Genomic DNA, 112937 nt, shown 5'->3' on the forward strand with positions numbered 1-112937 from the left:
CAACAGGATGTCCTGTGCCCGGTCTGGCGCGACCTGTTCGATACGGAGTTCAAGAAAGCCACGGGAGAGGCCGAGTGCCCCGGTCGGCGAGCCCGACGCCCGCTCGTTGTCCTCGCGGACATCGATCAGCAAGCCACCGGCCTGTTGCCGGGCCAGCGCCTCATCGGCGCCGATTTCGGGAACCCGCGAGCGCAGGTCGGACAACCAGCGCTCGCGATCGAGACCTTCGGACATGCGTGGCACCTCCACGCGACGCGCGAGCCTACTTCTCGCGACGCTTCGCGTTACGAATCATGCGCTGACGTTTGCGCTGCTGGCTGTCGGTCAGCACGTTGCGGCGACCCGCGAAGGGGTTCTCGCCATCACGGAATGCGATGCGGATCGGCGTGCCTTCCAGGCGGAAGCGCTTGCGGAAGAAGCCTTCGAGATAACGGCGATATGCCGGCGCAATGTGCTTCGTACGGCTGCCGTGGATCACGATCGTGGGCGGATTGGTGCCGCCCGGATGCGCGAAGCGCAGCTTCGGCGCATGACCACGCACCAGCGGCGGCTGGTACGACTCGTAGGCCCTTTCCAGCGTCTGCGTCAGCTCGGACGAGCTCAGCTCCTTCGTGGCGGCTGCGTGCGCACGAATCACGGCCTTCATCAGCTCGCGCAGGCCGGAGCCATGCAGGGCCGAAATGAATACCGTCTTTGCCCAGTCGGCGAACTGCAGGCGGCGTTCGAGCGCCTTCTGCGTCTGCTCGCGCTGGTAGCTGTCCATGCCGTCCCACTTGTTCACGGCAATGACCAGGGCGCGCCCTTCTTCGATCACGTGACCGATGAGGGTGAGATCCTGGTCGGCCAGGTTCTCGCGGGCGTCGATCATGATCACCGTAACCTGCGCCGCAGAAATGCTCTGTAAGGTCTTGATGACGCTGAATTTCTCTACACCATCCTCGACACGGGCCTTGCGACGGACGCCGGCCGTGTCGATCAGCGTATAGCGCCGGCCATCGCGCTCCAGGGGAACGCGGATGGGGTCGCGCGTGGTGCCCGCCAGATCGGAGACGATCAGGCGGTCTTCGCCGAGCAGGCGATTGATCAGGGTGGACTTGCCGGCATTCGGGCGGCCCACGATGGCCACGCGGATGCCCTGCTCTTCCTCGGAAAGCTGCTCTTCTTCCTCTTCGGGAAGATACGGCATGGCCTTGGCGACGATGGTGTCCACGCCACGGCTGTGAGCCGCGGAGGTCGGAATCGTGTCGGCCACGCCAAAGGTGGCGAACTCGCCGAGCGCGGTGGGCTCGTCCACGCCGTCGGTCTTGTTGACCACGACGATGATCGGCTTGCCGCTGCGGCGCAGCTCGTTGAGGATCGAGGCATCGAGGGGCAGCACGCCGTCGCGGGCATCACCCACGAAGACCAGCACGTTCGCCTCGGCAATGGCCAGGCGAACCTGCTGCGCGGTGAGGCCTTCAATGCCCTCGTCGCTGCCGGAAAGACCTCCGGTGTCCACGACCACGAAGGGGCGCGGACCAAGATGACAGACGCCGTAGTGTCTGTCGCGAGTAACGCCGGGCATATCGGCGACGAGGGCGTCCCTGCTACGCGTCAGTGCGTTGAAGAGGGTCGACTTACCGACGTTGGGGCGGCCGACCAGGGCGACGACGGGTAACATGGGGAAAGCGGGAATCCTAGTAAATCAGTGCGACGAGAGACGGTAGGCGCCGATATGGCCCTCCACGTCCTCGACGTACACGGTATCGCCCGACACAACCGGCTGGGCGCGAATGGCCTTCTTCGACAGGCGCTCACGACCAACGATCTTGCCGTCGCTGCCGTTGAGCCAGTGGATGTGACCATCGAGGTCGCCGAGAACGACGAAGTCGCCCTGCGCGGCCGGTGCAGTGAGCCAGCGGTATTTCAGGCCGTCCTGCTTCCAGATGCTGGCGCCCGTCGACTTGTCGAAGGCGAACACCTGGGATTGGTCATCCACGCCATAGACGGCATCGCCGTGCACGTCGAGGGAGGTGTAAGTGGAGAAGGCATGGTTCCACAGCGGGCGACCGCTGGGACCATCCACCGCCGTGAGCTGGCCGTGGTAGGCCGAGCCATAGAGCGTGCTGCCGTCGAGCACGATGGCGCCGTCGGCGTCGCTCAGGCGGTCGATTTCGGTACGGCCTTCACCGGTGGCGAGGGCCTGCTCCCAGAGCTTTTCGCCGTTGTCGAGGCGGATCGCCACGAGCTTGCCGTCGTCGCTGCCGAGGAAGATCACGCCGTTGGCAACCAGCAGGCGGCCATTGCCGCGCAGCGTGAGGTTGGGCACCTGCGACTGGTCGTAGGCCCAGCGACGCTCGCCATTGGTGGCGTCGAGGCCATACACGCGGCCATCGTTGCAGCGGACTACCACGAGGCCACCGACCACCACCGGGCTGGTGATGACTTCGGAGGACACTTCGGCGGCCCAGCGGCGCTCGCCGTCCTTCGCGTTCATGGCGTAGACGTGGCCGTCGAGGGTGCCCACGGCGACGAGATCGCCGGCAGCGCCCGGACCACCCGAGAAACGGGCGTCTTCACGCTTGGCGTCGCCCCAGCCGAACCAGCCGTGCTGGCGGGTGCTCTTGGACCACAGCGTTTTGCCGGTGTTGGCATCGAACGCGGCGATCTTGCCATCGGTGCTGGCGGCGTAGACCACGCCATCGACCACGGCCGGGCGCATGCGCACGCCGGACTGGCCGGCGCCGTCGCCGAGGCTGTTCTTCCACAGGCGCTCCACCTTCACGGTGGGCTCGAACTTCTTGTCAAGCGGGGTCGGCGGTTCGACGTTTTCCTTCTTGAACGAATGGCAGCCGGCCAGAACGACCAGCGACGAAGTCAACGCGATTGCCCAGAAACGTTTCATGCACCCTGCTTCCCGGCCACAGCCAGATCATCGAGTTTGGTTTGAACCACACCGCGTTGCGGTGCGCTGTCGCCCATGGCAGCGATCGCCGCCTGATAAGCCTTGCGTGCGTCGTCCTGGCGTCCCAGCTTGACAAGGGCATCGCCGCGGAGTTCCTCCGATACGGAAACGAAGGCCTTGCCCGGCATGGCGTCGAGCGCGGCCAGGGTCTCCTGCGCCTTGCCCTGCGCAAACTTCAGCTGGGCGTCGCGCAGCGATACGAGCGTCTTGAGGGTGTCGTCGGACGCGTGCGACCTGGCCCAGTCGATGTCGGCGGCGGCCTTATCGAGCTGGCCTGCCACGACGTTGCGCTGGGCGCGCTCACCGGCGGCGAACACGGACCACGCCGTGTCGGCGTAGTCCTTCATGAGGGTTTCGGTGCGCATATCGATGTCCGCCGCGCGGTTCTGCGCCACGGCAGCCTGCAGGGCCGAGTATTCGGACGCGGCGGCCTGCTCGTGGCCCGCGCGATGCGATTTCCACTGCTGCCAGCCGAAGATCAGGACCAGGCCGAGGGCCACACCCACCACGATGCTGACGCCATTCTTGCGCAGCCACTGCTGGACGCGCTCGCCCTGTTCGTAATCGTCGTATACGTCGAATGCCATGCAATCACCCACTGCGCTCCGCGCAGCATACATAGAAGGGAACGGCCCCACGCCGGCCATCGGGGATGGCGGCGAGGATCAATAAGCAAGGATACCTGAAAAGTACGCGCGGACGGCGCAGCCATGAGGCCGCGCCTTTACCCGCGGATCATCAGTTGGCGACGGGGGACGCCTTGCCGTCGCGGATGTCCACATGGAAACGGGCCACGTTGGCGCGACGGAAGCTCTCCAGCTGCACGGGCTCGCCATCGACGCTGACCTGCGCGCCCTGGGCATTGCCGATACGGACGTCGAGCGGGCTGTCGCTGCGGTAGGACTTCTGCGTGCCGGCCGGCAGGATGCCGTATTCCAGACGCGAGCCGTCGGCGGCGGTGACTTCGACCCAGCTGGCGGATGGCAGGTTCAGGCTAAGGCTGTGGGCGCCCTGCCCGTTTTCCGTGGCGGCGGGCTGGGCCGGTGCCACGGCGCTGGCCAACGGGGCCTTGGACGCATTGCCCAGCGGCGGGAACATGGCCATGGAGGCCAGGACCGGCTGCTGGTCTTCCACGTGCTGCTCCACCACCGGAGCGGCCGGCGCGACGGCCGTGGCCACGGCACTCGCCAGGGCAGCAGAGGTGCCAGCCGGCGCCGGGGCGTCCTGCTGGGCCACCGGGGTGGCATCCAGCGGAGCCAGGCGCGGCATGTCGCGGTCGAGCGTGCCACGCACACCCAGCCACACCATGGGCACCACGATCACGGCCGTGAGCACCACGTAGGTGGCTGCCGTGACATAGCGTTCGAGGAGGTAGCGCGAATGCGAGACGCCACCGGTGACAACCAGATCGGGCTGTCGCGGCGACAGGCGGGCGACCTCGGCCTGGATGGCGGCCTCGTCCACACCTACATGACGGCCGTATTTGCCGAGATAGCCGGCCAGGTAGACCTGGTAGTCGATGCCCGCGTAGTCCCCCGCCTCAAGCTGGCGAAGCAGGCGGGTGGGCAGGCGCAGAGCCTGGCCACAGGCGTCGATGGTGTAGCCGCGGGCTTCGCGAGCCGCCCGCAGGCGGCCGCCAAAGCTGCCTTCGGACACGTGATCGATCAACACGCGGCCGTTGTCTTCCGCACTGGCATGGTTCTGCGGTTCCACGGCGTCCTCCTTGGAAATAGATGGCTCGATGCCAGCGAACAGATCCTGTTCGCTCTCGTCACGCCCGGGCTGGTTCGAAGAAACTGAGGTCATTGACGTGCGGTGGCTTCGAGTGCGTGCGCGGGTTCCGAATCCGGGAACGTTTCGCGCAGGCGTTTGGCGTAATCCTGGGCACCCTCCCCGTTGCCCAGCCGGAGCTCGATGTCGTGACCGAGCTTCAATGCCTCCGGACTCGGTGCCCCGAGCGCCTCTAGGCGCTGCAGGAAGGCGCGAGCCCGGAATGCATCGTTCTTAAGGTACAACACGCGGGCCGTCTGAAACAGGGCATCCGCGTTGTTCGGATTGCGGGCAAGCGCTTTCCGGAAGTATTCCTCGGCCGAAACGTAGTCCCCGGACTGCATCTCGCAGGTGCCGGCATTGGACAGGGCGAGGTCAGGCGTTTCGTAGAAGGGGTCGGCCAGGGCCCTGTCGAAGTAGGGCTTGGCCTCGGCGGCGCGGTTCTGCTTGCACAGGAAGGCGGCCAGGTTGTTGTTGACCGAGCCCTTCTTCGGGTCGAACTCCACCGCCTTGCGATAGTGCAGCTCGGCATTGACCGGGTCGTTGATGCGCTCGTAGAGCACGGCAATCACGGTATGGGCCGGGACGTATTTCGGATCGAACTGGAGGGCTTTCTGGAGTTTCTCCATGGCGCCTTCCAGGTTGCCGTCCTGCATGTAGCGCTGGCCGAGCTCCGTGTGAACCTCGGCACCCTTGGCGCGGTTGTCGGCTGCCGTAGTGGGACGCAGTCCGGAGCCGTCGCCGGAACAACCGGCGCACGCCAGGACGAGCCCGACCAACAGCCCCCACCGCTCAAGCCGCATTCACCACTCCCTCTTCGAGCTTCTTGCGGAACTCCGCCTGACGGCGGGTACGGTCCACCACCTGGCCCTTCAGCTGGCCGCAGGCGGCATCGATGTCGTCGCCGCGGGTACGGCGCAGCATGGTCAGCACACCGGCGTTGAGCAGCTGGGTCTGGAAGGCCCGGATCTCGTCGGCGCCGGAACGCTCGAAACGCGCGCCCGGGAACGGGTTGAACGGAATGAGGTTGACCTTGTTGGCACCCGGCAGGCGGCGCATGAACTTCACAAGCTGGCGCGCGTGCTCGGGGCGGTCGTTCACGCCCTTCATGAGGGTGTATTCGAAGGTGATCGACGTACGCGGCGCGCGACGGATATAGCGCTCGCAGGCGGCCATGAGCTCGGCCAGCGGGTAGCGCTTGTTCAGCGGCACCAGCTCGGTACGCAGCTCGTCGTTGGCGGCGTGCAGCGACACGGCCAACGAGACGTCGCTCTCGGCCGAGAGCTTGTCGATCATGGGCACGAGGCCCGCCGTGGAGAGCGTGACGCGCTTGCTGGCCAGGCCGAAGCCCAGGTCGTCGCGCATCAGGCTCATGGCCTTGACCACGTTGTCGAAGTTCAGCAGCGGCTCGCCCATGCCCATCATCACCACGTTGGTGATGCGGCGCTTCTGGTGCGGCACGTTGCCGAGGTATTTGGCCGCCACCCACACCTGGCCGATGATCTCGGCGGTGGAGAGGTTGCGGGAGAAGCCCTGCGTTGCCGTGGAGCAGAACTGGCAGTTCAGGGCGCAGCCCACCTGCGAGGACACGCAGAGCGTGCCGCGGGTGGGCTCCGGGATGTACACGGTCTCGATGGCGTTGCCGCCATCCATGCCCAGCAGCCACTTGTGGGTGCCGTCGATCGCGCCCTTTTCGAACACGGTGGACGGCGGCCCGACGTAGCAGGTGGCCTCGAGCTTTTCGCGAAGGGCCTTGCCGACATCGGTCATCTTGCCGAAATCGCTTTCAAGTCGGTGGTAGATCCACTTCATGACCTGGTCGGCGCGATAGGGCTTCTCGCCCAGGCTGGCGAAGAAATCGCGCAGCCCCTGGCGATCGAAATCGAGAAGGTTGACCTTGTCGGCAGGCGTATTCACGGCATGACTCAGTGCGAGACGACTTCCGTGGAACGGAAGAAGTAGGCGATCTCGACCGCGGCGGTCTCGGCGGCATCGGAGCCGTGGACAGCGTTGGCGTCGATCGAATCGGCGAAGTCGGCGCGGATGGTGCCCGGCGCGGCGTCCTTCGGGTTGGTGGCGCCCATCAGGTCGCGGTTCTTGAGGATCGCGCCTTCGCCTTCCAGCACCTGGATGACGACCGGGCCCGAGATCATGAACTCGACGAGGGCGTTGAAGAACGGGCGCTCCTTGTGGACGGCGTAGAAGCCTTCGGCTTCGGCGCGGCTCAGCTGCTGCATGCGCTGGGCGACGACCTTGAGGCCGGCCTTCTCGAAACGGGCGACGATTTCACCGATGACGTTCTTCTTGACGGCGTCGGGCTTGATGATCGAAAGGGTGCGCTCCAGCGCCATGCGAATGCTCCGGGAAATGTGGACGATAGGTAAAAGACTACCGGGACGCCTGGCGACGCCCGGTGAAAGTTTGGAGCCAAAGCCGTCCGGAATGACGGACTTAGCTCACGAAATCTTGACAGATTCTAGCTGATTCGCAAGGGAAATGCAGTCATGTGCGGACGCAGATTGACCCTCGCGAGCAGCCGGGCGTATTCTCAAACAATCGTTTGATTCAAACCACCCTCCTTTGGAGTCTGCCGACATGACGAGCGCCCCCTACGCGTCCCGCGAACGCAGCACGAAGGAGCGCATCCTGGGCGCGGCCGAGGCACTGTTCGCCACCCATGGCTTCGCCGGGGCCTCGCTGCGCCAGGTCACGGCCGCCGCCCGGGTGAACCTTGCCGCCGTCAATTACCACTTCGGGTCCAAGGACAAGCTCATCGAAGAGGTGTTCCGGCGCCGGCTCGACGAACTGAACAGCCGCCGCATGGCGGCACTGAACCGGATCGCAGGCGACTCTGAGACCACGCTCGAGGATGTCCTCGACGCCTACATCCGCCCGGCGCTGGATCTCTCCCGCAACGATGGCGGCGGCGCGGCCTTCGTGCGCGTGCTCGCCCGGGCCTACGCCGAACACAACGAAACCCTGCGCCGCTTCCTGTCCGACAACTACGGCCACGTGCTGCGCCAGTTCGCCGGCGAATTCGCCCGCCTGCTGCCGGGGCTGGCCAAGGAAGAGATCTACTGGCGCCTCGATATCGTCACCGGGGCGCTCACTTACGCCATGGCCGACTTCGGCATCATCCAGCGCAAGAGCGACGTCGACGAGCACGCGCACCGCGAAGCCGCCGCCGACCATCTCATCCGCTTTGCCGCCGCCGGCATGCGCAACCCTTCCGTTTCGAACTCCCCGGTCAGCCGCTGACCGGCCACGCTCTTTCAAGCACCATCCGGAGAACACCATGACCGCAACACCGTTACGCATTCGCAAGGCCGCGGTACTCGGCGCCGGCGTCATGGGCGCGCAGATTGCCGCGCACCTGACGAACGCCAACGTGGAAACCGTGCTGTTCGACCTTCCCGCCAAGGAAGGCCCCAAGAGCGGCATCGCCCTCAAGGCCATTGCCAACCTCGCCAAGCTCTCGCCGGCCCCGCTCGCCGAGAAGTCGCTGGGCGCCGCCATCATCCCGGCCAACTACGAGGACGACCTCGCGGAGCTGGCCGACGTGGACCTCGTGATCGAGGCCATTGCCGAACGGATGGACTGGAAGCTCGATCTGTATACGAAGATCGCGCCGCACGTGTCCAAGACCGCCGTGCTGGCCAGCAACACTTCCGGCCTGTCGATCAACGGCCTGGCCGAAGCGCTGCCCGAAACGCTGCGCCACCGCTTCACCGGCGTGCACTTCTTCAATCCGCCGCGCTACATGCACCTGGTAGAGCTCATCCCCACCCGCCTCACCGACAGCGCCGTGCTCGAAGGCCTCGAAGCCTTCCTCACCACCACGCTCGGCAAGGGTGTTGTCTACGCCAAGGACACCCCGAACTTCATCGGCAACCGCATCGGCGTGTTCTCGATGCTGTCCACCATGTTCCACACCGAGCAGTTCGGCCTGGGCTTCGACACCGTCGACGCGCTGACCGGCCCGGCCATCGGCCGCCCGAAGAGCGCCACCTTCCGCACGGCGGACGTGGTGGGCCTGGACACGCTCGCCCACGTGGTCAAGACCATGGGCGACACCCTGCCCGACGACCCGTGGCACAAGTATTTCCAGCCGCCGGTGTGGCTGAAGGGCCTCATCGAGAAGGGCGCCATCGGCCAGAAGGTCGGTGCCGGTTTCTATCGCAAGGCGGGCAAGGACATCGTCGTCCTTGATCTGGCGAAGCAGGATTACCGTCCGTCGGAAGGCAAGGCCTCCGACGAGGTCGCCGCCATCCTCGCCATCAAGGATCCCTCGGAGAAGTTCGCGAAGCTGCGCGCTTCCTCCGATCCGCAGGCGCAGTTCCTGTGGGCCGTGTTCCGCGACCTCTTCCACTACACCTCCTACCACCTCGCCGACATCGCCGAGACGGCGCGTGACGTCGACTTCGCCATCCGCTGGGGCTACGGCTGGAAGCTCGGTCCGTTCGAGCTGTGGCAGGCCGCTGGCTGGCAGCAGGTGGCCGGCTGGATCGCCGAGGACATCGCCGCCGGCAAGACCATGAGCAGCGCTCCGCTGCCCGCCTGGGTCACCGATGGCCGCAACGGCGTGCATGGCAAGGGCGGCTCCTACTCCGCCAGTGCCAACGCCGAGAAGCCGCGCTCGTCGCACCCGGTGTACCAGCGCCAGCCGTTCCCCGATGCGATCCTGAGCGAGAAGTTCGACCAGGGCACCACCGTCTGGGAAAACGACGGCGTGCGCCTGTGGACCACGGGCGACGACATCGGCGTCATCTCGTTCAAGACCAAGATGCACACGGTCAACGACCAGGTGCTCGACGGCATCCAGCATGCCATCGGCCTCGCCGAGCAGCAGTTCCGCGGCGTGGTGCTGTGGCAGCCTTCCGAGCCGTTCTCGGCCGGCGCCGACCTCAAGGGCGCGCTGGGTCTCCTCCAGGCCGGCAGGCTCGCCGAGTTCGAGGCCATGGTGGCGAACTTTCAGGCCACCAGCATGCGCATCAAGTACTCGCTGGTGCCGGTGATTGCCGCCGTGCGCGGACTCGCCCTGGGCGGTGGCTGCGAATTCCAGATGCATTCGGCCCGCACCGTGGCGGCACTGGAAAGCTACATCGGCCTGGTCGAGGCCGGCGTGGGCCTGCTTCCGGCCGGTGGCGGCCTGAAGGAACTGGCCGTGCGCGCCGCCCAGCACAACCCGGAAGACCCGTTCGAATACCTGAAGAAGGTGTTCGAGACGGTCGCCATGGCGAAGGTCTCCACCAGCGCGCTCGAAGCCAAGACGCTCGGCCTGCTGCGCAAGGACGACATCGTGGTGTTCAACGCCTACGAACTGCTCCACGTCGCCAAGGCCCAGGCCCGCGCGATGGCCGAGTCCGGCTACCGCCCGCCGCTCCCGGCGCGCGCGATTCCGGCCGCAGGTGACACCAGCACAGCCACGTTCAAGGCCTCGCTGGCGAACCTCGCCGAGGGCTACTTCGCTTCGGCGCACGACATCGAGATCGCCAGCCGCATCGCCGACACGCTGTCGGGCGGCCGCATCGAGCGCGGTTCGCCGGTGGACGAAGAGTGGCTGCTCGCCCTCGAGCGCAAGCACTTCGTCGAACTGGCGCAGACCGAAAAGACCCAGGCCCGCATCGCCCACACGATGACGACGGGCAAGCCGCTGCGTAACTGACGCGCCACGCGCTCCTACGCAACCGACCTGCCCACTTAAAGGAATCACCTCCATGAGCAAGCAAGTGCAAGACGCCTACATCGTCGCCGCCACCCGCACCCCGGTAGGCAAGGCGCCGCGCGGCGTGTTCCGCAACACCCGTCCCGACGACCTGCTCGCCCACGTCATCCGTGCCGTGATGGAACAGGCCCCGGGCATCGACCCGGCCATGATCGGCGACGCCATCATCGGCTGCGCCATGCCGGAAGCCGAGCAAGGCATGAACGTGGCACGCATCGGCGTGCTGCTGGCCGGCCTGCCCGAGCAGGTGCCGGGCGTCACCATCAACCGCTTCTGCTCGTCGGGCGTGCAGGCCATCGCCATGGCCGCCGACCGCATCCGCCTGGGCGAAGCCGACCTGATGCTGGCCGGCGGCACCGAGACGATGAGCATGGTGCCGATGATGGGATACAAGGTGGCGATGAACCCCGCCATCTTCGAGAACGACGAAAACCGCGCCATCGCCTTCGGCATGGGCATCACCGCCGAGAAGGTGGCCGAGCGCTGGAAGGTCAGCCGCGAGGATCAGGACGCCTTCGCCCTGCAGTCGCACCAGCGTGCGCTGGCGGCCATCCAGGCCGGCGAGTTCAAGGATGAGATCACCCCGTTCCAGCTCGACGACCGCTACCCGGATCTCAAGAACCGCACGGTGAAGGAAGACCGCCGCATCATCTCCATCGATGAAGGCCCGCGCGCCGACACCTCGCTGGAAGTGCTCGGCAAGCTGCGACCGGTATTCCGCAACGGCCAGTTCGGCGGCTCGGTCACGGCGGGCAACTCCTCGCAGATGTCCGACGGCGCAGGCGCGCTGCTGCTGGCCAGCGAAAAGGCCATCAAGGACTACGGCCTCACCCCGATCGCCCGCTTCGTGGGCTTCTCGGTGGCGGGTGTGGCCCCGGACATCATGGGCATCGGTCCGAAGGAAGCGATTCCGAAGGCACTGAAGCAGACCGGCATCCGCCAGGACCAGCTCGACTGGATCGAACTCAACGAAGCCTTCGCGGCCCAGGCGCTCGCCGTCATCCGTGATCTCGGCCTCGATCCGTCCAAGGTGAATCCGCTGGGCGGCGCCATCGCCCTCGGTCACCCGCTGGGTGCCACGGGCGCCATCCGCGCCGCTACGCTGATCCACGGCCTGCGCCGTCGCAAGCAGAAGTACGGCATGGTGACGATGTGCATCGGCACCGGCATGGGTGCGGCAGGCGTCTTCGAAGCCCTGTAACCTTTTGTAGGAGCGCGCCTGCGCGCGACCGGTTTTCGCGCCACACCCGGTCGCGCGCAGGCGCGCTCCTACAAATGAGGGATTTCATGCACGGCATCCATACCATCGACACCGGCTTCGGCCGCCCTTCCTTCGACGCGGCCTATCTCGTCGTCGAACGCGGGCGCGGGGCCTTTATCGACAGCGGCACATCGCATTCCGTGCCACGGCTTCTCGATGCGGCCGACAAGGCCGGCCTGCAGCCCGCCGATATCGACTGGGTGATCCTCACCCATGTGCACCTGGATCACGCAGGCGGTGCGGGTGAGCTGATGCGGCACCTGCCGAATGCCAGGCTCGCAGTGCATCCGCGCGGCGCAAGACACATGATCGATCCGTCGATTCTGATTGCCGGTGCCACGGCCGTGTATGGCGAGGCAGCCATGCGCCGCGATTACGGCGATATCGTGCCGGTGCCCGAAGACCGCGTCGTGGAAGCTACCGACGGCTTCGTGGTGGACCTGGCTGGCCGCGCCCTGCTCTGCATCGACGCACCGGGCCACGCAAGGCACCACATTGCCATCCACGACGAACGCGCCAACGCGTTCTTCACCGGCGATGTCTTCGGCCTGTCCTATCGCGAACTGGATACGGCAAAAGGGCCGTTCATCCTGCCCACCACATCTCCCGTGCAGTTCGATCCCGACGAGGCGCATGCTTCCATCGATCGCATGCTCCGCTACAAGCCGGAAGCCATGTACCTCACCCATTACGGCCGCGTGGAAGACGTGCGCCGGCTGGCGACCAACCTGCACGAGCAGATCGACGCGATGGTGGCAATGGCGCGTCGTCATGCAGGGGATGCGGATCGGGAAGCGCTGATGGCGGAAGATTTCCGGGCGCTTTACGTGCGCCGCGCACTGGCGCATGGCGTGAGCCTGCCGCCGGAGGAGATCGCAAAGCTGCTGAAAATCGACATCCGGCTGAATGCGCAAGGCGTCGCTGTCTGGCTAGGCAAGCGCCAGCACTAAACCCAGTTGCCAATCCCCCTGTAGGAGCGCGCCTTGCGCGCGACAGGCCCGATGAAACGACAACGAAGGGGTTGGCCTTTTCCGCCATAGCCACGGTCGCGCGCAAGGCGCGCTCCTACAAGGGTGGCTAGCCCTCCAGGCGGGATTTCATCCAGTCGGCGAATTCGTATTTCCAGTACATGCCCTGCGCGGCGAGATAGCCGAAGGGCTTGTGCACCGGGTCGAGGCCGAATCCGGCGTAGGCATCCAGTTGCGAATCGCCCGAGGCAATGGCGTCTGCCAGTGCCTCGCCGGCAGCGCATGTGGGCGCCAGGCCATGACCGCCGAACGCCTGGGCATACCACAGGCCGTTACCATGCGTGCCGATCTGCGGCATCTCGTGGCGCGCATAACTCATAAGGCCCGACCACGCATGCTCTACCTTCACGCCCTTCAGCGACGGAAATACCTTGAGCAGATCCCGTGTAAGCAACCGCTGCACACCATGCGCCGAACGGTCGCGAATAGAGATGCGCCCGCCCCACAGCAGGCGGGTATCGTTGAGCGGCCGGTAATAGTCGAAGGCAAACCGCGTGTCATAGATCGCCGCGCGCGTCCGCAGGCATTCCGACAGGCGATTCCCCAGCGGCTCGGTCACCATCACATACGTGGCAATGGGCAGGATCGACCGATCGATACGGCGATCAAGGCCGGCCAGGTAACCGCCACAGGCCAGCACCACCTGAGGCGTTTCGATCTCGGCATCGCCCACGCGAAGCACCCAGCGCGCTCCGCGCCGCTCCAGCATCCGCACCCGCGAATGCTCGTGAATGGTGACACCCGCCGCCTCGGCCACGCGCGCCAGTCCCCGCGCATAGGCCAGCGGGTCGATATGCAGCGCGTTCCGCTCATACAGGCCGTCGTGATAGCGCTTGCTGTGCACGAACTCATGCATCGCACCGGCGGGAATCCACTGCCAGTCGACGTCGTAATGCTCCGCCAGCAACCGCTGCCTGTCGCGAAGCACGCGCCCGTCGCGGAACCAGTTCGCCCACACGACGCCTGCGTCCACCATGTCGCAATCGATGGACAGCGACACGATACGCTCACGGATCAGGTTCACGGCGTCCACGGTGCGGGCGTGCAGCGCCCTCGCCCGCTCCGCGCCGATGCGATCCAGTAGCGCCTGCTCGCCCAGCGAATAGCCCGCAAACACGAAGCCACCGTTGCGCCCGGACGCACCGAAGCCGATGGTTTTGGCTTCCAGCAGCACGACGTCGCGCACGCCTCGCGCTGCCAGGCCCAGCACCGTGTTCAGCCCGGCAAATCCCCCGCCCACGACGACCACCGCGGCTTCGCGCCGCCCCTGGGGGGCCGGGCGGGAGGCGGGTTCGGGGGCGCTGGCGTGGTACCACGACGCCATGGGGGTTCCATTGCAGGAGGGAGTTATCCTTGTACGACACGGACGTGCGCGCCGGAAGCCCCTTGCGCGAGGCCGGTCATACCGCCTACAGCCTCGCCCGCTCGCTGCGGCCGGCCCGGGAGTATCATCGGCGGACGTTTCCACGAAGCCGCCTGCATGAGCCTGCTACCACCCATCGACCTCAAGCGCTGGATCGACGAACACCGCGCCCTGCTCAAGCCTCCGGTCGGCAACAAGTGCATCGTGGATGGCGACTTCATCATCATGATCGTCGGCGGCCCCAATGCGCGCACCGACTATCACTACGATGAAGGCCCGGAATTCTTCTACCAGCTCGAAGGCGAGATGGTGCTGAAGGTGCAGGACAACGGCACGGCTCGCGATATTCCGATCCGTGCCGGCGAAATCTTCTACCTGCCCGCACGCGTGCCGCATTCGCCGCAACGCATGCCCGACTCCATCGGCCTGGTCGTCGAGCGCCGCCGTATTGCCGGTGAGCGCGACGGCCTGCTGTGGTTCTGCGAGAACTGCAATACGAAGCTATTTGAAGCGTATTTCGTGCTGGACAGCATCGAAAGCGATTTTCCGCCGGTATTCGAGCGCTTCTATCGCTCGCTCGAAGCCCGCACCTGCAAGCAGTGCGGCACCGTGCACCCCGCCCCCGCGAAATACGCCTGACTGTAGGAGCGTGCTTGCGCGCGACCAGGGGTTGCGAAAATCCCGGTCGCGCGCAAGGCGCGCTCCTACAACGCAGCTGCCCCTCCGCCGTCGCGCACTACCCCTTTTGGGTGGCGAGCCATTTACGAGCCATGCGGCGCAGCGACTCATCTGCCGTCACGTCGCCGGCAGTAGCTTTGATCGATCGCCATTCCAGCGCCAGCGATTCCTCGTTGGCCTCGAAAACCTCCGAGCCACGAGTCACCACGACGTAGCGCACGTCGAAGTGCCAGTGCTCCGGCTCGTGGCCGCGCTGCGGAATCCGGTGTGCGTCGATATCGAAGATGTCCGGCAGCACGGCGAGATCGCGCAACCCCGTCTCCTCTTCCGCCTCGCGCAAGGCGACATGCGCCAGATCTGCATCACCATCGGCATGCCCGCCCGGCTGCAGCCAGCGCTGCAGCTTGCGATGGTGCATCAGCAGCACGCGCTCGCCATCGGCGCTCACCAGCCAGGCGGAACCTGTGAAGTGACCTTCGAGGGTCTCACGGTGAAAAGGACGCTCTTTCGTGGCAAGCCAGTCGCTGAACCGCGAGGTATCGGGCTCGTCCGGCCAGCGTGAAGCGTAGTGATGGAAGGCCTGGGCCAGGGCATTAACTGACGTCATGACGGATATCGCTGAAATCCAGCCGCAAATATTCGCACGATTTTTCAGACTAGTCCGATATTCAGCGCCATGGCGTGCTCCCTAGGATGGAATCCGACACGCCACAAGGCGTATCGCCCCATCCAGCAGTCCGACTGCACCACGCAAGGAAACGCGAATGCCGCCTTCCCTCATTGCCCGCGCCGTGCCGGCGGGCGCCCTGGCGCTCGCCGTCGTTTCGGCTCCAGCGATCGCCTCCAGCACCGCCAACTTTACCGGCCCGCTGGTTACGCCGGCCGTCAACACCCTGCCGCAAGGGGTGTTCAACATCGAGCCCTATCTCATCCACTCCAACCTGCGCGGCAGCTACGACGACACGGGCGGCCGCCATACATCGCACCCGAAGTTCCGCCAGTGGCAGATCGCCGTGCCCATGACCTACGGCATCACGGATGCCTTTGGCATCCAGGTCACCCCCACCGCCGCACGCACCTCCGGTGGTGGTAGCCACACCGACGGCCTGCGCATCGGCGACACCAACGTTCGTCTGCAACAGCGCCTGCTGGGGCCAGCCGCCGACGGCACTGGCACCATTCTCGCCGTCGCCCTTGCGCGCAACATCACCTCCGGCAAGTACCACAGGCTCGACACCAATCCGCTCAATGGCACCGGCAGCGGCGCGGCTCGCACCGTGTTTACCGTGGGCGCACAGCGCCTCTACTGGCTCGACGACGGCCAGGCGCTGCGTTGGCGCAGCCAGGTGGCCTGGAGCCCTTCGCCCGACCGCATTCGCATACGCGATGCGAGCGTGTACGGTACCGGCGCCGGATTCCGCGGTCACGCCACGCCGGGCCAGATGTGGAACGCCACCCTGGCTGCCGAGTACGCACTGGATACCCGCTGGGTGCTCGTGGGCGAAGCCATCTGGAACCGGACCGGCACGGTGCGCGTGCGTGGCAGCGCGGGCAATGGAACGGCGGTGGATCGCCGCCTGCCGTTCGCCAGCTCGTTCAGTCTGGCGCCTGCGGTCGAATACCACTTCAACGCCAGCATCGGTCTTATCGCCGGTGTGCAGTTCACCGTGGCCGGGCGAAACGTTACCGATTACGTAGCGCCGCAGGCCGCCCTGAACATGGTTTTCTGAGCACCAACGAACATTCATGCACAACCGCCGCAAGTCATGGTCGCCGCGTCACCGCCTCGTGCAAGGCATTGGTATGCCTCGCATTGCAGCTTGTACCGCCAAGCCCCGCTGGGCTATGGTGCGGAGCCGACGCTCTGGGGCAGCGGCGTGCCCACCGTGCAAAACGCGGCGGTCCCAACAAAAAAAGCAATATTCCGGCTGTAGGGGAGACACATGCTGAAACACCTTTTTGCGACGCATCCGATCGAGGCGGCGCCGCACGTAGATGCTGGTGAACATATCGATACGGGTGCGCACGGAGGCGACCTCAAACGCGTGCTTACCGCGCGTCACCTCATCCTTCTCGGTATCGGCGCCGTCATCGGTGCGGGTATCTTCGTCATTACCGGACAGGCCGCCGCTCTGCATGCCGGCCCCGCCCTGGTCATCAGCTTCATCATCGCCGCCTTCGCCTGCGCCCTGGCCGGACTGTGCTACGCCGAGTTCGCCGCCATGCTTCCGGTCTCCGGTAGCGCCTACTCTTATTCTTATGCCACGCTCGGCGAGTTTGTCGCCTGGTTCGTCGGCTGGAACCTGGTCCTCGAATACCTCTTCGCCGCCGCCACCGTCGCCGCGGGCTGGTCGGGCTACGTCAACGAACTGCTGGGCCTTATCGGCCAGATGATCGGCAGCAACGTCACGCTGCCTGCCGAGCTGGCATCGGCCCCGTTCCAGTTCGTCAATGGCCACATCCAGGCCACCGGCACGCTCATCAACCTGCCTGCCGTGATCATCATCGCCGCGCTGTCCGGCCTGTGCTACGTCGGCATCACCCAGTCGGCCTTCGTCAACTCGATCATCGTGGCGATCAAGGTCACCGTGATCCTGCTGTTCCTGGCCTTCGCCATCCGCCTGGTCAATCCGGAAAACTGGCACCCGTTCATTCCGCCGCAGGAAGGTGAAGGCGTGTTCGGATGGAGTGGCATCTTCCGTGCCGCCACCATCGTGTTCTTCTCCTACGTGGGCTTCGACGCCGTGTCGACCGCCGCCGGTGAAGCGAAGAACCCGCAGCGCGACATGCCCATCGGCATTCTCGGCTCGCTGGCCATCTGCACGGTGCTGTACATCGCCGTGGCGCTGGTGCTCACCGGCATCGCCCCGTTCCGCATGCTGAACACGCCGGAGCCGGTCGCCACCGCGCTGGGCCTGTATCCGCAGCTCTCGTGGCTGAAGACCATCGTGGTGCTTGGCGCCATCACCGGCCTGTCGTCGGTGATCCTGGTCATGCTCATGGGCCTGCCGCGCATCTTCTTTTCCATGGCACGTGACGGCCTGCTGCCGCCGGTGCTGGCGAAGGTGCATCCGCGCTTCCGCACGCCGTACATCGGCTCGGTGATCGTCGGCGTGGCCGCGGCTGCCATGGCCGGCCTGTTCCCGGTGAGCGTGCTGGGCGAACTGGTATCCATGGGCACCCTGCTCGCCTTCGCCACGGTCTGCCTGGGCGTGCTGATCCTTCGCTACACCCGCCCGGATCTCAAGCGCAGCTTCCGCGTGCCGCTCGTGTGGCCCATCTGCATCCTCGGCGCCATCTCCTGCGTCTACCTGTTCTGGCAGGCCTTCGAGGAGCACTGGCGCCTCATGGTCGGCTGGATCGTCATCGGTCAGCTGATCTACTTCGGTTACGGCTACGCGCACAGCAAGCTGCGCAAGTCGCTGGGCTGAGGTCGCTCTTCCTGTCGGGGCCGGCGGAATCCGCCGGCCCCTCTCATTTGCCGGTATCCTTTGCCGCTTTTCTTAATTCAGGCCGTCCATGCTCGATCAGCTGCTCGCCAAGAAATCACCTCAAGCCGAACCCGACGACGCGCACGGCCCGGCCCTGCGACGCACCCTCGGTCCGTGGGGCCTCACCGCCCTCGGCATCGGTGCGGTGATCGGCGGCGGCATCTTCGTCATCACGGGCGTGGCGGCAGCCGAGCACGCCGGACCGGCGATCATCCTGTCCTTCGTCATCGCGGCGATCTGCAGCGTGTTCACCGCGCTGTGCTACGCAGAGTTTGCCTCGCTGATTCCCGTTTCGGGCAGCGCCTATTCCTATGCCTATGCCACGCTCGGTGAAGGGGCCGCCTGGTTCATCGGCTGGAACCTCATTCTCGAATACGGCGTATCCGCGTCCGCGGTGGCCGTGAGCTGGACGGGCTACTTCGTCAGCCTGCTCGACCATGTCGGCATCCACATCCCGCCCGCACTCACCAATGCGCCACTCGACTTCGTCGACGGCCATCTGGTAACCACCGGCGCGCTGTTCAACCTGCCTGCCGTCGGCATCACCCTCGCCCTCACCTGGCTCTGCTACGTGGGTATCCGCGAATCCGCCGGACTGAACATGGCGATGGTGCTGCTGAAGACCGCGCTCATCATCGTGGTGATCGTGGTCGGCGCCAGCCACATCGACACCTCGCACTGGCATCCGTTCATCCCCGAAAACCAGGGCGGTGACAAGTACGGCTGGCCGGGCATCCTGCGCGGCGCCTCCATGGTGTTCTTCGCCTATATCGGATTCGAAGCCACTTCCACGGCGGCTCAGGAATCCAAGAACCCACAGCGCGACATGCCTATCGGTACGCTGGCCTCGCTGGGTATCTGCACGGTGCTGTATATCGCCATGGCGGCGGTGCTTACCGGCCTCGTGCCGTTCAGCGAACTGGACACTGCCGAGCCGGTCGTCACCGCCATCCGCAACCATCCGGAACTGAGCTGGTTGCGTGGCATCGTGGAAGTCGGCGCACTCATCGGCCTGTCGTCGGTGGTGCTGGTGATGATCATCGCGCAGCCGCGCATCTTCATGATCATGGGCCGCGACGGTCTCATGCCGAAAGTGTTCACCACGATCCACCCGAAGTACCGCACGCCACACATCAACACCGTCATCACCGGACTTGGCATCGCACTGCTCGCTGCCGTGTTCCCGTTGAACCTGCTCGGTGACCTCACCTCGATGGGCACGCTCGTCGCGTTCTGCGCCGTGTGCATCGGTGTGTTGATCCTGCGACGCTCCGCACCCGATGTGCCGCGTTCGTTCCGCGTCCCGTTTGCGCCGATCACCTGCACGCTCGGTGTGCTGAGCTGCCTGTTCCTTCTTTACTCGATGGGTGTGCGCAACTGGGTGTTGATGGGTGTGTGGACGGTCGTCGGCATCATCGTCTACTTCGCTTACAGCTACCGCCACAGCCGCCTTCGCCAGCCCCGTTGAGGGCTGTTTCCGGGGCGTGACAACGATTTCGTTAAAATTCTGGAAAGTTATGGCAAGCAACTGATTTATCTAGCTAATAGATAAATTTTAGCCTGCCGTTTAACTGCCATTGGCCGGTCATGCTTCGAGGGGAGTATGATCCCCGTTCCGAGGGTAAATCACTTGGCAGTGGGCCCCGGATTGCCGCCCAGTGCGTCAGGCGGGTCAGCTCCTCGGCCTGGCGCGCTTGGGCTGCATTTTGATCGTCCCAACAGAAAGGCCAGCCTCGTCGGCTGGCCTTCATGTTTTTACCCGGACTGAATTCAGGCAACGTGGGTGTGCGACACGCACCAGCCCTTCGCGGCCACGGCCTTGCCGGGGAACAACTGGCACGGGCCCCAGGCACCACCGGTTTTACCCTGGTAAAAACTGCAATCGGCGCATGCGTCCGATCCCTTGCGGCCCTGCCCCTTGCTGGCATCTTCCACGTACTTCAGCGCCGAGGCGGTGGGGTCCGACGGCGACAGATGCGGCAGATCCTGCGCGCGGGCCAGGCGCGGAAGCGAGCCCAGAACCGTGGCGGCGGCTACGCTGCCCGCAGCCACCTTGAGGAAGCGACGGCGCCCCTCATTATTCGAATCGTGATGCGACATAAAGGAAAGAACCTCCATCGAAAATCCGCCGGTGTCCCTCCCACCGGTACCGGAACCGAATGCTACGCGTTCGGCGAAAACGGAGTGGTTCGCATTACCGACAGGCCGTCATGGGCGCCATGATATGCTGACAACCTTGTTTAGACGTCCAAATACCATGTCGAAGACCTTGTCCCACATCGATCCTGCCCTGCTGGCCCAGCGCGCCGACGCCATCGCGGATGCCGCGCGCGAACTGGCTGCGTTCGGCTGGACACCTGCCACCAGCAGCAACTTCTCCATGCGCCTCGCCGACGATCTGGCGGCGATCACGATCTCCGGCCGCGACAAGGGCCGGCTGGGTCGCGACGACATCATGGTGGTGGACATGGACGGCAAGGCCGTGGGCAGCGATTCGCGCCCTTCGGCGGAAACCGGCCTGCATACGCAGGTTTACAAGCGTTTTCCCGAGGCGAATGTGGTGCTGCACACGCATTCACGTACCCAGAGCGTGGCATCGCGGCTTTTCGCCAAAGAGGGTCTGATCCGGCTAGAAGGATGGGAGCTGCAGAAGGCAATCTCCGGATTCAGCACACATGAAAGCGTGCTGGAAATCCCTGTTTTCCCCAACACCCAGTACATGCCCGAGCTTGAGGCCCGGGTGGACGCATGGATCGACTCAGGCAAGCCGTTGTACGCCTACCTCATCAATGGACACGGTATCTACACCTGGGGCCGCGACATGCCCGAAACCCGCCGCCACCTCGAAGCCCTGGAATTCCTGCTGGGCTGTGAACTTGACCTGCGGAGACTTTCCCCATGAGCCGCCTGCGTATTTACGACGACAACAATAATAAGCCGCTCTCCATCCATACCGACCACGCCGATATCGCTGCCGAACTGAAGAAGGTCGGTGTCCGTTTCGAGCAGTGGGAAGCCAACAAGCCTATCGTGCCCGGCGCCAGCCAGGAGGAAGTGATCGCCGCTTATCGCGCCGACATCGACCGCCTGATGAACGAGAACGGCTATACCACCGTCGACGTCATCAGCCTGAAGCCAGACCACCCGGATCGCGCCGCCTTCCGCCAGAAGTTCCTGAACGAGCATTCGCACAGTGAAGACGAAGTGCGCTTCTTCGTCGCCGGTGCCGGCCAGTTCACCCTGCACATCAACGGCAAGGTGTACGAGGTGCTCTGCGAGAAGGGCGACCTCATCGGCGTGCCCGACAACACCACGCACTGGTTCGACATGAGCGAGTCGCCGTACTTCGTGGCGATCCGCCTGTTCACCAATGTCGAGGGCTGGGTGGCCAACTTCACCGGCTCCGACATCGCCGAGCAGTTCCCGCGCATGGATCCCCATCCGTCTGCGGCCCAGGCTTCGTAAAAGACAGCCCCTCGGCTATCCTGCGGGTCTTCCCCGACCCGCAGGCTTTCACCGCATGTCCGATATCCGCGCCGTCCTCACCGACATCGAGGGCACCACCAGCTCGATCGACTTCGTCAAGGACGTCCTCTTCCCCTACGCCCGCCAGCATCTGCCGGCTTTCGTCGAGACCCATGCCGACGATCCGGAAGTGCAGCACTGGCTTCACGAGGCGGCGAAAGAGGCTGGCATCGTCCAGGCGTCGCGCACCGAGATCATCGACCTGCTGATCCGCTGGATCGACGAAGACCGCAAGGCCACCCCGCTCAAGGCCCTCCAGGGCATGATCTGGCGCCAGGGCTACGAATCGAAGGCTTACGTCTCGCACATGTACCCGGAAGTGGCCGCCCGCCTGAAGGCGTGGCACGACCAGGGCCTGAAGCTCTACGTGTATTCGTCGGGTTCTGTGCCTGCGCAGAAGCTGATGTTCGGCTTCAGCGAGAATGGCGACCTCACGCAGCTGTTCTCCGGCTACTTCGACACCCAGACCGGCCACAAGCGCGAGGTGGAGTCCTACCGCCGCATCGCCGAGGCCATCGGCCTGCCCCCGGCGCAGGTCCTGTTCCTGTCCGACATCAAGGAAGAACTGGACGCCGCGCGTGCCGCCGGCATGCACACCACCCACCTCATCCGTCCGCCGCAGCCGCTGGTGGATGCCGGCCACCCCGCCGTCACCGACTTCGATGCCATCACACCCTGACCCCCGGCGCCGTACGCCGATCTACGTCCTGCTGGCCTTCGCCGCAGGCGTGCTGATCGCCGCCGGCGTCCTGCGCTACGGCTCGCAGCCGCCCACGGTGGCCCCGGGATCGGTCGCGCAGGCGCCTGCGCCCGCCGCTTCCACGGGGCCGGCACCGTCTACCAGCACGGACGAGCCGGCGCTGGACATCGACAACGGCGACTGGCCGGATAACGGACCCACGCCCGAGCAAGTCTTCACGGCGCAGCCGGAGATGGTGCGCAAGGCCGTGGCTGGCCTTGCACCGCGCACGCCGGGCCAGCCGAACATCTATGCCGTGGCCTTTGGCGGCGATGGGTCGGAAGATGTCTTCCGCAATGAGGTCGAATACCTCGACCAGTTGATGGGCCGTCGCTTCGACAGCCCGAAACACACGCTTGTGCTGGAGAACAACCCCGCCACGCTGAGCACCCGGCCGCTGGCGAGCTGGACCAACCTCGAAGCCGCACTGGATGGGCTGACCCGGGTCATGGACCCGCGCGAGGACATCCTGCTGGTCTACGTGGCCACGCATGGCGGCAGTGACCACACCCTGCTGGTGGACATGGACCCGATCCCGCTCGACCAGCTGGACCCGGACGGCCTGGCCGATATCCTGGCCAAGCGCCCGTTTCGCTGGAAGGTGGTGGTGGTCAACGCCTGCTATTCGGGCGGCTTCGTGCCGAAGCTTCAGGGTGCCGGAACACTGGTGCTTACCTCGGCGCGTACGGATCGCACGTCGTTCGGGTGCGGGGCCGATTCAGACATCACCTATTTCGGGCACGCCTGGCTGGCCGATGGGTTGAATGCCACGCCGGATTTCATCGATGCCTTCCACAAGGCAACCAGTGAGATCGCCGACTGGGAGAAGCGCGATCAGGTCGACCCGTCCGAACCGCAGATTGCCGTCGGCAAGGGCATCGAGGACAAGCTGGCCGCGTGGCGCAAGGTGGCCCATATCGGGCCGATAGTGCCGTTCGCCCCGGCGAAGTAACGAACAACGCGATAACCCCTCCCATGTAGGAGCGCGCCTTGCGCGCGACCCGGGAAGTTCGGCCACACCCGGTCGCGCGCAGGCGCGCTCCTACAGGGGGGGTTAGATCTGGGGGGTCAGGGAGAACGGGTCGGCGTCCATCCAGGCCGGGAAGCGCTCGCGGTGGGCCAGTAGCGGGGCCGGGTCGAGGGTGACCGTGACTACCTGTTCCTGCGGGCCCAGTTCCACCAGCGGCTCGCCTACCGCATCGATGATGGCGCTGTCGCCCGAATACGGATGGTTGTTGCCATCCGTGCCCACGCGATTCACGCCGATCACATAGGAGAGGTTCTCGATGGCGCGGGCGCGCAGCAACGTGCGCCAGGGCTGGCGGCGCGGCGACGGCCAGTTGGCCACGAACAGGGCCAGGTCGTAGTCCATGCCGCCGGCGGCGTCTTCCTTGCGGCCGTTGCGCAGCCACACGGGGAAGCGCAGGTCGTAGCAGACCTGCGGCAGGATGCGCCAACCCTTCAGTTCGACGATGAGACGCTCGCTGCCGCCACCGTAACGAGTGTGCTCGCCCGCCATGCGGAACAGGTGGCGCTTGTCGTACCAGGCAAGGCTGCCATCGGGCGACGCCCACACCAGCCGGTTGTAGACGGTGTCGCCATCCTTGATGACAAGGCTGCCCGTCAGCGTGGCACCTACCTCGGTCGCCAGCGCACGGAACCAGGCAATACCTTCGCCGTCCATGGTTTCCGCATTGCCCAACGTGTCGTTGGTGAAGCCCGAGAGGAAGGTCTCGGGCAGCACGATGAGGTCGCTCCCGGGGGCGCTGCGCACGAGACGCCCGTAGTACTCGCGATTGCCCGGTGCGTCGTGCCAGAGCGTGGCGCCCTGGATGAGGGAAACGGTCAGAGTTTGCACAGGAGCTCCGCGGCGGCTTCCATGGTGGCGTCGTTCTTGGCGAAGCACAGGCGGACCAGGCGGGTATCCGGCGCGGTCTCGTAGAACGGGCTGAGTGGGATTGCGGCCACGCCGCCTTCGCGCACCAGCCACTCGCTGAAATTGATGTCGTCGACATCGCGGATGGCGCTGTAATCCACCAGCTGGAAGTAACCACCCGGCACGTCGAGCAGCTTCAGGCGCGACGGCGCCAGAAGTTCACGGAAGCGATCGCGCTTGGCCTGGTAGAACGCCGGCAGGTCGAGGTAGTGCCCGGGCGAGGATTCGAGGAATTCCGCGAACGCCCACTGTGCCGGATTGAAGGTGCAGAAGGTGAGGTACTGGTGCACCTTGCGGAACTCGGCGGTGAGCGCCTTCGGCGCCACGGCGTAGCCGACCTTCCAGCCCGTGCAGTGATATGTCTTGCCGAACGACGACACCACGAAGCTGCGTGCCGCCAGCTCTTCATGACGAAGCACGCTCTGGTGCTCGGCGCCGTCGAACACGATGTGTTCGTACACCTCGTCGGACAGCACCACGATGTTCGTGTTGCGCACGATGGCGGCCAGTTCGTCGAGATCGGCACGGCTGAGCACGGCGCCCGACGGATTGTGCGGCGAGTTGATCAGGATGACGCGGGTCTTCGGCGTGACCGCATCGCGTACGCGCTGCCAGTCGATGGCGAAGGACGGCAGCGTAAGCGGGATATGCACCGCCGTGGCGCCCTGCAATTCGATGGCCGGCTCGTAGCTGTCGTAGCACGGGTCGAACACGATGACTTCGTCGCCTGCACGCACTACGGCGGCGATGGCCGAGAACAGCGCCTCGGTGGCACCGGAGGTGACGGTGACCTCGGTATCGGGGCTGACGCGGTGACCGTAGAGGCGCTCCGTTTTCAGTGCGATCTGCTCGCGCAGCTTCGCGATGCCGACGCCGGGGGCGTACTGGTTCTTGCCTTCGGCCATGGCGCGCGTGATGGCTTCACACAAGGCTTCGGGCGGCTCGAAATCCGGGAAGCCCTGGCCCAGGTTGACTGCCTTATGCTCCAGCGCGAGCTGGCTCATGACGCTGAAAATGGTCGTGCCGACCTTGGGGAGCTTGGTTTCGAGCTGCATCGAACGCCTTCATTCGTTTGGACGGCCAAATGCCGCCGGATACTCCGATCCTAACATGCGGGCCAGATGAATCGCGCCCGCCTCCGACGGCTCGCGGCCCAGGCGCTCGCAGTCCTTGTGGAACTCGGCCTGCGCCTTGGGCAGCCGCTCGGCCAGGAAGTCGACGAAGCTGCGCACGGCGGGCAGCAGGCCACGACGGCTGGGGTAAACGAAGTGCAACGTGCCCTGTGCCGTGGTGTATTCAGGCAGCACCCATTCCAGGGCGCCATTGGCGATCATCGGCGCACAGTAATTCTCAGGCACCAGCGCCACGCCGCAGCACTGCACGGCGGCGGAAATCAGTACGGAGAAGTCGCCACTGACAAGGCGCGGCTTCACCTCGACGGCGGCCTTGCGACCGGTGGCATCCACGAGCTCCCACACCTGCGCGCCTTCGTGCTCGTACATGGACAACGCGGGAAGCAGCGCAAGTTCTTCCAGGGTCTTGGGACGCCCGTTGCTGTCGAGGAACTTCGGGCTGGCGACAAGCAGGTTGCGTGCATAGCCGATGCTGCGCAACACCAGCGTGGCATCGGTATCGAGCTTCTCGCGGACACGGATAGCCACGTCATAACCTTCACCGATCAGGTCCACGCGGCGGTTGGTGGCCGTCACACGGATCTGCACCTTCGGATGCTCAAGCATGAAGGCCGGCAGCATCGGGCCGAGCACATTCTGCGCCAGGGGAATCGGGCAGCTCACACGCACCACGCCGCGCGGCTCGGTGCGCAATTCGTCTACGGCATCCTGCGCCGCCCTCGCCTCCTCGAGTACCGCCCGGCAGTGCGCGTAGAAGCGCTCGCCGATTTCGGTGACCACGAAACGACGGGTGGTGCGCTGGAGCAGGCGTACGCCCAGGCGGTCTTCCAGCTGGGCGATGCGCTTGGACAGGCGCGACTTGGGGACGCCCAGGGCGCGCCCGGCTGCGGAGAATCCGCCGTGCTCGACGACGGAAGCGAAGAAGTACAGGTCGTTCAGGTCCTGGAGTGCGCCTTCCATCGAAATCATCCGTCGTTTCTGTCTGGAAACAATGAGTCTACCGCAACCCGACTAATCACGGCATTGTTGCCGGCGTATCGTTCCTCCATCCCGCGCTGAGCGGCCCAGACAGAGGTAACGCTATGAAACTCCTGCATATTGATGCCAGTGCCCTTGGCGCCTATTCCGTGTCGCGCGGCCTGACGGCTGCCATCGTCGCCGAGTTTTCCCGCAACCACCCGGGCCTTGAGGTCACCTACCGTGACCTGCACACCGCCCCGCTGGGCCACTGGGCCCTTCCGGCCGGCGAGAACGACCCCGCGGCTGCGGAAAGCGACAAGGTGATGGACGAATTCCTGGCTGCCGACGTCATCGTCATCGGCGCCCCGATGTACAACTTCTCGATCAGCAGCTCGCTGAAGGCCTGGATCGACCGTATCGCAGTGGCCGGCAAGACCTTCCGCTACACCGCCGCCGGCCCCGAGGGCCTGGCCGTGGGCAAGCGCGTGATCGTCGCCTCGTCGCGTGGCGGCATCTACGCCCCGGGCACGCCCGCTGCCTCGATGGACTTCCAGGAGCCGTACCTGCGTGCGGTGCTGGGCTTCCTCGGCATCACGGATGTCGAGTTCGTGCGCGCCGAAGGCGTGTCGCGCGGCGACGAGCAGAAGACGGCGGCCATCGGCAACGCGGTAGCCGGCATCGGCGGCCTCCTGCGCAAGGCCGCATAAACACTCTGTAGGAGCGCGCCTCGCGCGCGACCGGTAAAGGCCAAAACGCCTGAACCAACCGCCAGACAGGCCAGACTGCACTGTAGGAGCGCACCTGTGCGCGACCCCTCAGGCTTTGTTGGCACGAAAGAGGCTTTGTATTGATCGGGCAGGCTGTTTGAACGCTCGCCAGATCAGTGCAAAGCCTCTTTCGCCATAGCTGGAGTGAGGGTTTGCGTATGTGGTGCGCTCCGGCCCTGTTCCCGCATCATCATCGTTTTCGTTTTCAGGAGTCGCGCGCGAGGCGCGCTCCTACAGGGGTGAGGGGGCTGGGGCTTTAGCTGCCTTGCTTGCCCGGTTTGTCTTTAGGCATGTTCTGCGGCTCCTTGGGATGCCCTTCGCCGGGTACCTTCGGGTTGCCGTGCGAGGGCTTGGGGTTTTGTTCCTTGTAGCCCGGGGTGTCCTGCTTGCCGTCGTTGGTCATGAGGAAACCTCCGTCAGTGGGAATGGGGTTGCTGGCACCTGGCGTGCCCGCATTCGCAGGTGCTGCCGACGTTCTGCTCCTCCGCCGCCATACGGCAGGCTTCGCTGCAGTACTCGCGTGAGACGGGAACCTGGCAGCTGCAACCGTCGTGGTCGCAGGGCTTGGTCGGCTCGTTCATGCCTGATGCCTCCTCGATGCGTGCTGTGCGTGGGTCAGCCTGCGCGGGGTGGCGTGGAGATTTCGTTACCTCCGGGCGAAGGCGGCCTATCCAGTTCGGCCCAGCCGTGGGCTTCCACCAGCAGGCCGCTCAGCGTGCGCACGTCCTGGAGGTTGTGCTCGGCCACGCGCACGAGGTTTTCCGACGAACCGCCACGCAGGTAGCCCAGCCATGCTGCCGGGGCTTCCGAGCCCGGCAGGTCGTCTTCGCGCACGATGCGCAGCAGGTGGCGTTCCGCTGTCTGCATGCGACAGTTCTCCCACACCTGCTTGTAGCGACGGCGCATGGGATGCAGCAGGTCGACATGGACCAGCCCGGATAGCGGATTGACCATGCGCGCCAGCCGGTAGCGCGTGGCCAGCAGCGGCGCATCGTAGGATTTTCCGTTGTAGCTCACGAGCACGGTATCGCCACTGATCCAGCGCGTGAACTCACGCAGCATCGCCGTTTCCGCCGCCATCGTGGTGATGTAGAGCTGGCGCACACGCAGGCGTCCTGCGTGCCAGTCGGCCGCGCCGATCATGAAGGCGCGTGTGCCCGTGCCGCCGGCAAGACCGGTGGTTTCCGTATCGAAATGCAGCAGGTGTTGGCAGCGGGCCTCGGTGAGGCGGGCGAAGCCGAGGTCGAACACGTCGGGAGGCCGGGGGCGTTCGAAGGATTGTTCCAGGTAGCGCAGGCCGGGGGCGAGTTCTTCGCCGGGGACGTCGCGGTTGGTGCTTTTGGTCTGTGTCTTTGGGAGGCCCAGGCGGGTGCGGATGCCGTAGAGGCGGCGGAGGGTTTCGAGGTCGGGGGTGGTTTTGGCGAGAGGGCGGTCGCGCGCGGGGCGCGCTCCTACAGGGGAGCCGGCCTGGTGGCGCAGCGCGGCCAGCTTGTCTGAAAGGGAACTCATGATTGCGCGCCCAGGAGTTCCAGGACGCGGGCGGTGAGGGCCTTGGGGGTGGTGTCGCGTTGTTCGTCGGCGGCCAGCACCGGGCCGACGCAGGCCGGGCAGCCGGCCTTGCATTCGCAGCCGCGCACGGTTTCCAGGGCCCTGTGAAGCAACTCTTTCGCACGCACGAACAGCGGCTCGCTGAGGCCGACGCCGCCGGGGAAGTTGTCGTAGAGGTACACCGTGGGCAGGAAGCGTTCGAGCATGTCTGCCGTGGCGAGGCCGCCATCCGGGGCGCGTACCTGTCCCCTGCCCGATGAGTCCACCTGGGCCGACCAGCCGCCGTCGCCGGAACCCACCGCCTTTTGCAGGTCGCGCGGCTCGGCCATCACGGCCACCACGGCGGCAACATGCAGGGCATATGCCGCACCCAGGAAGCCGTCGAGGGCGTGCTGGCGCGAGCGGAAAGCCTCGTCGAGCACCGTCTGCGGCAATTGCCACCACACGGCGGTGGTGTGCAGTTCCTGGTCGGGCAGGTTCACGGGACCGTAGCCGATGTTTTCATGCGTGTAGTAACGGATCTTCTTGTAGCCCGATACGCGGCGCACCACGTGCACCTCGCCATGCCGCGCACTGCCCTCGCCTGCTTTCGTGCCATCGAAGCATTCAAGCTCCTTGAGCCTGGTGTAGTCGATGGCATCGGTGTAGTAATCGACACGCGTACGCGTGCAATACGCCTTGCGTCCTTCCCAGTCGAGCCGTTCCACCTGGTAAGGCACGGACTGCACCATATGGATTGCGCCCTCGTAGAGCGTGAGCGCGGCAGCCGAATAATCGACTTCGGCGATGATCGTCTGCCGTCCTTCCGTGCGATCCACCACCACGAAATTGCCATCCGCCACCGAACGCAGGCTAACGGCATTGGCCGGATAGCTATCCGCGATCCACTCCCAGCGATCGCCCTCCCGGTGCAGCACCTCGGATTCTTCCAGCACCTGGAGATAGGCGCCCGCATCGTCCGGACCGAAGCGATCGCCGTCGACGAAAGGCAGCTCGAAGGCCGCACAACGGATGTGGTCGAGCAGGATCAGCGGCTGGTCGGGCTGGATGCGCGCATGCTCCGGGCTGGCCTCCGTGAGGAACGCGGGATGGCGCATGAGGTATTGATCCAGCGGCGCGCTGCTGGCCACCAGCACGCCAAGGGACGGCTGCTGCCGGCGCCCTGCCCGCCCGAAACGCTGCCAGGTGGCCGCGATGGAGCCGGGATACCCGTTGAGCACCACGGCGTCGAGGCTACCGATATCCACGCCAAGCTCCAGCGCCGAGGTGGACACGATGCCATCCACGTTGCCTGCGCGCATCTCGCGCTCTACCTCGCGGCGTTCCGTGGGCAGATAGCCGCCGCGATAGGCGCGGATGCGCGGCGGCTTGCGGGTATCGTGATCGAAGACATCCTTGAGGTATTTGGTGAGCACTTCCACCATGAGTCGCGACTGCGCGAATACCAGCGTTTTCATCTTCGCCTTGATGGCGACGCGTGCGATCAGGTTGGTCTGCGAACGCGCCGAGGCACGCAGGCCGAGATCGGGATTGATCACCGGCGGATTCCACAGCAGCACGTGCTTGTCGCCACTGGGCGCCCCACTGTGCGTCACCGCGAACACCTCGTCTTCGATCAGGGCCTGCGCATGCTCCACGGCATTGCCGATGGTGGCCGAACACAGTACGAACTGCGGTCGCACGCCGTAGAACGCACAGATGCGCCTCAGGCGGCGCAGCACGTTCGCCAGATGCGAGCCGAACACACCGCGATAGGTGTGGATTTCATCGATGACGATGTAGCGCAGGCTTTCGAAGAACTGCGCCCATTTCGTATGGTGCGGCAGGATGGCTTGATGCAGCATGTCGGGATTGCTCACCACCACGTCGCCGTGCAGGCGGATCGCCTGCCGCGCATCCCCCGGCGTGTCGCCGTCGAAGGTGAAGGCCTTCACGCCCAGGTCGCCGGCACGATTGATTTCCAGCAGTTCGGCCACCTGATCCTGCGCCAGTGCCTTGGTGGGAAACAGATACAGCGCACGCGCACCGGCCTCGATAGCCGAGGCGATCACCGGCAGCGTGTAGCAAAGCGTCTTGCCCGATGCCGTGGGCGTGGCGACCAGCACGTTGCGACCGCTGCGCGCCGCCTCCCAGGCCTGCTGCTGGTGGCTGTACAACTGCTCGATGCCCCGCGCTCGCAAGGCCCTGGCGAGCCCTTCGGGGAGATCGTCCGGCAGCGGTACGAAACTGCCCTCGCGCCCGAACAGCGTGAAAGCCGAGCAGACCCGGTCGCCGTATTTGGCGCTCAGGCGCTGGGCCAGCGTGCGCCCGTCGTGATGGGTGGCGAGCGCCGCATCGGACTCGGTGGAACGCAGGGCTTTCAGGTAGGCGGCCATGGAGGCATCCGGGGCAGACGGATGCGTCTTATCGCCCGGGCAGGTCTCAGATCCTGCGACGCGTGACCTCGGGCAGCTCGGCCAGGTGCCAGGTGCCGTCCTCGTCTTCCACCTTCAGGTCCACCGGCTGGCCGCCATGGACCGTGATGGATTCGATCATCGACAAGGCGTGCCGCATGGCCTCGTCGCGGGTGGGAAACTGGCCGATGATGTCGGCGTTCCGGCGAACGTTCCATACACCTCGCGGGGAGGTGGTGAACGGCAGGTAGAGGGTCGTTCGCTGCAAGCATGCCTCCCGGTCCCGGGCGGCGTTGCCCGTGCCGGGGACCCTAGGGGGCAGTTCGTGGTGGGGACGTTACGACGCGGTAGGTGCGGCGGTCACGTCAGCCGGGAACGGCGCTGCGGCTGGTTTCAAGCCAGTCGGCGTGTTTCATGCCGCGATCCATGGCCGCGTCGACCGCGCTTCGTTCGTCACGGAATTCCTCAAGCAGGGAAATCATGACGAAGTCACGCGGCCCGGCATGGGCGGCGGGTTCGACGATATAGGCCGACTTCCACGTACCGGTAGCCGACTTCAACGTGCGGACCTCTACGGAGTACTGGCCAACGATGCGTCGGTGCACGGTAAGGGCTCCTGGGCTGGCGTCGCGGCGACGTTTTTGATCCTGCGCCACCGCGACCCGGAAAACAAGCCCGATCAGGCCTTCGGAGCGGCCTGGGCAGCCAGGGTCTCGCCGCTGGCGGAGATGGTGAACGTACGCGTTTCACCCTGGCCCAGGGTGGCGTCGGTTTCGAGGCGGTCGGCGCTGCATGCGCCATGCGGCTGGACGCTGAGCTTGCGGGCGCCCGAGGGGATGTGCAGCACGAGCTGCTGGCCGATTTCCATGTCTGCCACGGCCTTGTCATCCACGTATACAGCGCTGGAGCAGCCCGCACCCCACAGGCCCTGCTCACGAACGATCGTGAGGGTGGCATCGCCATCGCCCGGCGACTGGTTCGAGTAGGTGGTGCTGGAAAGAACGTCGTGGATGCCGACGTGGCGCTCATTCTGGGTGGCACAGCCGGCGAGCAGCACGGCGCCTGCAATGGCGAGGTAGCGCATGGGATGGAACTCCTTGGAGGATGTGGAGAGCACGCGTTCGTATATGCCGAAAAGTGCGCCGAGCGCAAGCCGCGACGTTTCCTGCACGCGCCGCAACGAAGAATCCCGCGCCTCACCCCCAAGGAATTGCCATGGCCAGCCGAGACTGGATCGAGATCGCATCGTTCGAGGCCGTTGACGACAGCGAGCAGTTCGACCGCCCCGACATTCCCCGGGTGGAAGCCGTCCTGAGCGGTGCACCGGAACGCGAATGGCAACAGTTCTTCATCGTCCGGGCCCGTGCCCTGGAACAGGTGCACCCCGGACTGCGCATGGAAATCATCGCCGACCGCCTGGGATTTCACACCCGCGCCAGCCACGCCGAGGAAAATTGCCGCCTGGTCCACGAGGCGGTGCTGGGCACGAACGAGGATTTCGCCGCGCAGAAGGCCGCCGAGGAAAAGCGGGTACACGATCGCAACGAGGAAGTGCGCGATCTGGTCCAGCGGATCAAGACGATCAATGCACACTGGCCGCCGGAGACGAATACCGGTGCCTGACTCGCACCGAACCCCGTTTACCGGATTAAACTGCCCTCCATGAGCAAGCCTGCCCTTCCCACTGCCCTGGTCTTCGACCGTGCCGCCATGGTCGCCGAGACCATGGCCTTCGTCCTGGAAGACGCCGGCTACGACGCCCGCTTCACGGTGACCTACCGCGACGCGAAGAACGCTTTCCAGGAAATGGCGCACCTCAGCCTGCTGGTGATCCATGCCGATACACCAGGGGAACGTCGGGGCAGCGCCTTGCTTCAGGCCGTGCTGCGCGAACGCCCGAAAACCGCCATGGTGGTGGTGTCGAGCCGGTTGCCGCAGGATCTCGCGCCGTTTCCGCTATCGGCGGTATTCCTGGAAAAACCGTTCAGCCGGTCTGAGCTGCTCGATGCCGTGGAACGCGCCCGCGAGGCGCGTCCACGTAGCTGAGGTCACTCAGAGGCAGGAGATGGCTTCTTCGCGGAAGCGACCTTCGTAGTCGCCCTTGCCCTTTTGCAGTTCGTACATCACCACCTGGGCACCGGAGCCGCTGGCAGTGACTTCAAGACGCTCGTGCTTGCCGTCGTCGTTCGAGGTCACCACGCCCTTGTCGTCCTTGGCGCTGCCGTTGGCGTCCTTGGAGAGGGCCTGCCACTTCGGAATGACGCACTGCACGTAGTCGCCGACGTTTTTGGTGGTCTTGCTGCTCAGCTTGGGCAGGGAGTCCTTCAGGCCACTGGTGGCGCAGCCGGCGAGAAGGATGCAGGCAACAGACGCGACGACGTATTTCATGCTCGGTTCCACGATGAGGTTCCGGGGATTCTAACCCGTGGAACGGCAACTGGAATCAGGTGCCCGGGCGAGTGGCGACACGCGCTTCAGCCTTTGCCAGCTGGCTGCTGGTGCATTTGAGGTACGGCGACGAGGCCAGCCAGCGCTTGTCGGGGTAATACGAGAAGACCATCTGCCCGCCCTTGAGCGTGTCGATGAGCTTGTGAGCAACGGCGGTACGCACGGCCGGGCAGCCCCAGCTGCGTCCGATGCGACCGGCCATGCGGGCCATGGCCTCGTTCACATAAGCGGCGCCGTGGATGACGATGGCCCGGGCCAGGGCCTGGTCGTTGGTGCCCGGTTCAAGGCCGGTCATGCGCAGCGAGTAGCCGTTCTTGCCCATGTAGGGGTCGGCGGTGCGGAACAGGCCCAGGCTGGAGGCCAGGCTTTCGGGCGCATTGGAGAAGCGGGTGGCCGTGGCATCGCCGCTGTTCTTGCCGTGCGCCACCAGTTCCTGGAACAGCAGCTTGCGCCTGACGACATCGAATACCCAAAGGCGCGGCTGCGACGAGGGCTTCGAATAGTCGATCACCGCCAGGCGATCCGAGGGAGTGCCGCTCTGCGTCTGCGCACATTCGGAAGCCTGCACCGCGAGGTCGATCACCTTGGGGTCGGCGGACGGCGCCAGGCGCGCAAGGGCTTCGCCGAGTGTGTCGGCGGCGTGGGCCGTGGCGGGAAGGAAGGATGTGGCGGCCAGGAGCGGCGCGCAGGCGAGAAAAGTGCGAAACGGACGAATCATCAGGCCAGCCGGTAAAGCGACATCGACCGATCCTAACGTGCTGATCATTCCTTGACCACAATTCCGTCACGTCTTTGCCTTTCATATATGTGAAAGAGCGTGCCCATCAGCGCCGAAAAATAAGGAATCAATCAATCATGCCTATGGATCAACGGCTTCGCGGCCTCACCGCCGCCTTTGTCCTTGCCGCCGGCCTGCCCGCCTGGGCAGGGGCGCAGACGCCTCCCAGCGCGACGTCGGCTGTCGCGCCGCCTCCCATCGTGGCCACCGATCCAACATCAGCCGGCAGCGTCGCCTTGCCGCAGCCGCCGGCTACGGACGATCCGGTGGCCCAGGCGATCTTCGCGCGCATCCAGCGCATGGAACCCGGCAATGGCAATGCGCAGGCCCGCCAGAGTGCGGCCATGGCCAAGGCGGTCTCGGATTTCTACGCGCAGCGCCATTACGTGGCCGCGTGGACGGACGAGAACAACATAAGCCAGCTGCTGGCCGGTCTGGCCTCCACCGACGGCGACGGCCTGCTGCCCGAGGACTATCACCTCACCGCGCTGAAGACGGCCTTCGCCGATCCGGACTGGCGCCATGCCTCCCCCGACAAACGCGCCGATCTCGAAATCGAAGCCACCGGGGCGTACATCACGGCCCTGGTGCAGCTGGCCCGAGGCAAGGTCGATCCCGAGCGCCTGGACCCGGTGTGGAATTTCGATCCCACCGCCATCGATGCGCAGCAGGGCATGGCGATCCTGGAGTCATCCATCGACGAGCGCAGTGTCGATCAGGTGTTCGACATGGCACGACCACAGAACCCGCTTTACGCGAAGCTTCGCGATGCGCTGGCCCAGTTGCGTGCCAGTGCGACCAATGGCGGCTGGCCGGGCGTGCCGGAGGGCCCGACGTTGAAGCCCGGCATGAAGGACCCTCGCGTGGAAGCGTTGCGCGCCCGCCTGGTGGCCGGCGGCTACCTCGACGCCACGCTTGCCCATGGCTCGCTTTACGACAGCCCGCTCACCGATGCCGTGAAGCGCTTCCAGGCCGACCAGTACCTCGATGCCGATGGCAGTGTCGGTGCCGATACGCTGGCCTCGCTCAATGTGCCGGTGCAGGCGCGTATCGACCAGGTGCGCGTGAACCTCGAACGCGCGCGCTGGTTGCTGCACTCGTTGCAGGGCACCTTCGTGGTGGTGGATGTGGCGGGCTACAAGATCAGCTTCTATCGCGACGGCCAGCCGGTGTGGAAGTCGCGCGTACAGGTGGGCAAGCCGTATCGCAGCACGCCGATTTTTCGTTCGCAGATCACCTACGTCACCTTCAATCCCACCTGGACGGTGCCGCCGACGATCCTGAAGAACGACATGCTGCCGAAGATTCGCAACAATCCGGGTTACCTCGCGGCCAACCGTATCCGCGTGCTCGACAGCAGCGGCAATACCTTGTCGCCGGCCAGCGTGAACTGGGCCAGCCCGCGCGGCATCACGCTGCGCCAGGATGCCGGCCCCGGCAATTCGCTGGGCCAGGTGGTGATCCGTTTTCCGAATTCCTTCGCCGTGTACCTGCACGATACGCCGCATCAGGAAATGTTCTCGCGTGCCAAGCGCGATACCAGTTCGGGGTGCATCCGCGTGGAGCATCCGCTCGACCTGGTGCAGTTGCTATTCAACGACGACCAGAAGTGGAACCGCGACGCCATCGACCAGCGCATCGCCACGGGCAAGACGCAGAACGTGACCCTGCCGACGGCGGTGCCGGTGTTGCTTGCCTACTGGACGGTGGATATCGGTGACGATGGAAAGCTGGCGTACAAGCCAGATGTGTACCAGCGCGACCCGGCCCTGCTGAAGGCGCTGGACAAGCCACAGCCCCTGCAGGCCCCCTAACCCATTCCCCTGTAGGAGCGCGCCTCGCGCGCGACCGGACCGAAGCCAGGCGTTCCCCTCCCGGACCGGTCGCGCGCGAGGCGCGCTCCTACAACGGTGTGGGGACCTTGGTGCGGCGGCGCTTTGCCGGTCGCGCGCGAGGCGCGCTCCTACAATGGTGTGGTGATCTTGGTGCGGCGGCGCTTTGTCGGTCGTGTCGGGCGCGCTCATTCAACATGCTGGCGGGGCTGTTTGCCGCAGCACCGTCATGCCCGGCGCGGACGTATACTGCGGCGATGAACGCCCCCCTCGAAGCGACCGAAACGACCCTCCACGACCAGGTACGGGACGAGGGCTTCGCCTTCGTCCACGGCGACGACATGCGGCAGCTGTTCGCGCATGCACGCCCGCTCTCCGACTGGGACGCCTTCGCCGCCAGCTGGAACGCGCTGGAACCGGACACCTACCTCGCCGCCACCGGCCGCTTCCGCCGCCGCCGGCATGCCGTGTACGCCAGCCGCGACGGACACATCGAGCGCCTGCCGCATCAGGCTCACTTCCAGACCCTGGCCTACAACACCCTGCAAGGCGACATCGAGCGCTGGTTCGAGCCCGTGCTGCCCGAGATCGCCGATGGCGCCAGCATGCACGCCATCCTGGAATACTGCCGCGACTTCTTCGGCGGCCTGTCGCCCGACATCGCCCACTGGCACATCGAGGCGCACCAGTTCCGCATCGAAGCCACGGCCGGTGCCGCCGGCGAGCCCACGCCCGAAGGCAGCCACCGCGATGGCGTGGACTACGTGCTGGTACTGCTCATCGACCGCGAGAACATCGCCCGGGGCACCACCACCATCCATGCGCCCGACGGTCGCCCGCTCGGCGAGTTCACCCTGGCCAGGCCCTTCGACGCGGCACTCATCCACGATCCGAGGGTTTTCCACGGCGTCACCCCCGTTACCCCGCTGGACCCTGCCATGGCATCGCATCGCGACGTGCTGGTGGTCACGTTCCGGCAGGCGACGTAGCGTGTTTCGGGCTAAATTCTCATTATTTGCTTGTGCAATCCATGCGACAATAGCCGCTTTCACCGCCTTAGAACTGCGATGAACTCGTCCGGTAAATATGATTTCCGGCAGTTCCAGGAAGAACTTGCCGCCCTTGATCGGAAAATCTCCGATCGCAAACCCGAGCCCAAACCCGTCCCCGAGGCCAAGCCCAAACCTGAGCCCAAGCCACGCGGCCGTCCGAAAAAAGTCGATCCGCTTGCCGGTGCCCGCGAGGAGTTCGAAGCCCTGCGCGTGCGCTACAGCCTCAGTGTCGCCGACGTGGTCGCCTGGTTCCCCGAAGAAGAAGGCATCGCCTATCTCCAGGGCCTGCTGGCTACCGACATGAAACCGCGTCGCCGTCGCAAGTCCAAGGACGATCCGCCCGAGGCGGAGTAATCACTCACCGCCGCCTCATGTCCACACGCTCGCGCACACCCACCGTCGCCTCGCTGCTGTTCACCCTCAACGGATCGATCGTTCCCGTCATCTGGCGCAGGGTGCTCTATACGATCCTGCTGTCGGTAGGGGTGGTGTGGCTCGATGTGCATTTCTTCGCATTGCACATCGGGCTCAACGCGGCGCCCCTCACCCTGATGGGCCTCACCCTGGCGATCTTCCTGGGCTTCCGTAACACGGTGGCCTACCAGCGCTGGTGGGACGCCCGCACGCTGTGGGGCGAGATGATCTTCACCATGCGCAATCTCGCGCGGCAGACGCTCGCCTTCCTGCCCGACACCCCGGCCGCCGAACGCGGCGTGCTGGTGCATCGCCTGGTCGCCTTTACGCATGCCATGCGGCATCACCTGCGGGCCACCGACCCGGCGGGCGAGCTGTCCCGCTGGCTTGGCGACGACGAGCGTGAGACCATGCTCGCAGCACCGAACCGGCCCAGCGCGATCCTCGCGCGCACCGGCGTGGCCTATGCCGAAGCCGCCCGCGCGCAGGGCGCCGATCCGATCCTGCTGTCAGCCATCGACAACGAGCTGGGCAAGCTGTCCCATGTGCTGGCCGGCTGCGAGCGCATTCAGGGCACGCCCATTCCCTATGCCTACATCCTGCTGCTGCACCGGACGGTGCACATCTACTGCTTCCTGCTGCCCTTCTGCATGGTGAGCCTGATGGGCTGGTTCACGCCGCTGGTGGTGGGCGTGCTGGCCTATACCTTCTTCGGCCTGGATGCCCTGGGCGACCAGATCGAAGACCCGTTCGGCCTGCTGCCGAACGACCTGCCGCTGGAACGCTACTGCGCCACGGCGGAAACCGACCTGCTCTCCCTCACCGACAGCCCGCGCCCGGAATAACCACGGTCACGCGGCGGCGGCGGGCCCGTACTGGATGTCCAGCAAGGCGGCCAGCAGGTTGAGCGAGGCCAGGCTGGTGGGCGCAAGGGTGCCGCCACGGCCATCCACGCAGGGGGCCAGGGCCAGCACGGCGGATGCCACTGCCTCCAGGCCGGCTTCCTCGGCCTGCTCCAGCACACGACCGGAAAGAAAACGGGCCTCTTCGTGATCGCCCGTGCGCACGGCGTCGACCAGCGACAATCCGTCGTCCATTACGGGGTGGTTCTGCCAGCTCAGCATGAGTGTCCGGTTCGTCAGGGGAGCCGCGAGGGAATGCGGCAGCCGTACGGGATGACCCGTATTCGGCAGGAATGATCTCATCCCGCCGACGAACGGACAAATTCGGCCACTGGCCTCAGAAGACGTGCCTCAGCAGCCAGAACAGGGCGGCGGCCAGGACGATCGATACCGGAAGGGTCAGCACCCAGGCCATGAGCATGCTGCGTACCGTGGCCCATTGCAGGCCCGACCCGTTGGCGACCATGGCGCCTGCCACACCTGACGACAGCACGTGGGTGGTGCTTACCGGCAGGCCGAAACGATCCGCCGCGCCGATGGTGAGCATGGCCACCACTTCGGCCGAGGCACCCTGTGCGTAGGTGAGATGCTGCTTGCCGATGCGCTCGCCCACCGTGCGCACGATGCGACGCCAGCCCACCATGGTGCCAAGGCCCAGGGCGATCGCCACCGCCACCTTCACCCAGGTGGGAATGAACTTCGTCGCCTTGTCGAGCAGGCCGTGATAGTTGTCGAGCACGGCCTTGTCGTCGGCGCTGAATGCGGGCTGCCCGTTCTTCGCCATCAGGCGCAGCGCTTCGGAGCTGAGATACATGCTGCTGCGCACGTTGTTCAATTCGTGCTGAGGCACATCGGCCAACGTGGTGCGATGTCCCACCTGTTCGCCGATGCTGTCCGTGATCTGTTGCAATGCCGCCAGCGTGGCAGGTGTCGCCTGATGCGACTGGATATAGCGTTCGATTTCCGTACGCGGCGAGGCCACCGGGGCGGCTCCGTTCGCGTAACGCGCCAGCGTCTCGCTCGCGTGATGTGCCACGGAAACGAAGGTCTGCGTCTCGCCCGGCGTCACGGCCTTGTTCAACGCGTAGGCGCTGGGCACCGTGCCGATCAGGATCAGCATGATGAGGCCCATGCCTTTCTGTCCGTCGTTGGAACCATGCGCGAACGACACGCCCGTGCAGGTAAGAATGAGCAGGCAGCGCACCCAGAACGGCGGTGGCTTGTCGCCGTGCGGTTCGGCGTAAAGCTCGGGCGCACGCACGAGGGCCTTCAACAACATCAGCAGTGCGAACGCGAGGCCGAAGCCCACCAGCGGCGACACCAGCAGCGACTTGCCCACGCTCCACGCCTGGCTCCAGTCCACGGCGGCATTGGCGTCGCCCGCATGCATCATCTGGTTCATGAGGCCCACGCCGATGATCGAACCGATCAGCGTATGCGAGCTGGACGACGGCAGACCCAGGTACCACGTGCCCAGGTTCCACAAGATGGCGGCGATCAGCAGCGCGAAGACCATCGCGAAGCCCACCGACGATCCGACGTTCAATACCAGCGCGATGGGCAGCAATTGCAGCACGGCATAAGCCACCGCGCCGCTGGAAAGCAGCACACCCAGGAAATTCCAGCCGCCGGACCACACCACCGCAAAACTGGCGGGCAACGATCGCGTGTAGATCACCGTGGCCACGGCATTGGCCGTATCGTGAAATCCGTTGACGAACTCGAAGCCCAGCGCGATCAGCAAGGCCACGCCCAGCAGCACATACTGGAAGACGGGACTGGCCGGCGCATCGTTCAGATCGTGGCCCAGCTGGGAGCCCACATAGGCCAGGGCTGCCAGCAGCAAGCCGCCGAACACGGCCAGGCTCACCCATCGGTTGCGCGGGGAACCCGCCAGGTTTCCACTCAGGACCGTGCTGTTCATGGCATCGCCTCCACCCGTGAGAGTTCCACAGGTAACAAGCAAAGATGACGGATGAGTGTCATTCTTGCCGGATTGCCGTGCTATGAATGCCGTCCATGACGACGCCCAAGCCATCGCTAGCCGCCGCACTGGCCAATCTGGCCTCCCGCGAAGCCCGCCGCGCCGTACGTTCGCTGGCCGACACCAGCGATCATCACAAAGGTGTTCACGAAGCCCGCAAGTCGATACGGCGGCTGAAAAGCCTGCTCGACCTGGGTGGCGATCATTTCGCGGCAGGCCGCGAGCCTATCGTGCGTCACCTGTCCCGCCTGGCCACCGGCCTGTCGTCCCTGCGCGACGCCCATGTCGCGGTGACCATCGCCCGGCATGTGGCTGGCGATACACCCTCGCCCGGCTGGATCACGGCCATCGGCTGGCTCGAAGCGCGACGGGACGCCATGCTCGACGAGGCCTTCCGCAAGGATCCGGGCTTCGCCAGACGGCGTCAGCGTCTCACCGAGGCAGGCAGCGCCATCCGCACCCTGCCCTGGGACGCCGTGACCCGGCACGATATCGAACAGGCCATCGCCCGCTCCGAACGTCGCGTGGCGAAGGCCGGTGCCAAAGCCTTCGAGAGCCCCGGCACGGGCAACCTGCACCGCTGGCGACGCCGCGCTCGACGCCTGCGCATGCAACTCGATTTCTGGCGCAAGGCACTGAAATCCACAGGACGTTCAGCACACCATCGCACGCACCAGGACAAGGCGGCACAGGCACGCATGTCCAGCCTGTCCGATGCGCTCGGTGCGCGCCAGGATCTGCGCTCACTTCGCAGTGTCTTGCGCTCACTGGGCGATGCCGAGGCACTGGCACCGCTGTTCGACGACATACGCAAGGCCTCGAAGGCCCTGCCTAGCGGCAAGTCGCTGGCAGCCGGTTGACCACGTCCTGGATCTTCGCTGCGTCGGCATCCGCCTCGTCGCCCGACTGGTGGCAGATCGACAGCACCCGTGCACGGGCCTGTGCACGCAAGCCCGTGCATTGCCACGCATAGGGCTGGTCCAGCGGTAACACGGCATACACCACGCTGCCGCACTGGTCCGTGCCGCGTTCGGCCAGCGAACGCCCTGCCGCATCCATGGGCGGGGATGCCAGCGTCGCATCGAAGTAACTATCGGGAAACGCGCGCGCATAGCCGTCTGGATCGATCACGCGCTGGAAGCTGGCGAACGCCATGGTAAACGCGCGGCCGCAGGGCGCCGACGTCGCAAGATCATGCACGCCCGCAAGGAAGGCACGACGCATGCCTGCGTCGTCACCGAGCGCATGCCCTGCCCCGTCCAGCACCGGCAAGCGCGCACGAGCGGCCATGCGGCCAAGCTCGTGCGCATGCTCCGGGTGGCAGCGCGCATATACCGATGCCGCCACCAGATAGATGGCATCCGCGGCGAAACCATCATCGCCGTCCAGCAGCGTGCCCAGTTGGCCGACAGACGGGCCTTGTGCCTTGAGGGTGACGGGAGGCGGTGCGGGGGCGGAACCCGGGGATGCGGGTGCTGCGACAGGCGCCGGCAGTATCTCCCTGTGTCTCACCCAGCCGGCCATGCCGATCGCCGCCATAGCGGCGACCGCCAGGGCGATCCAGACCACCCACGAACGACGCACGAAGGCTCAGTCCTGCGACCAGCGTGGAAACGGATCGGGCAAGCCCTGCCAGGCGACAGGACCGCGGACCATCTCCACATCACTCAGCAGGCAGGCATCCAGCGCCCGACGGATATCGGCTTCCGGGAGGTCCACGCCGATCAGCACCAGTTCCTGTCGGCGGTCGCCGTAGCGTGGATGCCACACGTCGAGCAAAGCGCGTCGCTGCTCCGGACTGGGTAGTTCGGTCGGGTCCGGCGGCGGCACGCGCAGGTCGTCGAGACGGAACGGACGGCGCAACGCGCCGGCACGTACGCGACGGCGCGCGGCCCACCAGTGACCGGCCGGCCCCGATTCCGTCGAGCCGCCAGCCACGGCGAGATTGCCGACCCAGTCCATGCGCGTGGCAAGCCAGAAATAGCCCTTGGCGCGCAGCACGCCGGGAATGCCGCTCTGGAGCAATGCCTGGAAGCGCGCTGGATGGAACGGACGCGCATTGCGATAGACGAAGCTGGTGATGCCGTATTCCTCGGTCTCCGGCGTGTGCTCGCCCATCAGTTCCTTGATCCAGCCCGGTGCCTGCTGGGCCTTCTCATAATCGAAGCGGTGGGTGTCGAGCACGTCATCGAGCGCTACCTCGCCGAACGAGGCATCCACGATGCGTGCGTCGCGATTCAGCGCGTGAAGCACGCGGTGCAACTGGTGGCGCTCGTCCGCGTCCAGGCGGTCGCATTTGTTCACCACGATCACGTCGGCGAATTCGACCTGTTCGGTGAGCAGGTTCACCAGCGAGCGCCCGTCGTCGGAGCCGTTGCTCTCGCCACGCTGGGCGAGCGAATCGGTGGAGCAGTAATCGGTGAGAAAGGCACGCCCATCCACCACGGTCACCATGGTGTCGAGGCGGGCCAGATCGGAAAGGCTGAAGCCGTCCTCGTCGCGCACATGAAACGTGGCGGCCACGGGCAGGGGCTCGGAGATGCCCGTGGATTCGATCAGCAGGTAGTCGAAGCGTCCTTCGTCGGCCAGGCGGCGGACCTCCTGCATGAGGTCGTCGCGCAGGGTGCAACAGATGCAGCCGTTGGAGAATTCCACGAGCTTTTCGTCGGTGCGGCTGAGTTCCGCGCCACCGTCACGGACCAGGCCCGCGTCGATGTTGATCTCGCTCATGTCGTTGACGATGACGGCCACGCGACGGCCTTCGCGGTTGCGCAGCACATGGTTGAGCAGGGTGGTCTTGCCGGCTCCGAGGAAGCCGGAGAGCACGGTCACGGGAAGCGGCGGCCGGGCCGCGGCGATGGCGTTGGCTGGGGTCATGGGGTTGTTCCGAAGGGGATGGAATAAATGTTATGTTATAACACTTCCTACCAACCCTACTCCCCATGCGCCAGCCACCGCAAGCGTCCAGCCTCCTGTCCCCATCCCGCCGGCGGCTGCTCAAGGCCGGGCTGTTCGCCGCGGCCGTGGCTTCTCTTTCACCCGTGGTGAAAGCCGCCTCGCGGCGGGTATTGTTCTCCGACTATCCGTTCAAGCTGGGCGTGGCCTCCGGCTCGCCATCGGCGGATGGCTTCGTCCTGTGGACACGCCTTTGCCCCGACCCCCTGCACGGCGGCGGCATGGGCGTGCAGCAGGTGCCCCTGCGCTGGGAAGTGGCCACCGACGAAACCTTCGGCAACGTGGTGCGTTCGGGCACGTGGATGGCCATGGCGGGGCTTGCGCACAGTGCGCATGTAAGCGTCACGGGGCTGCCGTCTGATCGCTGGTATTTCTATCGGTTCCTTGCCGGCAACGAAGTGAGCCCGACAGGACGCACGCGCACCCTGCCTGCACCGGGGCAGAAGGTGGATCGCCTTCGCTTCGCCCTGGCCTCGTGCCAGCAATTTGAGCTGGGTTATTTTTCGGCATACCGGCACATGCTGAAAGACGACGTGGATGCCGTGGCCTTCGTGGGCGACTACATCTACGAATACAACGCCGAAAGCGGGCTCGTTCGCCAGCATGCGGAGGCCGAGCCGTATTCGCTGGAGTCGTATCGCAACCGCTATGCGCAGTACAAGACGGATGCGGATCTCATGGCGATGCACCAGGCGGCACCATGGCTGCTCACCATCGACGACCACGACGTCATGAACGACTGGGCAGGAGACGTGGGCGAGGATCTGGACCCGAATTTCCCGGAGCGCCGCAGGAACGGATTGCAGGCATGGTTTGAACACCAGCCCTTGCCGATGGAAGCACTGCTGCCGGAGCGGCGGTTACATCTGTACGCAAGCCACACCTACGGCGATCTGGCGAACTTCCATGTACTGGATGACCGGCAGTATCGCGATCCGGAGGTGTGTTCGCACGAAGGCATGGGTGGCGGGAATTTCGAGGCCACCGATGCGGCGTGCCCGGGGCGGCTACAGAAGCAGCGCACGATCCTGGGAGCCGAACAGGAAGGCTGGCTCGATAAACAGCTGGGCGCGTCCCGTGCGCGATGGAATGTGGTGGTGCAGGAGAGCCTGGTATCTCCCCTGCCCAGCCCGGGAAAGAACGGCCCGGAGTTCTTCACCGATGCATGGGACGGGTATCCTGGCGCCCGGGAGCGGTTGATCCAGAGTATCCGGCGGCACCGGGTGGAGAATCCCGTCGTGATCGGCGGCGATTACCACTGCACGATTGCCTGCGATATCAAGGCCGACTATGCACGCCCGGATTCGGCCACCATCGGCAGCGAATTCGTCGGCACCTCGATCACTTCGCCGGGGATGCCGCAGGGCACCCTCGACGACAAGATCCGCTTCAATCCGCATGCGCGTTACGGCGACAGCGTGCACCGGGGGTATCTCACCTTCGAGATACGACACGACGGCATGGATGTACAAGCACGATCGATGGCATCGCTGGAAACACACGATGCCGCCTGCACGACGACCAGGCGCTTTCATGTGGAAGCGGGGCATCCGGGCGTGCAGAACGCCTGACCCCTCCTTCACGTCGTTCCTGTGAAAACAGGAACCCAGCGCCCCGGTTCGCCAGCGTAGCGACCACATCACATCGGCCTTCAGAACACTGCCTTGATGCCCGCTACAAGATGCGCATGGTAAATATCCCCCGCCCCATGCGCATCGGTATTCCAGTATCGCAGGTCAAGCGACACGCGCGGATCGAACTGCCACGTCACGCCTGCATTCCACGTGTTGTAGATAAAACTCGCGCCCGTTCCATCCGCACGCATCGACGCATGCTGCTCATGCTGGCGACCATAAGCCCCTGACAACGACCACTTCTCGACAAACGTCCACGCGACATTGACCTCGCCATAATTGGCTTCACGCACGATCCCCGGAAAATCCGGCGAGTGATACGCCGCCACGCCCACCGTCACCGGCCCGAACGCTCGTGACGCCTTCGCGTACCACTCCACGTACATCTCGCGCAGCCCCTTGGGCTGGTGCATGTATCCATAACGGATATACCCCAGATCCAGGTCGAACCCGGCCACATGCGGACGCCAGCCACCGTACAGGTCATATTCCTGGTCGGTCGAACGATCCCCCGACGGCGAGAAATCCACGTTCGACGTCCAGGCGCCGGCATACAGGCTGCCGCGCCACGTGGCGTCCACGCCGGCAAAACCGGAGGATCGACGATCGGTCTGGCTTATACCGCGAAAGATGTAATCGGATTGCGCGCCAACGTTGTAATTCACCTGCCAGCCGTCGGCAGCATGCGCGCAGGGGGACAGCGCCGCGACGGCGGCGAACAGGGCGATACGGGTGTGCTTCATGGTCATCCACAAGTGATGACGCGATCGATGGTTGACCGCGCCGGAAAGGATGACCCGGCATGTTAGGCATGCCTGTCTATGGACGGCGCCGGATTCGCGCCGTCGGTATCAAAATCCCATCAAGGCCATTGAAACACCCAGCGAAGCTATGGGCAGGCGATGTAAATCGAGGATAGGCCTGGATAACAGGGAAATACCTGCCATGAATATAAAATCAAGAATTCACTTAACTTTCACCTGCACGGGCGCTCTATGAAGGGCGAAAAACAAAGCATCCCGTCACCGGACCGACGGACCTGACGAAAGAAATCTCCTCCATCTCTCAGGAGTGAATTTCTATCGCTCAAGCGTTATGGAGGACAGCATGCAAGCGCATTTCCCTACCCAGCACGACTGGACTGATCGGCAACGCTCAGAGCATATACGCCGGCACATTCAGGCCTCTTGCATTCGAATGCGCGACCACCCATGGCTGCGCCACCAAGATGCCATTGGGGCGACAATCCTCATCCTTTCTTTATCCGGAATGTTTATTACCGGAGCACTCTATCTTCATGGACACCTGCCGTGGTGGGCATGCGTCATTTTGAATGCCATCTTCTGTTCATTCATGCACGAACTTGAACATGACTTGATTCATCGCCTTTACTTCCGGCGAAGAAAACTGCCTCACAACCTCATGCTGGCCCTGGTCTGGCTCGCCCGACCAAGCACCATCAACCCATGGCTACGGCGCCCGCATCATCTGGCTCATCATCGGCTTTCGGGAACCAGGGCAGATCTGGAAGAACGAACACTTTCCAACGGACATCCATGGGGTGTCATTCGACTCATCATGACTGCCGACCTGATGATAGCCGCGAGCGTACTTGTGGCAGAAGCAGAAAGCTGGCGAGAAAAACGGCATATTCTCAAGACAGGAATAAGTACGTATGTGCCATTGACCATCCTTCATTGGGCGACATGGTACCTTTTCCTTGGGTTGCACCTTTTCCATGCAGTGAGCGCATGGATCGGTCATCCCATCGATGCATCAGGCAGCCTTCAAACCATAGTAGGCGCGGTCGACGCCATCGTCGTGATCGTTGTTGCGCCAAACATTCTTCGCACTTTTTCACTCCACTTCATAAGCTCGAATCTTCACTACTACGGTGATATCGAGCAAGGGAACCTCATGCAACAGACACAGGTCATGACCAGCCCATGGCTTTGGCCGCTGCAATTATTCTGCGTCAACTTCGGCGGCACCCATGCAATCCATCATTTCGTGGTGAATGAGCCCTTCTATATACGCCAGATGTCGACGCGGGCTGCTCACCAGGTCATGCGCTCCATGGGCGTTCGCTTCAATGACTTCGGCACCTTCCGAAGAGCTAATCGCTTTACCACGCGCCGCCGCGATCAGCCACTATCATGACGGCTGCAAAGCCCACTGCAATATCAGAAAGGCAGCGGCAACAAGCACCGTCAGCTTCACCACGATATCGGCGCGCTTCCACGCGGAAGGGGCCTGGGCGACACGTACTCTCGGCGGCTGCTGGTTCATGCGGTCCTCCACAACATCGATGATCGTGCAGGGTTAACGGCCGGCGATGCCGGATGCTTTAGTCCGCCTCCCTGAACAGACGGCCCGCGATGAAATCGACGAATACGCGGATCTTCGGCGACAACTGCCGGCTGGACGACCACACCGCCCAGAATTGCCCCCGGTCGGCCAGGGCATCTTCCAGCACGGGTCGCAGTGTTCCCGCGCGCAGGGCGTCGCGCACGAGGAAGTCCGGCACGTAGGCGATGCCATGGCCATCCAGCGTGGCGGCCAGTACGGCCTCCATGTTGTTGCAGGTGATGGCCGTGGACAGGCGCACGCCTTGCCAGCGCGGATCGGAGCCGCGCTCCCATTCCATCAGCTTGCCTGTGGTGGCGAAGCGGTAACGCACAAAGGCATGCCGCTGCAGGTCCATCGCCTGGCGGGGTTCGCCGCGAGCATCCAGATAGGCCGGCGATGCGCACAGCAGAAAGCGGAACGGCCCCAGGCGCCGTGCCATCAGGCGCGAGTCGGGCAGCGAGCCGCTGCGAATGGCGACGTCCACGCCCTCCTCGATCACGTCCACCATGTGGTCGCTGAAATCCAGATCCAGTTCGATCTCCGGATACAGGCGCCGGAACTCGGGCAGCACAGGCAACAGGAAGCGATAACCGATGGTCGGCACGCTCACCCGCAGCTTGCCACGCGGTGACTGCGCCGCCTGCGACAGCATGGCTTCGGCATCGGCCAGATCGTCGAGGATGCGGCGGCATCGCTCGAAAAACAGCTCGCCTTCGGCGGTAAGACGCACCTTGCGCGTGCTGCGCTGGAACAGGCGCACACCGACGGAGGCCTCCAGCCGGGCGATGCTCTTGCCCACCGCCGAGGGCGATATCCCCAGCACGCGCCCTGCCGCCGCGAAGCTCGACGCCTCGGCGCTGCGGACGAAGGCCAGGATGCCCGGCAGACTATCCATGCTCACCTCATTAAGGAATTCAGATCCGCAATGAGCGGAATGCGAAGTTATTTCCGAATCATTGCCGACTTTCTAGCATGCAATCCAGTCCCCCTCCTGGATGCTCTCATGCACGATTCCTCGCCCGCCCGCCACTGGGTGTTGCTGGCTGTTTGCCTGTCGGCCCTCGTCCTGCCCCTCAGCTTCTCCGGCGGCGCGGTCGCCACGCCGTCCATCGCGCAGTCGCCCGGCGGCAGTGCCGATGCCCTGGCCTGGGTGACCAACGGCTTCATGCTGGCCTTCGGCAGCCTGCTGATGACGGCGGGCTCGCTTGCCGACCGTTTCGGACGCAAGCGGATCTTCGGTGCGGGCATGGCCTTGTTCACCCTCGCATCGCTGGGCATTGCCGTCGCTCCCGGCATCGTGGGCATCGACCTGCTGCGTGGCGTGCAAGGCATCGCGGCCGCCTTCGCCCTCTCCGGCGGCTCCGCCGCCCTCGCGCAGGAGTTCGACGGACACGAGCGCACGCGTGCCTTCAGCCTGCTGGGCGTCAGCTTCGGCGTGGGGCTGGCCTTCGGTCCGCTGCTGGCCGCGCTGCTCATTTCGCTATGGGGGTGGCGCGCGATGTTCATCGCCATTGCCCTCATCGGCGCGGCCGCTCTCGCCTTCGGCTGGCCGCGCATGCGGGAAACACGGCATCCGGCCGCGCATCGCTTCGACTTCGCCGGCGCTGCCAGCTTCACCGCCGCGCTGGCCCTGTTCACCCTGGGCGTGATCCGCTCGGGCGATGGCCACTGGGCGGCGACGGGCACCTGGATGCCGCTGGCTGCGTCGGTGCTGCTGGCAGCGGCCTTCGTCGTCATCGAACGACGTACTGCGCATCCCATGCTCGACCTGACACTGTTCCGCTATCCGCGCTTCGTGGGCGTGCAGGTGCTGCCGGTGGGCACCTGCTACTGCTACATCGTGCTCGTGGTGCTGCTGCCGCTGCGCTTCATCGGTGTAGATGATCGCGGCGAACTCGGCACCGGCCTGCTGATGCTGGCCTTGTCCGCACCGATGCTCGTGGTGCCTCCGCTGGCCGCACGCCTCGCACGCCGCTACGCACCGGGCCTGCTTTGCGGCATCGGCTTCCTGGTGGCGGCGGCCGGATTACTCTGGCTTGCGCCCGCGCTCGCCCATCATGACGATGCGTCGATCGTTGCCTCACTGCTGGTGATCGGGGTGGGCAGCGGCCTGCCCTGGGGCCTCATGGATGGCCTGTCGATCAGCGTCGTGCCACGTGAGCGTGCCGGCATGGCGACGGGCATCTTCAGCACGACACGCGTAGCCGGCGAAGGCGTGGCGCTGGCGATTTCGGGCACGCTGTTTGCCGCGCTGTTGCGCAACGGTTTGCGCAAGGAAGGGCTACCGCAGGGGCGTCTTTCCGAAGAAGCCGCGCGCCATCTCGCCGGTGGCGACCTGCATGCAGCGCAAGCCGTGCTGCACGATGTGCCCTCATCGTTGCTTGCTGACCTGCATGCCCAGGGCTTCACCCTGCTGCTGCACCTGCTTGCGGGAATTACGATACTTTCCGCACTCGTGACGTTTGCATGCCTTGTCCGCGCCGCCGATGCGCCGGCTACGCCTGCCGGCGATAACGTGCCGGCGTCTGCCCCATGACCCGGGTGAAGGCCTTGCCGAACGCGGACTCCGAGCGATAGCCCACACGATCGGCGACGGCACCTGCCGTGAGGTCGGTACGGCGCAGGAGGTCGCCGGCCAGCTGCATGCGCAACAAGGTGAGCGTCTCGTGCGGCGACATGCGTGCCCGGGCTTCGAAGTGTCGCGCGAAGGTAGCCCGCGACATCGCCGCCAGCTCGGCCAGCGCCGCCACCGACCATTCGCGTTCCGGCTCGCGCAGCATGGCGGTCACGGCACGCGACAGGCGCGGATCGCCCAGCAAGGCGAGAAACGACGGCGTGAGCGTGGTATCCACCAGATGCTCGCGCAGGGCGAACACGAACAGCGTCTGCGTCAGCGCGGTAATGACACTGACCGCGCCCGGTGGTTGTCGCCCGACTTCGTCGCGCAGGATGGCCACGATGCCCGCCAGCGCCCCCATGCCATGCGAGGCCGCGAGATTCACATGGATCGCATCCGGCAGCGTGGCGAACAGCCAGCGGGATATCTCCGGAGCCAGCAGCACGCGACCACAGAGCACATCCAGCTCGGCAGGCAGGCCATTGTGCTGCACGGGGATCGCCCCTGCCATTTCCAGCAGGAGCGGACCAGCGGCTTCCTTGCCATGGACATCGCGCAGGCGATGGCTGCGTCCGTGCGGCAGCACCACCAGATCACCCGCATGCAGGCGCATCGGCGCCCTGCCCGGCAGCTCCATATCCACCTCGCCCGAGAGCACGAGGTGGAACGGCGCCGTGCCGGAGGGCATGTCGTCGTGATCGATACGGTAAGCGCCCCCGAGCTGGCAGCGCAGGTCGGGAACACCCTGCATGCGGGCCAGTTCGAGCACGCGGGTCAAAGCGTCCATGGGGGCGTGTCGCAGGGGAGGCGGCGGAAGTATCCGCCCGCTTACGGGCGAAGACAACGCCATCCAGGCGGATGTCGTCGCCCGATGCTTCACAGGCGGTAGCCGAAGCTGACGCCGTACACCCAGGGATCGATGTGTGCGGTACCGACGCGCGCGCCGTTGACCTTCACCTTCGCATCGATGTTGATGTAGCGGGCGTCGGCCGTGAAGGTCCAGCGATCGTTCAGGGCGACATCCACGCCGCCGTGCCATGCCACGCCCCAGCTGCTGCCCACGTCGACGTTGGCGCCGTCGAGCGCATTGCGGCCCTTGGCGTCGAAGAAACGGGTGTAATTGACGCCCACGCCGAGGAACGGCGTGACCTTGCGATCCGGCAGGAAGCGGTAGAGCACGCCGACCACGGGCGGCAGCTGCTTCACGCTGACCGCGCGCTGGCCGGCCAGGCGAACCTCATGCTGGAACGGCACGGCGGCCAGCGCCTCCACACTCCAGTACGGGGTGAAACGGTATTCCACGCTGATCGTAGGGCGCGTGTTGTTGCTCGTGCTCGCCTTCATGCCGGCAAGGTGGCCGGTGTCCGACTTCGGATCGACGACATGGGCGCCGAAATGCAGCAGCCAGGGCGAATCGACGGCCTGGGCCATGACGGCGGCGGGCGCCAGGCAGAGCAGGCCGGCGGCGGCGAGAGACTTCAGGTGGCGCATGGGGATACTCCTTGGGGACACGTTCCGGCCTTCGATGACCGGGCATGCCCAGCGTAGGAACCTGCCCCGCCGCACTTCCTGACCGGGATCAGTTTTCAGGACGATGCCTCGGCATCCGCCGTGCGACACAGCGCCGCCAGGGCGTCTGGACGCAGGATGCGTACCGAGCGGCCGCTGACCGCGAGGATGCCCTCGTCCTCCATGCGCCCCAACGCCCGGCTCACGGTTTCCACCGCGAGGCCGAGGTAGTTCGCGATGTCCGCACGCGGCATCGGCAGCTTCAGGAAGTCGGACTGCCGCGACAACCTGCCATGCCGCTCGGCCATGCCACGCAGGAACAAGGCCACACGTGCCACCGCCTGCTGGCGTCCCATCGCCACGGCATGCTCCTGCTCGGCGGCCACTTCGCGGCCCAGCACGCGCATGAGCCCGCGCTGCAAGGCAGGCACCTCGCCCAGCACTTCTTCCATGTGCTCGAAGGGCACTTCGCACAGCGTGCTGGATTCGAGCGCAACGGCTTCGGTGCGATGGTGATCGTCGAGCATGCCGTCGATGCCCACCACTTCACCCGGCAGGCCGAAACCGATCACCTGATGCACGCCATCCGCATCCACCACGGCGGTACGTACCGCGCCGGAGCGCAGCACGTAAAGCGACTGGAACGGCTGACCCTGCCGGAAAAGCGTTTCACCGCGCAGCAGGCTGCGCTGCTGGCGACGCGTGAGCCGGTCGAGGCGGGCCAGCCCCGCGGCATCGACGCCGGCGGGCAGGCAGAGTTCGTGGAGACCGCAGTCCGCGCAGCCGTGGCGCGGGTAAGACAGATCCGACACGGTCATGGGAGCTCCATCTCATGATGATGAACATATGAGGCTAGCATGCAGGTCACGCGAGGCCGCCCGGGGTCAGTGCCCTGCGACATCCTGTGCAAGGTGAGACGCAGGAGCGAAAACCTGCGCCGTGAGCGTCTTCATATCAACCCGCCACCGGTTCACGATGTAGCCATCGAGCGACGCATCCCGCGCCGCCTTCTCCGGAGAACCACCATGCTCGACTGGCTCGACTACCGCAAAGAACTCCAGGGCCGCATCGGCGAAATCAGCAAGCTGTCGCCGGACATCCTGCGCGGCTACCAGACCCTGGCCGGCGCCGGTGACAAGACCAACCACCTCGATGCCAAGACGCGCCAGCTGATCGCCCTGGCCGTAGCCGTGACCACGCGTTGCGACGGCTGTATCACGGTGCATACGGGCGAGGCGCTGAAGCACGGCGCCACCAAGGAAGAAATCACCGAGGCGCTGGGTGTGGCCATCGAACTGAACGCAGGCGCCGCACTGGTGTACTCCGCACGAGTGATGGACGCCGTAGAAGCCCACACGAAATAACCCCTGTAGGAGCGCGCTTGCGCGCGACCGGATATGCGGAAACCATGCATGTTTTCCTCACCACCGGTCGCGCGCGAGGCACGCTCCTACCATTCAGCGGGCGCCGCCCAGGGCCCTTATTTCATCCCACATCCTGCGCACATTCGCCTGCTTGGTACACTGCAGGCTCATGCGGTTGAGTACGTTCACGCCCGACATCGCACGCGATACGCACCGCTGGTTGGGCAGTTCGCTTTCCGCCATGTACTCGGTAAGCACGGATTGCATCGCTTCGGCATAGGCCTGCCATGCCGTGGCATCATTCATCAGCATGTCGACGCTCGCTTCTTCATCGAGCACGAAGCTGCCTTCGCCAAGCACATCGTCTTTCGGTTCTGTCATCGGTTTCACTCCCTGAGCGCTGCCACGGCGAGATCACGGGCAACGCAGGCAAGCTAACAGAAGCACGCACGATTTGTCTGTAGTCCCGTGCATATATATGCCGATAATGCCAACATGTGGTTGACATTTTACTGAATGCCGCTGAGACCATCAAGCGACACAAGGGTCGCGGGAATGTTCCGGCGTCTCTATGCTGGGAACATCCCCTCCCCGGAGATGTCCTCCATGGCAGAAACGCAGCAAAGGGCCCGTCATCGCACCGTGATTGTCGGTGGTGGCGCGGCCGGTATCGAACTGGCGACGCGACTGGGTAAACAAGGTGGCATGGATGTCGCCCTGGTCGATCGCGATGCCAGTCACTTCTGGAAGCCGCGCCTGCACGAGCTTGCCGTCGGCCTGCTCGGCGACGGTGAAGAAGCCGTGCCCTTCCTCGCTCACGGCCACGCGCATGGTTACCGCTACGTACCCGGCACCTTGCACAAGGTGAACACCGCGACGAAAACCATCGATGTCGAGGCCGTACGCCTTCCGCATTCCGACGAAACCGTGTTGCCTGCGCGGCAGATTCCCTACGACACGCTGGTGCTGGCCTTCGGTAGCCGCGTGAACGACTTTGGAACGCCGGGCGTGCTGGAACACTGCGACATGCTCGACAGCCCCGCACAGGCCACCGACCTGCGCCGTCGCATCCTCGCGCTGGCCTTCCGCACGGCCGGCGATCCGTCGAAACGCATCCGCATCGGTATCGTCGGTGCCGGCGCAACGGGCGTGGAACTGGCGGCCGAACTGCATCACGCCTTCAACGACATGCATCGCTATGGCGGCCTCGATCCCGCGTCGAAACTCGACATCACCCTGATGGACATGGCCCCCCGCGTGCTACCGGCCGTGGACCCGCGCACCTCGGCCACCGCGCAGCATGTGCTGGAACGCATGGGCGTGCATGTGCGTACAGGCGTCGGCGTGAAGGCCGTGGTCGATGGCGCGTTCGAACTCAACGACGGTAGCCGCGTGGACTGCGATATCCAGGTCTGGGCGGCCGGTGTGATCGGGCATGACATGGTGAAGGAGCTGGGCCCGTTCCAGCTGTCAAAGGACCGTCGCATCCTCGTGGATGGCACGCTGGCAGCGAAGGGCGTCAGCGACATCTATGCCATCGGCGACTGCGCGTGGGCACCTACCTCGCCCGATGGTCCGTCCGTACCGCCTACCGCACAGGCGGCGCATCAACAGGCCACCTACCTGTCGCGCGCCCTGCCCCGCGCATTGCGTGGCGAGCGCGTCGATCCGTTCGTCTATCACTCCAAGGGCACGCTGGTGTCGCTGGGCGTGCGTCAGGCCACGGGTGAAGTGCCGTCAGGCGCCAAGGGCCGTTCAGTGATCCCCATGCGCGGCTGGTTCGCCAAGATGCTCTACGTGTCCCTGCAACACATGCACCGCGCCACGCTGCACGGCTGGCCACGCGCGATGGCGCTATGGCTGGCGGACTGGCTACGCAACACCACCCTCCCCCCCGTAAAACTCCACTGACCCCGGCTCACGCGCGACCGCTGATGACATCACTCCGGTCGCGCGCCGACCCCGGCTTGTCGCGCATCGACACCGGCATGCCGCGCACCGACACCGGCTTTTGTAGGAGCGCGCCTTGCGCGCGACCGGTTATCGCGACACCGATCGAATCATTCGCACGATCGGTTGTCGCGGCACTCGTCAACTTATTTGCATGACCGGTCGCGCGCAAGGCGCGCTCCTACACAAGCAGCATGCCGCGGTGCATACACAAACCCTATGCGCCGATGCAGCGCCCGCGATTTCTGCGCAATGATTTGGCGAATGTCGCGAAAACCGGTCGCGCGCAAGGCGCGCTCCTACAGGGCGGATGGCGCGTGGCGCTCGCGAAGGCGGCGCAGGTTGCCGTAGAACCAGCGCACCGGGCCATACATGTGAAAACCTACGGTGGATGCGCCCGCGCGTACGGCATACAGAGAGCCACACGGTTCACTACGGGTGGCGAGCACGCGCTTGTACTGATTGTCGCCATAGCCAAAGCTGATCCGCTCGCCCGGATGCTCATCCAGGATGCCGCGTATCGCTTGAAATACGGCAACAGACCCAATGCCCACCCGGGCGACATCCTCGTCATAACCGAGGTCTTCTACTAGATATGTACCGCCCAGGCGGTAGCCATGCACGTAGGCCAATGGCTTTCCTTCACGCAGCACGATATGCCCCACCACCTGCCCCGCTCTGGCAAGACGCTGAAACAACGCAACACGCGCCGGTGCCTGCCAGTCAATGGGCAGGTCGCAATGGTGCCACGTACGCTTGTAGGCTTCGTCAAGCAGACGGCAGTACTCCGGCATCTGTTCCGGCGTGGTGTAACGATGCAAGGCGGCATCGCCACCCAGCTTGCGGTAGGCGCGCCCCACCCTCTGCAGCAGATCCGTACGCTTCTTCTTTTCCAGCGTCGCCAGCCACGCTTCGGAGGACGGTTGTGGATCGATGATCCAGTGCACCTGCTCGCGCAGGTGGGCAGCAACCAGTCGAAAGCCCTTGTGGCTAGCCAGTGCCTTCGCCAGCGGATCGGGAAGCATGGCCTCCTGTATGCGAAGCACGCGCAACGCACGCTCCGACGCCAGCTGGCCGGCAATGGCATCGCTGACGGACGCGCGGAGTGCGGGAGATGTCACTACGCCCGAGCCCAGCAGGCGCAAGGCCACGCCCTTGTAGAGATCGAGCCGACGCCCGGCGAGATCCAGCCTCGCCACGTGACGTGCCTGAAGCAACGGGGCGTAGCCCACGATGGCACCCGCGTCATTGCGTGCAACGACCACATGCGGCACGGTGCCATCGTCACGACTCTCTACCTCGTAGAGTACCCAGTCGGGATGCTGCACGATCGACGACGCATGTCCCTGCCCTTCTGCCAGCATTGCCATCTCATCGCGTGCCGCCAGCAGCGCCTCGCGCGTGAGCAGGATGTCGCAGACGAGGTTCATCGACTCACCGCCTCCACCGTTGCCGGCTTGACCACGGCCAGCACCCGCAGCAGCACACGCCCCGGCGTGCCGAGACGGCGCCCCAGGCCTTCCATCAGTTGCAGGTCGTCGCGCGTCCAGTAGCGCACGAGTGCGCTGCCGGGCAGATACACCATCAGGAAAACCATGGCGCCGATGAGGAAGCCCCAGCGCGAGGGCACGGCTTCCGTGGCGATCCAGGCGGCCGCCGTGGCCGTCAGCCCTACGACGAACAGGCGTGCCATAGCCATCAAAGGCAGACCGCCATCGGTTGCCTTGCGCAGGTAATGGATGGCGAGCGCCATTTCGACAATGCGCGTGGTGGCGTACGTGGTGACGGCACCCGCCAGCCCCAGCGACGGAATCAGCGCCACGCCAAGCACGGCATTGGCGGTAAGCGCCACCGCCGCAATGCGAATACGGTCATCCTGCCGGTCCACCACCGTCTGAAACGCGGCAATACCATTACCGATGAGCAGCAGGCCACCCAGCACCAGCGTGGCCTCGATGGCGGGAATGGCGGCGACATAGCGCTCGCCGTACATGATGCGCACGATCTCGGGCGTGGTAACCACGCCCAGCCCCGCGATGGCGAGGCCCATGGCCCAGTAGAAGCGTGTTGCCTCGGCGAGAAAGCGCGCGGCGCGCGCCGTACCGTTCTCCCCGTAGGTGCGTGCCATATAGGGCAGCAAGGTGGAGGTCAGGCCCACGGAGAACAGCTGCACGGCACCGCGCGTGAGCGTGCCGGCGATGGCGAAGTAGCCCACCGCCACCGAGCCGCTGAAGGTGTTGAGCAGGAAGACCTCGATGGTGCCGAGCCGGAACGAGCCCATCAGCACGAGCGCGGCGGTAAGCTTCAGGTGGCGGTTCACGCGCTGGTTGACGGCGGCCGGAATCGGGCCGCTCTCGAAGGGACTGCACTGCCGCCGGAACATGATGCGGTTGATCACGTTCAGCACGAGGCAGGCCACGGCGAAAAGGCCGACGAAGGCGATCAACCCGGCCCGGAGCCACATCGCCGCCAGTACGAAGAGCATGCCCAGCACGCCGCCGGCCACCGTCGCCACCGCTTCCGGTTCGAAACGCTCCTGTCCCTTGCCGATGGCGACCAGCACCGCATAGTTGGCCTTGGCGACCACGGCGATCACCACCAGCGACGCCACGGCAAAACCATCGCCACCCCATTCCGACGGTCGGATGACGGCCACGCCGCCCACGAAAAGCAGCATCACCGCCAGCGAGCTCCAGCCCTGGATGCGCGAGAAACGCGCGGCAAGATGCGAGGCCAGCGCCGGGTCGCCCATGCCATCGGCTTCGGCGATGAACTTCGTGGACGAGGTGGTCAATGCGTGGTTGGAGCAGACGATCAGCCAGCCGCACAGCCAGATGGTGAAGGCGTAATGACCGAAGTCCTGCGGACCCAGCGCACGGGCGATCCACACGCTCATCAGCAGACCGAGTGCGTACTCGACATAGGTGGACACCGTGACGATGCCCACGCTACGCAGCACGGCGAGACGGCGGTTCACTGCGCCCTCCCCGCGCCGGGTGCCTGGTGGATCATCCATTGCGCCACGCCAGCACCACGGTTGTTCCAGTTGAAGCGACGCGCCGTGTCCGAAATGGAGGCACAGGAGGCGCTGTACGACGACGCGATGGCGTCGAAGCGGCGCTTGAAAACGGCCGCTTCCGCGCCGTCTTTCGCGAAGTAATAGGCCGCGGCCACCGGCAGGCCCAGTTCCACCGTGTGCCCGTCGCTATACCAGCCCTCGGACTCCTGGATCTTCATCAACGCGTCGGTCTTCGCCTTCGACGATGACCAGTACCAGGCAATCTGCCCATCCGGACCCGAGCAACCGTTGCGCCAGTCGTGCGGCGACACGAGCAACGAAGGTGATATCCAGCCATAGCGTTCGAGGTAATGACCGAAGGCCAGGATCATGTCGGGGACGCGCGGGTCTTTCGTTACCCACCACGCATGCCACAGGCCGTCGATGATGTTCTCGCTCATCCACGGCGAGGCGCCGCGCATGTCGTTGGCGCCGTGTGGATCGTTCTCGTGCACGTTCCAGCTGTTGCGCCATGCGCCATCGTCGCCAAGGCCGTCGGGGTTGCTGGCCTGATGGTCGTGCAGCCAGCCCACCCGCGCCTGCACGCGGTCGCGCCAGTGCGTATCGCCGGTGAGTTCGTAGGCGGCAACGGTTTCCAGAAGGCCCAGTCCAGCCAGGCGCTCGGTGAAGTAGTCGTCGGGATGACGGTAGGGCCCCGGCGCACCGTTCCAGCCGCCGCTGTCCCATAGCGTTGCCATCATCTTCACCAGCGCCGCGTCGTGCATGCTGTCGTCGCCGGTAAGCGCCACGGCCAGCAGGATGGGTTCGATATAGCTGTATTTCACGTCGCAGGGCTTGCCGTCCGTGATCCAGCCGCCCGGGCAGCGCCCCTCGCGGGTGATGCCCTTCATGTACCAGCGATAGCTTTCCTCGGCGGCGGCGAGGTAGTCGGCCCGCCCGGTGCGGACATAGGCCTTGAACAGGGTGGACGGCCGGTCGAACAGCCAGGCGGTGGTTTCCTTGACCGGCAGGTCGCGCGCCCAGCGGAATTGCCCATCCACGTAGCCGGCATAGGCTTCGCCCCGGCTGGCGACGCGCTGGGGGCCGGCAATCCCGGAAGCGGTCAGCCATTCGGGGGAAAGCGTTGCCAATGCCGCGAGGCGGCCATCGACGAGACCTTGTGCATACGGCCAGCCGGGGGCATTCGCCTCGCGGCGAGCGTCCAGCAGAAAGTAGTAGCGACCGGGCGGCCCATGAAACTGGGCGCGTATCGCACGCAGGCTGCCATCGCGGAAATGCCAGGTAAGCATCGGCTTGATGTCGGCAGGCACTTCCACGCCCTTCTCGTTCACGATGCGCAGCAAGGTGGCATCGCGCAGGCGACCGGGCGGCAGCGGAATACCCACCGATACAGGCAGGCAGTCGCCCGTGCCGGCGATGCGCGTGACGTCGATGCGCTGCTCCTGGGGCAGCGTGTCGCGCGAGTGGGCGGGAAACACCCAGGTCGCCAGGCCCAGCAGGCAGGCAAGCAGAAACAACACATGACGCAATACCGGAGGTGCCGCACGCACGGCAACGACCTGACGCCCGGGGCGGCGCGGGACCTTCATGCGACGGATACCAGCGGCGCGGACATGCCCGCCAGATGGTATTCCCAGTCCAGCGCGGTGCGCACGATCACGTCGAGATCGTCGTACCGCGGCGTCCAGCCCAGCGTTTGCCGCAGCAGGTCGCTGCGCGCGATAAGCATGCCGATGTCACCCGGACGGCGTGGCAACTCCACGACGTTGAGCGCATGCCCGCAGACACGCGCTACCGTGTTGGCGACTTCACGCACGCTGTAGCCATGCCCGTAGCCGCAGTTGAGCACCAGGGATTCGCCCCCGTCGCGCAGATGGTCCAGTGCACGCAAATGAGCGGCGGCGAGGTCTTCCACATGGATGAAGTCGCGCACGCCGGTACCGTCGGGCGTGTCGTAGTCAGTGCCATAGATGGAGAGGCAATGGCGCTTGCCGATGGCATGCTCGCAGGCCACTTTGATAAGCAACGTGGCATGCGGCGTGGAATGCCCGATGCGCCCCTCAGGGTCGCAGCCGGCCACGTTGAAGTAGCGCAGGATCACATGGCGCATGGCACCCGTGGCGCTCCAGTCGCGCAGCATGGTCTCCGACATGAGCTTGGAGCGGCCGTAGGGATTGGCCGGCGACGTGGCCGTGTTTTCGTCCGCGACGCCATCGGCGGTGTTGCCATAGACGGCAGCGGTAGACGAGAAAATGAACTTGTCCACCCCGAACCGTGCGCAGCTTTCCAGCAGGCTACGCGTGTTCATCGTGTTGTTGCCGTAGTAGCGCAACGGGTCGCTCACCGACTCGGGCACCACGGTGTGCGCTGCGAAGTGCAGCACGGCATCGATGCGCCATTGCTTCATCACCCGCGCCATCAGCTTGCGGTCGCCCACGTCGCCCCAGACGAAGATGGCCTTGCGATGCACCGCGTCGTGGAAGCCCGTGGAGAGGTTATCCACCACCACCACGCGGTCGCCCCGCTCCACCAGCTGTTGCACCGTATGGCTGCCGATGTAACCGGCGCCTCCCGTGACCAGTACCGTACTCATGCAGGCCTCCTGACATCCGGGCCCGGGAAGTTGCCTACGAGCCAGTCGCGGATGCCGTCGAGCAGGCGCTCGCGGTCCACGGTGAGGATATAGGTGTGATCGGTGTCGGCGGCGTAGCGCGTCGTCACCGAGGGGTGGTCCATGATCCTGCCAAAGCATTCGCGAAACTGCCTGGCATGATTGAAATGCGTGCTGATGCCACCGGAATAGACGAGGTACAGCTTCATGCCCCGCTCCACCATGGCGGTGAAGTCGGCGATGACTTCATCGCGTGGCGCGGGTGCCACGGCGAACACCGGCTCCGCCGATTCCCCGCCCGTGGTGCGGGCACGCCGACGCAGGCGACGCATCCAGCGGGAGGGGTCCAGCACGCGCGGCAAGTAATGCCGCAGCTTGTAGCCGAAGGTGCGGTAGGCGTACCCATCGAGGAAAACGGCGCCGGTCACGCGCGGATCGCTGGCCGCCACCGTATGCGCATTCTGTGCACCGGAACACAGGCCCATAAGCACGAACCGCTCGCAGCCCGTGCGCTCGGCCAGCAGGCGCATGGCATCGTCGAGATCGGCCTCCACCTGCTGGGTGCGCGTGAGGCTGCCGGGTGCCGCCGCACTGTCGCCCAGCGTGGACAGGTCGAAACGCAGGGTGGCGTAGCCGGTGGCATTGATGCGTCGGGTCAGCTCCACATGCAGGCGAAACGGCCCCACGCGATGCACGAGACCCGCGTTGAGCACGATGACGCCGATCGCCGCGCGGCGCGTGTCAGGCAGCCCCACCACACCCACCAGGTGGCTGGCACGACCGAAACGATGGGCTTCTTCCCGGCTCATGCCGCACGCTCCAGGTGGCTGCCCACGGCATGGATCAGCGGATGCGACAGGATGGCCGACTCCAGGCGCCTCAGGTCGTTCCAGGGCGTGGGCTGGCCGAGCGGTACGACGCGCGTGCTTCCGTCGGTGCGCGGCACGACGGCCGTGGAATCGATGGTGAGCGACGGCGTGGCGAAGGCTTCCGGTCGCAAAGCCGCCAGCTGCTGGCGAAGCGGTTCGCTCACGGCGAACCCAAGCCACTGCGCCGCCACGTCGGCATGCGCGCGCGGCTTCGTGAAGCGCCCTGCGTCTTCGCGCAAGGCGGCCTGCAAGGCATCCATGGCCGCCATGTGCGCCTGTCCGTCCAGGATGGGGTCCCACGCGATCACTTCGGCGAAACGTGCCGCATCGGCGGCCAGCGCAATGCTCGCGCCCAGTCGCGCCCCGAAGGCCACCACCCGGTCGGCACCCGAATGCGAGCGCAGCTCGGTGGCGGCCGTCATGGCGTCGGCGATACAGCGGTTCCAGTCCACGTCGGCGCTGTCACCGGCTGAGTCGCCCGTGCCGTGATAATCGAAGCGCAGCACGGCGATGCCGCGTGCAGCCACTGACTGGGCGAGCTGGCGATAGAGGCGATGGCAACGGATCAGGTCCTGGCCCAGCGGCGGGCACATGAGCAGGCCCCCGCGCGCACGACCTTCCGGCGCGTGATACATGCCGAACAGTCCGGCGCGCGGACCAAAGAAGAACGGGGTCTCGGTCGGGGTCATCTCTACCTCCTGTAAACCACGCCGACGAAGAATTCCGTCTCGCGGTAGCTCTGCCCCACGGCATCGCTGGTACGCCGCTCGCGTGCGGCCGATACATGCCAGCTCCAGTGACGATTCCACTGCTGGCCCAGGTCCAGGCCGACGCGCACGGTGTTGTCGCGACGGGCGATGGTGTCGTATTGCAGTTTCTCGGCCGTGGCAAAGCCGGTAAGTGTCAGCGTCGGATCAATGCGGTAGCCCAGGCCCACGCTCAGGTCGCGCGCGGTCTGGTCGAAGGTCTGGTCGCCGATGTAGCGCAGGCGGCTGAACGATGGCGACACCGTGAGGTTGATGCGCTCGGAGCGCCAGTTCCAGGTGCCTTCGACGCGGCGTTCCTTGTACACCTGCGAACCGATCACGGCGCTGCCTACGCCGATGCCCGACGTCACGCCACGCCCCAGCCCCGACGTATTGGCAAAGGGGTCGATGGACTCCACGCGGTCGGCCGCACCGGCGCTGGTGTACACGCCCGGCGTGGTGATCATGTCCTGCGCCGCATCGGCGTACTGGTAGGTGCCGCTCAGTGTGAAGTTGTTGCGCGGTGTCGGCTGCCAGCCCAGGCGTGCGCGGAACAGCGGCGCCGAGGTATCCCGGCCGCCATCGAACGACAGCTGCGTACCGCCCAGCACCACGTCCGCATCGAAGCGCGCCAGCGTGCTCGTGTAGCGCAGATACGCTTCCTTTCGATCGTAGTCGGCGCTGGATGGCTGGTTGTCGAAGTGGATGCGTTGCAGTTCGACGTTGCCGGAGACCTGGTCGGTAGGGCTCAGGTCGCGGAACAGGCGGAAAGCCAGCAATCCGCGTTTGGAATCGAACTCGTCCACCTTCGACGCGTAACTGTTGATGTAGCGCAGCTCGATCTGCCCCCGCGCCGCATCGCCGAAGCGCATGCGCAGCGTGGGGCCGGCCACCAGCACGTTGGTCTGCTGCTGGTTATTGGGCGAATTGCTGGCGAGCTGGTCCACCGGCTGCACGCCGGCATAGTCTTCGACCGAGAAATCCAGGCGATCCGGCAGCATGGTCCAGTTGGCCTGCCCCGCCAGCTGGGTCTGCGCTTGCGAATCGAAATGGTTGTCGAGGTATTTGCGGTACTCGAAGGTGCCGGTGATATTGGCCTGGAAGGTCGAACCCTGCTGGATGAACTGGAAGGTGCCACCTGGCGTGAACACGTTCTCGCTGATGGGCTGGCTGGACGACAAAGCGATGTTGTTGCTGTGTTCCAGGCCGGCATACAGCGTGTAATCGAGCGTGCCCGCCGTTGCCAGGGCGGGTGCGGTCGCCAGCGCGAGCACGATGGCGCGGGCTAGCCTTGTCGATGCCATGTTTCCTCCCCGGGCCCCTGCCAAGGCACGGACCGCCTTCACGGCGTCTGGTTGAAAACCACGCCGGCAAATTTGGCGGGATCGAAGTTGGCGATGGCCTGGTTGATGGCTGCCGGCGTATCGCGGCCGTAACCCGCCACCAGCACCACCACGTCGGCGAGATCCGCCAGGATGCGCGCATCGGGCGAGCCTTTGACCGGCGGACCGTCGAGGAAGATGTAGCGATCGGAATAACGGCAGCGCAGCGAATCGAGCACCGCGCGCATGCGGAACGACGAGAAATACTCGCCACCGTTCTCCCGCGACGTGCCGGAGGGAATCAGGCGAAGGCGTGGCACGCCCGTGTGGTACATGATCGAGGCGATGCCCCGCGACGGGTGTTCGAGGAAGTCGATGAGGCCGCCGGTGGAGGGCTCCACGCCGAAGGCCTTGTGCTGGTTGGGATAGCGCAGGTTGCAGTCCACCAGCAGGCTGGTCTTGGCTTCGTCGAAGGCGAAGGCCGTGGCGAGGTTGCGCGCCACGAAGCTTGCTCCCGAACGGGGACTCACGGCCACCACCAGGGTCACGAAGTTGCCCTCGCCGCCCAGTTCCAGCAGGCGCGTGCGGATGCCACGGAATGCATCGGACTGCTGCCGGACGGAATCCTCGCGATGGATGAGCCGCTTGCGCTCGCAGTCGATGGGCGCCAGCGCGTGGCTTTCCTCGCGCATGCGGGCGATGGAGTGCCCGGGCGGTATCTCGTCGGTCGCCACGGTGAATTCGGCGGGATCGATGGCGGTCTTGGTCATGGTTCAGCCCTTCATCCGGATAAGGAACAGCACCAGGTAAACCGCGGCGACACCCAGCACGATCAGCACCAGGGTCAGGTTGCGGACATGGTCCCGGCGACGGTCGCCGGGCGTGGGATAGAACGGCACGCTGGCCAGCACGGGATAGCCGATGGCCTTTTCCACCTGCGCTGCCGAGCGAACGCGGGGGTCGAAGCGCACCACCGCGAACAGCAGGCCGAAGGGAATCGCCAGGGAAAGCACCAGCCCGGCGATGCCGAAATGCAGGAAACGCAGGCCCGAAGGCACCAGTGGCAGGATCGCCGGGTTCTGCACGAGGAAGGTCAGGCCACGCTGTTCGGCATCGAGGTTCATCGACACGCGTGCGTTTTCACGGCGCTTCAGCAGATCCTGGTAGACGTCGCGGTTCACGGTGTAGTCGCGGGTCAGCTCAGCCGTGACGTTCTCGGAATTGGCGATGCGCTTGCTGCGTTCCAGTTCGGATTGCAGCATCGATTCGCTGGCCGACACGCGAGCGGCACTCGCAGCGGCATCGCCACGCACGGTGGCCAGCTGCACGCGCATCTGCTGGTAGACGGGGTTGAGCGTGGTGGCACGATCCACCGCCATGGGCGAACCGGCTACCCGCTGGGCATCGGCGGCCTGCATCTGCCGGCGCACGTCATCCATCTGGTGACGGATGCGCACCACATCGGGGTAATCCTCGGTGTAGTTGAGCAGCAGCTTGTCGAGCTGGCCTTGCAGGTCGGCCAGTTCCGTCTGGTAGATGCCGCCTACGGTCTGCACGGCATTCACTTCGGACTCGCCGCTCAGCTGGCCCGACAGTGCCGCCGCCTGCGACTGCTTCTGCATGTAATCCATGCGATTGGTTTCGATCTGCGTGCGCAGCTGGCTGATCCGCGAATTGGTGTCGATCTCGCTGCCGGGGCGTGCATCGGGATTCGCGTCGCGATAGGACTTCAGCTTGTCTTCGGCATCGGTGAGCTTGCCGCGATAGGCCTCGACCTGGCTGTTGATGAATTCATAGGCCTCGCGGCTCTCACGCTGCTTCGATGCCAGGCTTTCGCTGATGAAGAGCTGACCGAAAGCGCGCGTGACGTCGTAGGCACGGCGCGGCTCGGAATCGAAATAGCTGATGGTGATGAGGTTGTCGCTGTTGTTGACGATCTTCGTGCGCGACTTGATGCCTTCGATGATCTTGTCGTGCTCCAGCGGCGACAGCTTCGAGGCATCCCAGCCGCCCGTGGCCATCACCTGCTCCAGCACCTTGCGGCTGAAGATCACGTCACGCGCGATGCCGGCACGGTTCTTGTTCGCCGTGGCGGTAGCGGCACCTTCCATCAATGGGGTGATGATGCTGGTTTCCTGGGCCAGGATGGTCACCGAGGCTTCGTACTTCTTCGGCCACAAGAGGCCGATCGCCAGCGCCAGCAAGGCGATCACGGCGAAGGTCACGCCCATCGTCATCCGCCAGCGGCGCGCTTCGCCAGCCAGGGCGGGCAGCATGCCCGCGAACGGAACCAGTTCACCACTCATCGAAGACCCCTTGCACCCGTCTGCCGGGCTTCATCAGAAAGCGCGCTGTGGCACCGTGATCACATCGCCCGGTTGCACCGGGTAATTGCTGGCCAGGTCGCCCTGCTGGAGGATCTTCTCCAGGCGCACGGAATAAGACTGCGTCGTTCCGCCCGTGCCGTGCCGGTACAGCTCGGTGCGGTCGGGTGCGGCGAATTCGGTGGTGCCGCCAGCGGCCAGCACGGCATCAAGCACCGTCATGCCCTGGCGATATGGCACGGAAATGGGGCTGCGCACGGCACCGGTCACGCGCACGCGAGACAGGTATTCGTGACTGCGCAGCTCGGTGAGGATCACCGCCACCTGCGGATCGCGGATGTATTGCGCGAGCTTCTGCTGGATCTCCGCCGCTACCTGGTCGGTACTGCGTCCGCCGGCGGCGACATCACCCACCAGCGGCACGGTGACCTTGCCATCCGGCCGCACGGGCACGCTTACGCTGAGGTCCGGGTTATGCCAGACGGTGACCTGCAACTGATCGTCGACGCCGATCTGGTAGGCGTCCACCATCGTGGCGCTGGCGTCCTGTTTCGGAGGTGGAAGGCTGCTGCCTCCCGTGGCACAGGCGCCAAGCATGACGGCTGCGATGAGTACGGCGACGCGATCCCAACGCTTCATGACAACCACCTACCCCTGTGACTTCGCTCGACCGGTATCGTCTTTCCGATAGACCATGGCGTCCATTCGACAGCCCGCCTATGCCGTTCGACCGAAGGCGAAACAAAGGCAGATGCGAGACCCTGACCGCACATGGACTACCGGCAGTACCACTTTCGTCTTGGACTACGCGAGCCGACTTCTGCATCCCGCCATCCAGTCGCTGCTGCTTGGCGTGCTGGCGCTGGTCTTCATCGGCTGGCGACGACCCCGTGCGGGCGCAGCCTGCGCGGTCGTGGCGCTGGGGTGGATCTGGGTGGCTTCGACGCCTGCGTTTGCCCTGTGCCTGCGCGACGGATTGCTGGTGGCGTCACCGGTAGAGCCTGCGCGGGTGCAGGCCATCGTGGTGCTGGGCGGGGGGAAACTGCCGGTGATGACGATGCCGGCGGATAGCCGGGCTGGTACGGCGTTGCGGTTATGGACCGAAGGGGAGGCGCCACTCCTGCTCGCTTCCGGCAGGGACCAGGCCGATGATCTCATGCGGCGGTTCATCCGGGCGGGCGTGCCGGCCGTGGCGCTCAGGTCGGAAAGTGGCAGCGAGAATACACACGAGAATGCGATGGCGTCGGCGGCGATCCTGAAGGCCAACGGGGTCGATGCGATCGCACTGGTGAGTTCGGATATTCATCTGCGCCGGGCCGCGGGGTGTTTCCGGCAGGCCGGGCTGGCGGTGAGGCCGGTTGCGGCAGACGAGGGGCATGGGCTGCTGGAGCATGCGCCGGCGTGGTTGCCGAGGCGGGATGCGTTGACGCTGACGGCGCGCAGCCTGCGGGAGTATGTGGCCGTGTGGGTTTATCGGCGGCGGGGGTGGATGGGGTGAGGGGTGTGTCGGGAGGGTGACGGCGGTTGGGGCGTTTTGTCTTTACCGGTCGCGCGCGAGGCGCGCTCCTACATAAGCATCCGTAGGGGACAACGCACCAACCTGCCGCTACTTGTCTTCCTTCTCAATCTGCAAGGTCGTCTTCCCATCCCGCCGGATCAGCCCCGGCCCGAACTGGGTCACCTTGGCATCCTTCAACACCACGGTGTAATCCTGCCGGCCGAAGGAAAAACGCGACGGCCGCCGGTCCAGCCAGCTCAACACCTCGTAGCCGATCATGGAACGATCGGAATCGGGCTTGCCCAGGCGATCGATGACCTCGTCACGGTCGGTGCCGACGTCCAGTTTCGACATCTTGCTCGTCATACCCTGGCACCCCGTGAGGGCCAAGGCGACAAGGGCCAGGGCGATCGCTCGTTTCATCCCAAATCCCCGCTGAATAAGGCATTCAGCGAATGTTAGCCCAGGCCCGCAGACACATGCGACCCCATGAAGAGGGTCAGCGGCTCGATGTGGGCGCGGGCGCCTGTCCCACGGGCTTGCCCTGGGTGTCCAGCGGGCGGCCCTGAGCATCCACGCTATGACTGGCCGCGTCGTCCACACGCTGCGTCACGCCCGTGGCGGGCTGCACTGGCGCCATGCCACGCTCCGTGGCACCTGCACTGGACACCGGGTGCACCGGGGCGGCCGCAGGATTGGGCTGGTCCGGATTCGCGGGCTGCGCCGGGCTGGGGGGCCTCACCGGCAGGCCCGGACGTGAAGGGCTCAAGGGATGTGCCTGCTGGGCGGGTTGACCCGGTACACCAGGATGACCCGGCTGCACCTGCGGTGCAGGGCTACCCGGCGGAACAGGCTGCACACCGCCGGCCGGCGGCGCCTGCTGGGCCATGGCAGCACCGGCGATCAGCCCCGTCATCATCAGGGAAGCAAGGATGCGCATCGGCGTTCTCCATGCGCCGCGATGGCGACGCTTGACGTTCAGACCGTAAAAGCCACCATGTGAAGCCCCCGCCTGCCCGGCGTACCCGACCTGGAGACATCCGCATGCTGTTCGCGCTAGCCCTGGCCCTCGCCGCCGACCATGGATTCGACCAGCGCGTGCACACCGCGAAAGCCCTGGAGACCAGGCCCGAAGGCAAAGCCTGGCAGGGCGCCCTGTGGGACCACATAGGTAATCCGGCCACCGACGCCCTGCGCAGCTGCATCCTGAGCAATGCACCGGCAGACAAGCGCCCCTTCACGCTCGTGGCCACCGTGGGCGCGGATGGCCGCAGCAGCGAGGTGGCCGTGAGCCCACAGACACCGGTAGCCGGCTGCTTCGCCGGCCAGTTCGCCACCTGGACCCTGCCGGTGCCCCCGAAGGCACCGGCACCCTATCCCATCGAGATCGACGTCACGATGGACAAGTAAGCCCGGTCAGCTGAGTTCGTCGGGATGCGGGCCCATGCGCTTGCCCGCATCGAGCTTCGCGATGGCGGCCATGTCCTCGTCGGACAGCTGGAAACCGAACACATCGATATTGGAGCGGATGCGCTCCGGCGTGGCCGACTTCGGGATCACCATGTGACCCAGCTGCACATGCCAGCGCAGCACCACCTGGGCAGGCGACTTGTCGTGCTTCTTCGCCAGTGCCACCAGCGTGTCGTTCTTCAGCAGATCACCGCCCTGCCCCAGCGGGCTCCAGGCTTCGGTGATCACCTTGTGCTTGCGGTTGGCTGCGACGACATCGTTCTGCGCAAAATCCGGATGCACCTCGATCTGGTTCACCACGGGCGTGACGCCGGTTTCGCGGATGATGCGTTCGAGATGACCGGGCTGGAAGTTGGACACGCCGATGGAACGGATACGCCCTTCCTCGCGCAGGCGGATGAAGGCTTTCCAGGTATCCACGTAACGATCATGCTTCGGCACGGGCCAGTGGATGAGATACATGTCGAGATAATCGACGCCGAGCTTTTTCACGCTGACATCGAACGCGCGCAGGGTCGAGTCGAAACCCTGTTCGCTGTTCCACAATTTGGTGGTGAGGAAGATATCGCTGCGTGCCACGCCAGCGCGCTCGATGCCCTGGCGCACGCCTTCTTCATTTTTGTAGATGGCCGCGGTGTCGAGCGAGCGATAGCCTGATTTCAGCGCCGTATCGACGGCCCTGGCCGTTTCGTCATTCGGAATCTGGAAGACACCGAACCCAAGCTGCGGCGCCTTGTGGCCGTCATTGAGGTCGAGAAGCGGTACGGCATGCGTCATGCCAGGTCTCCTTCGTTGTATGCCATCCATCATCATGAAGCACCCCCCGCATGCAGACCGTGACGGTTATGTAGGAGCGTGCTTGCGCGCGACCGGTGGAACGGGAGCGATGATGGGCCGCGCCATGAACGGTCGCGCGCAGGCGCGCTCCTACAACCTATTCGCACCACGACCCCGCATCCCTGTAGGAGCGTGCTTGCGCGCGACCGGCGAAACGGGAGCGATGATGGGCCGCGCCATGAATGGTCGCGCGCAGGCGCGCTCCTACAACGCATTCGCACCACGACCCCGCATCCCTGTAGGAGCGTGCTTGCGCGCGACCGGCGAAACGGGAGCGATGATGGGCCGCGCCATGAACGGTCGCGCGCAGGCGCGCTCCTACAACGTATTCGCACCACGACCCCGCATCCCTGTAGGAGCGTGCTTGCGCGCGACCGGTGGAACGGGAACGGTGATGGGCCGCGCCATGAACGGTCGCGCGCAGGCGCGCTCCTACAACATATTCGCACCACGACCCCGCATCCCTGTAGGAGCGTGCTTGCGCGCGACCGGTGGAACGGGAGCGATGATGGGCCGCGCCATGAATGGTCGCGCGCAGGCGCGCTCCTACAACACGCCGCGATCACGATGGGCAGAGGAGGCCTCTGTCGCCTCTGCAACGCCACGTATGGGTGCCGATGCGAGGCTGATAGGCGAGCCCTTCCTACGGAGCGACGCACCACATGGGCTGGGTTCCTACGGAGCGCAACATCGCCGAGGCGATTGGCTCCCACACCTTCGGTAGGGAAGCCCCTTTCAGCTGGCGACGCAGCGTTTCAGACGGTCGCGCGCGAGGCGCGCTCCTACAGGGGTTTTTAGTCTTGGCGGGTGGCGTAGTGGGTTTCTACGTAGTTGTCGAGGATGGCGACGAATTCGTCGGCGATGTTGTCGCCGCGCAGGGTCAGGGACTTTTCGCCGTCGATGAACACCGGTGCCGAAGGGGCTTCGCCGTTGCCCGGCAGCGAGATGCCGATGTTCGCGTGCTTGGATTCGCCCGGACCATTCACCACGCAGCCCATGACAGCCAGGGTGAGGTTCTCCACGCCGTCGTATTTCACGCGCCATTCCGGCATGCGCTCGCGTACATGGCCCTGCACCGTCTTCGCCAGCTCCTGGAAGAACTCGCTGGTGGTACGGCCGCAACCCGGGCAGGCCGTGACCAGCGGCGTGAACGCGCGCAGGCCCATCGTCTGCAACAGCTCCTGCGCGACGATGACCTCTCCCGTGCGCGACTGGCCCGGTTCCGGCGTGAGCGAAATGCGGATGGTGTCGCCGATGCCCTCCTGCAGCAGCACGGCCAGCGCGGCGCTGGACGCCGTGATGCCCTTGGAACCCATGCCGGCCTCGGTAAGGCCCAGGTGCAACGCGTAGTCGCCACGCCGGGCGAGATCGCGATACACCGCGATGAGCTCCTGCACGCCCGATACCTTGCACGACAGGATGATGCGGTCGCGCGGCAGGCCGAGATCCTCGGCGCGCGCCGCGGAATCCAGCGCGGAACGGATCAGGGCCTCACGGGCCACGTGACCGGCATCCCACGGATTCGCACGCTGCGAGTTCTCGTCCATCAGCGCCGCAACCATCGACTGGTCGAGCGAACCCCAGTTGGCGCCGATGCGCACGGGCTTGCCGTAGCGGATCGCCATCTCGATGATCGAGGCGAACTGGGCATCCTTCTTCTTGCCGAAGCCCACGTTGCCGGGATTGATGCGGTACTTCGCCAGCGCCTCGGCGCAGGCCGGCTCGCCTTCGAGCAGCTGGTGGCCGTTGTAGTGGAAGTCGCCGATGAGGGGCACCGAGACGCCCATCATGTCCAGTCGCTCGCGAATACGCGGCACCGCGGCGGCGGCGGCCGGCGTGTTCACGGTGATGCGCACCAGCTCCGAACCGGCACGGGCCAGCTCGGCCACCTGCTTCGCGGTGGATACCGGGTCTTCGGTATCCGTATTGGTCATCGACTGGACGACGACGGGCGCGCCGCCACCGACCTTCACGCGGTCGATTTCGACACCGGTGCTGGGGCGGCGGGCGCCGGCTTCCGCGGGACGCGGGCGGCTGGAAAGGTCTTCGGTCATGTCCGGCATTTTAGCGCATCGGAATGACCGGCCGGCGACTCAGCAGGGCGCGGATCACGCCCTTTCGTACAGTTCCAGCGGCAGGTCGTCCGGGTCGGCGAAGAAGGTGAACCGCTGCCCGGTGTACTCATCCACCCGGATCGGTTCACAAACCACCCCATGGACGGCCAGCGTGGCCACGGCGGCGTCGATATCGTCTACGGCGAAGGCCAAGTGGCGCAGGCCCTGGGCCTCCGGTCGGGACACCCGCGCCGGGGGCGACGGAAACGAGAACAGCTCAACCTGCACGCCCGGACTCACCTCCAGGTCGAGTTTCCAGGAGTCGCGGGCCTCGCGATACACCTCGTGGACGACCTTCAGGCCCAGGGTTTCGGTATAGAACGCCTTCGACCGCGTGTAGTCGGAGCAGATGATGGCGACATGATGGATGGCGCGGAGCATGGTCAGGCCTCGGAAAAAGGAAAAGCGAGCACGTCGGCGATGGCGTCGGTGTCGGCCAGCACCATGAGCAGGCGCTCCACACCCAGCGCCACGCCGGCGCAACCGGGCATGGCGTCGAGCACGGCCAGCAGGTTCTCGTCGATGGGCACCTCCGGCACACCGCGCTCGCGGCGTACGGCATTGTCGCGTTCGAAGCGCGCGCGCTGCTCGGAGGCATCGTTGAGCTCGTGATAGCCATTGGCCACTTCATAACGGCCCACATAGGCCTCGAAGCGCTCGGCCACCGGTGGATCGTCGTGGCGGATACGCGCCAGCGCGCACTGGCTGGCGGGAAAATCGGAAACGATGGTGATGCGGTCGCGCGGGAACGACGGCTGGATGCGATGGGTCATCAGCAGGTCGAGCCAGTCGTCGCGACCCAGGCCCTCGCCATCGAGGCCGATATCGCCCAGTGTTTCCCGCAGCCGCTCCACCGAATCGGTGAGCGCGTCCACGCCCAGCGCATCGTGGAAGAGTCCGCGATACGTCGTCTCGACCACGTCGAACGTGCGTCCGGCCTGCAACAGCAACTGCTCCAGCAGGTCGATCACCTCGCGCGACAGGCGCGCCTCGTCCCAGCCCACGCGGTACCACTCCAGCATGGTGAATTCGGGATTGTGCCGGCCACCGGCCTCGCCGTCGCGGAACACGCGGCCCAGTTCGTAGCAATCGCCCACGCCTGCCGCAAGCAGGCGCTTCAGCGGAAATTCGGGCGATGTACGAAGCCAGCGCTCGCGGGCGCCGGCATCCACGTGGCCCGAAAAACGCGTGCTGAAACTCTGGATGTTCGGATCGGTGTTACCTGCGGCGGACAGGATCGGCGTCTCCACTTCCAGCACGCCACGCGCCGCGAAAAATGCACGGATGCGTGCATAGGTATCCGCGCGCAGGCGCAGGTTTTTCAGCGCATCGCTCACGGTGCGACTCCATGCGAGGCCAGCAACGCGATCAGGTCATCTTCGGTTTTTACGTCGATGCCGAGTTCGTTGGCCTTGTCGAGCTTGGAGCCGGCCGCTTCGCCCGCGAACACCGCCGTGGTTTTCTTCGACACCGAGCCTGCCACCTTGGCGCCCAGCGATTCGAGCCGTTCGGTGGCGTCGTCACGCTTGAGTGTCGCCATGGTGCCGGTGATCACGTAGGTGTGGCCTTCCAGCGGCAACGCCGATACGGATTTGGCCGGCAGCGCATCGAGCAATGCGCGCATGGCCTTGTCGTTGGCATGCAGTTCGGACGCATGGTCGGCCAGGTGAGCCGAAAGATTGGATGCCGCGGCCTGCGGCACGCCGGCGACGATCCACTGGTGTTCGCCCGCCTTGATGAGCGCATCGAGGCTGGCGTAGTTCTTCGCCAGGATCGCCGTGCTCTTGGGGCCCAGCTTCGATACGCGCGCCGAATCGAGCAGTACATCCAGGCCCAGGCGCTCGCGCAGCTTGGGCGATGGCTGGCCTTCGTCGGAGAAGGTGATGCCCGCCTTCAGCAGGTCGTCCACCACCTTCTCGTTGCCTTGCTGCGCGAAGAACGCGGCGATGGATTTCGCCACTTCGTCACCGATATCCGGCAGCACGCGCAACACGGGGGCGGGCGTGCGACGGACCACCTTCAGCGAACCCAGCCATGTCGCCAGTGTCTTGGCCGTGCTTTCGCCGATATGCATGATGCCCAGTCCGAACAGAAAGCGCGGCAGCGTGGATTTCTTGCTGGCCTCGATGGACTCCACGAGGTTCTCGGCCCACTTGGTGGCCACCTTGCCCTGCTTCACCGTTTCCGGCGTGGTGCCGTCGCGCTCGTCGGCGCGGCGCTTCATGTCGACGAAGCGCTCCACGGTGAGCGCATACAGGTCGGCCGGCGTCTTCACCATGTCGAACTCGACCAGCGCATCGACGAAGCGGTCGCCCAGGCCGTCGATATCCATCGCACGACGCGAGGCAAAGTGGATGATCGCCTCCTTGCGCTGCGCGGCGCAGATCAATCCACCGGAACACCGGTAAGCCGCCGCCCCCTCTTCGCGCAGCAGCGCCGAACCGCAGACCGGACACGTGGCGGGCATGGCCCAGGCCACGGTCTTCGCCGGACGGCGCTCTTCCACCACGCGGGCAACCTCGGGAATCACGTCACCAGCGCGACGCACGATCACCGTATCGCCTACGCGCACGTCGAGGCGAGCCACCTGGTCGGCGTTGTGCAGCGTGGCATTGGTGACGGTGACACCACCCACCTGCACGGGGGCAAGACGGGCCACGGGTGTGGCGGCACCCGTGCGGCCGATCTGGATCTCGATGCCCTCCACCGTGGTCATCTGCTCCTGCGCGGGATATTTGTGGGCAATGGCCCAGCGCGGTGCGCGCGAAACGAAACCCATCTCCTGCTGGCCTTCGTAGTCGTCGAGCTTGTAGACCACGCCATCGATGTCGTAAGGCAGGCTGTCGCGTTTCTCGCCGATGCGGCGGAAATAACGGATGAGGCCTTCGAAGCCCTTGGCCGTGGATACCTCGGGCGATACCGGAAAACCCCATTCGCGCAGCTTCGCCAGCGTGGCCGAGTGCGTGTCGGGCAGTTCGCCGCCTTCCACGCGGCCCACCGCATAGGCGAAGAAGGCCAGCGGACGCTTCGCCGTCACCGCCGGATCGAGCTGGCGCAGCGAGCCTGCGGCACCGTTGCGCGGGTTGGCCAGGGGCTTGTCACCGGCCTCACGGGCGCGTTCGTTGAAAGCCTCGAAAGCGGCGCGCGGCATGATGACCTCGCCGCGCACTTCCAGCACGCGCGGCCAGTCGTTGCCGCGCAAGCGCAACGGCACGGCCTTCACCGTGCGCAGGTTGGCGGTGACATCTTCACCCACGGCACCATCGCCGCGCGTGGCGCCCTGCACGAAGACACCGTCCTGGTAGAGAAGGCTGATGGCGAGGCCATCGAGCTTGGGCTCGACCGAGAACACTGGCTGCGCCCGACCCAGTGTCTGCTCGATGCGACGCTCGAAGTCGGCCACTTCGCGATATTTTTCGCGATCGGTGTTGCCCTCCTGCTCGAACGCGTTGCCCAGCGACAGCATGGGCACGGCATGCGTGACTTCGGCAAAGCCGCCATGCGCACGGGCACCCACCCGGCGCGTGGGCGAATCCAGAACGGCCAGATCGGCGTACTGGCGCTCCAGTGCCTCCAGCTCGCGCATGAGGCGGTCGTACTCGGCATCGCTGATGTCCGGCTCGTCGAGCACGTGGTAGCGATAGTTCGCATCTTCGATGCGGCGACGCAGGTCGGCGGCGCGTTCGACGGCTTCGACGGGAGCGATGGCTTGGGACATGTGGAGGATCCGTGATGGATGCGTCTGGCGGAGACAACCGACAACTGTCGGCCGATGTCGTTCCAAATGCAAGGGAGCCGATGAGCCGCGTGGGCTATAATGCCCGGTACCATGCCCCTCGACGACGTCATCGACAATCCCGACCGAACCGACGTACACCCGCTTCCCTCCGACCGGCCGGCACTCGCACCCGCTCAACCGTCCAGCCGGGCGCGTTACCGGGGGCTTATCTGGCTGGTCTCGGCCGCCTTCTTCATGCAGGCGCTGGATTCCACCATCGTGAACACCGCCGTACCGGCCATCGCCGGCGCGCTGGATGTCACGCCGCTGAGCATGCGCACCGCCCTCACCTGCTACGTGCTGACGCTAGCCGTGTTCATCCCGATGAGCCCCTGGCTGTGCGACCGCTTCGGCACGCGCCGTGTATTCGGCGGGGCGATTCTCGTGTTCTCGCTGGGCTCGCTGCTGTGCGGCCTGGCGCAGAGCCTGCCGCAGCTTGTGATGGCGCGCGTGATCCAGGGGCTGGGCGGTGCGGCGCTGATGCCCGTGGGGCGCTATGTGCTGGTGCGCAGCATCGACCGGCGCGAATTCGTCAGCTCCATGACTACCGTCGCCACCTTCGGCCTGCTGGGTTCGGTGTTCGGGCCCTTGCTGGGCGGTGCGCTGGTGGAGTTCACCAACTGGCGGCTGATCTTCCTCATCAACGTGCCGGTTGGCATCGTGGGCCTGCTGCTGAATCGCCGCGAGATGCCGGAGTACCGCCTCGATCGCGCGAATCCTTTCGACACCTTCGGCTTCCTGCTGTTTGCCGGCGCCTCTGCACTGATGCTCATGGCCGCGGAAACGGCGGGCGGTGATGGCCACTGGTTCATGGTGGGCGGTTATGCGCTCGCCTCCATCGGCCTCGGCGCGCTGTATGCGCGACACAGCCGGCGCGTGGCGCATCCGGTGAGCGACCTCTCTTTGCTGCGCGTGCGCAGCGTGTGGGTGTCGCTGGCCGGCAACCTGTTCACCCGGCTGGGCGTGTCGGGCATGTACCTGCTGCTGGTGCTGTTTCTGCAGATCGGCTGCGGCTGGTCACCACTGGCGGCCGGCATGATGATGGTGCCGCAGGCGCTGGGCTCCATCGCCGTGAAGCCCTTCATCGACCGCCTGCTCACCCGCTTCGGCTACCGTCGCCTGCTGCTGGGCAACACCATCGGCGTGGCGATCGTGCTGTGTGGCTTCGCCCTGCTCTCGCCTGCCTCGCCCACCTGGCTCATCGCCTCGTACGTGGGCGTGTACGGCGCCATCATGTCGATCCAGTACACCTCGATGAACACGCTGGCCTACGTGGACCTCGATGTCCGCTACGCCTCGCAGGCCTCGTCGATGGCATCCACGGCGCAATACCTGTCGATGAGCTTCGGCATCGCCATGGCCTCGCTGCTCATGGCCGGCTTCCTCGACAACCGCGATGCCGGTGCCTATGTGCACGCCTTCCGCTGGTCCGTGGTCATCCTGGGCATGATCACGCTGGCGGCCAGCTGGATCTTCAGCCGCCTGCGCGACACGCGGCCGGGGACGACTCCCGGCTGACCCGCTTCACGGGTTACTCTCGGAACCGGCGCACTTCCTGCGCCGCTGTTCCGGGACACCTCCATGCACGACTCCGCGGGCATCCTGCTCACGCTTTTCATCATCTTCGTCGCCGCACAGATCGGCGGCGAAATCGCCCAGCGCCTGCGCCTGCCCTCGGTCGTGGGCGAAATCGCCGCCGGCTGCGTCGTCGGTCCCTCGGCGCTGGGCTGGGTATCGCTACCCGATATCGCCACTGGCACGCCGCTCGACGTGCTGGCCGAAATCGGCGTGATCCTCCTACTTTTCTCAGTCGGCCTGGAAACACGGCTCGACGATCTCAAGCGCGTGGGCACCAGTGCCTTCCTCGTCGGCGTCCTCGGCGTGCTGCTGCCCTTCGGCCTCGGCGCCCTCTGGGCGCATGGCTCGGGTTTCGACTGGATCCGCTCGATGTTCGTGGCGGCCGCCTTCGTCGCCACCTCGGCAGGTATCACGGCGCGCGTGCTCCAGGAACTGGGGGTGCTGCAACGCCAGGAAGCCCGCATCATCCTCGGCGCGGCCGTGATCGACGACATCCTCGCCATGCTGCTGCTGGGCGTGGTCTCGTCGCTCCAGGGCGGCGGTTCGGTCGACGTGGGCAGCCTCGCCGGCACCCTGCTTGGCGCCGTGGGCTTTGTCGCGGTGATCGGCTGGGGCGGCACGCGCGTGATGCGGCGCGGCTCGGGCTGGCTCGATAAACCCAGCAGCCCGATGTCGGCGCTGGGCATCGTGCTTGCGCTGTGCCTGGGCCTGGCCTACCTGTCCATGAAGTTCCACCTGGCCGCGATCATCGGCGCCTTCCTTGCAGGCATGATCGCCTCGGAAACCCGCCAGCGGCACCAGCTGGAAGAACAGACCGCACCCTTGCTGGCCTTCCTCACGCCGTTCTTCTTCGTCGTCACCGGCGCCAAGGTCAATCTTGCCGAGCTGGCCAACGCCAGTGCGCTGGGCATGCTCGCGGTGGTTACGCTGATTGCCGTGGTGTCGAAGCTGGCCGGTGGCTTTCTCGGCGCCATGCGCCTCGGAAGGCGCGGCGCCACCATCGTGGGTTTCGGCATGGTGCCGCGTGGCGAGGTAGGCGTGGTGATCGCCAGCCTCGGGCTGGCAGCCGGCGTGTTCGACGAGAAGATCTACGCCGTGATCGTGGCAATGTCGTTGCTCACCGCCATGATCACGCCGCCTGTGCTCGCCCTGTTGCTCAAGGAGCGGAACGCAGGTTCTGGTACGCCGTAAGCGCGGCCTCGCGCGTTTCCTTCAGGTCTACCAGCGGCGCCGGGTAGCCGCAGCGCTTCAGGAATGCCTCGTCTTCCCACGGTGCGTGGACGAGGCGGCCCGGCGCCTTCGCCAGTTCGGGCACCCAGCGGCGGATGTAGCTGCCGTCGGGGTCGAATTTCTCCGACTGGGTCACCGGGTTGAAGATGCGGAAATACGGCGCGGCATCCGCGCCACTGCCCGCCACCCACTGCCAGCCCATCGCGTTGTTCGCGAGGTTCGCATCCACCAGCGTGTCCCAGAACCACTTCTCGCCCAGCAGCCAGTGCTGGCGGAGGTTCTTGGTAAGCAGGCTCGCCACGAGCATGCGCACGCGGTTATGCATCCAGCCGGTCGCCCATAGCTCGCGCATGCCGGCATCCACGATAGGGATGCCGGTGAGGCCGCGTTTCCAGCGACGCAGCGCATGGGCGTCGCGCTTTGCCCAGCGGAAGCCGTTGAAGCGCGGGTTGAAGTTTTCGGTAGGCGTTTTCGGAAAGTGATAGAGCAGATGGTGGGCGAATTCACGCCAGCCCAGCTGGCGCAGATAGGGCTCGATGTCGGCACCGTTGCGACGTCGGGCCAGTCGCTCGCGCAGCCCTGAGGCGATCTGGCGCGGCGTGATCTCACCCCAGTGCAGGTGTGGCGACAGGCGCGAGGTGCCATGGCGTGCCGGCAGGTCGCGCCCTTCCGGGTAGTGGCCTACCGCGTCGTCGGCGAACAGGTCCAGCATGTCGGCGGCGCCCTGCTCGCCCGGAGTCCATTCGGCAAAACCGCCGGCCCAATCCAGTTCGGGAAGCAGGCCGAAATCGTCCAGCGATGCCGAGCGAGGCAGGCTGGCGAGCCGCAGGGGCGAAGGCACCGGCATGGGGTCACTGCTGTCGATGCGCGGCCGCAGGTTGCGCCAGAACGGCGTAAACACCTTGTACGGTTCGTCCTGTTTTGTCGCCAGTTCCCAGGGTTCGCACCAGAGGGAGCCGTTGAGGACATGGACCTCGATGCCGTCGTCTTCGAGCGCCTTGATGACCGCCGCATCGCGACGCAGCGACAGGGGCTCGTAAAGACGATGGAAGTAGACCGCCGAGGCGCCGCTGGCTTCGATGGCGGCGCGCAGTGCTTCGAGGCTGGGGCCGTACAGCAGCTGCAAGGCGCCATGATGGCGATGCAGGGAGGCATCCAGCGACGTCAGCGAGTGGTGCTGCCACCAGCGGCTGGCCGCCCCGGGTGCCCAGGCACCGTCCTCGTCGGGAGCGTGGATGTAAATCGGCAGGATGCGCTCGTGTGCCGCCATGGCGGCGGCGAGCGCGGGGTGGTCGGCAAGGCGGAGGTCGCGACGGAACCAGACGATGGCAGTGCTCATCGGCGTAGTATCCACGGTGTCCGTGCGGGAAGTGAGAATTTTGCTCGCTTTCGGTTCAGTCTCCATGGTTAGACTTGGGGGCGTACACGGCAGATCCCCAGACCGTGAGATAAGGAGACATCCCGATGAACCTCAAGACCGTCCTAGGCTTCCCCATGGCCGCCCTTCTCGCCACGGCGATCGCCGCTCCCGCGTCGGCTGCAACGCTCACCCGTCCCGATGGCATCTACGTGCGCTGTGACCAGTGCGGCGTCGTGCAGAGCATCGACCACAATATCACCCAGGGCCGTGACCACGGCACGGCCGGTGCCGTCATCGGCGCCATTGCCGGCGGCGTGCTCGGCAACCAGGTCGGCAAGGGCAAGGGTCGTCTCCTGGCTACCGCCGGCGGCGCGGTAGGCGGCGGCTTCGCCGGCAATGCCATCGGCACCGGTGGTGGCAGCGAGAGCTACACCCTGCGCCTGAAGATGGGCACCGGCGGTTACACCAACGTGCAGGTCAAGGATGCCTCGGCGATTCGCAATGGCGACATCGTTGTCGTGGACGAACAGGGCAACGTCAGCCGCGTGCAGTAAGCCGCAGTTAATGGTGCTGAAAGAAAAACGCCCCCCCTCGGGGGCGTTTTTCGTTGGCCCGTCCCCTGTAGGAGCGCGCCTTGCGCGCGACCGGTACGAAGCGGAAACGATTCGCCCTGGACCGGTCGCGCGCGAGGCGCGCTCCTACAGGGGCATTGTCGAGGCGCGCTTCTACAGGTGGGCCAGGCTGATGACGAAGTCCAGGAGGGCGCGGGTCTTGGCCGGTACGTGGTGGCGGGAGGGGTAGTAGGCGTAGAGGGGGAAGCGGTGGTCTGACCAGTCGGGAAACAGGTTGATCAGGCGTTTTGCCGCAAGATCGTCCCCGATGCCCAGTTCGAAGAGCTGGCCGATGCCCAGGCCGGCCAGGCAGGTGCTGTGCAGCGTGCCCGGATCGTTCAGGGTGAGCATGCCGTGCGGCCGGACTGTCATCTTCCGGCGCCCGTGCTGGAACTCCCACGGAAACGGACGACCCGTCACCGGCTCCCTGAACTGGATGCAGCGGTGGTGCTCCTGTTCGAGGTCGTGCGGGTCTTTCGGGTGACCGAAACGCTTCAGGTAGGCAGGCGACGCCACCGCCAGCACATGCGTATCGAACAGCTTGCGTGCCACCAGTGACGAGGGCTGTGGATGGCCGAAGCGAATCGCCAGGTCGAAACCATCCGCGACCAGGTCGCCCAGTTCGTCCTTGCTGCGCAGTTCGATTTCCAGTTCGGGATGGGTGTCCATGAAGCTGCCGAGCTTCGGCCCCAGCACGAGCTGCGCGAACAAGGGATCGACATTGACCCGTAAGCGCCCGCGCACCTTGCGCGCGTCCCCCGCTGCATTGCCCGTGGCTTCCGCCAGCGCGGCAATCAGCGGCATCACCTGCTCGTAGAACCGCCGCCCCTCGTCCGTGAGACGGACCGAGCGCGTCGTACGCTCGAACACGCGGATGCCGATACGCGACTCCAGCCGCGCAATGGCCTTGCTGACGCCCGAAGGCGACATGTCCAGGACCTCCGAGGCGCCGCCGAAGCTGCCCGTGTCCACCACGGCGGACATGACGTCCACGCCCTCCAGCAACTGGGTGCTCAGCTCTCGCATTGGTGACTCACAGGCATCAATCAAGTTCCTTTCATGCTATCGCAAGTCGGTGCCCTGCGACGCACCATTTCCCTGCACCGCGACACGCGAACCGCCCGCCGGGCGGCCGTGCACCTGCTCGCGATTTTCCTTGTCTACCGCTATGGATCTCCCCATGGATTTCACCGCCACCGCGCCGGATGCGTCGACATCCCGGCCTGATCTTTCCACGTTGCGCAGCGTTGCCGCGATCCTCGCCCTCACACTGGGCTGCTTCTGCTTCGTCAGCACCGAGCTCATGCCGGTCAGCGTCTTGCCTGCGATGGCCGAAGGCCTGCATGTATCACTGGGCGAAGCGGGTTACCTAGTGAGCTGCTTTTCCTTTGTGGTGGCACTGACCGCCACGCCCCTGACCGGCCTGCTCGGCAACATCCATCGCAAGGCCTTGATGACCAGCCTGCTGGCAATTTGCTGCCTCGGCAACCTCGTCACCTATCTCGCCCCGGGTTACGGCGTCGTCTTGCTGGGCCGCGTGCTCGTGGCCGCTGCCATCGGCGTGTTCTGGTCCACGGCGGTGGTCACGGCCGTGCATCTGGTGTCGCCGAAACATGCGATACGTGCCACATCCACGGTCTTCGGTGGCGTGTCGCTGGCAACGGTGCTGGGCATTCCTGCCGGCACGCTCATCGGCCAGCATGACGGATGGCGAGCCGTGTTCGCCGCGCTTTGCATGCTGAGCCTGGGTGTGTTCGTTGCACTGGCGTGGTCGGTGCCGGCCGTGCGCCTGCCGCAGGCGCCGATCCGCGGTGCGCTGCGCTCTATTTTCCGACACCGCCCGCTGCTGGCGATCTTCGCCACGACGGCGCTGATCGTTACCGGTAACTTCCTCGCCTATACGTACATCACGCCGTATCTGGAAGAAGTGGCGCACCTGTCGGCGACGCAGGTCAGCCTCATGCTGCTGGTCTACGGCGTGGCCGGCGTGATCCTCAACTTCGCCATCGGCCCGTTCGCCGCCAGGTCGTTGCGCGCCTGCCTCGTGGTCGTCACGGTGATGATGGCGGTGAGCCTCGCATGGATGAACCTTGCCGCGACGAGCCACGCCACGACGATGGCCGTGCTTGCGCTGTGGGGCGCTTCGTATGGCGCACTTCCCGTGCTGTTGCAGACATCCGTGTTCAAGGAAGCCTCCACCATGGAGGGCACCGAAAACGCTGCCACCTCCATCAGCGTGGCGGTGTTCAACGCCGCCATCGGCCTGGGCGCGCTGTTGGGCGGCCTGCTCATCAATGCCGTGGGGCCTGGCGTGATTCCGGGGCTGTCGGCCGTGTTCGTCGTGGCTGCGCTGGTCGTGATCCTCATCGGGCGCCGACGCGCATGACGTCATCGGGTGCGGGAGAGATTCCGCACCCGCTCCGCGATGCCGTCGTAGAACGCTTCGGGCAACACGGCACGCACCGGCACCCGCCACCAGTTGGCGCGCGCGAAAGCCCTGCATTTCACGGCATCCTTGTCCGTCATCAACACGGGGCAGCCATCGGCGAAGATGAAATCGTCGCGGGTAAATGCGTGGTGGTCGGCAAAGGGATGCCCATCTACTGCGATGCCTTGCACGGCAAGGCTGGCGAAGAAACGCGCCGGGTTGCCGATGCCGGCGACGGCATGCGCGGGGCGCCCTGCGAAATCCGTGAGCGGCGCCGTCAGGGTCGGATCGTCCATGTTCACGGCGACGCCGCCTTCGAGGGTCATCGACACTTCGCCCTGCGCAGGACTGCCGCCGTTGACCACGATGTAATCCACGTCGCGCAGGCGTTCCACGGGCTCGCGCAGCGGGCCGGCCGGCAGCAGGTGCCCGTTGCCAAGGCGCCGCTCGCCGTCGATCACGCAGATTTCGAGATCGCGGCCCAGGCGGTAATGCTGGAGGCCGTCGTCGGCCAGCACGAGATCGCAGCCCATCTCCACCAGCAGGCGGGCCGCCTCGGGACGCTCCCTGCCGATGGCGACGGGAATACCGTTCTGCCGGATGAGGCAGGGTTCGTCGCCGACCTTTGCGGGACTGTCGTCCTCGCTCAGCAGATAGGGGCCGCGTTCGCTGCCGCCATAGCCGCGGCTCACCACGCCCGGGACGAAGCCGCGGGCGCGCATGGCCTGCGCCAGGGCGACGATCAAGGGCGTCTTGCCCGTGCCCCCCAGGGTAATGTTGCCGACGACCACGACGGGTACCGGCAAGTGAACGACGCGCGACGCATCGTCGCGAAAACCTTCTGCCCGGCGCCTCACGACGTAGCGATACAGGGCTTCGAGCGGACGCGTCCACAAGGGGGGCGCATCCCCCCGGTACCAGCGACGCGTCAGCGCATCCCCCAGGGCCACGGGGTCAGTTTCCCGTGGCCTGCTCGTGGAACTGCATGCGGTGCAGCGCGGCGTACTGGCCGCCGATATCCAGCAGCTGGCGATGCGTGCCCAGTTCGATGATGCGGCCCTGCTCCATCACGGCGATCTGGTCTGCATGCTCGATGGTGGAAAGACGGTGGGCGATCACCAGCGTGGTGCGGTCGCGCATGAGGCGGGTCAGCGCATCCTGGATCAGGCGCTCCGATTCCGTATCCAGCGCGCTGGTGGCTTCGTCGAGCACGAGGATCGGCGCGTTCTTCAGGATGGCACGCGCAATGGCGATGCGCTGGCGCTGGCCGCCGGAGAGCGAGTTGCCACCCTGGCCGATCTGCGTATGCAGGCCCTGCGGCAGGCGCTCGATGAATTCCATCGCGTTGGCGGCCTTCGCCGCCTCGATGATGTCCGCCTCCGAGGCGCCGGCCATTTCGCCGTAGGCGATATTGGCGGCGACGGTATCGTCGAACAGCACCACGTGCTGGCCTACCCAGGCGATCTGCTTGCGCAACGAAGCCAGCGTGTACTGCGCGTAGTCGCGACCGTCGATGAGGATCTTTCCTCCCGAAGGCTCGTAGAAGCGCGGTAGCAGGCTGACGAGGCTGGACTTGCCGCTGCCCGAACGACCCACGAGGGCCGTGACCGTGCCCGGTGCGCAGACCAGATCGACGCCACGCAGGGCCACGTGGTCGTTGCGCTCGTAGATCAGCTGCACGCCTTCGAAACGGATATCACCGCGCGTGCGTACGAGTTCCTCGGTGCCATGATCGACTTCCGGCGGCTCGTCCATGATGGCGAAGAGATCTTCGGCCGCCGTCACGCCACGTTGCAGGCTCGACTGGATGCCGGCAAGACGCTTCAGCGACGGCAGCATGCCGCCCATGGCGGTCAGCACCGACGTGAATACGCCAGGGGTGATGCTGTTGAGCACGTCGGGCCGCGTGCCGAGGAACACCAGGGTCGCCAGCGCCACGGCACCCGTGGTCTGGATCGTGGCGCTCGACATCGCACTGGTGGAGTTCACCTTGAGATTGAGGCGACGCTGGCGCTCGGCGACTTCACCGAAACGCTGGGTCTCGTGTTCCTGGCCGCCGTAGATACGCACTTCGCGATTGGCGGCGACCGCCTCTTCCACGGCACTGGTGACCGTGCCCATGTTGCCCTGGATGCGCTTGCTGATCTTGCGGTAGCGACGGCTGATGACCGTGACGATCGCCACGACGCAAGGCACCAGCACCAGCAGCGCCATCGCAAGATAGGCACTCTGGTAGAGCATGACGCACAGCATGCCGGCCACGGTGAGGCCTTCGGTGATCGCCACCTTCAGCGAATCGGCGGAGGCCGAGGCCACCTGTTCGCTGGTGTAGGTGATGCGCGAGATCTGCTGGCCCGAGGGCTCTTTCGCGAAGAACGCGGCGGGCAGACGCAGGTAGGCCGCGAATACATCGACGCGAATGGCCTGCACCACGTTGCGGCCGACGTAGGCGATGCCGTAGTCGGTGGCGTAGGAGGCAAAGCCGCGCACGCTGAAGATCGCCACGATCCAGATCGGCATCCAGAAGATCGTGTAGGGATCCTTGTCGACGAACAGGTTGTCGATCAGCGGCTTCAGCATGCCGGTGAACAGCGACAGGCAGATCGGGTCGATGATCATGCCGACGATGGCGATGTAGCCTGCCGTGCGGAAACGGCGGGTGTAGGTCAGCAGGCGCTTGTACGTCTGCCAGGTCTGGCGATCCCAGACCGACACTTTCTTGGTGGCGCTCACTTGCCTTGTGCCTCGCTGGGCGTCGTCGCGATGGACAGGCGGGTAAAGCCCAGCTGTCCCAGCGCATCCATGGCGCGGACGACATTCTGGTGCGGCGTCATGGCATCGGCGCGGATCACCACCAGGCGGCTGCGATCACTGCCGGCCGCGCGCTCGATGGCGGTCTTCAGGGATTCCACCCCTTCGCCCGGCACCTCGTCGCTGCCCACCGCGTAGTGGCCGTCACGGTCCACCACGAGATTGAGTGCGTTGTCGGTGGCTTCGCGGGCTTCGGCATCGGCCTTGGGCAGGTTCACCTTCAGGCGCGAGTGCTCGATGAATGTGGTGCTCAGCACGAAGAACATCAGCAGGGTCAGCAGGACGTCGATCAACGAAATGACGTTGATCTCGAAATCGTCTTCACGACGGGAACCGATGCGCATGGATCAATCGGCCTGCGCAGCCGCGGCTTCCGGCGTGGCGGTACGACGACGCGGCGCCGTGCGCGGGGCCGAGAGATCGTCGAGCAGGGCCGTGGCCTCTTTTTCCATCTGCACCACGTAGCCGCCCACCTTCGAGCGGAAGTAACGGTGCAGCACGTAGGCCGGGATGGATACGACCAGGCCGAAGGCGGTGCAGATCAGCGCTTCGCCGATGCCGCCGGCCATCTTCGTGGGGTCGCCGATGCCGCCGGCCATCACGTTGAGAAACATCCGAATGAGGCCGATGACCGTGCCCAGCAGGCCGAGCAGCGGGCCGATGAGGGCGATGGTGCCCAGGGTGTTCAGGTAGCGCTCCATGCGGTGGACCACATGGCGGCCGGTGTCCTCGATGCGCTCCTTGATGATGTCGCGCGGGCGATCGCGCACGGCCAGCGCGCCGGCAAACAGCTCGCCCAGCGGCGAACCCTTCTCAAGCGCCGCCAGGTGGGCCGCATCGAGCTGCGCCGAGCGCGCCCACTGGCGCACTTCGGCGCCAAGGCCCGGAGGAAGCACGGCCGCACGACGCAGGGCCCAGAAACGTTCGAACACGATCGCCAGGGCGACCAGGGAGCAGACGAGGATGGGCAACAGCGCCCAGCCACCAGCCAGAAGGATCTCGAGCACGTGAACCCCGGAGGTACCAATTCAGGCGGGCATGATAGCAGGGCCCGCCCTCGGGACTGCGCCGCCCTTCACAACCCGGGCCGCAAGCCCCCGGGGCTGTTGTAGGAGCGCGCCTCGCGCGCGACCGGCGCGGGGCAAGTGATTCGCCCTGGACCGATCGCGCGCAGGCGCGCTCCTACAACGCGATGTGAGGCCCGGGCGCCCCTGCAACCGGACACCCGACAGCCCTGTAGGAGCGCGCCTCGCGCGCGACCGGCGCGGAGCGAGTGATTCGCCCTGGACCGGTCGCGCGCAGGCGCGCTCCTACAGGGGTGGTGTTAGCGGCTGAGCAGTTCCAGTTCTGCCACGGCTGCGGGGGCCGTGCCATCGAAGCTCAGGCGGTAGTGAGCGTAGGTGGAGGGCTTTTCTACCGTGAAGGCCCTCGTCTGGCGATGCCACGGGAAGACCTCGCCCTTGCGCTGGTCGAGTACCGTCCAGCGCTTGCCGTCGGTGGAACCTTCAAGCTTCCATGCCGACGGCGCGGTGGCGGTGGCTGGCGAGGTGATGGTGTACATCGCCACCGTGGCCGGAGCGGCGAGGCGATCGACGATCACTGCCTTGCCGGTGGGCAGCGCCAGCTCGGTCGACGAATCGTTGTCGACCGCGGCAGCGACGTCAGCAGAAGCCTTGCCGTCCAGCGTCACGTCCTCCTTGCGCAGGACATCGTGGAACGGTGCCGGCATGGCGCCATCGGCCGTGATCGACGGCGGCCGCGCATCGGCGCCGGTACCCCACGTGGACGGCTTCGGACCCATCACGAAATCCAGCGTCGCCCCCCTGGCCAGCAGCTCGTGCGGCAGTACCAGGCGGTTCCAGGGCTTTCCGTTCACCGTCAGCGACTGCACGTAGCGATTCGTATCGCTTACACCCGGGGCACGAATGTCGATCACCGCGCCCGTTTCCGTGCGGATGCTCATATGCGGGAAGTGTGGCGCGCCGATCACGTATTCCGGCGTACCCATGCGCAGCGGATAGAAACCGGCGGCACCGAACAGCCACCACGCCGACATCTCGCCGTTGTCCTCGTCGCCCGGATAACCCTGGCCGATCTCGCTGCCGACATAGAGGCGCGATACGGCGTCGCGCAGCTTGTCCTGCGTCTTCCACGGCTGGCCGGCCTCGTCGTACATCCAGATGATGTGGTGCGAGGGCTGGTTGGAATGACCGTACTGCCCCATGCGCACGTCGCGCGCTTCGAGCATCTCGTGGATCACGTCGCCGTAGTCGCCCACGTCGAACTTGCCCGGCGTGGAGAAGAAGGTGTCGAGCTTGGCGCCCAGCCCTTCACGGCCGCCGTAGAGTGCCGCCAGGCCTGCGCCATCCTGCGGTGCATGGAAGGCCATGTTCCAGGCGTTGGTCTCGGTGTAGTCACCGCCCCAGCGCAGCGGATTGAAATCCTTCGCATCCCAGCGCCACTTGCCGGCCGGGTCGCGCGCCACGAAGAAGCCGACGTCGCGGTCGAACAGGTTCACGTAGCCCAGCGCGCGGGCGCCATACCAGCGGGCGTCGTCGGCGTACGAGGCATAGTTGTCGCCGGTGGGCTTGTCCTTCGCCAGGGCTGCCGCGAGGTTGCCGATGGCGAAGTCGTTGATGTAGCCGTCCATCGACCACGAGAGGCCTTCGGCCACGTGATCGTCGGTGTAGCCGTTGAACAGCGAGCGCTCGATGCCCTTGCGGCCGGTGCCCTTGATATCGCTCACGGTGGACGCGTTGCGGATCGCCGACTGGTAGAACGACGACACGTCGAAGTTGCGTACGCCCTTCAGCCATGCATCGGCAAAGGCCACGTCGGAGCTGGTGCCCACCATGAGATCGGCATAACCCGGTGACGACCAGCGCGCGATCCAGCCACCATCGCGGTACTGCTGCACGAAGCCGTCGATCATCTTGCCCGCTTCGACCGGAGTGAGCAGCACGTAGGCCGGCCACGCCGTGCGATAGGTATCCCAGAAGCCGTTGTTGACGAAGGGCTTGCCGTCCAGCACGCGGGCGCCGGTCTGCGTGGGCGTATTTTCGCCCACGGCCGCCGAGAACGGGCTGGCGTACCGCCAGACCGGGGCGTCCTTCGTGCCGGTGTTTTCGTAGGCGTGGTTCGGGTACAGGAACACGCGGTACAGGTTGGAATACAGCGTGGTGAGTTCGTCCGGCGAGGCGCCTTCGACCTTGATGATGCCGAGCTGGTCGTCCCACGCCTTGCGGGCGCGCTCGCGCACGGTGTCGAAGCTGTCGTTTGCAGCGATTTCCTGCGCGAGGTTGGCCTTGGCCTGATCCACGCTGATGAGCGAGGTGGCGATGCGCATCGTCACGGTGCGGCTGTCGTGGCCTGACGTGTCGAAGCCGAACCAGGCAGACGCGGCGTCACGCTTTTCACCGGTCAGACGGCCGCTTTCCTTCACCGGGCGATCGAAGCTGGCGTAGAAGAACAGGCGCGTGGCACCCGTGGAGAGGTGACTCTTCACGTCCGACCAGCCTTGCAGCGCACGGCCCTCGGGGTCGAGCGTCACGGCCGCCTGGTCGTTGAGGTTGTCGAACACCAGCTGCGCGCGCTTGCCGGTAAAGGTAAAGCGAAACATCGCCGCGTGGTCGGTCGGCGTCATCTCGGTGACGATGCCGTTGTCGAAGCGCACGCGGTAGTAATCCGGATGCGCCAGCTCGGCATCGTGACCGAACGACAGGGCGCGCGTTTCGCGCTTCAGCGCCGGTGCGCCAGCAGCAACCTGGGCCGGCATGACCTGGAAGGTCTGGCGTTCACCCATCCACGGGCTGGGTTCGTGCGAAAGCTGGAAAGCCTCGATGCGCGGACGGTTATCCGGGCCGTTGCGATCCTGGTACTGGTAAAGCCAGTTGGAACCGGCGTTGGTCACCGGCGTCCAGAAATTGAAGCCGTGCGGCACGGCCACGGCAGGGAAGTTGTTGCCACGCGAGAAATTGGCGTTCGCGTTGGAGCCGCGACGAGTGTCCACATGATCCGTAGGCCGGTCGCTGGCCACCGTCGTGGCGGCACCGAGGCGCACATCGTCGATCCAGCCCTCGAAGGCCTTGCCCGCAGGGGCATCGGTCACGACCTCGATAGCCTTTACATGACGGCCCTTCGCTGCGGAAAGATCCACGCTCACGTAGTTCCACTGGTCCGGATACAGCACCCGGCCGGCGCCCTGCCCTGCGGCGGTCGCGGGTACGCGATGCTGGTCGGCCAGGTTCAGCGCGGAGAGCCGCGAGCCGTCGTCGAACACGAGATCGATGGAGACGTAATTGGCCGGATTGGACAGGTCGTCCTTCACCGAGCGCGGGAAGACAAGCCAGGAGAGCTGGGTGCCGGCCTCGATGGCCTGATTCACGCTGAACAGCTTCGCCGAGAGAGGGGCCCCGGTCGATGTGGCGGCGTAGCGCAGCGAATGCATGCCGGTGAAGCCGACATCTGCCTTGGCCGTGAGCACGACGTCCTGCGGCGGTCCACCGACCACGCTCAGGGACAGGCCACCCGAAGCGGCCTTCACGGGCGTCGGATCGCCCTTCTCGAAGGAAGAGGAGAAGCCACGATCTGCTGCCCATGCGCCCGCGGGCAGCAAGGCGACAGCCACTGCCAGGGCCAGCGCAGCCCGGCCCCATACCTGTTTCGATGCCTTCACCCCTGAACCCCTTCTCTCTTGGTCGATCCGTTCATTTAAATCGTTCTAAATTTGATATGTCAAACTGCGCCGCAACACGAAGCGCCGATTCACTCACGCCAGTAACGATCCTTCGGCCTGCGCCATTCGCGATGCACCCGAGGCGGCGCATCGGCGGGAAAATCGATGGCGACGGCACCGCTCTCGGCGGTAAGCAGCATCCGGGTGCCCGCCGCTTCGTGGCGCGCCCGCACATCGGGATGCGGATGACCGAAGCGATTGCGCCACCCCGCCGAGGCCACGGCGATAGCGGGCTTCACCGTTGCCAGCCAGACGGCGTCCGAGGAATGCCGGCTGCCGTGATGGGCCACGGTGGTCACCGTCGGGAGCGCCGAGGTCAGGGCACCCGGGTCCATCCGCCGCTCCGAACGGACACCGATATCGCCGGTGAGCAACAACCTGCCCCCCGCACCCTCGACGAGCAGTACGCACGAGCGTTCGTTGCCTTTGTCGGTAGAACCCGCGCCGGTGTCGACGTAGCGAAAATCCACGTCATCCCAGCGCCAGTGCACCCCAGGCACGCAAGGCTCCGATGCGAACGGCAGGCGCTCCGGCTCGCCGGACCATCGTCGTGCCGTGGGATACGCCGCGACGATGGCCGCTGCACCGCCTGCATGATCGTTATCGCCGTGACTCACCACCAGCGCATCGAGGGTGCCCAGGCCCAGCGCGGATATCGAAGGGAGCACGACGCCCTGCCCCGCGTCCCCGCCGGGCCACGATGGCCCGGCGTCGTAAACCAGCGTATGTGCCTGCGTCTGCACCAGCACAGCCAGCCCCTGGCCGACGTCGAGCACCCAGATGCGGAACGCGCCCTGCGCGGGCACCTCGTGACGCGGCATCGCGAGCGGCAGAAACAACGCCACGCCATACATGCGCAACGGTACGCCCCGGGGCACGAACAACCACGCCGCGCCCAGCGTCGCCAGCAACACCGTAAGCACACCGCTGTCGGCCACGGCAACGTGTGCGCCCGGCCACCGGGCCATGGCATCGAGCCATCCACCGACAAAGCCCATCGCCAGTGCGGCAAACTTCCAGGGCACCATTGCCAGCCAGGGCCACGGTGCGAGCAGGCAACCCAGCAGCGCCAGTGGCACGACGACGAAGCTGACCACGGGAGCTGCCACGAGATTTGCCGGAAACCCCAGCAACGAAGCCGTACCAAACAGCCATAACGACAAAGGCAACAAGGCGATGCTCATGGCCGCCTGCGCCTTGAGCATGGCTGCCACGCGGGAACGCCAGCCGCCGATGCTCCCGGACACGCAGAGCATCAGAAAGGCGACACCGGCAAAGGACAGCCAGAACCCCGCCGAAAGCACCGAGAGCGGATCGACCACGAGCATCGCCAGGGCAGCCAATGCAAGCAGATGGAATCCACGCCCGCGGCGGCGCGCGACACCGGCAAGGACGATGGCAAAGGCCATGAGCAGGCTGCGCACCGTGGGCAGGCCCAGCCCTGCAAACACACCATAGGTGCCGGCAACGACAAGACCTGCGAGCGCCTGCCCGACAGGCCTGGGAAGCAGGCCGGCCAGAACGGGAAGCAGCAGGTAGATCCAGCGCATCGCCGCGATGCCTCCGGCTGCCGCCACCCCCACATGAAAGCCGGAGATGGCGATGAGATGCGAGGTACCCGTCGCCCGCGCCGTGTTCCAGTCGGCCGCGTCCAGCCCACGGGTGTCGCCCAGGGCAAGTGCCTTGAGCATGCGCGCCTCGTGGGCGCCGACGGCGCGATCCAGCGCGTGTGACATGGTGTCCCGCCAGCCATCCACGCAGGTCGATACGGCTAGCCGGTGGTTCTCGCCCGACTCGCGCACGTAGCCCGTGGCAATGATGTTTCGTTGAAGCGCCGTACGTTCCATGTCGGCACCGCCAGGATTCACGCCGCCACGCGGGCGGCGCAGCCTCAGCAGCAGCCGCCAGCGTTCGCAGGGGGCCGGCGTATTGCCGCGTGGGCGATACCAGGTGACGCGGATGTTTCCTCGCAGGCGGGCTCCGGAGGCCTGGCGTGTGTCCACGCGAAACACGAACGTCCGATCCACGCCACGTTGTCGGGGCAGTTCTGCGAGATACCCTTCCACCGGTACATCAAGCCCCTCGGCCCCTGCCGCAAGGCGGGCATCCATGGCGCGCTGGCCATGAAAGGCGGCCCATGCCGCAAAGGCCAGCAGCAGCGTGACGTGACACGCCGGCGAATGACGCAGCCAGATGCACGCGGCAACGAAGAGGGCACACGCCACGAGCGCCACGGAGGGCCGGGGTAGCTGCGACAGCGACTGCACGGCCGTGCAACCGAGCAGTGCCACGATGGCAACGGATGGCAGGGAAAATGGCGGGCGTCGGATCACGCAGCCTGCAGCCAGAAGACGGGCTGGTCAGGCTAGTGTTTTCACGCCTCGCATTCGCCCGGACATCGATGCGGGCCATGCCCGCCACGGGTCGTCATCAGTGCCCGTCGTGGTGCCAGTTGCCTCCGTTGCCTCCATGCCAGCCGCCGGACGGACGCCCGCCGCCCCCATGCCAGCCTCCTGGCGGAGGACCATGCCCACCGCCACCGTGCCAACCGCCCGGCGGAGGGCCGTGACCGCCGCCTCGCCAGCCACCCGGCGGAGGACCGCGCCAGCCACCGCCATGCCAGCCTCCCGGCGGCGGCCGGCCATGCCAGTCACGGCCGTAATAGCCCGGATAGCGGTCGTGGTACCAGACGGTGCCGACACCGATCGTGGAATAGCAGCAGCCCGGCCCATAGCCGTAACCGTCGTAGTAGCCAAACCCCGGATCGACATAACCGGGAGAGACCACTGTCGTGGTTTCGGTGCCGTAGTAGGCATCCCCGCCCGTGCCGTTGCGTACATATCCGTAATCCGGATCGTAGTAACAACCCGCAAGCGGCAAGGTGGCCGCCAGAGCGATCAAGCACAGGGTGAGCCGGCGCATGGGACGATAACCAAGGTGTGAGAGGTTATGTCCTACGCTGCGCTTCGTCGGTTGAACACACGCTAAAAGGAAAGGGGCGCCCGTGCGCCCCTTTCCTTGCATTCAGGCTGAGCGTGTCAGCCCTTGTTCTTCTGCTGGTCGCCGCGCTCGTGCGCGCTGTTGGCGTAGCTGGCTTCGGGCGATGGCGTCTTCGGCGCCGGATTGGGCTCGTTGCCCGGCTCGCTGCCCGGATTGCCGTGGGCGTCTGCGCCGGGCCATGCCGGTGGTTGCCTGTCACGTTCGCGCTTGGCGTCGAGCAAGGCCTGGATGTGGGCCACGGCCTCTTCCTGGGTGATATGCGCCACAGGCGCTTCGGCCGGCTTGGCGCGTGGCTTCGTGCGCGGTGCGGCTGGACGGGTAACGAGCCCGGGAGCCGCACTGCGCTTCGTCACAGCCTTTGTAGGGGCCGTCTTTTTGGGCACGGCCTTCTTAGTGGCGGCCTTGGTCGGAGCAGTCTTTACCGCAGGCGTCTTCCTTGCCACGGCTTTTTTCGCCGCCACCTTGCGGGCTGGAGCCTTCTTCACCGCCGCCTTGCGAGTGGCGACCTTCTTCGCCGCGACCTTGCGTGCCGGCGATTTCTTCGCCACGGCCTTGCGTGCGGAGGTCTTCTTCGCCACCGCTTTCTTCGCCGCTGCCTTGCGCGGAGCAGCCTTGCGGGTGGCGGTCTTGCGAACGGCCGCCTTTTTCACGGCCTTGCGGGCGGCTGTCTTGCGGGCGGTTTTCTTCGTGGCCACCTTGCGGCTGGCAGCGGCTTTCTTTGCCGGGGCCTTTTTGGCGGCCGCCTTGCGTGCGGTCTTCTTCGTTGCCGTCTTGCGTGCCGCGGATGTTTTCGCGGCGGACTTTCGGGTCGTTGCCATGCGCTCATTCCTCCTGCGGTAATTGCGGACGCGAAGGCCCCCTCCGGGGAAAGTCGCGTGCATGCCGGACGAATGCGGCGAACCGCATTGCGCGCCGGGCAGTTGAATGATGTAACAGCTGTGGCCCGAAGTCACATAAAAGTGTCGGAAAAGTTCAGCTTCAGGCTCAGAAGAGTTGCGGTTGGGAGATGAGCGACAGGAAACGGGGGAGCACGGCCGGGTTCATCGCCACGGTGAAAAGCACGCCATAGAGCGCGCCCCACAGGTGTGCGCTGTGGTTCACGTTGTCGCCGCCGCGCTTGTCCATGTACACCGAATACACCACGAACAGGATCGCGTAGAGGATCGCCGGCATCGGGATCACGATGAGGTAGATCTTCGACCAGGGGCTCAGCATGATGAAGGCGAACAGGATCGCCGACACGGCGCCGGAAGCGCCCAGGCTGCGATATCCCGCATTGCGGCGGTTGGCGAGGTAGGACGGCAGGATCGAGAACACCAGCGCGCCGATGTAGAAGGTGAGAAAGCCCAGGGGGCCCATGGCCGCAGTGAAGAAGCCTTCCATGATCCGGCCGGCGAAATACAGCGAGAACATGTTGAAGAACAGGTGACCGCCGTCCGCGTGCACGAGGCCGTAGCTCACCAGCCGGTAATACTCGCGGCTGCGGCTCAGGGCCGGCGGCCACAGGATGAGGTCATCCATGAGGCGCTGGTTACGGAAAGCGATAATCGAGACCACACAGGTCACGAGGATGATGAGCAGCGTGATCATGCGTGAAACTGCGTCCTTACGCGTCTAGCCAGCGCGCATCTTGGCGGCTGCGCGGGCGGATGTCGATTCCCCGTGCCGGTGCCCCCGGGCATCCGGACGGCTATCATGTCCCGCCATCCCCCCCGCTCCTGGCGTCCCCCGATGTCCTCCATCCGCTACAAGCAGCTCGATGTCTTCGCCGCCCGCCACGGCGGCGGCAACCCCCTCGGCGTGGTCGTCGAGGCCGACGGCTGGTCCGACGCGCGCATGCAGCGCTTCGCCCACTGGACCAACCTGGTCGAGACCACGTTCCTGCTTCCCGCGCGCGAGCCGAAGGCCGACTATCGCGTACGTATCTTCACGCCCAGCAAGGAAATTCCCTTCGCCGGGCACCCCACGATCGGCAGTGCGCACGCCGCGCTGGACGCCGGCCTGATCCGGCCTGGTGCCGATGGCATCGTCTGGCAGGAGTGCGGTGCGGGCGTCCTGCCCATCCTCGTCGAGGGTGAGGGCCCGTCCCGCGAACTGTTCGTCCAGTCGCCGAAGGCGCGCATCGTGGGTGACGGCTCGTGCGGCGGCGAAACGCTGTCGTCGGTGCTGTATGGCGTGCGCCTGGGCACCCTGCCCCCGGCCTGCGTCGAGGGCGGACGCCGCTGGTGGGTCGCCGAATTTGCCAATGAAGCCGAACTGCGCGCCTGGCGCCCGGATCACGCAGCCATTCGTGGCCTCGCCCTGTCCACCGATACCCTGGGCCTGTGCGTCTTCGCCCGCTCGGCCGAAGGCCTCGCCGTGCGCGCGTTTCCCGCAGGCGTAGGCATCGTCGAAGACCCGGCCTCCGGCGCCGCCAACGGCCTCATCGCCGCCTACGTGGCCGCCCGCGATACCAGCGGCACGCTGTCACGCGGCTACATCGTGAGCCAGGGCCGCGAGGTGGGACACGATGCCCGCATCATCATCCGCATCGACGGTGAGGCGGTCTGGGTCGGCGGCCGCACCAACACGATCATCGACGGCACGGTGGACTGGCAGGACATCTGATCGTCGTTCCTGCGAACGCAGGAACCCAGCGCCCCGGTTCACCAGTAAACACCGCCACGTTGCATCGGCTTGTGTGTAGGTGACCCTCTCGCGACAATCGATTGCACCGCACTGGGTCCCTGCTTTCGCAGGGACGACGTGAGGGACAGGTGGGGAGCTGCAATCTCGCAACCCGTCGTTCCTGCGAATGCAGGAACCCAGCGCCCCGGTTCACCAGCAAACACCGCTACGCCTCATCGGCTTGTGTGTAGGTGGCACCGCCGCAAAAACCTATTGCACCGCACTGGGTCCCTGCTTACGCAGGGACGACGTGAGGGGTAGGTGGGGAGTTGCAATCTCGCAACCCGTCGTTCCTGCGAACGCAGGAACCCAGCGCCCCGGTTCACCAGTAAGCACCGCTGCGTTGCATCGGCTTGTGTGTAGGTGACCCTCTCGCGACAATCGATTGCACCGCACTGGGTCCCTGCTTTCGCAGGGACGACGTGAGGGGATAGGCGGGGAGTTGCAATCTCACAGCTCGTCGTTCCTGCGAACGCAGGAACCCAGCGCCCCAGTTCACCAGTAAACACCGCCACGTTGCATCGGCTTGTGTGTAGGGAGCCCTCTCGCGAAAATCCACCGCACCGCACTGGGTCCCTGTTTTCACAGGGACGACGTGAGGGGATAGGCGGGGTGTCGCAAACTGGCAACTTGCCGTTTCAACGCCAGGGTCAGCTGCTAGCGGACTCGTCCAACCTCAATGTAAGACACTTCGCCGCACCGCCGGATTTCATGTACTCGTCGAGGGCTACCTCGATCAGCATGAATCCGGCGGCTTCCAGTCGAGAGCGCAAACCCGGGCTCGCGCGATTCAGGATCACCACGCGCCCCAGGTTCACTGCATTGCACGCGAATTCCACCGCATCATGCTCCTGCACCGTGATACGCAATCCGGGCGGTACATGGCGCTCGATCAAGGCCAGCGACGCCGCATCGAAGGCGGCGGGGAAATACAGCGTGTACCCATCGGCCAGCGGACAGAAACAGGTATCCAGATGATAGAACCTCGGGTCCGCGAGTTTCAGCGGAAACACCTCGATATCCAGCCGTTTCGCCAATTCCGCGGCAGCGGCCAGGTCCGACCGGTGCCCGTGGCCCATCCATAGCCGCCGGCCCGTGCCCCGGTCGAACAGCGCATCGCCGGCGCCTTCGAAAAATACATCCTCGGGCAGCTCGACGATATCGAAACCATGCTGCACAAAGAATGCCTTGTCATGGGCCTCCTCACCCTGCCGCTGCGCATACCGGAAGCGGCTCGGCACGAAGCAGTTACCGAACACCAGCCCCGCGTTGGCGGCGAAAGTCATGTCCGGCAGGCCTTCGGTCGGAGGCTGCACGACCACGTCGGCATGCCGGGCGATGGTCTCGCGCAAGGCGTCCCACTGGCGTTGCGATCGTTCGCTGGTGGTGTCGTGGACATGACCCGTCATCCATGGATTGATGACGTAACTGACCTCGAAATATGTCGGTGCGCACATCAGCACGCGCGGTACGGTGCGCTCGAAGATCGGGGGGGTCGGTTCTGCCATGGACGCCAGCTCGCCTTGATGGGGAACGAAGCCCCATCATGGCAGAAAGCCTGCGTGGGTCGTCAGTGCAGGCGTTCGACGATGGCCGAGACCGTGTCACTGGAAAAATGCAGTTCCTTCAGCGCCTCGCGCAGGGCATCGCGGGAGTTGACCTCGCTTTCCACCTGCTCGCCCACGCTGCTGGGCGATACGTGCACGAAGGTCTTGCCATCCTGATAGGCGATGCCTTCGTCGTGGATGTTCTGCCGGGTCAGCACCTTGAAGGTGCCGTCGCCCGATTCACGGACCGTCACCGAACGGCCTTCGTGCTGTCCCTCGTACACTGTTTTCCAGCTTGCCGACATGTTTGCTACCTGCGCAGCCGCACGACATCGTGCGTCCCGGATTCTGGCTGACGCAGGTTAAGGTTCGCGTGAAGACCGGATATGGCTCACACCGCCTGCCCTGCGGCGTTGCCCGAGGCCCAGGCCCACTGGAAGTTGTAGCCCCCCAGATGGCCGGTGACATCGAGCACTTCGCCCACGAAATACAACCCGGGCTGGCGCCTGGACATCATCGTGGACGACGATACCTCATCGGTATCCACGCCCCCCAGCGTGACCTCTGCCGTGCGATAGCCTTCGGTGCCGCTGGCCACCACGGGCCAGTCGGCCAGTTGTGCGCCGATCTCCCGCAGTTCGGCATCGCGGAACTGACGCATCGGCCGGTTCTGCAACCAGATTTCGCACAGGCGCTCGGCGAGCCGGCGCGGCAGGAGGCCTGAAAGCACGGTCTTCAGCTCGGCAGCGGGTCGCTCCGCGCGGCCGGCAAGCAGGGCATCACCGGCATCGATGCCGGGGAGCAGGTCCAGGCGCAGGTCGGCGCCCGGCTCCCAGTACGAGGACACCTGGAGGATCGAGGGCCCGCTGAGGCCGCGATGGGTGAAAAGCATGGCATCGCGGAATGACGCTTCGCCCACCCGGGCCTCCACCGGCAGGGCTACGCCGGACAGCCCGTCGAAGCGCTCCTGGTGCTTGCCACTGAGGGTCAACGGCACCAGTCCGGCCCGCACGGGCAGTACCGCATGGCCGAACTGCCTGGCGATCTCGTAGCCGAAGCCCGTGGCACCCAGGCTGGGGATGGAGAGCCCGCCCGTGGCGACCACCAGCGACTGGCAGCGCACATGGCCCAGTGCGGTATCGGCACCGAAGCCGGTATCCGTCGCACGCAGGCGTGACACGGCGCATCCCGTCTCCACACGGACGCCTGCCGAGGCACATTCATCCAGCAGCATGCGCACGATCAGCTTGGACGATTCGTCGCAGAACAGCTGTCCGGGCGACTTTTCATGCCATTTGATCTTGTGACGGTCGACCATGGCGATGAAGTCCCACGGCGTATAGCGGGCCAGGGCCGACTTGCAGAAATGCCGGTTTGCCGAGAGAAAATTGGCCGGGGTGGTGTTGGTGTTGGTGAAATTGCAGCGGCCACCGCCGGACATCAGGATCTTCTTCCCCGCCCGGTTCGCGTGGTCCACCACCAGCACGCGCCGGCCACGCCGGCCGGCCACGATGGCCGTCATCAGGCCCGCCGCACCGGCGCCGATGACGAGGACGTCGTATTCCATGGGGAAATCCAGCAAAGCAAACGCATATGGTAGCGCCGTCGCGTAAACTTGTCGGCCGGCCCACTCCAAGGAATCGTCCCCATGCCCTCCTTCGACATCGTCTCGGAAGTCGACAAGCACGAGCTGACCAACGCCGTCGACCAGGCCAATCGTGAGCTTTCCAACCGCTTCGACCTGCGCGGCACCGGCGCGAAGTTCGAGCTGGAAGAGAACGTCATCACCCAGAAGGCCGAAACCGAATTCCACCTGACCCAGATGCTGCCCATCCTGCGCGCCCGCCTGTCGGCCCGGCAGATCGACCTGCGTGCGCTCGACGAGGGCAAGGTGGAGACCAACCTCGCCGAGGCCCGGCAGAAGATCACCGTCAAGCAGGGCATCGAGCAGGCGGTTGCCAAGAAGATCATCGCGAAGATCAAGGAAGCCAAGCTGAAGGTCGAGGCGCAGATCAACGGCGAGAAGGTGCGCGTCACGGGCAAGAAGCGCGACGACCTGCAGGACGCCATCGCCCTGCTGCGCAAGGCCGATGTGGAAGTGCCGCTGCAGTTCGAGAATTTCCGCGACTGATCGTTCGCGCAAGCGCAACGGCACGCCGCCCTTGTAGGAGCGCGCCCTGCGCGCGACCGGTTGTCGCGAAAACCCGACTGGATCGCGACACCCTGTCGCGCGCAAGGCGCGCTCCTACAAGGGAGTTATCGCCAGAACCACTGGATCGCGACACCCTGTCGCGCGCAAGGCGCGCTCCTACAAGGGGGTTATCGCTGGAACCACTGGAACGCGATGTGCTGTCGCGCGCGAGGCGCGCTCCTACAGGGATGCGAGGCGGCTTTGGTTGCGGCCTTCGTTCTTGGCTTCGTACAGCGCCTCGTCGGCACGGCCCAGCAGCGAGTTCAGCGATTCCGGGGCGCGCCACATGGCGACGCCGGCACTCACCGTGATGCGGATGCGGTAGTCGCCATGCACGATCAGCAGTGAGCCCAGTGCGTGGCGCACGCGCTCGGTGATGTCCAGCGCATGTTCGGCCAGGGCGCCCGGCAGGCACAGGATGAATTCCTCGCCGCCGAAGCGCCCCGCCAGGTCGTCGGCACGACACATCGACGAGATCACCCGCATCGTTTCGCGGATCACCGTATCGCCCGCCAGATGGCCAAAGGTGTCGTTCACCGACTTGAAGTCGTCGATGTCCAGCAACACGAGGCTGAAGGGGATGCCGTCGTTGGCGGCGCCCTGCCTCACCCGCTCGGCCTGCTCCAGGAAACGGCGGCGATTGAGCGAACCGGTGAGTTCGTCGGTGCCGGCCAGATGCGCCAGCCGCTCGTTGGCCGCCTTGAGATCACGGGTGCGCGCATCGACCTGGGTCTGCAGGACCTGGGCACGACGACGCAGGTAAAGCGTGCGCAGGTAAACCAGCCCGAAGAAGGCGCCCACGCAGAGCAGCAGCCCCGCCAGCTGTGTCCAGACGCTCTCATACCAACGTGGCGTGACGACCACCCGCACCGTCGATTCCAGCGTACGCGCATCCAGGCCGCGCGTGGTGGCCCGCAGCCGCAGCGTATAGGTGCCGCTGGCGAGGTTCGTATAGATCGCGCTGGGCGGAATGCCATGGGCGACCTCGTTCCATGCGCTGTCGGTCTCGTCCATGCGATAGGCGTAATGCGTCTCGGACGGCGCGCGGTAATCGAGCAGCGCGAAATCCACGCGCAGGTTACGCCCGTCGCCATCGAGGCGGATCCGGCCGCCATCGTCAGGCACCAGGGTCAGCGGTACCGGCTTGTCGTTGATCGACACATGGGTGATGGCCAGTCGTGCAGGCGCCGCCTCCGGCGCCACCCAGTAAGGCCGCACCACGGTAAGGCCGCCCAGGCCACCGAACATCAGTTCGCCGCCCGGCGCTTCCGCCGTGGCGCGATGGATATAGCTGGGAATACGCAGGCCGTCGCGAACGCCCAGGTCGTACACCTTGTGACTGTTCGCATCGACCATGGCCACGCCATTGGCCATCGACGCCCAGATGCGATCGTCGTGATCGATCAGCAGTGCGTTGATCTTGGTGTTGGCCAGACCCTCGCGCGCACCGATCACCCCGAAACGGAAAGGCCCGCGCGGATTGAACTGATCGAGGTAGGCAATGCCGCCAAACGTGCCCAGCCAGAGGCGATGGTGCGAATCGAACACCATCGACCCGGTGTAATCCTGCGGCAGGCTCGTCGGGGTCGCCGGGTCATGGCGCAGGTTCACGAAGCCCTGCTCGCCATCGTAGGCAATGCTGATACCGCTGATGGTGGCGTACCACCATGCGTCGGGCATGCGCACGATATGACGTACCTGGTCGCCCACGAGGCTCTTGGGATCGGCATCGTCATGGCGCATCTGCCGCAGCGCGCCGGTGACCGTGTCGTAGCGGAACAGGCCGTCGTAGGTGCCGATCAGGATGTCGTCGCCATCGCGCTGCATCGACAGGATCAACCGGCTGTCCAGCGCAGGCACCATGGAACTGTGCAGGGCGAAGGTATCCGGATCGATGCGGGAGATGCCCTGCGCACCGGCCCAGATCGAACCATCGGGCGCCACCACGAAGGCCTGCACGTCGCGTTCGGCCTGTTCGCCACCCAGTTGCAGGTGGCGCATGCTGCCGTTGCCCAGGTCCAGCACGTCGATGCGGCCCATGCCCAGTCCCAGCCACACGCGTCCGCGCGGGTCAACGAACACGCCATGGACGTTGGCGTTGGAAAGCGTGTGGCTCTGCAACGGAGACGGCAGCACCGAGAACACCTTGCGGCCATTGGGATCGTAGCGGGCGGCGCCCAGCTCGGTGGCTACCCAGATGTTGCCGGTGGTGTCCTGGTAGATGTCGCGCGTGATGTCACCTGGCAGCGACGACGGCATCGCCGCGTCGTGGCTCAGCGTGCGCAGGCGGCCGGTATGGAAATCGTAGGTGACGACACCAGCGCCGTCGGTGGCGGCCCAGAGCACGCCCTCGGGTGTCTCGTGGAAGGCGCGCACGGTGCGCCGACGCGCCATGCCGCCCTTGCCGGACAGCCCCGGCACCATATGCCCCTGCCCCTGCTCGTCGATGTAGAACGCACCGGACTGCCCCGTGCCTACCCACATCCTGCCCAGGCTGTCCTGGCGCAACGCCCAGACCTGGTCGTGCAGCAGTTCGTCCACGGATGCATCGGTGGACACCACGCGCTCGAACCGGTGGCCCGGACGACGGATGAAAAGACCGTTGTTGGCACCCGCCCACAGGTTGCCCGCCTTGTCCTCGGCCACCACGAAGGTGCGCGCGAGCATGTCGTGGGCATCGCCCGGCTGGCCCGATTCACGGGTGATCGTGTCGTTGCCTGCATCGATGCGGTCGATACCGCCTTCCGTCGCAATCCAGAACACGTTCGGCTGGTGTGATCGGGCGATGGAGAAGATCTTGCCGTTGGACGTGCCGCCCGGGCCGATCGGATACACATGGAAGCGATTGGTGCGCGGATCGAAACGAACCAGGCCGCCGGCATTGGTACCGATGAGCAGGCCGCCATCGTCCAGCGGCATCAGGGCGCGCACGTAGGAATCAGGCAGCACGGCGCCGGCGTAGGAATCGGGCTCCTGCCCGAACACCTGCATGCGATAGCCGTCGAAGCGGGCCAGCCCGCCGAAGGTGCCGATCCAGATCAGTCCACGCTTGTCCTGCACGATGGCCGTGGTGGTGGAATGCGGCAGGCCATCGGTGACACCTACCGTGTCGAACCATGAGGTCTCGAATACCGCCCACGGGTCCACGGCCGCCGCCGGTGCGTCCTGTGCAGGTGCAACGAACGCCGCCAGCAGGCAGAGGCAGGCGACGAACAGGGCGAGACGGGCGCGCGGGAAGAAGGGGCTACGAGGCCGCGTCGGGCGGTCAACCGGCATAGGCGGTGGTCGGATCGAGATAGCGGCTGAACGCAGCGGCGGTCATGGGACGGGCAAAGAAGAAGCCCTGTCCGACGTCGCATCCCAGGTTGCGCAGCCAGTCGGCCTGGGCTTCGGTCTCCACGCCTTCGGCGATGGTCCGCATGTTGAGTTTCTTGGCCAGTCCGACGATGGCCTCGGTGATCTCCCGGTCGGCCAGGTTGGACTGGCTGCCACGCACGAAGGACTGGTCGATCTTGATGGTGCCCACCGGCAGCTCGCGCAGATGGCCGAGGTTCCAGTAGCCGGCACCGAAATCGTCGATGAGCAGGTCGAAGCCGTGCGAGCGCAGCTTGAACAGCTGGCGCAGGGTTTCCTCCGGCTGGCGCATGGCCGTGGACTCGGTCAGCTCGAAGCGGATACGCGTCGGGTCGACCCCATACGAGCGCACGGCACGGTGCAGGGTTTCGACGAAGGCCGGCCGGCTCAGCTCGTGCATCGACAGGTTGATGGCGATGTAGTCGATGCGCTGGCCGGCATCGTCCCACTCGCGCAGCTGGTTGAGCACCGAGCGCAACACGTATTCGCCCAGGGCATGGATGAGGCCCGAGCGCTCCGCGATGGCCACGAAGATGGCCGGCGGCACGTCGCCACGGCTGGGGTGATGCCAGCGCGCAAGCGCCTCGACACCCGCGAGCGTGCCGTCCTGAAGATTGCGCTTGGGCTGGTATTCCACGCCCAGCTCGCCACGCTGCAATGCCTCGCGCAGTTCCACCGTGAGCGCCAGGCGCTCGCGTGCCTGCTCGAGCATGCCCTCTTCGTAGAAACGGAAATCGGCCTTGCCGGTTTCCTTCACGGCATACATGGCGGCATCCGCATTGCGGATGAGGGTTTCGGCCACCTGCCCGTCCTGCGGTGCCACCGCCACGCCGATGCTCGGGCTCACGGCCACGAACTGGCCGGAAACGTTCACCGGCTGTGACACCAGGTCGAGCACCTTGCGGCAGACGCGAACGAGGTTTTCCATGCCGCCGTAGGACTGCACCACCACCACGAATTCATCGCCGCCGAAACGCGACACCGTGTCGCGCTCGCGCACGCTGCTACGCAGTGAGCTGGCCACCGCGCGCAGGAAGGCATCGCCGGCCTCATGGCCCAGCGTGTCGTTGATGGACTTGAAGCCGTCCAGGTCGATGAACATCACCGCCAGGGAGCCCGCGTCGGGGCCCGCCAGCGCATGTTCGAGCTCCTGCATGAGGTAGGCACGGTTGGGCAACCCGGTGAGGGTGTCGTGGTAGGCGTGGAAGGCCAGGGCGTGGCGCGCCTGTTCGCGGGGGTCTTTCAACCGGGCGGCCAGGCGGCGGCGCTGGCCGAACAACCAGGCGATGACGACCGCGGCCACGGCAGCCACCACGATCAGGGCAATCAACCAGCCCAGACCGGCGCCCACCGTGCTGAAGCCACCGCAATGGGAGGCTTCAGGCACGATGGCAGGCCAGTGCACGCACTTGTTCAAGGCCAGGTCCAGACCGCTTTCGACGCTACGATTTGTCAGCACGCCACGCTCCGGCCTTGCCTGCGGGATGCGCCACAAGCCGGAACAAGCGCGTCCCTGCCGGCGGATCGACCCAAATTCCAAACGACCGCGCCGTGGGAACCGGCCATGGGCCAGGCGCGGAACGCGAGATATCCCATGGAGTATCGGCCACTACCGCCTCCGGCTTTAGCGCCTCGTGATGCGTCACACCGGCCCGCTTTCGGGAGAAGCGGAACCGACCCAGGCACGAATGATGATCGGTCGGTGGAAAAACGCAATCCGTGACGTCCTGCCACCTGCCGGCAGATGGGCTCAGTGAGCGCCTCCGGCAGACAGGTAACGATCGAACCAGGCCAGCGCCCGGGCCAGGACATCCTTGCGATGGGCATCCTGGGCAAAGCCATGGCCCTCGCCCGGATAGACCACCAGGGAGGTCGGCACGCCCTGGGCACGCAGTGCATGCCAGAACTCGAACGACTGCGGGGCCGGCGTCTCGGCATCGCGCTCGCCGACCACGACCAGCGTCGGGGTTTTCGCGCTCTTGATGAAATTGATCGCGGAGCTCTTGGCGTACACCTGCGGATCGTCATAGACGGAGGCACCGAAATACGGCGTCATCCACTGGTCGATAAGATTCTGACCGTAATAACTCTGCCAGTTCGAGATGCCCGCACCGGCCACCGCGGCACGGAAGCGCTGGGTCTGGGTCACGCTGAACATGGTCATGAAGCCGCCGTAGCTCCAGCCCGTGAGCCCCAGGCGGTTGTCGTCCACGGGGTGCGATTTCTCGATGGTGTCCACGCCAGCCAGCACGTCACGCAGGTCGCCGTAACCGAAGTCCTTGCGATTGGCCTGCACGAAGGCCTCGCCCTGGCCATAGCTGCCACGGGGATTGGGCATGAAGACGAAATAACCCAGCGCGGAAAGCGGGGCCGGGCCGTAGCCCACGCCTGGCCAGCGCGGCAGCACCGAAGCCGCCGGACCGCCGTGGATGGAAACGATCATGCCGTAGCGCTTCGATGCGTCGTAGTCCGCCGGGTACAGCAGCCAGCCCTGCACGTCGTGGCCTTCGTTGTTCCAGGTAATCGATTCGGCCTTGCCCCAGGAGGGCTTGAGGCCCGCGTTGAAGGAGGTGACGGCCTGCGGAGCAGCGTGGCCCGCAAGATCGGCCACGTGCACTTCGAACGCGCGCTCGAACGAGCTGGCGTTGAAGGCCGCCTTTTCAGTCTTCGCATCCAGCGAGAGGGACATGGACAGGCGACCGTCGCCGATGGTCATGGGCAATTCGAACAGCGTGGTGGCCGTGGCGGCACCCTGCGCAGGAAGCGCATAGGACGACACGCGGCTCACGCCTGCCACCGCCTCGGAGACGATGAGCCTGTCGTTGCCCGCCCACGACAGCCATGCCGGCGTAGTGCGCACGCCGGGCGTGACATCCACCGGTGCGCTGGAACCGTCGGAGGGTACCGTCCAGATGTCGCCACCGGTGGAACCCTGGTCACTCATGAGGCCGCCGATGAAGGCGATGCGCGAGCCATCGGGCGAGAAGCGCGGCACGGCCACCTGAAGACCCTTCAGAGGACCGTCGAGACGGGCGGTATCCACGACGGTAACGGCCTTGGCTTCACCGGACAGCGGCTGCGCATACAGGCGCGCCACCCACCAGTTGTTGTCGCCCGGCGGTTGCGCGGCCACGTAGGCAAGGCGGCCGCTGTCTGCCGAGAAGCTGAATTCGTAAACGTGAAGACCATTGGGCGTGATCGCCTTCGCCTCGCCGCCACGTGCATCGACCATCGCCACCTGCTGCACCTCGACGTTGTCCACGCCGATCTCGCCGACCTGCGGACCGGCGGCCGCCGTGGCGCTGGCGCGACGGGTGGCGTTGGGCACGTAGAGGAAGGCCAGTGCCTTGCCATCGGGGCGCCATTCCAGGCCGTCCACATAGCCGTTGAGCTTGGTCAGCCGCTGCGGCGCGGCCTTGGTGTCGATGTCGACGACGTAGACATCATTCTGCTTGCCCTCTTCCACGCCGGGCTTGCCACCCGCGCAATCGGAGAGAAATGCCAGGTGTCGGGAATCCGACGCCCACGAGGCCGACAGTTCGCGGCATCCCTTGCTGCTGGTGACGCGATGCGCATTGCGGCCATCGGCGTCGGCCAGTTCGAGCACGATCTTGCCGTTGGTCTTGACTGTCCACGCCAGGTGGCGCCCGTCGGGCGACAGGGCCACCGATTCGATCGGGCGTACCTTGCCGAGGTTGTCGAGAATGCTCGCGATGCGCGGATCGGCCGCAGGCGCGGCTTTCTCGGCGTGGACAGCACCCGCGCAGGCAAGCGCGACGGCAGCGGCGATCCAGTTCATTCGCATCGTGAAGGGCTCCGGGTGTGCAGAAAACGTGAAGCTAGCACACCCGGCACGGCCTCAGGCGAGCAGGTGCGCGTATTCCGGATTCCGCTTGAACCATGCGGCCGCGTACGAACATGCGGGACGTATCTTCCAGCCTTTCGCCTCGGCGACCTGGATGGCAAAACGGGTCAGCAGGTTGGCGATGCCACGGCCACCGACCGCGTCGGGGACGCCAGTGTGCGTGATGGTCATGACCGTGCCTTCGAGCAGGTAATCGATTTCGCAGGTATGGCCATCGACCACGGTTTCGAAGGTATGCCGCTTCTCGTCATGCACGATGTGCAGCGGATGAGCCTGGTCGTTCATCGCATCGCTCCGTCAAGGGGAGCCATCATTGTTCCGCCGCACGGGGCTCCCGGGTCAAGCGGTGCCTGCGTCATCCGCATACATCGGCGCCACACTTGAAGCGTAAACTGCCCGCAGCGCCGCATCAGCGGCCGTGCAAACGCAGGCAGTCGAGGACACCACCCCACGTGCTCATCATCCACGAACACGGCCAGCCGACACCCATCCAGTGGTCGACGGGCATGGACAAGCCACATGCCCCCATCTGGGTCGACCTGCTCGATCCCTCCGACGACGAACGGCGCTGCGCCGCCGACATCACCGGCCTGCGCGTTCCCGAGCGCAGCGACGTGGTGAACCTTGCGCTGTCCAGCCGCATCCGTACCGACGACGACGCGATGTATCTGTCGATTCCCTACTTTGCGGACACGGCCGATGGACATACCCCGGGCCCCGTAGGCCTGGTCGTCACCGGCCGCGTGCTGATGACGCTGCGCTTTTCCGATTCACCCGCGTTCCGCCTCGCAAGCGAGAGCTGCGCCCAGCATCGCTGGGAATCCAGCGCCGACGTACTTGCCACGCTGATCGAGGCTATCGTCAATCTGGCGGCAAGACGTATGGAGGATGTCTCTGCCGAGCTGAAGAAGCTGTCCGATCGCATCTTCACGCCCGAACGCCTGGGCACGCCTATCCTGCGCGGCTGCATGCTGGAGGTGGGCCGGCTGGAGGGGCTCCAGGCCCGCAACCGTTCATCCATGCTCGGCGTACAGCGCATCGTGTCTTTCGTGAGGGCCAAGAAGCCCGACTGGATGTCCGACGACGTGGAGGTGCGCCTGCGCGTGGTGGACCACGACCTGCGTACGCTGGACGAATTCGACGACCAGCTCACCAACAAGCTCCAGTTTCTGCTCGATGCCGCCCTGGGCTTCATCAGCACCGACCAGAACCATGTGATGAAGGTGCTCACGGTGACCTCCGTGGCAACCATTCCGCCGGTGATCCTGGCTGGCATATGGGGCATGAATTTCAAGGACATGCCTGAGCTGGACCTGCCCTATGCGTATCCCATCGCGCTGGGGATCATTCTGCTGAGCATGGTGCTGCCCGTGCTCTTCTTCAAATGGCGGGGCTGGTGGTCGGGGGATTGAGCCACTGCGGCGTTACAGAATACCAGCCCGGTTTGGAAGACCTGTAAACCGTAACTGGTTCACATTTTTTACAATCCGAAGCCATTTTGCCCTAAAGTTGGCGCTCTCGCGGCCGCTAGCCCGGGGCAAGCCCGGCCGGCGGGCAATCCATTGACGCGAACATGGGGGTCGCATGGCGCGACCTCGCTCGGGGGAAGAAGGGTGAGTTCGGTGCCTGTCAGTAGCCAACACCACGTCGCAGGGAAGCCGCGTCCATGAGGGCTTCGTGGCACTCTCCCTCCGGCACCCTGCCCGACTCCCGCCTGCTCGCCTCCGTGGCGGAGTTCACCCATCACCGCGACATCGACGCACTCGACCACAGCCTGGTGCTTTCCCTGGCCGAGCTGGTCAAGGTCAGCAGCGTCACGCTCTGCAAGCGGGGCGAAAGCGTCCAGTTTCCGGTCGATTCCGTCGTGGTCTGTTCGCGCGATGCCGCCGGGGCCTTCGTGATCGAAGCCGTGGACCCCTCCGGCGAAGGTGATCCGGTGGACACCATCGTCCGTGCCATGGAGAAGCTGGAGGCGATCAGCGAAGTCACACCCGCCGGCCTCAACCGGCTGGTGATTCCGATCCAGCGCGAGCAGGCCGCCACGGGCGCCCTCATGCTGGAATCCGACGAGGCCATGGACGATGTCCGCGGTCTGGTCGAGGGCTTCGCACGGATCTACGGCAACTACATCGCCCTGCTCAACGAGAGCGAGCGCGACAAGCTCACGGGCCTGTACAACCGGCGCAGCTTCGATCGCCGCCTGCAGCGGATGCTGAAGCATCGCCGGCAGCGGGCGCGGGCCCTTGCCGAAGGCAAGGAAGACCGCCGCCTGGTGCGCGAGGAGGGGGCAAACATCTTCCTTGCCATCCTCGATATCGATCACTTCAAGCGGATCAACGATACGTACGGCCATGTCTATGGCGACGAGGTGATCCTGATGCTTGCGCAGCAGATGCGCAGCAACTTCCGCCAGAGTGACGTGCTGTTCCGCTTCGGCGGCGAGGAGTTCGTGATGCTGCTGGCCGCGCATGACGAACGCACGGCGTATACGGCGCTGGATCGTTTCCGCCAGTACATCGCTTCGCACACGTTCCCGCAGGTGGGGCATGTCACGGTGAGCATCGGCTATGCGCGGATCACCGAGAGCGATTATCCGGAGATCGTGCTGGATCGTGCGGACAAGGCGCTTTATTTCGCCAAGCAGAACGGGCGTGACAGCGTGCACGGCTATGAGACGCTGGCGGAGTCGGGGGATCTGGCGCCAGTGGCGCTGGGAAGTATCGATTTGTTTTGAGGGGTGATGTACCGGGCGATTCCCTGTGCACCGCCCTGGTCCGGTCGCGCGCAAGGCGCGCTCCTACACGACACGTTGTAGGAGCGCGCCCTGCGCGCGACCGAAACCACAACGCCCTGTAGGAGCGCGCCTTGCGCGCGACCGGATCGAAGCCAGGCGTTACTTCACGACACCACAGGCAATCCGCGCCCCGCCACCGCCGAGCGGCTCCGGCTGGTCGGAATAGTTGTCGCCACCGGCGTGAATCATCAGCGCATGACCCTTCAGGGTCGCCAGGCTCTTCAGGCGCGGCGCGGTAACCGCCGTGGTATCGGTGCCATCGGCGCCGATCTCGATCTTCGGAAGGTCGCCCTCATGCCCCATGGCATCCGGGCCTTCATGCTTGCCGGTGTGCGCCGGATCGAAATGGCCGCCGGCCGCCAGCGCGGCGCCCATCTTGCCGTCCTTCTCGCCCGGCGCGCAGCTGGGCTTCTCATGCAGATGGAAACCATGCGTACCCGGCGGAAGCCCCTTCAGGTCGGGCGTTAATACCAGGCCGCCGGCGCTCTCGGTCACGGTGACCGTGCCCACCGCTGCGCCGGTGCCGGATGCGGTGACCAGGGTCATCGGCACCACCACGCTCTTATCGGCCGCCTGAGCGGACGCACACACGAACAGACCTGCCGCGACGATCACGAGCTTCTTCATCGTGCCACTCCTTCCAGTGTAGGAAACCCGGGGATACTGCACCCGGCGTGCACGATGCGTCCATACCGAAACGGCTTATCCAAACAAGCCACGTACATCATCGGCCGTGAGCAGGCGCCACTGGCCGGTCGGAAGATCGCCCAGTGACAGGCCGCCAAGCGCCGGCCGGTGCAGCGTTTCCACGTGATTGCCCACGGCGGCGAACATGCGACGCACCTGGTGATAACGCCCCTCGGTAAGCGTCAACCGCGCATGGCGTGGCCCCAGCACCTCAAGCGTTGCCGGCTCCAGCGGATCGGTTTCGCCGTCGAGCATGAGCGTGCCCGCTGCGAAGACCCCGCCCTCGTCGCCGCGTAGATCCGATGCGAGCGTGGCTTCGTAGATCTTCGCCACCGACGAGCGCGGCGAGATGATGCGATGCAGCAGCGGGCCGTCATCGGTAAACAGCAGCAGGCCCGAGGTATCACGGTCCAGGCGCCCCACGGTGGACAGCACCGGATTGCGCTGGGAAAAACGCGGCGGCAGCAACTCATAGACCAGCCGCCCCACGTCCTTGCGTGAACAGGTATAGCCCGCGGGCTTGTTCAGCATGAGGATCATGCCTTGTGGCGGATCGAGCGGCTCGCCGTCGAAACGCACATCGGCGTGTTCCATCTTGTCGTCGGCATACAGCACGTCACCCGACGCATCGGTGACCAGTCCCTCGCGGAACATCGATGCCACCTGCTTGCGGCTGCCATAGCCGAGGTTCGCCAGAAGGCGTACGAGTTTCATCGGCGAGGCTCCTTTGCTTCAATCACTTTGAATCCGTCGCGATCGACGACGGTACGCACCGCGCCGAAATGCGCGGCAAGCGTGGTTTCGTAGGCCAGGTGGCGGTTGGCCACCATCAAGAATCGTCCCTTCGGCGCCAGCGCCCGCGCTGCGGCAACGATGAATGCCCGGCCGAGGTCGGGTTCGCCGGCATGCCCCTGATGAAACGGCGGGTTGGACACCACCACGTCATAGCTGCCCGGCACACCTTGCGTGACGTCGTGCCAGTGCACGGTCGTCTCCACGGCGCGCCCGCTACGGGCAATCGTGGCGGCGAGATTTTCACGGGCCGACGCGAGTGCGCGGCCTTCCGCCTCGAACAGGTCGGCCGCGACGATGCCTGGGCAGCGGGTGATCGCCTCGCAGGCCAGGTAACCGAAACCGGCGCCCAGGTCGGCCAGCCGCCCCGAGAGATCGACAGGCAGTGCTTCGGCAAGCAGTGCCGATGCGATATCGATACGATCCCATGCGAACAGGCCGCGCCGGCTGGTGAAGCGGCCCTGCGCAATCGTTACCGGTGCATCGAGGCCCAGCCACGCCGCCATCAGCGCCTCGTCGGCCTGGGCACCGGGGGGTGCCCAGAAGATCCGGCACTTGTGCTTGGAGACGGTGCTCACGCCGCCCGATAGCAGGGCCAGATCGCCCTCGGCCGTCTTCGCCCCCTCCGTGTTCGGCACCGCCGCGAGCACGATGCCGCCTTCCGCCCGCCGCGCCATCGCCTGGGCGAACAGGGCACGGGTTTCCTCGCGCTGACGCGTGGGCAGCACCAGCACGGTGGCGAACCGGCCTTCGGGCGGCTCGGCCACAACCTCGAAACCCGAGCGGGCCAGTGCATCGGCGGCCGGCTTGAACGACTGCTGCATCGTCCAGCCCGGCCGGCGGTGCTCGCGCAGCGCGAAGCCGTCACGCGCACGCAGCAGGAGCAGGTCACCCTTGGGCGGGAGTGCCAGTTCGCCCGTGGCGAAGGGAACGAACAGTGCCTCGAGGGCGGCGTCGGAAGCGGAACCGGCAGACACGTGGGAAACAGACTCATTGTGGATCGTGGCCGGACATTCTAGCTTCTCCTGTCGGGAGTCCCGATGTCCGTCCGCCCACCCTTCTCATCTCAAAGGAGTCATGCCATGCCCTTCGTACGAGTGAAAGACGGTACCGAGATCTTCTACAAGGACCAGGGACAGGGCCAGCCCGTGGTCTTCTCGCATGGCTGGCCGCTGTGCGCCGACGCCTGGGACGTGCCCATGAAATTCATGGTCGACCACGGCTTTCGCGTGGTGGCGCACGACCGCCGCAGCCATGGCCGGTCCACCCAGACCGCCACCGGCAACGACATGGACACCTACGCCGACGACCTGGCTGCCGTGATCGACGCGCTGGACCTGAAGGACATCATCCTCGTCGGCCACTCCACCGGCGGCGGCGAGATCGCCCATTACATGGGCCGCCATGGCACGAAGCGCGTGGCGAAGGCCCTGCTCGTGGGCGCCGTCCCGCCGCTGATGCTGAAAACGACCGCCAACCCCGGCGGCCTGCCGAAGGACGTGTTCGACGGCATCCGCAAGGGTGTGTGGGACGACCGCTCGCAGTTCTACAAGGACCTCACCACGCCCTTCTTCGGCTTCAACCGCGCCGATGCCAAGGAATCCCAGGGCATCCGTGACGACTTCTGGCGCCAGGGCATGCTCGGCGGCC

The 112937-nt window shown here is 65.5% G+C and carries 107 protein-coding genes and 1 pseudogene (2 of these 108 only partly in view); 36 read left to right on the forward strand and 72 right to left on the reverse strand.

Translation table 11 applies throughout. The features are described 5' to 3' along the window. The 8 genes from moeB to ndk all read right to left on the reverse strand — a co-directional run. Positions 1-234, reverse strand: the start of a protein-coding gene (moeB, locus tag HBF25_RS04620) for a molybdopterin-synthase adenylyltransferase MoeB (protein ID WP_166946763.1). 936 nt of this gene lie to the left of the window's left edge; only the first 234 of its 1170 coding nucleotides appear in the window; it begins with the start codon at positions 232-234; the stop codon falls past the left edge of the window. A gap of 28 nt (positions 235-262) precedes the next feature. Continuing rightward, entirely contained in the window at positions 263-1660 is a 1398-nt protein-coding gene (der, locus tag HBF25_RS04625) for a ribosome biogenesis GTPase Der (RefSeq protein ID WP_166946764.1), read from the reverse strand. A 24-nt stretch (positions 1661-1684) separates the two neighbouring features. Beyond that, positions 1685-2884, reverse strand: a complete 1200-nt coding sequence (bamB, locus tag HBF25_RS04630; protein WP_166946765.1) for an outer membrane protein assembly factor BamB — start codon at positions 2882-2884, stop codon at positions 1685-1687. After that, positions 2881-3531: a YfgM family protein gene (locus HBF25_RS04635; RefSeq protein WP_166946766.1), complete on the reverse strand. Its 651-nt coding sequence runs from the start codon at positions 3529-3531 to the stop codon at positions 2881-2883. Before HBF25_RS04635 ends, bamB begins: the two co-directional genes overlap by 4 nt. A gap of 151 nt (positions 3532-3682) precedes the next feature. Beyond that, on the reverse strand, positions 3683-4750 hold the full coding sequence (locus HBF25_RS04640) for a helix-turn-helix domain-containing protein (RefSeq protein WP_166946767.1): 1068 nt from the start codon (positions 4748-4750) through the stop codon (positions 3683-3685). Beyond that, positions 4747-5517, reverse strand: a complete 771-nt coding sequence (pilW, locus tag HBF25_RS04645; RefSeq protein WP_166946768.1) for a type IV pilus biogenesis/stability protein PilW — start codon at positions 5515-5517, stop codon at positions 4747-4749. Before pilW ends, HBF25_RS04640 begins: the two co-directional genes overlap by 4 nt. Next, a complete protein-coding gene (gene rlmN, locus HBF25_RS04650) occupies positions 5507-6643 on the reverse strand; it encodes a dual-specificity RNA methyltransferase RlmN (protein WP_166946932.1) in 1137 nt (378 codons plus the stop codon). The genes pilW and rlmN overlap by 11 nt, the downstream gene beginning before the upstream one ends. Next, complete coding sequence (ndk, locus tag HBF25_RS04655) at positions 6640-7065, reverse strand: nucleoside-diphosphate kinase (RefSeq protein WP_166946769.1); 426 nt, start codon at positions 7063-7065, stop codon at positions 6640-6642. The genes rlmN and ndk overlap by 4 nt, the downstream gene beginning before the upstream one ends. A gap of 244 nt (positions 7066-7309) precedes the next feature. On the opposite strand from ndk, the gene HBF25_RS04660 reads away from it, so the two are divergent. From HBF25_RS04660 to HBF25_RS04675, 4 genes are all read left to right on the forward strand, one after another. After that, a complete protein-coding gene (locus HBF25_RS04660) occupies positions 7310-7972 on the forward strand; it encodes a TetR/AcrR family transcriptional regulator (RefSeq protein ID WP_166946770.1) in 663 nt (220 codons plus the stop codon). A 37-nt stretch (positions 7973-8009) separates the two neighbouring features. Further along, the gene (locus HBF25_RS04665) at positions 8010-10379 is read left to right on the forward strand and encodes a 3-hydroxyacyl-CoA dehydrogenase/enoyl-CoA hydratase family protein (protein WP_166946771.1); all 2370 of its coding nucleotides are present in this window, start codon (positions 8010-8012) and stop codon (positions 10377-10379) included. A 52-nt stretch (positions 10380-10431) separates the two neighbouring features. Continuing rightward, positions 10432-11640 carry an acetyl-CoA C-acyltransferase gene (locus tag HBF25_RS04670; protein ID WP_166946772.1) on the forward strand — a complete coding sequence of 403 codons (1209 nt, stop codon included), beginning with the start codon at positions 10432-10434 and terminating at the stop codon, positions 11638-11640. 86 nt (positions 11641-11726) lie between these two features. Then, positions 11727-12650 carry an MBL fold metallo-hydrolase gene (locus HBF25_RS04675; protein WP_243853039.1) on the forward strand — a complete coding sequence of 308 codons (924 nt, stop codon included), beginning with the start codon at positions 11727-11729 and terminating at the stop codon, positions 12648-12650. A gap of 127 nt (positions 12651-12777) precedes the next feature. Here the strand turns inward: HBF25_RS04675 and HBF25_RS04680 are convergent, their stop codons facing one another. Then, entirely contained in the window at positions 12778-14052 is a 1275-nt protein-coding gene (locus HBF25_RS04680; RefSeq protein ID WP_166946774.1) for an NAD(P)/FAD-dependent oxidoreductase, read from the reverse strand. Positions 14053-14208: 156 nt separating this feature from the next. Here HBF25_RS04680 and HBF25_RS04685 point away from each other — a divergent pair, with 156 nt between their 5' ends. Next, the gene (locus tag HBF25_RS04685; protein ID WP_166946775.1) at positions 14209-14730 is read left to right on the forward strand and encodes a 3-hydroxyanthranilate 3,4-dioxygenase; all 522 of its coding nucleotides are present in this window, start codon (positions 14209-14211) and stop codon (positions 14728-14730) included. Positions 14731-14827: 97 nt separating this feature from the next. On the opposite strand, the gene HBF25_RS04690 is transcribed toward HBF25_RS04685, so the two are convergent. Continuing rightward, positions 14828-15376 carry an NUDIX hydrolase gene (locus tag HBF25_RS04690; protein WP_166946776.1) on the reverse strand — a complete coding sequence of 183 codons (549 nt, stop codon included), beginning with the start codon at positions 15374-15376 and terminating at the stop codon, positions 14828-14830. A 157-nt stretch (positions 15377-15533) separates the two neighbouring features. Between HBF25_RS04690 and HBF25_RS04695 the strand changes: the two genes are divergently transcribed. The 3 genes from HBF25_RS04695 to HBF25_RS04705 all read left to right on the forward strand — a co-directional run bounded on the left by HBF25_RS04695 (position 15534) and on the right by HBF25_RS04705 (position 19728). Beyond that, a complete protein-coding gene (locus HBF25_RS04695) occupies positions 15534-16499 on the forward strand; it encodes a hypothetical protein (protein ID WP_166946777.1) in 966 nt (321 codons plus the stop codon). Positions 16500-16712: 213 nt separating this feature from the next. Beyond that, positions 16713-18200: an amino acid permease gene (locus HBF25_RS04700; RefSeq protein WP_166946778.1), complete on the forward strand. Its 1488-nt coding sequence runs from the start codon at positions 16713-16715 to the stop codon at positions 18198-18200. Between the two features lie 88 nt (positions 18201-18288). Further along, complete coding sequence (locus HBF25_RS04705; protein WP_166946779.1) at positions 18289-19728, forward strand: amino acid permease; 1440 nt, start codon at positions 18289-18291, stop codon at positions 19726-19728. A 302-nt stretch (positions 19729-20030) separates the two neighbouring features. On the opposite strand, the gene HBF25_RS04710 is transcribed toward HBF25_RS04705, so the two are convergent. Then, on the reverse strand, positions 20031-20360 hold the full coding sequence (locus HBF25_RS04710; protein ID WP_166946780.1) for a high-potential iron-sulfur protein: 330 nt from the start codon (positions 20358-20360) through the stop codon (positions 20031-20033). A 157-nt stretch (positions 20361-20517) separates the two neighbouring features. Between HBF25_RS04710 and HBF25_RS04715 the strand changes: the two genes are divergently transcribed. Genes HBF25_RS04715 through HBF25_RS04730 form a run of 4 tightly spaced genes read left to right on the forward strand, consistent with a single transcriptional unit; the run spans position 20518 to position 23476 of the window. Continuing rightward, positions 20518-21162 (forward strand): methylthioribulose 1-phosphate dehydratase, encoded by a 645-nt coding sequence (locus HBF25_RS04715; protein WP_166946781.1) that lies wholly within the window; start codon positions 20518-20520, stop codon positions 21160-21162. Then, a complete protein-coding gene (locus tag HBF25_RS04720; RefSeq protein ID WP_166946782.1) occupies positions 21159-21725 on the forward strand; it encodes a 1,2-dihydroxy-3-keto-5-methylthiopentene dioxygenase in 567 nt (188 codons plus the stop codon). The genes HBF25_RS04715 and HBF25_RS04720 overlap by 4 nt, the downstream gene beginning before the upstream one ends. A 55-nt stretch (positions 21726-21780) precedes the next feature. Next, the gene (gene mtnC, locus HBF25_RS04725) at positions 21781-22464 is read left to right on the forward strand and encodes an acireductone synthase (protein ID WP_166946783.1); all 684 of its coding nucleotides are present in this window, start codon (positions 21781-21783) and stop codon (positions 22462-22464) included. Next, on the forward strand, positions 22448-23476 hold the full coding sequence (locus tag HBF25_RS04730; protein WP_166946784.1) for a C13 family peptidase: 1029 nt from the start codon (positions 22448-22450) through the stop codon (positions 23474-23476). Before mtnC ends, HBF25_RS04730 begins: the two co-directional genes overlap by 17 nt. A gap of 102 nt (positions 23477-23578) precedes the next feature. Here HBF25_RS04730 and HBF25_RS04735 read toward each other — a convergent pair whose 3' ends face one another. Genes HBF25_RS04735 through HBF25_RS04745 form a run of 3 tightly spaced genes read right to left on the reverse strand, consistent with a single transcriptional unit; the run spans position 23579 to position 26562 of the window. Then, positions 23579-24382 carry an amidohydrolase gene (locus tag HBF25_RS04735; RefSeq protein WP_166946785.1) on the reverse strand — a complete coding sequence of 268 codons (804 nt, stop codon included), beginning with the start codon at positions 24380-24382 and terminating at the stop codon, positions 23579-23581. After that, positions 24370-25515, reverse strand: a complete 1146-nt coding sequence (locus HBF25_RS04740) for a pyridoxal phosphate-dependent aminotransferase (RefSeq protein ID WP_166946786.1) — start codon at positions 25513-25515, stop codon at positions 24370-24372. Before HBF25_RS04740 ends, HBF25_RS04735 begins: the two co-directional genes overlap by 13 nt. Before the next feature lie 9 nt (positions 25516-25524). Next, on the reverse strand, positions 25525-26562 hold the full coding sequence (locus tag HBF25_RS04745; protein WP_166946787.1) for a LysR substrate-binding domain-containing protein: 1038 nt from the start codon (positions 26560-26562) through the stop codon (positions 25525-25527). 113 nt (positions 26563-26675) lie between these two features. Here HBF25_RS04745 and HBF25_RS04750 point away from each other — a divergent pair, with 113 nt between their 5' ends. Beyond that, positions 26676-27260 (forward strand): FMN-dependent NADH-azoreductase, encoded by a 585-nt coding sequence (locus tag HBF25_RS04750; RefSeq protein WP_166946788.1) that lies wholly within the window; start codon positions 26676-26678, stop codon positions 27258-27260. 316 nt (positions 27261-27576) lie between these two features. Here the strand turns inward: HBF25_RS04750 and HBF25_RS04755 are convergent, their stop codons facing one another. From HBF25_RS04755 to HBF25_RS04780, 6 genes and pseudogenes are all read right to left on the reverse strand, one after another. Then, a complete protein-coding gene (locus tag HBF25_RS04755) occupies positions 27577-27723 on the reverse strand; it encodes a hypothetical protein (protein WP_166946789.1) in 147 nt (48 codons plus the stop codon). 212 nt (positions 27724-27935) lie between these two features. Next, positions 27936-28829, reverse strand: coding sequence for a ribonuclease H-like domain-containing protein (locus tag HBF25_RS04760; RefSeq protein ID WP_166946790.1), 894 nt, complete (start codon positions 28827-28829; stop codon positions 27936-27938). An 11-nt stretch (positions 28830-28840) separates the two neighbouring features. Next, positions 28841-31243 (reverse strand): annotated as a pseudogene (locus HBF25_RS04765) (DEAD/DEAH box helicase); the annotation flags it as partial. Positions 31244-31289: 46 nt separating this feature from the next. After that, positions 31290-31529 (reverse strand): hypothetical protein, encoded by a 240-nt coding sequence (locus HBF25_RS04770; protein ID WP_166946792.1) that lies wholly within the window; start codon positions 31527-31529, stop codon positions 31290-31292. Between the two features lie 97 nt (positions 31530-31626). After that, entirely contained in the window at positions 31627-31866 is a 240-nt protein-coding gene (locus HBF25_RS04775) for a hypothetical protein (RefSeq protein ID WP_166946793.1), read from the reverse strand. Between the two features lie 74 nt (positions 31867-31940). Continuing rightward, complete coding sequence (locus HBF25_RS04780) at positions 31941-32345, reverse strand: hypothetical protein (RefSeq protein ID WP_166946794.1); 405 nt, start codon at positions 32343-32345, stop codon at positions 31941-31943. Positions 32346-32476: 131 nt separating this feature from the next. Between HBF25_RS04780 and HBF25_RS04785 the strand changes: the two genes are divergently transcribed. Together HBF25_RS04785 and HBF25_RS04790 are read left to right on the forward strand one after the other, a co-directional pair. Then, entirely contained in the window at positions 32477-32884 is a 408-nt protein-coding gene (locus HBF25_RS04785) for a hypothetical protein (RefSeq protein ID WP_166946795.1), read from the forward strand. A gap of 39 nt (positions 32885-32923) precedes the next feature. Then, complete coding sequence (locus HBF25_RS04790; protein ID WP_166946796.1) at positions 32924-33307, forward strand: DNA-binding transcriptional response regulator; 384 nt, start codon at positions 32924-32926, stop codon at positions 33305-33307. Between the two features lie 6 nt (positions 33308-33313). Here HBF25_RS04790 and HBF25_RS04795 read toward each other — a convergent pair whose 3' ends face one another. Together HBF25_RS04795 and HBF25_RS04800 are read right to left on the reverse strand one after the other, a co-directional pair. After that, positions 33314-33649: a hypothetical protein gene (locus HBF25_RS04795; RefSeq protein WP_166946797.1), complete on the reverse strand. Its 336-nt coding sequence runs from the start codon at positions 33647-33649 to the stop codon at positions 33314-33316. A gap of 55 nt (positions 33650-33704) precedes the next feature. After that, positions 33705-34427 (reverse strand): murein L,D-transpeptidase catalytic domain family protein, encoded by a 723-nt coding sequence (locus HBF25_RS04800; protein ID WP_166946798.1) that lies wholly within the window; start codon positions 34425-34427, stop codon positions 33705-33707. 137 nt (positions 34428-34564) lie between these two features. Here HBF25_RS04800 and HBF25_RS04805 point away from each other — a divergent pair, with 137 nt between their 5' ends. The 4 genes from HBF25_RS04805 (at position 34565) to HBF25_RS04820 (ending at position 38630) form a co-directional block, all read left to right on the forward strand. Further along, the gene (locus HBF25_RS04805) at positions 34565-36301 is read left to right on the forward strand and encodes a L,D-transpeptidase family protein (protein ID WP_243853041.1); all 1737 of its coding nucleotides are present in this window, start codon (positions 34565-34567) and stop codon (positions 36299-36301) included. A 275-nt stretch (positions 36302-36576) separates the two neighbouring features. Next, positions 36577-37308: a 2OG-Fe dioxygenase family protein gene (locus tag HBF25_RS04810; protein WP_166946799.1), complete on the forward strand. Its 732-nt coding sequence runs from the start codon at positions 36577-36579 to the stop codon at positions 37306-37308. A 78-nt stretch (positions 37309-37386) separates the two neighbouring features. Next, entirely contained in the window at positions 37387-37725 is a 339-nt protein-coding gene (locus HBF25_RS04815; RefSeq protein ID WP_166946800.1) for a 2-hydroxyacyl-CoA dehydratase, read from the forward strand. 17 nt (positions 37726-37742) lie between these two features. Continuing rightward, a complete protein-coding gene (locus tag HBF25_RS04820; protein ID WP_166946801.1) occupies positions 37743-38630 on the forward strand; it encodes a bestrophin family protein in 888 nt (295 codons plus the stop codon). A gap of 6 nt (positions 38631-38636) precedes the next feature. On the opposite strand, the gene HBF25_RS04825 is transcribed toward HBF25_RS04820, so the two are convergent. Then, on the reverse strand, positions 38637-38909 hold the full coding sequence (locus tag HBF25_RS04825; protein ID WP_166946802.1) for a hypothetical protein: 273 nt from the start codon (positions 38907-38909) through the stop codon (positions 38637-38639). Between the two features lie 115 nt (positions 38910-39024). Continuing rightward, on the reverse strand, positions 39025-40611 hold the full coding sequence (locus HBF25_RS04830) for an inorganic phosphate transporter (protein WP_166946803.1): 1587 nt from the start codon (positions 40609-40611) through the stop codon (positions 39025-39027). Positions 40612-40706: 95 nt separating this feature from the next. Here HBF25_RS04830 and HBF25_RS04835 point away from each other — a divergent pair, with 95 nt between their 5' ends. Beyond that, positions 40707-41531: a CHAD domain-containing protein gene (locus HBF25_RS04835; protein ID WP_166946804.1), complete on the forward strand. Its 825-nt coding sequence runs from the start codon at positions 40707-40709 to the stop codon at positions 41529-41531. On the opposite strand, the gene HBF25_RS04840 is transcribed toward HBF25_RS04835, so the two are convergent. After that, positions 41503-42255 (reverse strand): hypothetical protein, encoded by a 753-nt coding sequence (locus tag HBF25_RS04840; protein WP_166946805.1) that lies wholly within the window; start codon positions 42253-42255, stop codon positions 41503-41505. The genes HBF25_RS04835 and HBF25_RS04840 overlap by 29 nt on opposite strands. Positions 42256-42261: 6 nt before the next feature. After that, positions 42262-43548, reverse strand: coding sequence for a GTP-binding protein (locus HBF25_RS04845; protein ID WP_166946806.1), 1287 nt, complete (start codon positions 43546-43548; stop codon positions 42262-42264). Positions 43549-43613: 65 nt separating this feature from the next. On the opposite strand from HBF25_RS04845, the gene HBF25_RS04850 reads away from it, so the two are divergent. After that, on the forward strand, positions 43614-45197 hold the full coding sequence (locus tag HBF25_RS04850; protein WP_166946807.1) for an alkaline phosphatase D family protein: 1584 nt from the start codon (positions 43614-43616) through the stop codon (positions 45195-45197). An 80-nt stretch (positions 45198-45277) separates the two neighbouring features. Here the strand turns inward: HBF25_RS04850 and HBF25_RS04855 are convergent, their stop codons facing one another. Further along, entirely contained in the window at positions 45278-46003 is a 726-nt protein-coding gene (locus HBF25_RS04855) for a TorF family putative porin (protein WP_166946808.1), read from the reverse strand. Positions 46004-46367: 364 nt separating this feature from the next. On the opposite strand from HBF25_RS04855, the gene HBF25_RS04860 reads away from it, so the two are divergent. Beyond that, positions 46368-47420, forward strand: a complete 1053-nt coding sequence (locus tag HBF25_RS04860; protein WP_166946809.1) for a fatty acid desaturase — start codon at positions 46368-46370, stop codon at positions 47418-47420. On the opposite strand, the gene HBF25_RS22360 is transcribed toward HBF25_RS04860, so the two are convergent. Together HBF25_RS22360 and HBF25_RS04865 are read right to left on the reverse strand one after the other, a co-directional pair. After that, entirely contained in the window at positions 47415-47549 is a 135-nt protein-coding gene (locus HBF25_RS22360) for a hypothetical protein (protein WP_279588119.1), read from the reverse strand. The two genes, HBF25_RS04860 and HBF25_RS22360, sit on opposite strands and share 6 nt — an antisense overlap. A 58-nt stretch (positions 47550-47607) precedes the next feature. Continuing rightward, positions 47608-48504 (reverse strand): LysR substrate-binding domain-containing protein, encoded by an 897-nt coding sequence (locus tag HBF25_RS04865; RefSeq protein WP_166946810.1) that lies wholly within the window; start codon positions 48502-48504, stop codon positions 47608-47610. A 108-nt stretch (positions 48505-48612) separates the two neighbouring features. Between HBF25_RS04865 and HBF25_RS04870 the strand changes: the two genes are divergently transcribed. Next, complete coding sequence (locus tag HBF25_RS04870; RefSeq protein WP_166946811.1) at positions 48613-50145, forward strand: MFS transporter; 1533 nt, start codon at positions 48613-48615, stop codon at positions 50143-50145. Here the strand turns inward: HBF25_RS04870 and HBF25_RS04875 are convergent. The 3 genes from HBF25_RS04875 to HBF25_RS04885 form a co-directional block, all read right to left on the reverse strand. Then, a complete protein-coding gene (locus tag HBF25_RS04875; RefSeq protein WP_166946812.1) occupies positions 50105-51013 on the reverse strand; it encodes a cupin domain-containing protein in 909 nt (302 codons plus the stop codon). The genes HBF25_RS04870 and HBF25_RS04875 overlap by 41 nt on opposite strands. A gap of 89 nt (positions 51014-51102) precedes the next feature. Continuing rightward, the gene (locus tag HBF25_RS04880) at positions 51103-51717 is read right to left on the reverse strand and encodes an OmpW/AlkL family protein (RefSeq protein WP_166946813.1); all 615 of its coding nucleotides are present in this window, start codon (positions 51715-51717) and stop codon (positions 51103-51105) included. A gap of 95 nt (positions 51718-51812) precedes the next feature. After that, positions 51813-52553, reverse strand: a complete 741-nt coding sequence (locus HBF25_RS04885) for a cyclic nucleotide-binding domain-containing protein (RefSeq protein ID WP_166946814.1) — start codon at positions 52551-52553, stop codon at positions 51813-51815. A gap of 207 nt (positions 52554-52760) precedes the next feature. Between HBF25_RS04885 and HBF25_RS04890 the strand changes: the two genes are divergently transcribed. Then, a complete protein-coding gene (locus HBF25_RS04890; RefSeq protein ID WP_166946815.1) occupies positions 52761-53099 on the forward strand; it encodes a carboxymuconolactone decarboxylase family protein in 339 nt (112 codons plus the stop codon). Between the two features lie 93 nt (positions 53100-53192). Here the strand turns inward: HBF25_RS04890 and HBF25_RS04895 are convergent, their stop codons facing one another. After that, positions 53193-53480, reverse strand: a complete 288-nt coding sequence (locus HBF25_RS04895; RefSeq protein ID WP_166946816.1) for a hypothetical protein — start codon at positions 53478-53480, stop codon at positions 53193-53195. Between the two features lie 225 nt (positions 53481-53705). Here HBF25_RS04895 and HBF25_RS04900 point away from each other — a divergent pair, with 225 nt between their 5' ends. After that, complete coding sequence (locus tag HBF25_RS04900) at positions 53706-55010, forward strand: NAD(P)/FAD-dependent oxidoreductase (RefSeq protein ID WP_166946817.1); 1305 nt, start codon at positions 53706-53708, stop codon at positions 55008-55010. Between the two features lie 7 nt (positions 55011-55017). Here the strand turns inward: HBF25_RS04900 and HBF25_RS04905 are convergent, their stop codons facing one another. From HBF25_RS04905 to HBF25_RS04955, 11 genes are all read right to left on the reverse strand, one after another. Beyond that, positions 55018-55221, reverse strand: coding sequence for a hypothetical protein (locus HBF25_RS04905; RefSeq protein ID WP_166946818.1), 204 nt, complete (start codon positions 55219-55221; stop codon positions 55018-55020). A gap of 127 nt (positions 55222-55348) precedes the next feature. Then, positions 55349-56479 carry a GNAT family N-acetyltransferase gene (locus tag HBF25_RS04910; RefSeq protein WP_166946819.1) on the reverse strand — a complete coding sequence of 377 codons (1131 nt, stop codon included), beginning with the start codon at positions 56477-56479 and terminating at the stop codon, positions 55349-55351. Further along, positions 56476-58026, reverse strand: a complete 1551-nt coding sequence (locus HBF25_RS04915; protein ID WP_166946820.1) for an oligosaccharide flippase family protein — start codon at positions 58024-58026, stop codon at positions 56476-56478. Before HBF25_RS04915 ends, HBF25_RS04910 begins: the two co-directional genes overlap by 4 nt. Then, positions 58023-59657 carry a hypothetical protein gene (locus HBF25_RS04920; RefSeq protein WP_166946821.1) on the reverse strand — a complete coding sequence of 545 codons (1635 nt, stop codon included), beginning with the start codon at positions 59655-59657 and terminating at the stop codon, positions 58023-58025. Before HBF25_RS04920 ends, HBF25_RS04915 begins: the two co-directional genes overlap by 4 nt. Then, the gene (gene galE, locus HBF25_RS04925) at positions 59654-60661 is read right to left on the reverse strand and encodes a UDP-glucose 4-epimerase GalE (protein ID WP_166946822.1); all 1008 of its coding nucleotides are present in this window, start codon (positions 60659-60661) and stop codon (positions 59654-59656) included. Before galE ends, HBF25_RS04920 begins: the two co-directional genes overlap by 4 nt. After that, on the reverse strand, positions 60658-61488 hold the full coding sequence (locus tag HBF25_RS04930) for an alpha/beta fold hydrolase (RefSeq protein ID WP_166946823.1): 831 nt from the start codon (positions 61486-61488) through the stop codon (positions 60658-60660). The genes galE and HBF25_RS04930 overlap by 4 nt, the downstream gene beginning before the upstream one ends. Further along, positions 61485-62237 (reverse strand): serine aminopeptidase domain-containing protein, encoded by a 753-nt coding sequence (locus HBF25_RS04935; RefSeq protein WP_166946824.1) that lies wholly within the window; start codon positions 62235-62237, stop codon positions 61485-61487. Before HBF25_RS04935 ends, HBF25_RS04930 begins: the two co-directional genes overlap by 4 nt. 2 nt (positions 62238-62239) lie before the next feature. Continuing rightward, entirely contained in the window at positions 62240-63598 is a 1359-nt protein-coding gene (locus HBF25_RS04940; protein WP_166946825.1) for an outer membrane beta-barrel protein, read from the reverse strand. Positions 63599-63636: 38 nt separating this feature from the next. Next, positions 63637-64386: a CpsD/CapB family tyrosine-protein kinase gene (locus HBF25_RS04945; RefSeq protein ID WP_243853046.1), complete on the reverse strand. Its 750-nt coding sequence runs from the start codon at positions 64384-64386 to the stop codon at positions 63637-63639. Positions 64387-64389: 3 nt separating this feature from the next. Continuing rightward, positions 64390-65922, reverse strand: a complete 1533-nt coding sequence (locus HBF25_RS04950; RefSeq protein ID WP_166946826.1) for an XrtA system polysaccharide chain length determinant — start codon at positions 65920-65922, stop codon at positions 64390-64392. Positions 65923-65955: 33 nt separating this feature from the next. Further along, the gene (locus tag HBF25_RS04955; RefSeq protein WP_166946827.1) at positions 65956-66579 is read right to left on the reverse strand and encodes an XrtA/PEP-CTERM system exopolysaccharide export protein; all 624 of its coding nucleotides are present in this window, start codon (positions 66577-66579) and stop codon (positions 65956-65958) included. Between the two features lie 160 nt (positions 66580-66739). On the opposite strand from HBF25_RS04955, the gene HBF25_RS04960 reads away from it, so the two are divergent. Beyond that, a complete protein-coding gene (locus tag HBF25_RS04960) occupies positions 66740-67438 on the forward strand; it encodes a YdcF family protein (protein ID WP_166946828.1) in 699 nt (232 codons plus the stop codon). 108 nt (positions 67439-67546) lie between these two features. Here HBF25_RS04960 and HBF25_RS04965 read toward each other — a convergent pair whose 3' ends face one another. Next, complete coding sequence (locus tag HBF25_RS04965; RefSeq protein WP_166946829.1) at positions 67547-67861, reverse strand: hypothetical protein; 315 nt, start codon at positions 67859-67861, stop codon at positions 67547-67549. Positions 67862-67937: 76 nt separating this feature from the next. Further along, a complete protein-coding gene (locus HBF25_RS04970; protein ID WP_166946830.1) occupies positions 67938-68378 on the reverse strand; it encodes a hypothetical protein in 441 nt (146 codons plus the stop codon). Between the two features lie 104 nt (positions 68379-68482). Here HBF25_RS04970 and HBF25_RS04975 point away from each other — a divergent pair, with 104 nt between their 5' ends. Further along, positions 68483-68848, forward strand: a complete 366-nt coding sequence (locus HBF25_RS04975) for a peptidase C13 (protein ID WP_208392411.1) — start codon at positions 68483-68485, stop codon at positions 68846-68848. Between the two features lie 6 nt (positions 68849-68854). Here HBF25_RS04975 and HBF25_RS04980 read toward each other — a convergent pair whose 3' ends face one another. The 5 genes from HBF25_RS04980 to ligA form a co-directional block, all read right to left on the reverse strand. Further along, complete coding sequence (locus HBF25_RS04980) at positions 68855-69685, reverse strand: aldo/keto reductase (protein WP_166946831.1); 831 nt, start codon at positions 69683-69685, stop codon at positions 68855-68857. Between the two features lie 854 nt (positions 69686-70539). Then, entirely contained in the window at positions 70540-71799 is a 1260-nt protein-coding gene (gene ispG / locus HBF25_RS04985) for a flavodoxin-dependent (E)-4-hydroxy-3-methylbut-2-enyl-diphosphate synthase (RefSeq protein WP_166946832.1), read from the reverse strand. A gap of 54 nt (positions 71800-71853) precedes the next feature. Beyond that, positions 71854-72240 carry an SMU1112c/YaeR family gloxylase I-like metalloprotein gene (gloA2, locus tag HBF25_RS04990; protein WP_166946833.1) on the reverse strand — a complete coding sequence of 129 codons (387 nt, stop codon included), beginning with the start codon at positions 72238-72240 and terminating at the stop codon, positions 71854-71856. Between the two features lie 2 nt (positions 72241-72242). After that, positions 72243-73196: an EF-P lysine aminoacylase EpmA gene (gene epmA / locus HBF25_RS04995; protein ID WP_166946834.1), complete on the reverse strand. Its 954-nt coding sequence runs from the start codon at positions 73194-73196 to the stop codon at positions 72243-72245. After that, entirely contained in the window at positions 73193-75577 is a 2385-nt protein-coding gene (gene ligA / locus HBF25_RS05000; protein WP_166946835.1) for an NAD-dependent DNA ligase LigA, read from the reverse strand. Before ligA ends, epmA begins: the two co-directional genes overlap by 4 nt. A gap of 111 nt (positions 75578-75688) precedes the next feature. On the opposite strand from ligA, the gene HBF25_RS05005 reads away from it, so the two are divergent. Together HBF25_RS05005 and HBF25_RS05010 are read left to right on the forward strand one after the other, a co-directional pair. After that, positions 75689-77155, forward strand: coding sequence for an MFS transporter (locus HBF25_RS05005; RefSeq protein ID WP_166946836.1), 1467 nt, complete (start codon positions 75689-75691; stop codon positions 77153-77155). A gap of 63 nt (positions 77156-77218) precedes the next feature. After that, positions 77219-78406, forward strand: a complete 1188-nt coding sequence (locus tag HBF25_RS05010) for a cation:proton antiporter (protein ID WP_166946837.1) — start codon at positions 77219-77221, stop codon at positions 78404-78406. Here HBF25_RS05010 and HBF25_RS05015 read toward each other — a convergent pair. Beyond that, positions 78372-79784, reverse strand: coding sequence for a cryptochrome/photolyase family protein (locus HBF25_RS05015; RefSeq protein ID WP_166946838.1), 1413 nt, complete (start codon positions 79782-79784; stop codon positions 78372-78374). The two genes, HBF25_RS05010 and HBF25_RS05015, sit on opposite strands and share 35 nt — an antisense overlap. Positions 79785-79909: 125 nt before the next feature. Between HBF25_RS05015 and HBF25_RS22365 the strand changes: the two genes are divergently transcribed. Continuing rightward, a complete protein-coding gene (locus HBF25_RS22365) occupies positions 79910-80359 on the forward strand; it encodes a glycine zipper 2TM domain-containing protein (RefSeq protein WP_279588120.1) in 450 nt (149 codons plus the stop codon). Positions 80360-80530: 171 nt separating this feature from the next. Here HBF25_RS22365 and HBF25_RS05025 read toward each other — a convergent pair whose 3' ends face one another. Continuing rightward, positions 80531-81442, reverse strand: coding sequence for a LysR family transcriptional regulator (locus tag HBF25_RS05025; RefSeq protein WP_166946839.1), 912 nt, complete (start codon positions 81440-81442; stop codon positions 80531-80533). 154 nt (positions 81443-81596) lie between these two features. Here HBF25_RS05025 and HBF25_RS05030 point away from each other — a divergent pair, with 154 nt between their 5' ends. Further along, positions 81597-82802 (forward strand): MFS transporter, encoded by a 1206-nt coding sequence (locus tag HBF25_RS05030; RefSeq protein ID WP_208392412.1) that lies wholly within the window; start codon positions 81597-81599, stop codon positions 82800-82802. A 2-nt stretch (positions 82803-82804) separates the two neighbouring features. On the opposite strand, the gene lpxK is transcribed toward HBF25_RS05030, so the two are convergent. The 9 genes from lpxK to HBF25_RS05075 all read right to left on the reverse strand — a co-directional run bounded on the left by lpxK (position 82805) and on the right by HBF25_RS05075 (position 94980). Beyond that, positions 82805-83794, reverse strand: coding sequence for a tetraacyldisaccharide 4'-kinase (gene lpxK, locus HBF25_RS05035; protein ID WP_166946840.1), 990 nt, complete (start codon positions 83792-83794; stop codon positions 82805-82807). Between the two features lie 4 nt (positions 83795-83798). Beyond that, entirely contained in the window at positions 83799-85577 is a 1779-nt protein-coding gene (gene msbA, locus HBF25_RS05040) for a lipid A export permease/ATP-binding protein MsbA (protein ID WP_166946841.1), read from the reverse strand. Next, on the reverse strand, positions 85574-85999 hold the full coding sequence (locus HBF25_RS05045) for an ExbD/TolR family protein (RefSeq protein WP_166946842.1): 426 nt from the start codon (positions 85997-85999) through the stop codon (positions 85574-85576). Before HBF25_RS05045 ends, msbA begins: the two co-directional genes overlap by 4 nt. A gap of 3 nt (positions 86000-86002) precedes the next feature. Continuing rightward, positions 86003-86662, reverse strand: coding sequence for a MotA/TolQ/ExbB proton channel family protein (locus tag HBF25_RS05050; RefSeq protein WP_341778039.1), 660 nt, complete (start codon positions 86660-86662; stop codon positions 86003-86005). Positions 86663-86979: 317 nt separating this feature from the next. Beyond that, on the reverse strand, positions 86980-90330 hold the full coding sequence (locus tag HBF25_RS05055) for a GH92 family glycosyl hydrolase (protein WP_341778040.1): 3351 nt from the start codon (positions 90328-90330) through the stop codon (positions 86980-86982). Positions 90331-90419: 89 nt separating this feature from the next. Beyond that, positions 90420-92723, reverse strand: coding sequence for a DNA internalization-related competence protein ComEC/Rec2 (locus HBF25_RS05060; RefSeq protein ID WP_341778041.1), 2304 nt, complete (start codon positions 92721-92723; stop codon positions 90420-90422). A 97-nt stretch (positions 92724-92820) separates the two neighbouring features. Beyond that, entirely contained in the window at positions 92821-93312 is a 492-nt protein-coding gene (locus HBF25_RS05065; RefSeq protein WP_166946843.1) for a hypothetical protein, read from the reverse strand. A 116-nt stretch (positions 93313-93428) separates the two neighbouring features. Then, positions 93429-94208 carry a histone H1-like repetitive region-containing protein gene (locus HBF25_RS05070; protein WP_166946844.1) on the reverse strand — a complete coding sequence of 260 codons (780 nt, stop codon included), beginning with the start codon at positions 94206-94208 and terminating at the stop codon, positions 93429-93431. Between the two features lie 166 nt (positions 94209-94374). Further along, a complete protein-coding gene (locus HBF25_RS05075) occupies positions 94375-94980 on the reverse strand; it encodes a rhomboid family intramembrane serine protease (RefSeq protein WP_166946845.1) in 606 nt (201 codons plus the stop codon). Between the two features lie 141 nt (positions 94981-95121). Here HBF25_RS05075 and HBF25_RS05080 point away from each other — a divergent pair, with 141 nt between their 5' ends. Continuing rightward, positions 95122-95997, forward strand: a complete 876-nt coding sequence (locus HBF25_RS05080; RefSeq protein ID WP_166946940.1) for a PhzF family phenazine biosynthesis protein — start codon at positions 95122-95124, stop codon at positions 95995-95997. Positions 95998-96707: 710 nt separating this feature from the next. Here HBF25_RS05080 and HBF25_RS05085 read toward each other — a convergent pair. The 3 genes from HBF25_RS05085 to HBF25_RS05095 form a co-directional block, all read right to left on the reverse strand. Beyond that, positions 96708-97565, reverse strand: a complete 858-nt coding sequence (locus HBF25_RS05085; protein ID WP_166946846.1) for a dimethylarginine dimethylaminohydrolase family protein — start codon at positions 97563-97565, stop codon at positions 96708-96710. Between the two features lie 62 nt (positions 97566-97627). Then, positions 97628-97909 carry a hypothetical protein gene (locus HBF25_RS05090; RefSeq protein ID WP_166946847.1) on the reverse strand — a complete coding sequence of 94 codons (282 nt, stop codon included), beginning with the start codon at positions 97907-97909 and terminating at the stop codon, positions 97628-97630. A gap of 86 nt (positions 97910-97995) precedes the next feature. Continuing rightward, complete coding sequence (locus tag HBF25_RS05095; protein WP_166946848.1) at positions 97996-99171, reverse strand: BaiN/RdsA family NAD(P)/FAD-dependent oxidoreductase; 1176 nt, start codon at positions 99169-99171, stop codon at positions 97996-97998. An 81-nt stretch (positions 99172-99252) separates the two neighbouring features. Between HBF25_RS05095 and HBF25_RS05100 the strand changes: the two genes are divergently transcribed. Next, the gene (locus HBF25_RS05100; protein ID WP_166946849.1) at positions 99253-99735 is read left to right on the forward strand and encodes a YajQ family cyclic di-GMP-binding protein; all 483 of its coding nucleotides are present in this window, start codon (positions 99253-99255) and stop codon (positions 99733-99735) included. 240 nt (positions 99736-99975) lie between these two features. Here the strand turns inward: HBF25_RS05100 and HBF25_RS05105 are convergent, their stop codons facing one another. The 4 genes from HBF25_RS05105 to HBF25_RS05120 form a co-directional block, all read right to left on the reverse strand. Continuing rightward, positions 99976-103071: a ligand-binding sensor domain-containing protein gene (locus HBF25_RS05105; protein WP_166946850.1), complete on the reverse strand. Its 3096-nt coding sequence runs from the start codon at positions 103069-103071 to the stop codon at positions 99976-99978. Beyond that, a complete protein-coding gene (locus tag HBF25_RS22370) occupies positions 103061-104608 on the reverse strand; it encodes a putative bifunctional diguanylate cyclase/phosphodiesterase (RefSeq protein ID WP_166946851.1) in 1548 nt (515 codons plus the stop codon). Before HBF25_RS22370 ends, HBF25_RS05105 begins: the two co-directional genes overlap by 11 nt. 291 nt (positions 104609-104899) lie before the next feature. Beyond that, entirely contained in the window at positions 104900-106954 is a 2055-nt protein-coding gene (locus HBF25_RS05115) for a S9 family peptidase (protein WP_341778042.1), read from the reverse strand. Between the two features lie 54 nt (positions 106955-107008). Next, positions 107009-107299, reverse strand: coding sequence for a GNAT family N-acetyltransferase (locus HBF25_RS05120; protein ID WP_166946852.1), 291 nt, complete (start codon positions 107297-107299; stop codon positions 107009-107011). 167 nt (positions 107300-107466) lie between these two features. On the opposite strand from HBF25_RS05120, the gene HBF25_RS05125 reads away from it, so the two are divergent. Then, a complete protein-coding gene (locus tag HBF25_RS05125; protein WP_166946853.1) occupies positions 107467-108426 on the forward strand; it encodes a CorA family divalent cation transporter in 960 nt (319 codons plus the stop codon). 254 nt (positions 108427-108680) lie between these two features. Continuing rightward, positions 108681-109748, forward strand: a complete 1068-nt coding sequence (locus HBF25_RS05130) for a GGDEF domain-containing protein (protein WP_166946854.1) — start codon at positions 108681-108683, stop codon at positions 109746-109748. Positions 109749-109907: 159 nt separating this feature from the next. Here the strand turns inward: HBF25_RS05130 and sodC are convergent, their stop codons facing one another. From sodC to HBF25_RS05145, 3 genes are all read right to left on the reverse strand, one after another. Beyond that, the gene (gene sodC, locus HBF25_RS05135; RefSeq protein ID WP_166946855.1) at positions 109908-110435 is read right to left on the reverse strand and encodes a superoxide dismutase family protein; all 528 of its coding nucleotides are present in this window, start codon (positions 110433-110435) and stop codon (positions 109908-109910) included. 75 nt (positions 110436-110510) lie between these two features. Continuing rightward, positions 110511-111209 (reverse strand): pseudouridine synthase, encoded by a 699-nt coding sequence (locus HBF25_RS05140; protein WP_166946856.1) that lies wholly within the window; start codon positions 111207-111209, stop codon positions 110511-110513. Beyond that, entirely contained in the window at positions 111206-112264 is a 1059-nt protein-coding gene (locus tag HBF25_RS05145) for a methyltransferase (protein ID WP_166946857.1), read from the reverse strand. Before HBF25_RS05145 ends, HBF25_RS05140 begins: the two co-directional genes overlap by 4 nt. Positions 112265-112369: 105 nt before the next feature. Between HBF25_RS05145 and HBF25_RS05150 the strand changes: the two genes are divergently transcribed. Further along, positions 112370-112937: the 5' portion of an alpha/beta fold hydrolase gene (locus HBF25_RS05150; RefSeq protein ID WP_166946858.1), read on the forward strand. 254 nt of this gene lie beyond the right edge of the window; the window shows 568 of its 822 coding nt (coding positions 1-568); it begins with the start codon at positions 112370-112372; the stop codon falls past the right edge of the window.

This window comes from Luteibacter anthropi, assembly GCF_011759365.1.
In the GTDB taxonomy this organism is placed as follows: domain Bacteria; phylum Pseudomonadota; class Gammaproteobacteria; order Xanthomonadales; family Rhodanobacteraceae; genus Luteibacter; species Luteibacter anthropi.

Bases quoted from the DNA above. Each gene is read 5' to 3' on its own strand.
- der (WP_166946764.1), bottom strand. From the start codon at position 1,660: ATGTTACCCGTCGTCGCCCTGGTCGGCCGCCCCAACGTCGGTAAGTCG.
- bamB (WP_166946765.1), bottom strand. From the start codon at position 2,884: ATGAAACGTTTCTGGGCAATCGCGTTGACTTCGTCGCTGGTCGTTCTG.
- HBF25_RS04635 (WP_166946766.1), bottom strand. From the start codon at position 3,531: ATGGCATTCGACGTATACGACGATTACGAACAGGGCGAGCGCGTCCAG.
- HBF25_RS04640 (WP_166946767.1), bottom strand. From the start codon at position 4,750: ATGACCTCAGTTTCTTCGAACCAGCCCGGGCGTGACGAGAGCGAACAG.
- pilW (WP_166946768.1), bottom strand. From the start codon at position 5,517: ATGCGGCTTGAGCGGTGGGGGCTGTTGGTCGGGCTCGTCCTGGCGTGC.
- ndk (WP_166946769.1), bottom strand. From the start codon at position 7,065: ATGGCGCTGGAGCGCACCCTTTCGATCATCAAGCCCGACGCCGTCAAG.
- HBF25_RS04660 (WP_166946770.1), top strand. From the start codon at position 7,310: ATGACGAGCGCCCCCTACGCGTCCCGCGAACGCAGCACGAAGGAGCGC.
- HBF25_RS04665 (WP_166946771.1), top strand. From the start codon at position 8,010: ATGACCGCAACACCGTTACGCATTCGCAAGGCCGCGGTACTCGGCGCC.
- HBF25_RS04670 (WP_166946772.1), top strand. From the start codon at position 10,432: ATGAGCAAGCAAGTGCAAGACGCCTACATCGTCGCCGCCACCCGCACC.
- HBF25_RS04675 (WP_243853039.1), top strand. From the start codon at position 11,727: ATGCACGGCATCCATACCATCGACACCGGCTTCGGCCGCCCTTCCTTC.
- HBF25_RS04680 (WP_166946774.1), bottom strand. From the start codon at position 14,052: ATGGCGTCGTGGTACCACGCCAGCGCCCCCGAACCCGCCTCCCGCCCG.
- HBF25_RS04685 (WP_166946775.1), top strand. From the start codon at position 14,209: ATGAGCCTGCTACCACCCATCGACCTCAAGCGCTGGATCGACGAACAC.
- HBF25_RS04690 (WP_166946776.1), bottom strand. From the start codon at position 15,376: ATGACGTCAGTTAATGCCCTGGCCCAGGCCTTCCATCACTACGCTTCA.
- HBF25_RS04695 (WP_166946777.1), top strand. From the start codon at position 15,534: ATGCCGCCTTCCCTCATTGCCCGCGCCGTGCCGGCGGGCGCCCTGGCG.
- HBF25_RS04700 (WP_166946778.1), top strand. From the start codon at position 16,713: ATGCTGAAACACCTTTTTGCGACGCATCCGATCGAGGCGGCGCCGCAC.
- HBF25_RS04705 (WP_166946779.1), top strand. From the start codon at position 18,289: ATGCTCGATCAGCTGCTCGCCAAGAAATCACCTCAAGCCGAACCCGAC.
- HBF25_RS04710 (WP_166946780.1), bottom strand. From the start codon at position 20,360: ATGTCGCATCACGATTCGAATAATGAGGGGCGCCGTCGCTTCCTCAAG.
- HBF25_RS04715 (WP_166946781.1), top strand. From the start codon at position 20,518: ATGTCGAAGACCTTGTCCCACATCGATCCTGCCCTGCTGGCCCAGCGC.
- HBF25_RS04720 (WP_166946782.1), top strand. From the start codon at position 21,159: ATGAGCCGCCTGCGTATTTACGACGACAACAATAATAAGCCGCTCTCC.
- mtnC (WP_166946783.1), top strand. From the start codon at position 21,781: ATGTCCGATATCCGCGCCGTCCTCACCGACATCGAGGGCACCACCAGC.
- HBF25_RS04730 (WP_166946784.1), top strand. From the start codon at position 22,448: ATGCCATCACACCCTGACCCCCGGCGCCGTACGCCGATCTACGTCCTG.
- HBF25_RS04740 (WP_166946786.1), bottom strand. From the start codon at position 25,515: ATGCAGCTCGAAACCAAGCTCCCCAAGGTCGGCACGACCATTTTCAGC.
- HBF25_RS04745 (WP_166946787.1), bottom strand. From the start codon at position 26,562: ATGATTTCGATGGAAGGCGCACTCCAGGACCTGAACGACCTGTACTTC.
- HBF25_RS04750 (WP_166946788.1), top strand. From the start codon at position 26,676: ATGAAACTCCTGCATATTGATGCCAGTGCCCTTGGCGCCTATTCCGTG.
- HBF25_RS04755 (WP_166946789.1), bottom strand. From the start codon at position 27,723: ATGACCAACGACGGCAAGCAGGACACCCCGGGCTACAAGGAACAAAAC.
- HBF25_RS04760 (WP_166946790.1), bottom strand. From the start codon at position 28,829: ATGAGTTCCCTTTCAGACAAGCTGGCCGCGCTGCGCCACCAGGCCGGC.
- HBF25_RS04780 (WP_166946794.1), bottom strand. From the start codon at position 32,345: ATGCGCTACCTCGCCATTGCAGGCGCCGTGCTGCTCGCCGGCTGTGCC.
- HBF25_RS04785 (WP_166946795.1), top strand. From the start codon at position 32,477: ATGGCCAGCCGAGACTGGATCGAGATCGCATCGTTCGAGGCCGTTGAC.
- HBF25_RS04790 (WP_166946796.1), top strand. From the start codon at position 32,924: ATGAGCAAGCCTGCCCTTCCCACTGCCCTGGTCTTCGACCGTGCCGCC.
- HBF25_RS04795 (WP_166946797.1), bottom strand. From the start codon at position 33,649: ATGAAATACGTCGTCGCGTCTGTTGCCTGCATCCTTCTCGCCGGCTGC.
- HBF25_RS04800 (WP_166946798.1), bottom strand. From the start codon at position 34,427: ATGATTCGTCCGTTTCGCACTTTTCTCGCCTGCGCGCCGCTCCTGGCC.
- HBF25_RS04805 (WP_243853041.1), top strand. From the start codon at position 34,565: ATGCCTATGGATCAACGGCTTCGCGGCCTCACCGCCGCCTTTGTCCTT.
- HBF25_RS04810 (WP_166946799.1), top strand. From the start codon at position 36,577: ATGAACGCCCCCCTCGAAGCGACCGAAACGACCCTCCACGACCAGGTA.
- HBF25_RS04815 (WP_166946800.1), top strand. From the start codon at position 37,387: ATGAACTCGTCCGGTAAATATGATTTCCGGCAGTTCCAGGAAGAACTT.
- HBF25_RS04820 (WP_166946801.1), top strand. From the start codon at position 37,743: ATGTCCACACGCTCGCGCACACCCACCGTCGCCTCGCTGCTGTTCACC.
- HBF25_RS04825 (WP_166946802.1), bottom strand. From the start codon at position 38,909: ATGCTGAGCTGGCAGAACCACCCCGTAATGGACGACGGATTGTCGCTG.
- HBF25_RS04830 (WP_166946803.1), bottom strand. From the start codon at position 40,611: ATGAACAGCACGGTCCTGAGTGGAAACCTGGCGGGTTCCCCGCGCAAC.
- HBF25_RS04835 (WP_166946804.1), top strand. From the start codon at position 40,707: ATGACGACGCCCAAGCCATCGCTAGCCGCCGCACTGGCCAATCTGGCC.
- HBF25_RS04845 (WP_166946806.1), bottom strand. From the start codon at position 43,548: ATGACCCCAGCCAACGCCATCGCCGCGGCCCGGCCGCCGCTTCCCGTG.
- HBF25_RS04850 (WP_166946807.1), top strand. From the start codon at position 43,614: ATGCGCCAGCCACCGCAAGCGTCCAGCCTCCTGTCCCCATCCCGCCGG.
- HBF25_RS04855 (WP_166946808.1), bottom strand. From the start codon at position 46,003: ATGAAGCACACCCGTATCGCCCTGTTCGCCGCCGTCGCGGCGCTGTCC.
- HBF25_RS04860 (WP_166946809.1), top strand. From the start codon at position 46,368: ATGCAAGCGCATTTCCCTACCCAGCACGACTGGACTGATCGGCAACGC.
- HBF25_RS22360 (WP_279588119.1), bottom strand. From the start codon at position 47,549: ATGAACCAGCAGCCGCCGAGAGTACGTGTCGCCCAGGCCCCTTCCGCG.
- HBF25_RS04865 (WP_166946810.1), bottom strand. From the start codon at position 48,504: ATGGATAGTCTGCCGGGCATCCTGGCCTTCGTCCGCAGCGCCGAGGCG.
- HBF25_RS04870 (WP_166946811.1), top strand. From the start codon at position 48,613: ATGCACGATTCCTCGCCCGCCCGCCACTGGGTGTTGCTGGCTGTTTGC.
- HBF25_RS04875 (WP_166946812.1), bottom strand. From the start codon at position 51,013: ATGGACGCTTTGACCCGCGTGCTCGAACTGGCCCGCATGCAGGGTGTT.
- HBF25_RS04880 (WP_166946813.1), bottom strand. From the start codon at position 51,717: ATGCGCCACCTGAAGTCTCTCGCCGCCGCCGGCCTGCTCTGCCTGGCG.
- HBF25_RS04885 (WP_166946814.1), bottom strand. From the start codon at position 52,553: ATGACCGTGTCGGATCTGTCTTACCCGCGCCACGGCTGCGCGGACTGC.
- HBF25_RS04890 (WP_166946815.1), top strand. From the start codon at position 52,761: ATGCTCGACTGGCTCGACTACCGCAAAGAACTCCAGGGCCGCATCGGC.
- HBF25_RS04895 (WP_166946816.1), bottom strand. From the start codon at position 53,480: ATGACAGAACCGAAAGACGATGTGCTTGGCGAAGGCAGCTTCGTGCTC.
- HBF25_RS04900 (WP_166946817.1), top strand. From the start codon at position 53,706: ATGGCAGAAACGCAGCAAAGGGCCCGTCATCGCACCGTGATTGTCGGT.
- HBF25_RS04910 (WP_166946819.1), bottom strand. From the start codon at position 56,479: ATGAACCTCGTCTGCGACATCCTGCTCACGCGCGAGGCGCTGCTGGCG.
- HBF25_RS04920 (WP_166946821.1), bottom strand. From the start codon at position 59,657: ATGAAGGTCCCGCGCCGCCCCGGGCGTCAGGTCGTTGCCGTGCGTGCG.
- galE (WP_166946822.1), bottom strand. From the start codon at position 60,661: ATGAGTACGGTACTGGTCACGGGAGGCGCCGGTTACATCGGCAGCCAT.
- HBF25_RS04930 (WP_166946823.1), bottom strand. From the start codon at position 61,488: ATGAGCCGGGAAGAAGCCCATCGTTTCGGTCGTGCCAGCCACCTGGTG.
- HBF25_RS04935 (WP_166946824.1), bottom strand. From the start codon at position 62,237: ATGACCCCGACCGAGACCCCGTTCTTCTTTGGTCCGCGCGCCGGACTG.
- HBF25_RS04940 (WP_166946825.1), bottom strand. From the start codon at position 63,598: ATGGCATCGACAAGGCTAGCCCGCGCCATCGTGCTCGCGCTGGCGACC.
- HBF25_RS04945 (WP_243853046.1), bottom strand. From the start codon at position 64,386: ATGACCAAGACCGCCATCGATCCCGCCGAATTCACCGTGGCGACCGAC.
- HBF25_RS04950 (WP_166946826.1), bottom strand. From the start codon at position 65,922: ATGAGTGGTGAACTGGTTCCGTTCGCGGGCATGCTGCCCGCCCTGGCT.
- HBF25_RS04955 (WP_166946827.1), bottom strand. From the start codon at position 66,579: ATGAAGCGTTGGGATCGCGTCGCCGTACTCATCGCAGCCGTCATGCTT.
- HBF25_RS04965 (WP_166946829.1), bottom strand. From the start codon at position 67,861: ATGAAACGAGCGATCGCCCTGGCCCTTGTCGCCTTGGCCCTCACGGGG.
- HBF25_RS04970 (WP_166946830.1), bottom strand. From the start codon at position 68,378: ATGCGCATCCTTGCTTCCCTGATGATGACGGGGCTGATCGCCGGTGCT.
- HBF25_RS04975 (WP_208392411.1), top strand. From the start codon at position 68,483: ATGCTGTTCGCGCTAGCCCTGGCCCTCGCCGCCGACCATGGATTCGAC.
- HBF25_RS04980 (WP_166946831.1), bottom strand. From the start codon at position 69,685: ATGACGCATGCCGTACCGCTTCTCGACCTCAATGACGGCCACAAGGCG.
- ispG (WP_166946832.1), bottom strand. From the start codon at position 71,799: ATGACCGAAGACCTTTCCAGCCGCCCGCGTCCCGCGGAAGCCGGCGCC.
- gloA2 (WP_166946833.1), bottom strand. From the start codon at position 72,240: ATGCTCCGCGCCATCCATCATGTCGCCATCATCTGCTCCGACTACACG.
- ligA (WP_166946835.1), bottom strand. From the start codon at position 75,577: ATGTCCCAAGCCATCGCTCCCGTCGAAGCCGTCGAACGCGCCGCCGAC.
- HBF25_RS05005 (WP_166946836.1), top strand. From the start codon at position 75,689: ATGCCCCTCGACGACGTCATCGACAATCCCGACCGAACCGACGTACAC.
- HBF25_RS05010 (WP_166946837.1), top strand. From the start codon at position 77,219: ATGCACGACTCCGCGGGCATCCTGCTCACGCTTTTCATCATCTTCGTC.
- HBF25_RS05015 (WP_166946838.1), bottom strand. From the start codon at position 79,784: ATGAGCACTGCCATCGTCTGGTTCCGTCGCGACCTCCGCCTTGCCGAC.
- HBF25_RS22365 (WP_279588120.1), top strand. From the start codon at position 79,910: ATGAACCTCAAGACCGTCCTAGGCTTCCCCATGGCCGCCCTTCTCGCC.
- HBF25_RS05025 (WP_166946839.1), bottom strand. From the start codon at position 81,442: ATGCGAGAGCTGAGCACCCAGTTGCTGGAGGGCGTGGACGTCATGTCC.
- HBF25_RS05030 (WP_208392412.1), top strand. From the start codon at position 81,597: ATGGATTTCACCGCCACCGCGCCGGATGCGTCGACATCCCGGCCTGAT.
- HBF25_RS05045 (WP_166946842.1), bottom strand. From the start codon at position 85,999: ATGCGCATCGGTTCCCGTCGTGAAGACGATTTCGAGATCAACGTCATT.
- HBF25_RS05065 (WP_166946843.1), bottom strand. From the start codon at position 93,312: ATGCGCCGGCTCACCCTGTGCTTGATCGCTCTGGCGGCCACCTTGCCG.
- HBF25_RS05070 (WP_166946844.1), bottom strand. From the start codon at position 94,208: ATGGCAACGACCCGAAAGTCCGCCGCGAAAACATCCGCGGCACGCAAG.
- HBF25_RS05075 (WP_166946845.1), bottom strand. From the start codon at position 94,980: ATGATCACGCTGCTCATCATCCTCGTGACCTGTGTGGTCTCGATTATC.
- HBF25_RS05080 (WP_166946940.1), top strand. From the start codon at position 95,122: ATGTCCTCCATCCGCTACAAGCAGCTCGATGTCTTCGCCGCCCGCCAC.
- HBF25_RS05085 (WP_166946846.1), bottom strand. From the start codon at position 97,565: ATGGCAGAACCGACCCCCCCGATCTTCGAGCGCACCGTACCGCGCGTG.
- HBF25_RS05090 (WP_166946847.1), bottom strand. From the start codon at position 97,909: ATGTCGGCAAGCTGGAAAACAGTGTACGAGGGACAGCACGAAGGCCGT.
- HBF25_RS05095 (WP_166946848.1), bottom strand. From the start codon at position 99,171: ATGGAATACGACGTCCTCGTCATCGGCGCCGGTGCGGCGGGCCTGATG.
- HBF25_RS05100 (WP_166946849.1), top strand. From the start codon at position 99,253: ATGCCCTCCTTCGACATCGTCTCGGAAGTCGACAAGCACGAGCTGACC.
- HBF25_RS05105 (WP_166946850.1), bottom strand. From the start codon at position 103,071: ATGCCGGTTGACCGCCCGACGCGGCCTCGTAGCCCCTTCTTCCCGCGC.
- HBF25_RS05115 (WP_341778042.1), bottom strand. From the start codon at position 106,954: ATGCGAATGAACTGGATCGCCGCTGCCGTCGCGCTTGCCTGCGCGGGT.
- HBF25_RS05120 (WP_166946852.1), bottom strand. From the start codon at position 107,299: ATGAACGACCAGGCTCATCCGCTGCACATCGTGCATGACGAGAAGCGG.
- HBF25_RS05130 (WP_166946854.1), top strand. From the start codon at position 108,681: ATGAGGGCTTCGTGGCACTCTCCCTCCGGCACCCTGCCCGACTCCCGC.
- sodC (WP_166946855.1), bottom strand. From the start codon at position 110,435: ATGAAGAAGCTCGTGATCGTCGCGGCAGGTCTGTTCGTGTGTGCGTCC.
- HBF25_RS05140 (WP_166946856.1), bottom strand. From the start codon at position 111,209: ATGAAACTCGTACGCCTTCTGGCGAACCTCGGCTATGGCAGCCGCAAG.